The organism is Neisseria sp. Marseille-Q2251 (genome assembly GCF_940793045.1).
GTDB lineage: Bacteria > Pseudomonadota > Gammaproteobacteria > Burkholderiales > Neisseriaceae > Neisseria.
Map to the genome: position 1 here is coordinate 1 of NZ_CALNWV010000008.1, position 82,581 is coordinate 82,581.

General features: G+C 49.7%; 74 protein-coding genes, 2 tRNA genes and 1 pseudogene. 36 read left to right on the plus strand and 41 right to left on the minus strand.

Translation table 11 applies throughout. The features are described 5' to 3' along the window. Window positions 1–171 precede the first annotated feature (171 nt). Window positions 172–471, plus strand: a complete 300-nt coding sequence (locus AAG834_RS04780; protein WP_070497266.1) for a DUF2818 family protein — start codon at window positions 172–174, stop codon at window positions 469–471. Window positions 472–561: 90 nt separating this feature from the next. Here AAG834_RS04780 and dtd read toward each other — a convergent pair whose 3' ends face one another. From dtd to AAG834_RS04870, 17 genes are all read right to left on the minus strand, one after another. After that, complete coding sequence (gene dtd, locus AAG834_RS04785; protein WP_342031426.1) at window positions 562–1,023, minus strand: D-aminoacyl-tRNA deacylase; 462 nt, start codon at window positions 1,021–1,023, stop codon at window positions 562–564. A 326-nt stretch (window positions 1,024–1,349) separates the two neighbouring features. Next, entirely contained in the window at window positions 1,350–2,741 is a 1,392-nt protein-coding gene (locus AAG834_RS04795; protein ID WP_446740447.1) for an SEL1-like repeat protein, read from the minus strand. A 550-nt stretch (window positions 2,742–3,291) separates the two neighbouring features. Then, window positions 3,292–5,478 carry a polysaccharide biosynthesis tyrosine autokinase gene (locus AAG834_RS04800; RefSeq protein ID WP_049223806.1) on the minus strand — a complete coding sequence of 729 codons (2,187 nt, stop codon included), beginning with the start codon at window positions 5,476–5,478 and terminating at the stop codon, window positions 3,292–3,294. Window positions 5,479–5,529: 51 nt separating this feature from the next. Beyond that, on the minus strand, window positions 5,530–5,976 hold the full coding sequence (locus AAG834_RS04805) for an arsenate reductase/protein-tyrosine-phosphatase family protein (RefSeq protein ID WP_003759455.1): 447 nt from the start codon (window positions 5,974–5,976) through the stop codon (window positions 5,530–5,532). A gap of 162 nt (window positions 5,977–6,138) precedes the next feature. Next, window positions 6,139–7,272 carry a polysaccharide export protein gene (locus tag AAG834_RS04810; RefSeq protein ID WP_342031428.1) on the minus strand — a complete coding sequence of 378 codons (1,134 nt, stop codon included), beginning with the start codon at window positions 7,270–7,272 and terminating at the stop codon, window positions 6,139–6,141. An 87-nt stretch (window positions 7,273–7,359) separates the two neighbouring features. After that, the gene (locus AAG834_RS04815) at window positions 7,360–9,252 is read right to left on the minus strand and encodes a polysaccharide biosynthesis protein (protein ID WP_342031429.1); all 1,893 of its coding nucleotides are present in this window, start codon (window positions 9,250–9,252) and stop codon (window positions 7,360–7,362) included. A 192-nt stretch (window positions 9,253–9,444) separates the two neighbouring features. Then, the gene (locus tag AAG834_RS04820) at window positions 9,445–10,620 is read right to left on the minus strand and encodes a DegT/DnrJ/EryC1/StrS family aminotransferase (RefSeq protein WP_070866117.1); all 1,176 of its coding nucleotides are present in this window, start codon (window positions 10,618–10,620) and stop codon (window positions 9,445–9,447) included. After that, a complete protein-coding gene (locus AAG834_RS04825; RefSeq protein WP_342031430.1) occupies window positions 10,613–11,395 on the minus strand; it encodes a formyltransferase family protein in 783 nt (260 codons plus the stop codon). The genes AAG834_RS04820 and AAG834_RS04825 overlap by 8 nt, the downstream gene beginning before the upstream one ends. Before the next feature lie 48 nt (window positions 11,396–11,443). Then, window positions 11,444–12,130 carry an HAD family hydrolase gene (locus AAG834_RS04830; RefSeq protein WP_342031431.1) on the minus strand — a complete coding sequence of 229 codons (687 nt, stop codon included), beginning with the start codon at window positions 12,128–12,130 and terminating at the stop codon, window positions 11,444–11,446. Then, window positions 12,117–13,091: an ATP-grasp domain-containing protein gene (locus AAG834_RS04835; protein WP_342031432.1), complete on the minus strand. Its 975-nt coding sequence runs from the start codon at window positions 13,089–13,091 to the stop codon at window positions 12,117–12,119. Before AAG834_RS04835 ends, AAG834_RS04830 begins: the two co-directional genes overlap by 14 nt. Further along, window positions 13,078–13,695, minus strand: a complete 618-nt coding sequence (locus AAG834_RS04840; RefSeq protein WP_049229481.1) for a sugar transferase — start codon at window positions 13,693–13,695, stop codon at window positions 13,078–13,080. Before AAG834_RS04840 ends, AAG834_RS04835 begins: the two co-directional genes overlap by 14 nt. Next, window positions 13,688–14,860: a glycosyltransferase gene (locus tag AAG834_RS04845; protein WP_342031433.1), complete on the minus strand. Its 1,173-nt coding sequence runs from the start codon at window positions 14,858–14,860 to the stop codon at window positions 13,688–13,690. The genes AAG834_RS04840 and AAG834_RS04845 overlap by 8 nt, the downstream gene beginning before the upstream one ends. A gap of 14 nt (window positions 14,861–14,874) precedes the next feature. After that, window positions 14,875–15,948, minus strand: a complete 1,074-nt coding sequence (locus tag AAG834_RS04850) for a glycosyltransferase family 4 protein (RefSeq protein WP_342031434.1) — start codon at window positions 15,946–15,948, stop codon at window positions 14,875–14,877. 13 nt (window positions 15,949–15,961) lie between these two features. Then, window positions 15,962–17,239, minus strand: a complete 1,278-nt coding sequence (locus tag AAG834_RS04855) for an O-antigen ligase family protein (RefSeq protein ID WP_342031435.1) — start codon at window positions 17,237–17,239, stop codon at window positions 15,962–15,964. 15 nt (window positions 17,240–17,254) lie between these two features. Then, window positions 17,255–18,427, minus strand: coding sequence for a glycosyltransferase (locus AAG834_RS04860; RefSeq protein WP_342031436.1), 1,173 nt, complete (start codon window positions 18,425–18,427; stop codon window positions 17,255–17,257). Between the two features lie 127 nt (window positions 18,428–18,554). Beyond that, complete coding sequence (locus AAG834_RS04865) at window positions 18,555–19,988, minus strand: lipopolysaccharide biosynthesis protein (RefSeq protein ID WP_342031437.1); 1,434 nt, start codon at window positions 19,986–19,988, stop codon at window positions 18,555–18,557. Window positions 19,989–20,152: 164 nt separating this feature from the next. Then, window positions 20,153–21,460, minus strand: a complete 1,308-nt coding sequence (locus tag AAG834_RS04870) for a nucleotide sugar dehydrogenase (protein ID WP_039862706.1) — start codon at window positions 21,458–21,460, stop codon at window positions 20,153–20,155. Window positions 21,461–21,487: 27 nt separating this feature from the next. Here AAG834_RS04870 and AAG834_RS04875 point away from each other — a divergent pair, with 27 nt between their 5' ends. Next, window positions 21,488–21,748: a hypothetical protein gene (locus AAG834_RS04875; protein WP_342031438.1), complete on the plus strand. Its 261-nt coding sequence runs from the start codon at window positions 21,488–21,490 to the stop codon at window positions 21,746–21,748. 217 nt (window positions 21,749–21,965) lie between these two features. Here AAG834_RS04875 and ribD read toward each other — a convergent pair whose 3' ends face one another. The 7 genes from ribD to AAG834_RS04910 all read right to left on the minus strand — a co-directional run bounded on the left by ribD (window position 21,966) and on the right by AAG834_RS04910 (window position 29,629). Further along, the gene (gene ribD / locus AAG834_RS04880) at window positions 21,966–23,063 is read right to left on the minus strand and encodes a bifunctional diaminohydroxyphosphoribosylaminopyrimidine deaminase/5-amino-6-(5-phosphoribosylamino)uracil reductase RibD (protein ID WP_342031439.1); all 1,098 of its coding nucleotides are present in this window, start codon (window positions 23,061–23,063) and stop codon (window positions 21,966–21,968) included. Between the two features lie 70 nt (window positions 23,064–23,133). Further along, on the minus strand, window positions 23,134–23,664 hold the full coding sequence (locus tag AAG834_RS04885; RefSeq protein ID WP_234396105.1) for a hypothetical protein: 531 nt from the start codon (window positions 23,662–23,664) through the stop codon (window positions 23,134–23,136). A gap of 40 nt (window positions 23,665–23,704) precedes the next feature. Then, complete coding sequence (gene nrdR, locus AAG834_RS04890; RefSeq protein ID WP_003776195.1) at window positions 23,705–24,166, minus strand: transcriptional regulator NrdR; 462 nt, start codon at window positions 24,164–24,166, stop codon at window positions 23,705–23,707. Between the two features lie 135 nt (window positions 24,167–24,301). After that, window positions 24,302–25,144: a class II glutamine amidotransferase gene (locus tag AAG834_RS04895; protein ID WP_342031440.1), complete on the minus strand. Its 843-nt coding sequence runs from the start codon at window positions 25,142–25,144 to the stop codon at window positions 24,302–24,304. 419 nt (window positions 25,145–25,563) lie between these two features. After that, complete coding sequence (gene ccsB, locus AAG834_RS04900) at window positions 25,564–26,751, minus strand: c-type cytochrome biogenesis protein CcsB (RefSeq protein WP_342031441.1); 1,188 nt, start codon at window positions 26,749–26,751, stop codon at window positions 25,564–25,566. Next, on the minus strand, window positions 26,741–28,696 hold the full coding sequence (locus AAG834_RS04905) for a cytochrome c biogenesis protein ResB (protein WP_342031470.1): 1,956 nt from the start codon (window positions 28,694–28,696) through the stop codon (window positions 26,741–26,743). Before AAG834_RS04905 ends, ccsB begins: the two co-directional genes overlap by 11 nt. 306 nt (window positions 28,697–29,002) lie before the next feature. Continuing rightward, window positions 29,003–29,629 (minus strand): c-type cytochrome, encoded by a 627-nt coding sequence (locus tag AAG834_RS04910; RefSeq protein WP_003759506.1) that lies wholly within the window; start codon window positions 29,627–29,629, stop codon window positions 29,003–29,005. Between the two features lie 200 nt (window positions 29,630–29,829). Between AAG834_RS04910 and yihA the strand changes: the two genes are divergently transcribed. Both yihA and AAG834_RS04920 read left to right on the plus strand, forming a co-directional pair. Then, a complete protein-coding gene (gene yihA, locus AAG834_RS04915; protein WP_045073544.1) occupies window positions 29,830–30,483 on the plus strand; it encodes a ribosome biogenesis GTP-binding protein YihA/YsxC in 654 nt (217 codons plus the stop codon). Between the two features lie 164 nt (window positions 30,484–30,647). Beyond that, a pseudogene (locus tag AAG834_RS04920) lies at window positions 30,648–30,760 on the plus strand (IS5/IS1182 family transposase); the annotation flags it as partial. A gap of 294 nt (window positions 30,761–31,054) precedes the next feature. Here AAG834_RS04920 and AAG834_RS04925 read toward each other — a convergent pair. Next, window positions 31,055–33,460, minus strand: coding sequence for a penicillin-binding protein 1A (locus tag AAG834_RS04925; RefSeq protein WP_342031442.1), 2,406 nt, complete (start codon window positions 33,458–33,460; stop codon window positions 31,055–31,057). 150 nt (window positions 33,461–33,610) lie between these two features. Here AAG834_RS04925 and pilM point away from each other — a divergent pair, with 150 nt between their 5' ends. The 7 genes from pilM to aroB all read left to right on the plus strand — a co-directional run bounded on the left by pilM (window position 33,611) and on the right by aroB (window position 40,675). Next, a complete protein-coding gene (pilM, locus tag AAG834_RS04930; RefSeq protein ID WP_342031443.1) occupies window positions 33,611–34,720 on the plus strand; it encodes a type IV pilus assembly protein PilM in 1,110 nt (369 codons plus the stop codon). Between the two features lies 1 nt (window position 34,721). Next, window positions 34,722–35,339, plus strand: coding sequence for a PilN domain-containing protein (locus AAG834_RS04935; protein ID WP_003759517.1), 618 nt, complete (start codon window positions 34,722–34,724; stop codon window positions 35,337–35,339). Further along, window positions 35,340–36,032, plus strand: a complete 693-nt coding sequence (locus AAG834_RS04940; RefSeq protein WP_003765893.1) for a type 4a pilus biogenesis protein PilO — start codon at window positions 35,340–35,342, stop codon at window positions 36,030–36,032. It abuts the gene before it with no gap. Window positions 36,033–36,049: 17 nt separating this feature from the next. Next, window positions 36,050–36,616: a pilus assembly protein PilP gene (locus AAG834_RS04945; protein WP_003765902.1), complete on the plus strand. Its 567-nt coding sequence runs from the start codon at window positions 36,050–36,052 to the stop codon at window positions 36,614–36,616. A gap of 17 nt (window positions 36,617–36,633) precedes the next feature. Beyond that, complete coding sequence (pilQ, locus tag AAG834_RS04950; RefSeq protein WP_342031444.1) at window positions 36,634–38,769, plus strand: type IV pilus secretin PilQ; 2,136 nt, start codon at window positions 36,634–36,636, stop codon at window positions 38,767–38,769. Window positions 38,770–38,997: 228 nt separating this feature from the next. Beyond that, window positions 38,998–39,510, plus strand: a complete 513-nt coding sequence (locus AAG834_RS04955) for a shikimate kinase (protein WP_342031445.1) — start codon at window positions 38,998–39,000, stop codon at window positions 39,508–39,510. Between the two features lie 85 nt (window positions 39,511–39,595). Then, window positions 39,596–40,675 carry a 3-dehydroquinate synthase gene (gene aroB / locus AAG834_RS04960; protein WP_342031446.1) on the plus strand — a complete coding sequence of 360 codons (1,080 nt, stop codon included), beginning with the start codon at window positions 39,596–39,598 and terminating at the stop codon, window positions 40,673–40,675. A 281-nt stretch (window positions 40,676–40,956) separates the two neighbouring features. Here aroB and AAG834_RS04965 read toward each other — a convergent pair. From AAG834_RS04965 to AAG834_RS04975, 3 genes are all read right to left on the minus strand, one after another. Beyond that, window positions 40,957–41,032 (minus strand) — tRNA-Ala (locus tag AAG834_RS04965). Between the two features lie 6 nt (window positions 41,033–41,038). Next, window positions 41,039–41,115, minus strand: a tRNA-Met gene (locus tag AAG834_RS04970). A 165-nt stretch (window positions 41,116–41,280) separates the two neighbouring features. Continuing rightward, window positions 41,281–42,438, minus strand: coding sequence for a class I SAM-dependent methyltransferase (locus AAG834_RS04975; protein ID WP_342031447.1), 1,158 nt, complete (start codon window positions 42,436–42,438; stop codon window positions 41,281–41,283). Between the two features lie 352 nt (window positions 42,439–42,790). Here AAG834_RS04975 and mraZ point away from each other — a divergent pair, with 352 nt between their 5' ends. The 14 genes from mraZ to katA all read left to right on the plus strand — a co-directional run bounded on the left by mraZ (window position 42,791) and on the right by katA (window position 57,185). Then, window positions 42,791–43,246, plus strand: coding sequence for a division/cell wall cluster transcriptional repressor MraZ (gene mraZ / locus AAG834_RS04980; RefSeq protein ID WP_003761336.1), 456 nt, complete (start codon window positions 42,791–42,793; stop codon window positions 43,244–43,246). After that, on the plus strand, window positions 43,243–44,196 hold the full coding sequence (gene rsmH, locus AAG834_RS04985) for a 16S rRNA (cytosine(1402)-N(4))-methyltransferase RsmH (protein ID WP_342031448.1): 954 nt from the start codon (window positions 43,243–43,245) through the stop codon (window positions 44,194–44,196). Before mraZ ends, rsmH begins: the two co-directional genes overlap by 4 nt. 55 nt (window positions 44,197–44,251) lie before the next feature. After that, window positions 44,252–44,515, plus strand: coding sequence for a cell division protein FtsL (ftsL, locus tag AAG834_RS04990; protein WP_003761340.1), 264 nt, complete (start codon window positions 44,252–44,254; stop codon window positions 44,513–44,515). 81 nt (window positions 44,516–44,596) lie between these two features. Next, entirely contained in the window at window positions 44,597–46,345 is a 1,749-nt protein-coding gene (locus tag AAG834_RS04995; RefSeq protein WP_342031449.1) for a peptidoglycan D,D-transpeptidase FtsI family protein, read from the plus strand. 24 nt (window positions 46,346–46,369) lie between these two features. Beyond that, window positions 46,370–47,848 carry a UDP-N-acetylmuramoyl-L-alanyl-D-glutamate--2,6-diaminopimelate ligase gene (locus tag AAG834_RS05000; protein WP_342031450.1) on the plus strand — a complete coding sequence of 493 codons (1,479 nt, stop codon included), beginning with the start codon at window positions 46,370–46,372 and terminating at the stop codon, window positions 47,846–47,848. Window positions 47,849–47,933: 85 nt separating this feature from the next. Then, the gene (locus tag AAG834_RS05005; RefSeq protein ID WP_114922530.1) at window positions 47,934–48,509 is read left to right on the plus strand and encodes a hypothetical protein; all 576 of its coding nucleotides are present in this window, start codon (window positions 47,934–47,936) and stop codon (window positions 48,507–48,509) included. Between the two features lie 282 nt (window positions 48,510–48,791). Beyond that, window positions 48,792–49,313: a M23 family metallopeptidase gene (locus AAG834_RS05010; protein WP_009310917.1), complete on the plus strand. Its 522-nt coding sequence runs from the start codon at window positions 48,792–48,794 to the stop codon at window positions 49,311–49,313. Window positions 49,314–49,337: 24 nt separating this feature from the next. Then, on the plus strand, window positions 49,338–49,592 hold the full coding sequence (locus AAG834_RS05015) for a hypothetical protein (protein WP_342031451.1): 255 nt from the start codon (window positions 49,338–49,340) through the stop codon (window positions 49,590–49,592). Continuing rightward, window positions 49,555–50,196, plus strand: coding sequence for a peptidase (locus AAG834_RS05020; protein WP_342031452.1), 642 nt, complete (start codon window positions 49,555–49,557; stop codon window positions 50,194–50,196). The genes AAG834_RS05015 and AAG834_RS05020 overlap by 38 nt, the downstream gene beginning before the upstream one ends. 40 nt (window positions 50,197–50,236) lie before the next feature. Continuing rightward, window positions 50,237–50,968, plus strand: a complete 732-nt coding sequence (locus tag AAG834_RS05025; RefSeq protein ID WP_342031453.1) for a hypothetical protein — start codon at window positions 50,237–50,239, stop codon at window positions 50,966–50,968. A 50-nt stretch (window positions 50,969–51,018) separates the two neighbouring features. After that, complete coding sequence (locus tag AAG834_RS05030) at window positions 51,019–52,386, plus strand: UDP-N-acetylmuramoyl-tripeptide--D-alanyl-D-alanine ligase (RefSeq protein WP_342031454.1); 1,368 nt, start codon at window positions 51,019–51,021, stop codon at window positions 52,384–52,386. A gap of 279 nt (window positions 52,387–52,665) precedes the next feature. Beyond that, window positions 52,666–53,748, plus strand: a complete 1,083-nt coding sequence (gene mraY / locus AAG834_RS05035) for a phospho-N-acetylmuramoyl-pentapeptide-transferase (RefSeq protein WP_342031455.1) — start codon at window positions 52,666–52,668, stop codon at window positions 53,746–53,748. A gap of 215 nt (window positions 53,749–53,963) precedes the next feature. Beyond that, window positions 53,964–55,256: a valine--pyruvate transaminase gene (locus AAG834_RS05040; RefSeq protein WP_342031456.1), complete on the plus strand. Its 1,293-nt coding sequence runs from the start codon at window positions 53,964–53,966 to the stop codon at window positions 55,254–55,256. Window positions 55,257–55,670: 414 nt separating this feature from the next. Next, on the plus strand, window positions 55,671–57,185 hold the full coding sequence (gene katA / locus AAG834_RS05050) for a catalase KatA (RefSeq protein WP_308862271.1): 1,515 nt from the start codon (window positions 55,671–55,673) through the stop codon (window positions 57,183–57,185). 152 nt (window positions 57,186–57,337) lie between these two features. Here katA and mscL read toward each other — a convergent pair whose 3' ends face one another. The 3 genes from mscL to AAG834_RS05065 all read right to left on the minus strand — a co-directional run bounded on the left by mscL (window position 57,338) and on the right by AAG834_RS05065 (window position 60,468). Beyond that, window positions 57,338–57,778, minus strand: coding sequence for a large conductance mechanosensitive channel protein MscL (mscL, locus tag AAG834_RS05055; protein WP_049223401.1), 441 nt, complete (start codon window positions 57,776–57,778; stop codon window positions 57,338–57,340). Between the two features lie 282 nt (window positions 57,779–58,060). Beyond that, window positions 58,061–58,849, minus strand: coding sequence for an enoyl-ACP reductase FabI (gene fabI / locus AAG834_RS05060; protein WP_070493481.1), 789 nt, complete (start codon window positions 58,847–58,849; stop codon window positions 58,061–58,063). Between the two features lie 179 nt (window positions 58,850–59,028). After that, on the minus strand, window positions 59,029–60,468 hold the full coding sequence (locus tag AAG834_RS05065) for an MFS transporter (RefSeq protein WP_342031457.1): 1,440 nt from the start codon (window positions 60,466–60,468) through the stop codon (window positions 59,029–59,031). Window positions 60,469–60,618: 150 nt separating this feature from the next. On the opposite strand from AAG834_RS05065, the gene AAG834_RS05070 reads away from it, so the two are divergent. Next, entirely contained in the window at window positions 60,619–61,440 is an 822-nt protein-coding gene (locus AAG834_RS05070) for a fimb protein (protein WP_342031458.1), read from the plus strand. A 238-nt stretch (window positions 61,441–61,678) separates the two neighbouring features. Further along, window positions 61,679–63,238 carry a TerC family protein gene (locus AAG834_RS05075; protein WP_342031459.1) on the plus strand — a complete coding sequence of 520 codons (1,560 nt, stop codon included), beginning with the start codon at window positions 61,679–61,681 and terminating at the stop codon, window positions 63,236–63,238. Window positions 63,239–63,354: 116 nt separating this feature from the next. On the opposite strand, the gene AAG834_RS05080 is transcribed toward AAG834_RS05075, so the two are convergent. After that, window positions 63,355–64,293: a LysR family transcriptional regulator gene (locus tag AAG834_RS05080; RefSeq protein WP_342031460.1), complete on the minus strand. Its 939-nt coding sequence runs from the start codon at window positions 64,291–64,293 to the stop codon at window positions 63,355–63,357. A 231-nt stretch (window positions 64,294–64,524) separates the two neighbouring features. Here AAG834_RS05080 and AAG834_RS05085 point away from each other — a divergent pair, with 231 nt between their 5' ends. The 4 genes from AAG834_RS05085 to AAG834_RS05100 all read left to right on the plus strand — a co-directional run bounded on the left by AAG834_RS05085 (window position 64,525) and on the right by AAG834_RS05100 (window position 68,146). After that, window positions 64,525–65,274: a Nif3-like dinuclear metal center hexameric protein gene (locus AAG834_RS05085; RefSeq protein WP_342031461.1), complete on the plus strand. Its 750-nt coding sequence runs from the start codon at window positions 64,525–64,527 to the stop codon at window positions 65,272–65,274. 122 nt (window positions 65,275–65,396) lie between these two features. Further along, window positions 65,397–65,978 (plus strand): ubiquinol-cytochrome c reductase iron-sulfur subunit, encoded by a 582-nt coding sequence (petA, locus tag AAG834_RS05090; protein ID WP_003761390.1) that lies wholly within the window; start codon window positions 65,397–65,399, stop codon window positions 65,976–65,978. A gap of 18 nt (window positions 65,979–65,996) precedes the next feature. Then, entirely contained in the window at window positions 65,997–67,346 is a 1,350-nt protein-coding gene (locus AAG834_RS05095) for a cytochrome b (protein WP_342031462.1), read from the plus strand. A 14-nt stretch (window positions 67,347–67,360) separates the two neighbouring features. Continuing rightward, window positions 67,361–68,146 (plus strand): cytochrome c1, encoded by a 786-nt coding sequence (locus AAG834_RS05100; RefSeq protein WP_210399678.1) that lies wholly within the window; start codon window positions 67,361–67,363, stop codon window positions 68,144–68,146. 692 nt (window positions 68,147–68,838) lie between these two features. On the opposite strand, the gene AAG834_RS05105 is transcribed toward AAG834_RS05100, so the two are convergent. From AAG834_RS05105 to AAG834_RS05120, 4 genes are all read right to left on the minus strand, one after another. After that, a complete protein-coding gene (locus AAG834_RS05105; protein ID WP_003759376.1) occupies window positions 68,839–69,276 on the minus strand; it encodes an ExbD/TolR family protein in 438 nt (145 codons plus the stop codon). Window positions 69,277–69,279: 3 nt separating this feature from the next. Then, window positions 69,280–69,939 carry a MotA/TolQ/ExbB proton channel family protein gene (locus AAG834_RS05110; protein ID WP_003759374.1) on the minus strand — a complete coding sequence of 220 codons (660 nt, stop codon included), beginning with the start codon at window positions 69,937–69,939 and terminating at the stop codon, window positions 69,280–69,282. 59 nt (window positions 69,940–69,998) lie between these two features. Then, window positions 69,999–70,970 (minus strand): energy transducer TonB, encoded by a 972-nt coding sequence (locus AAG834_RS05115; protein ID WP_342031463.1) that lies wholly within the window; start codon window positions 70,968–70,970, stop codon window positions 69,999–70,001. A gap of 520 nt (window positions 70,971–71,490) precedes the next feature. Further along, complete coding sequence (locus AAG834_RS05120; protein WP_003759367.1) at window positions 71,491–71,955, minus strand: Rrf2 family transcriptional regulator; 465 nt, start codon at window positions 71,953–71,955, stop codon at window positions 71,491–71,493. Between the two features lie 171 nt (window positions 71,956–72,126). Between AAG834_RS05120 and AAG834_RS05125 the strand changes: the two genes are divergently transcribed. Further along, the gene (locus tag AAG834_RS05125; RefSeq protein ID WP_009310946.1) at window positions 72,127–72,507 is read left to right on the plus strand and encodes a hemerythrin domain-containing protein; all 381 of its coding nucleotides are present in this window, start codon (window positions 72,127–72,129) and stop codon (window positions 72,505–72,507) included. Between the two features lie 111 nt (window positions 72,508–72,618). Beyond that, on the plus strand, window positions 72,619–73,776 hold the full coding sequence (locus AAG834_RS05130; protein WP_342031464.1) for an NnrS family protein: 1,158 nt from the start codon (window positions 72,619–72,621) through the stop codon (window positions 73,774–73,776). 130 nt (window positions 73,777–73,906) lie between these two features. Here AAG834_RS05130 and AAG834_RS05135 read toward each other — a convergent pair whose 3' ends face one another. Genes AAG834_RS05135 through AAG834_RS05155 form a run of 5 tightly spaced genes read right to left on the minus strand, consistent with a single transcriptional unit; the run spans window position 73,907 to window position 76,675 of the window. Then, a complete protein-coding gene (locus AAG834_RS05135; RefSeq protein ID WP_342031465.1) occupies window positions 73,907–74,665 on the minus strand; it encodes a peptidylprolyl isomerase in 759 nt (252 codons plus the stop codon). A 20-nt stretch (window positions 74,666–74,685) separates the two neighbouring features. Next, entirely contained in the window at window positions 74,686–75,549 is an 864-nt protein-coding gene (locus AAG834_RS05140; protein WP_342031466.1) for a peptidylprolyl isomerase, read from the minus strand. 33 nt (window positions 75,550–75,582) lie between these two features. Further along, a complete protein-coding gene (locus AAG834_RS05145) occupies window positions 75,583–75,852 on the minus strand; it encodes a BolA family protein (protein WP_342031467.1) in 270 nt (89 codons plus the stop codon). After that, entirely contained in the window at window positions 75,852–76,142 is a 291-nt protein-coding gene (locus AAG834_RS05150) for a YciI family protein (protein ID WP_049230581.1), read from the minus strand. Before AAG834_RS05150 ends, AAG834_RS05145 begins: the two co-directional genes overlap by 1 nt. Then, the gene (locus AAG834_RS05155) at window positions 76,142–76,675 is read right to left on the minus strand and encodes a septation protein A (RefSeq protein WP_342031468.1); all 534 of its coding nucleotides are present in this window, start codon (window positions 76,673–76,675) and stop codon (window positions 76,142–76,144) included. The genes AAG834_RS05150 and AAG834_RS05155 overlap by 1 nt, the downstream gene beginning before the upstream one ends. A gap of 348 nt (window positions 76,676–77,023) precedes the next feature. Between AAG834_RS05155 and AAG834_RS05160 the strand changes: the two genes are divergently transcribed. The 3 genes from AAG834_RS05160 (at window position 77,024) to porB (ending at window position 82,264) form a co-directional block, all read left to right on the plus strand. After that, complete coding sequence (locus tag AAG834_RS05160) at window positions 77,024–79,582, plus strand: FimV/HubP family polar landmark protein (protein WP_342031469.1); 2,559 nt, start codon at window positions 77,024–77,026, stop codon at window positions 79,580–79,582. An 83-nt stretch (window positions 79,583–79,665) separates the two neighbouring features. Next, window positions 79,666–80,484, plus strand: coding sequence for a tRNA pseudouridine(38-40) synthase TruA (gene truA, locus AAG834_RS05165; protein ID WP_070602344.1), 819 nt, complete (start codon window positions 79,666–79,668; stop codon window positions 80,482–80,484). A 706-nt stretch (window positions 80,485–81,190) separates the two neighbouring features. Further along, window positions 81,191–82,264 (plus strand): trimeric porin PorB, encoded by a 1,074-nt coding sequence (porB, locus tag AAG834_RS05170; RefSeq protein WP_070602345.1) that lies wholly within the window; start codon window positions 81,191–81,193, stop codon window positions 82,262–82,264. Window positions 82,265–82,581: the final 317 nt, after the last annotated feature.

Consider the following 82,581-nt stretch of genomic DNA (forward strand, 5'->3'; position numbering starts at 1 on the left):
GGTTCAAGATGAGTTGAACCACCGGCCAAGAAAAACACTTGGCTACGAAACGCCAAGTGTTTTATTCTTGAATCTGTTCAAACCACTGATACACTAGTGTTGCACTTGAAATCCGAATCCAAGGACCCTTTGAAGCAAAGGGTCGTCTGAAAACAGAAAGACACATACATCATGACCGCATCCATGTACATCCTTTTGGTATTGGCACTCATCTTCGCCAATGCCCCCTTCGTGACCACTAAGTTTTTCGGCGTGATTCCGCTCAAGCGCAAACATTTCGGGCATCACCTCGTCGAATTGGCGGCGGGTTTCATTCTGACCGCCATCCTCGCCTACATCCTCGAATCCCGCGCCGGCGCGGTTCAGCATCAAGACTGGGAGTTTTACGCTACCGTAGTCTGCCTCTACCTGATATTCGCCTTCCCTTGTTTTGTATGGCGTTATTTCTGGCACGCGCGCAACCGCGAATAAGCTTTTCAGACGACCTCAGCGTTATTTTTGCCTTAAGACTTCGCTGTCTTATCAGAATGTTGGTCAACCATGCTGTTCATCGGGTTTGTGTTAAAACAGCTTTTTAGAATCCAGCAGCAGGGTAACAGGGCCGTCGTTGCAGAGTGAAACCTGCATATGGGTTTGGAAGCGGCCGGTTTCTACCGACAGACCGTGGGCGCGCAATAATTCTGCAGTGCGTTGATACAGGGATTCTGCCTGTTGGGCAGGGGCGGCAGCGGAAAAAGAGGGGCGGCGGCCGCTGCGCGCATCGGCATAGAGGGTGAACTGCGAAACGAGCAAGACTGAGCCGCCCGTGTCTTTAAGCGACAGATTCAATTTTCCGGCTTCATCTTCAAAAATGCGCAGATTGGCTATTTTGTCGGCGATATAGGAGGCATCGGTCTCGTTGTCATCGTGTGTAATGCCTAAAAGAATCAAAAAGCCGCGACTGATTTTGCCGCTGGTTTCGCGGTGTCCTTCGCTCAGGACGTCAACTTGGGCATGACTTACTTTTTGAATAACGGCGCGCATGTGGTTTCCTTGAATAAGATGTGCAGCAAGGTTGATGGTTTCGCTGCCTGATGTTGATTTATCTGGGAGAGGTCGTCTGAAAACGATTGGCTCTAGTCTAACAGGGTATTTCTGTCGGTCTAGAGCCATTTGTTTTATAGTGGATTAACTTTAAACCAGTACGGCGTTACCTCGCCTTAGTTCAAAGAGAACGATTCTCTAAGGTGCTGAAGCACCAAGTGAATCGGTTCCGTACTATCTGTACTGTCTGCGGCTTCGTCGCCTTGTCCTGATTTAAATTTAATCCACTATATAAGTTTGGATTTGATAGCGGGATGCCGTCGGGTTTAAAGGCTTGCTTCTTTCTGCCATTTTGCTAACAGGGGGCGCAAAGCATCGGGATTTTCATAACAGCCGTTGATGGCTGCCTGCAACCAGCGGCAGGCAGTAGGAATATGGCTGGAGACGCCTTGCCCGTGGTAATAGAGTCGTGCCAAATAGTATTGCGCTTCGGTATGGCCTTGTTCCGCCGCGATTTCAAACCAATGGGCGGCAGATTGGAAATCGGCCTCAACGCCTTGTCCGTAATAATACAATTTGCCCAATGCGGCGGCGGCATTTTTGTGATGGAATTCGGCGGCTTCCAAATACAGTTTTCTGGCGCGGTCGTAATCCACCGCTGTTCCTATGCCGTAATGACATGCTTCGGCATTGCGGAAGGTTTGTTCCGTTTTTTGGAAGAACAGGGCGGCTTCCCGGATTTGTTCATACTGTTGGGGATTGTGCAGCGCAGCATCACTGAGCAGCTTTTGGATGGCGGTGGCGCTGCCGAGTGTCGCGGCACGGTGGTAATAGTCGTGCGCTGCGTGCGGGTCGGCTTTGACACCTAGTCCGTAGCGGTAGAGGTCGCCCATAATGCGCAAAGCTTCCGGATGGCGGCGGTCTGCAGCAAAACGGGTGTGGCGCATGGCTTGGAGCGGGTCGCGTCCGGTCAGTTTGCCTGTCAGACTGTGCTGCGCCAAAGCGGCAGCGGCATCCCCGCTACCTTTTGCGGCGGCTTTCCGATACCAGGTCATGGATTCCGCCTGATTTTGCGCGGCAAGCAAGTCGCCCAACATAATTTGTGCAGCGATAAACCCAGCTTCCGCTGCCTGCCGTAAATGGATTTCGGCTTGGGCTGAGTCGGCTTTTACACCGATACCGCGGTAGTATATTTTCCCCAATTGCCAATGTGCAGGGGCAAATCCTTGTTCCGCCGCTTGTCGATACAACTTGATTGCGCTTTCAAAATCAGGCTTCAGGCTTTGGCGGTAGGCAAGGCAGTATTGGGCTTCGGCGGAGTTTTGCGCTGAGGCAAGCTGCGCCCAGTGGTACATTTGGGATTCGTTGCGTTCTTGGTAAAAGCGCATCAGGACGTGCTGCGCTTCCGGCATTCCTGCTTCGGCCAGGCGGGTATAGGCAGATAAGTGGTGTTCGGTTGGGATGCCTTGCTGCTCGCTGTTTTGCAATAGCGAGAATTCTTCCTCCGGCGTCAACTCGACAGGTTTGGGTTGCGGCTTGGGTGCGGTTAAGCGTGTCAGACCGGAGGCGTAGGTGATTTTGTTGACTTGATAGGCAGTACCGGCGTACCGATTGCCTGCTGTCTGTTGGGGCAGCAGTGCAGGGCTGACTGTGTCGGCGGTCATTCTGTTTGCCGGCTTGACAGAGAGCGTACGGGAAGAGTCGGGTACTGCGGTCATAAGGTGAGATCGGAAAACGGACTGGGATGGTTATTATACTGTTTTCTGTAATTTATTGTTAATGATATGACGAGAATATCGGTAGTTATTTGCAATGGCGGTAAATGGAATAAATACAGTTAGTTATATTTTCTTTTGATATTTTGTGGTATGAAGGTTTGGTAATGGGGAGGAGGTTTGGGTGTATTGAAAAAAATTTAAATATAAACAATAAGATAAATCGTGTTTGATTTAAAAGGGAGTCAGGTGCAATTGGCACTGGGTAGGGAGTGTGGTCGGAGCGGTGTGAAGTTGTTGGAGGTATCGGCTTCAATCAATTGTAAAGATGAAAAGGGGCTGTCTTTTGTTTACAACAATCTGAAGGCTGCGGAGATGGGAATATTGTACGGCGAATAGGGGAGCGGACTTTAAAGTGATACGCCATTCTCTTGTTTAAGTTTAAATAGAGTGATTTTTATCGCGTCTGTCGCAAGGGATGATAAAAGGTCGTCTAAAACTTGATTTTTCAGTTTCAGACGACCTTTTTAGCAGAAGAAAGGCTCATTCGACTTTAAGCTTTGTTTTCCGGCGCTTCTTTTTTAACCGGTTTCTTGCCATCCTGCGGAGAATGGTAGGCGTAGTAGTCATACATACTGTTGGCTTCGCGCTTCATGCCGTTCAGGATGACGCCTTTGATATTGATCTTGTTCTGACGCAGACGGTCGGCACTGATTTCAAGCTCTCTGGTGGTGGTGTTGCCGTAGCGGCTGACCAGCAGAACCGTACCTGCCAGTTGTCCGACGATAGTTGCGTCGGTCACTGCGAGGACAGGCGGGGTGTCGATAATCACGTAGTCGTAACGTTTTTGGGCGTTTGCCAGCAATTCTGTGAAGCGGCTGTCCATCAGCAGCTCGGACGGATTTTTAGGATAACCGCCGTTGCTGATGAGGTGCAGGTTTTCAATCCGCGTTTCACAGACGGCTTTAGCAGGGGAGACATGGCCGGAAAGGATGTCTGCCAAGCCGTATTCGGGCGTCAGTTTGAACAGTTGGTCCAAATAGCCTTTACGCATGTCGGTATCGATCAGCAATACGCGTTTGCCTGATTGTGCCATTACGGTGGCGAGGTTGGCGGAAATAAAGGATTTGCCCGCTTCCGGCGCCGCACCGGTAATCATGAGGACATTGTTGCGCGCATCCAGCATAGAGAAGTAGATGTTGGTACGCAGGGCACGGATGGCTTCGACGGCGACGTCGGAGGCGTCCTCGTTTGCCAGCAGATAATTGGAGCGGCCGGTCAGGGATTTGAATTTGCGTTTCAACAGGTCGCGTTTTTGCTGGGTTTTGGAGTAGGGTACGAGGGCGGCAACTTCGAGATTGAGGTTTTCAATCTCTTCAGACGACGTGATGCCTCGGCGCATACGGCCTTGCAGCATGACCCACATGGAGGCGAGCGCGCCTGCGGCAAGCGCGCTTAATGCGGTAATGACGGCTTTGCGCGGGGCGATCGGTTGTTCCGGCGTGTAGGCATGGTCAACGACGCGGACATTGCCTTGCGCGCTGGCTTTCATGATGTTGAGTTCTTGTTGTTTCGCCAAGAGTTGGACGTAGGTCGCTTGGTTGGTTTCTACGTCGCGGGTCAGGCGGATGACTTCCTGTTGGGTGTTGGGCAGGCCGGCGATTTGCTGGTTGATTTTGCTTTTGGCACGTTCGAGTACCGCCAGTTTGTCCAAAACGGCTTTATAGGAAGGGTGTTCCGGAGTATACAGTTCCGCCAAGCCTGCTTCTTCGGTTTTGAGCAGGGTGATTTGGGTTTCGATGCTGGTCAGGCTTTCAAGCGCGCCTTTGGACTCAAGTGGAATGTCGAGCGAACCGGCGCGTTCGCGGTAAGCATTGAGTTTGTTTTCTGCTTCTTGCAGGGTTTCTTTCAGACGAGGCAATTCTTCGCTGATGAACGCCAAGCCGCTGGAGGCGACTTGAATGTCGCGTTCGCGGTTTTGCGCGACGTAGTTGTCGGCGATGCTGTTGAGGACGGCGCTGGTTTTTTTCGGATCAACATCGGTGTAGGCAAGGTTGATGATGGGGCTGGTTTTGCCTTTGCTGATGACCGAGAGTTGGTTTTTGATGTTTTCGATGGCGCTGAGCTTGGAAAACTTGGTCAACTCGAAATCCTGCTCTGTTTCGGCAAGGATTTGGTCGACTTTCAGAACGGTTTCGTTATTGATTTTCAGCGGAGTGCCGACGCGGCCTTCTTTGGCCGTACCGTTCGGGAGCGTCAGGATATAGTTTTTGCTGTCTTTGACGGTCAGTTTGAAGGGTTTGTTGATCCATTCTTCGGAAACGGTAAATGTACCGATTTTCAAAATCGGATCGTCGTTGCCGCTGAGGTTGTGAATCATGTTGCCGAAAACCGGGAAGTAGGTGGCTTTGACTTCTTGGTCAAGCTGAAGCTCGTCAACGGTTTTTCCTATGACCATGCGGGATTGGACCAATTCGATTTCGGCTTCGGAAGGCGCCGGCTCGTTGGAAAGCATGTTGTTGATTTCGGTCAGAATCTGGTTTTGTTTGGTTTCGATTTCCAACATGGCGTCGGCGCGGTAGACAGGCGTGGACGCAAAGCTGAAAACGGCACCAAGCAAGCCGCCCGCAATCAATGCGGTGGCGATTTTGGATTTGTGCAGCCACAGATTGTGCAGTTGTTGGCCGAAATCGATTTCGTCGTTGTTGGAGGATGCTGATGACGGATATTGTTTATACATCAGTAGGCTTTCTGTTTGGATTTAATTGATTGAATCCGGCGTAAGTGAGTGTTATGCCGGGGTTGGTCCGTTCAATTTTTCAGCCCAAGTCTCGGCTGCGCTTTGTATTTGTTGGAATACGGCTTCAAACATTTCGCTGCTTTGTTTGAACGGGTCGGGTATGTTTTTCTTGGGCAGCCATTGGGCGAGCAGGATGGTTTTCCCGCGCGCGGAAGGCAGGATGTCGGCAACCATATCGATATGGGCCGGCTCCATCACCAAAATCAGGTCTGCTGCGTTGCACATTTCAGGGGTCAGTTGGCGGGCGGTGTGTCCGGCAACGACTACGCCGTGTTTAAGGGCGGTTTTAATGGCTTGGAAGTCGGCATCTTTTCCCGCCAATGCGTTGATGCCAGCCGAACTGACACGGTGTCCGGGCAGCTTTTTCTGCAAGATGCGCTCCGCTATCGGGGAGCGGCAGATATTTCCCATGCATACTACTAAAATATTTTGAAACATAAGAGAAGCGGTATTTTTTTCTTGTATAGGGTCAAATCATGATAAAACGGTTTGCGGTCGGATATTTGGTCGGTCTGAACGGGTTTTGTTTATATGTCGTCAGACGATAAATAACCGGCCTGCCGTTTTGCCTGACAGCAGGTGCTGTCAGGCGCCGTCAGATTATTTGAACGTGTTGTCGATGGCGTTGACGTTGCTGAAGAAGCTGGTCAATTGCGACACTACGCGGTTCCAACGGGTAACCGGAGCGGCAGTCACATAAACAACGTCGTTCGGACGCAGGTCGAAGTCGCTGCCCAAGGCGTAAGCGGTCGCGTCTTTCAGGTTAAGTTGGTAAATGTGGATAGGTTTGGCCGCATCTTCGGGCGCACGGCGGATGACGAATACGCCGGTTGCGTCTGCCAAGGCTTGGTTCATGCCGCCGGTTTCACCCAAGGCTTGAGTGAGGTTCAGGCCGTGGTTGCCGATAGGCAGGGTGGCTTGGCGGCCGACTTCACCCATAACGTATACTTTGCTGTTGCTGTTGTTCGGAACGTAAACGATGTCGCCGTTGCTTAAGAGGTGGTTTTGCGACATATCGCCGTACTGCATGATGTTTTGCAGGGAGATGGTGCGGTCAACGCCGTTGTGCGTCCATTTGATGTTGTGGGTGTCGGCATTTTGCGCCACGCCGCCCGCTTGGTTGACGGCATCGAGGATGGTCATGGGGACGTTGGTAATCGGCAGCTGTCCTGCTTGTCCGACGGCGCCGGAAACGGATACGCGTTGCGAGCGGAATTCGGTTACGTTGATGGTGACTTGGGGATTTTTAAGATAGCGTTTCAGACGACCTGTTAGGATGTTTTGCAGTTCGTCTATGGTTTTGCCTTGCGCTTGGATTTTGCCGACCAGCGGATAGGTGATGTAACCGCCTTCGTCCACCCATGCGCCACGGCTGACTTGGTTGGTTTGCGGGTTGCTTTGTTGTACGGGCGAATTGAGGTCGGTGTGCGCCCAGACCATGATGTTCAATACGTCGCCTTTGCCGATGTGGTAGCGGTAGGCGGCTTTGCTGCGCTCAAGTACACCGTTGTTTTGTGACAACACCGGCGGTTTGCGCATTTTTTCAACGAGGCCGAAGGTAATCGGATAAATCGCGACGCGTTTGTCGAATTTGGTGTCTGCTACGGTTTCGCCGTTTTCGTAAACGATGGTTTTGTTGCGTGTGTTGATGGTGGAGCCGGGAATGACGGTGCTGCTGTTGCAGGCGGTCAGTGCCATCAGAGACAGGCTGATGAGGGCAAGCTGTTTTTTCATGTCGGTATCCTTGTCAGTCTTATCGGGGTCGTCTGAAAACTTTCAGACGACCTTTTTGTGGAATGTTTTGCTTTATCGGTAAGGTGTTTAATGTGTCTGCTGCCAAACCAAATCGCAAATATCGTCTTTGGGATTAAAGCCGGCAGGGGCTTCGAGCAGCAGGGCGCGCAGGGTTTGTTGGTCTGAATTTGAGCACGCTAAGTCCATACGCATAATTATGTCATTTAATTTATCCCATGGCAGCATTACTTCGCTGGCGGTCATAATTCGGGGATGAGTGGTTTTTTGCACTTCGTCTCCGATGAGCAACTCTTCGTAAAGTTTTTCGCCCGGACGCAGTCCTGTAATTTTAATTTCGATATCGCCGTCGGGATGTTGGGCATCTTTCAATTTCAGGCCGCTAAGCGTAATCATTTGTTTGGCTAAGTCAATGATTTTAACAGATTCGCCCATATCCAACACGAATACGTCGCCACCTTTGCCCATCGCGCCCGCTTGAATGACGAGTTGGGCGGCTTCGGGGATGGTCATGAAGTAGCGAGTAATGTCTTGGTGGGTCAGGGTGATGGGACCGCCTTCGGCGATTTGTTTTTCAAACACGGGCACGACGGAGCCGGAAGAGCCTAAAACGTTGCCAAAACGCACCATGCAGAAGCGGGTGTATTGGTTAGGCTCGGCGGCAAGGGCTTGCAGGCACAGTTCCGCCATGCGTTTGCTGGCGCCCATGGTGTTGGTCGGGCGCACGGCTTTGTCGGTGGAGATAAGCACGAAGGTGCTGACGCCGGATTCGACGGCGGCCTGCGCACACAAGAGCGTGCCGAAGACGTTGTTGCGGATGCCTTCGACGGTGTTGAACTCGACCATGGGGACGTGTTTGTAGGCGGCGGCATGATAGACGGTTTCAACGCCGTACGCGGTCATGACGCTGATCAGGCGTTCTTTATTTTGCACGGAGCCGAGCAGGGGCACAACTTCGATTTGACTGCCGGCGGCTGCCTGAGTTTCGCGCAATTCTTTGTCTATGCTGTACAGGGAGAACTCGGACAGTTCGAACAGCAGCAATTTGGATGGGCGGCATTTCAGGATTTGGCGGCAGAGTTCGGAGCCGATGGAACCGCCCGCACCTGTGACCATCACGGTTTTGCCGGTGATGTCCGCGTCCATGAGTTCGGGGCGCGGGGCAACGGGGTCGCGGCCGAGCAAATCGACGACGGAGATTTTTTTCAGCGCGCTGACTTTGATTTTGCCGTCCACCAAGTCTTTCATGCCGGGGATGGTCAGCACTTCGCATTTGTATTTTTCGAGGCTTTGGATGATGCGGCGGCGTTCTTCCTGAGTGGAGCTGGGGATAGCGAGCAGGATTTTTTCCACACCGTAGCGGTCGATGAGCGATTGGATGTCTTCAGGACCATAGACGGTCAGGTCGTAGATGACGGTGCGGCGGATTTTGGGGTTGTCGTCCACAAAGGCGACGGCGGAATATTCGTTGACCTGTTTGATGGCTTCCAGCAGTTGGCGGCCGGATTGTCCTGCGCCGTAAATGATGACGGGCGCCATTTGTTTTTTGTGCCGGTCAGTCAGGATGGCGCGCAGAATCATGCGCGAACTGGTGATGCAGACGACCAGCAGCAAGAAATAAACGACGGGCAGGGCAAGGTGTAGCTTACGTTCGAAAACCAAGGTGGTCAGGCAGAACAAGACGGCTGAAATCAGGCTGCCGAATGCGGCGGCGGTCAGGACGCGGGTACTGACGAAGCGGGTAACGGCGCGGTACAGCCCCAGTCTGACGAACAGGACGATGGTCAGTATGGCGGTCGAGCCGAACGCCAGCCAGTTTGCCAGACTTGCCCATTCGTCGGAGTATTGGGCTCGGAGGCTTTGCGCGAACCAAAAGGCGATAAAAATCATCAAAACGTCGTGGATGACGAAGAAGGTTTTTTTGACGTTGCGGGGCAGGGATAACAGGGTTTCCAAATTCATTTTGGTATGTTCTGAATAATGTTGTGGGCGGGTTTCAGACGACCTCGGTCATGCAAAGGTCGTCTGAAAAGACGTTTGTTGCTACGGAGCATTGGTTTTCCGTATGTGTCGGCTGCTTGCCGGTTCCCTTTTTTATTCGGCTGAAGCGGTAAACCGCCGCCGTCCCGATGAGACGGGCGCGGCGGTTTTACTTTATGCTGTGGCTTCTGCCAATACAGCTTCGATGTGTTCTTTGCAGAACGCGATTTCGTCGTCGGTCAGCGTCGGATGCACCAAGAACATCAGGCTGGTGTCGCCCAGTTCGACGGCGTTTTTCAGCCGCTCTTTCGGACGCCACGGCGTGTTGTCGAAGGCTTTTTCCAAATAGACTTCGGAGCAGCTGCCTTGATAGCAGGGGACTTTGCGCGCGTTCAGTTCGTTGACGATGCGGTCGCGCGTCCAGCCTTCTTTGAGGTGTTCGGGTTTGACGAAGGCGTAGAACTTGTATTGCGCGTGTTCGATGTAGTCGGCGACTTCAATCAGACGGATGCTGGCGAACTTGCCCAAACTTTCTGCCAGCTTGGCGGCGTGCGCTTGGCGGCGTGCCGTCCATTCGGGCATACGTTTGAGCTGGATGCGGCCGATGACTGCCTGCATTTCCATCATGCGCCAGTTGGTGCCGAAGCTTTCGTGCAGCCAGCGGAAGCCGGGGGCGTGTTCGCGGTGGTACACGGCGTCATAGCTTTTACCGTGGTCTTTGTACGACCACATTTTGCTCCACAGCTCTTTGTCGTTGGTGGTGACCATGCCGCCTTCGCCGCCGGTAGTCATGATTTTGTCTTGGCAGAACGACCATGCGCCGACGTGTCCGATGGAACCGACGGATTTGCCTTTGTATTTCGCGCCGTGCGCTTGGGCGCAGTCTTCGATAACCCACAAATCATGTTCTTTTGCCAAGTCCATGATGCCGTCCATTTCGGCGGGCATACCGGCGAGGTGGACGACGATGATGGCTTTGGTATTCGGCGTCAGCGCGGCTTTGATGGTTTCGGCGCTGATGTTTTGGCTGTTCAAATCCACATCGGCAAACACGGGGTTTGCGCCGGCGGTAACGATGCAGGAAGCGGAGGCGAGGAAGGTGCGCGAGGTAACGATGACGTCGTCGCCTGCGCCTATGCCCATTGCTTTAAGCGCGACATCAAGCGCCAGCGTGCCGTTGGAAAGGGCGACGGCGTATTGCGTACCGGCGAAGGCGGCGAATTCTTTTTCAAATTCGCGGCATTCGGTGCCTGTCCAGTAGTTCACTTTGTTGGACAGCAGGACTTTGGAAACGGCATCGGCTTCTTCTTGGGTGAAGCTCGGCCACGGGGAGAGGGATGTGTTAAGCATTGGCTTTTCCTGCGAAAAGGCTGGTGGAGTCTTTGGGGGCGACATCTTCCAGCAGTTGGCGGTTGATTAAGGTGTATTTTTGACCGTCGATTTCGACGTATGCGCCGTCGTAAGGCGGGAACCAGAATGCGCGGATTTTTTTCTCGACGTCGTCGCCGTCACGGATTTGCTTCATGGCTTCCATTTCATCACGGCTGACGTAGCGGCCGCCGATGTTGGGCGTGGTCGGCAGTTTGGCTTGCGCTTCGACGGCGCGGGCGATAATGCGTTGTGCGAACGGCTCCAATGCCTGCATGGTTTTGCGTTCGAGCGATTGGGCGGTTTCGGCGGCGGGGTCAATGGGGAAGCGGTCCACTTCGATGATTTCGCCGGTGTCGATGGACGCATCGACGTAGTGGGCGGTGCTGCCCCATTCGGACAATTCGTCCATGATGGCGAGATTGTAGCCGCCCGTGCCTTTGTATTCGGGCAACAGGGCAGGGTGGAAGTTGATCGTACCCAAGTGCGGGATGGTCAGGAATTCGTCGCGTAGTTTGCGCCAGTAGAGTACGGACAAGCCCAAATCGTATTTCAGACGACCTTCCTTCATCGCTTCCAAGGCGGTATCGAAAGTGTAGAGCGGCAAGCCCAATTCTTTAGCGGCGGCGGTCGTCGGCGAGCCTTGCAGGTGGCTGTCGGTCAGAACGCCGACGATTTCGATGCCGTCTTGTGAGGATAAGAGTCGGAGTAGGTTGGCGGAAAGCCGTTTACGTCCCATGAATAATATTTTCGTCATGAAATAGTCCTTTTTAGTATCGTGAGTGTACGTTTGATTATGTAATGTTTAAATGCTTGAATTGCCCAAAGATGCTAAATCTTGAAGGGAGTCAATCCAAAAGTTGGGATGATATTCTGTGTTAAAACTTTCAGGCAGGTGGCGGTGGATGTTCTGCCCGGAGGGACGCAATCCTATGGTTATCCAGCCTAAAGCGTTCGGCGTGATGAAGTCTTTGGAAATGTTGTCGCCGATATAGATGAAGCAGTCTGCCTTTTCGGCATATTTGTCTTGCAGATGGCGGAAGCGTTTGCCGTCTGGCTTTTCCGAAGCGCAGGCTTCGGAGACGAGGATGTCGTCAAACAGGGAAGACAGACCCAAGGCTTCCAGTTTCAGACGTTGGGTCAGGCTTCTGCCGTCGGTAATCAGTGCGCGTGCAGCGAAGGGCTCGGTCAGTTCGGACAGGAAATTCTGAGAGGCATACGGCGTCAGTGTCGGGTGGTGCAGCCGGTATTGCCATAGAAGAACCTGTTTTTCCGATTCGTTGAAACCGCAGTGGCGGCACAACTTGTCCAGCCAGTCTTTGCCGTCGGGGTCGATGCTGCGCCATAGGTCGTCTGAATTCCAATCGGGATACAGTGCGACAACGGTATCGACGACCGCACGAATACCGGACAGCTTGTATTCGTATTCCGAATACAGCGTATCGTCCAAGTCGAAGACAATGACGGCGGTTTCGGGATTAATCGTTTTCATGAACCAAGACCTTGGCATCGTAGCGCAGCATGATGAGGTTGTTTTCCCAGTCGTCTGAAAACGGGATTTCTCCGTCGCCGAGATATTCGCGCATCAGCCAGCCCGGATAATTGCCGCCTGCGGCATACGTCAGTGGGAAGCCGCCGCCGAAGCGCGGGTTGATTTCCACGCCGTAGAATTCGCCGGTTTCTTCGTTGCAGAAGAATTGCGCCGTGATGCAGCCGCGCGCGCCTTCCAATACCGACATTTTTTCCAGCAGCGTTTGGTAGAGGCTGTTTTTGCGGGTAACGCCTTTGCTGACTTCGCCGGAGCGCACTTCCAAGCGTTTTCGCGGTATGGCGCATTTCAGACGACCTTCATGGTCGTAATACATATCGACGGTAAACTCGGCAAATTCGTTTTCGATGTCGATAAGTTCGCAGAACATCAGTTTGGGGTCGTCCACGATTTCAGGTGTCAGGCAGGCGGGCGTGTCGATTCGTTTGGCGCCGATGGCGCGGCTGCCGTCGTAAGGTTTGGCGAAGCAAGGGAAAACCAACTTCTCGCGGTCGTAAATTTCGGGCGAGCGTATGCCGTAGCGTGCAAACAGGTCGGCGGTTTTCCGTTTGTCGCGGCATTGCGCGATGAAGTCCGAATCGGAAACGACGATGTGGCTACCTGCCGCTTCGAAGCGTTCGCGTTCGTCTGCCAGCTTTTGCAGTTCGGTGTCTATGGTGGGGATAATCAGACCGATGTTTTCGCGTACCGCCAGATTGAAAATGCTGTCGATATACGAATCGTCATTGATCAACGGCACTTCAAACGAACCGTCCGAAACATGGCAGGCGGAAGACATGCGTGGTACCAAATCCGTCGTCAAAATCTTGACGTCGTCTGAAAACTTGGCAGCTTCAGTTTGAAAATCCTGTACCAATTCGACGCGCCTTCCCGCGGAAAGGATAAGTACGTTATTTTTTCGCATCAGTGTCATTTCCTGTGAAATAGGGCATGGTGGCTTCTCCCTCAGCCGAAATACCTTCTTTGATAAAGACTTTTTTGACTGTCAAAAACAGGATTTTCATATCCAGCCAAAAACTGTAATGGTCGATATACCAAATATCGTGTGCGAACTTTTCGTCCCACGAAAGCGCGTTGCGCCCGTTGACCTGCGCCCAACCCGTTACGCCTGGTTTCATTTCGTGGCGGCGGTTTTGAAATTCGTTGTAAAGCGGCAGGTAGCTCATCAAAAGCGGTCGTGGGCCGACCAAGCTCATATCTCCTTTTAGAACGTTCCAAAGCTCTGGAAGTTCGTCCAAGCTTGTGGCGCGCAGCTTTTTGCCGAAAGGGGTCAGCCGCTCGCTGTCGGGCAGAGGGTTGCCGTCTTTATCGACTGCATCGCGCATGGAGCGGAATTTGATCATTTTGAACGGTTTGCCGTCTTTGCCCGGCCGCTCTTGGGTGAAAAATACCGGTTCGCCCAGGTTTTTGCGGATGAGGTAGATTAAAATCAAAAATACGGGTGAGAGGAAAATCAGTCCCGAGGCGGAGGCGACGATGTCAAACAGGCGTTTGAAGAATTTACTCATGGGCTAATCTTTCAATCAGGTTGACGATTTTTTGATACGCCACGTCGCGCTTGAAGCGGCGGACGATTTCGTCGGATTGAACGGGGTCGTTTTTGCGTGCCAGAATGTCTTTGGCGGCTTGGACGAAGCTGTCCACATCGCCGGAACGGTAGTCCGCGTGCGGCAGCAGGGTGAGGACTTCGGCAACTTCGTCGTTGACTTGGCTGTTTAAAATCGGTTTTTGCAATGCCATGTAGTCGGACAGTTTGTTGGTAATCGACTGCATGGCGTAGGAATGGATGGCGTTGACGGAGATATCGCAGCCTTTGGCGACCGACATCATTTCGGCGTAGGGGATGTAGCCGTAAAACCGGATGCCCTCGCAGGCGTATTGTTTGAGCCTGTCCAAATCGGGGCCGCCGCCCATGATGTGCAGCTCTACATTTTCGCCGTCGTCCAACAGTTTCCGAACGCCTTTGCAAACGGTTTCCACGTCATAGCTGTAACTGAGCGTACCCAAGTAGAAGAAACGGGTTTTGTCGTCGCCGAAGTCTTTTGCCGGCGCGGCATCGAGTTTCGGAAAATCCGCGCCGATATAGACGACTTCGCCGGGTACGTTCGGATTGGCTTCTTTGGCGCGGTCGAGGTAGGTCTGCGACACGGCGACCAGCGCGTCGGCGTAGCGGTAGGCACGGTTGGCGCGGGAGGAAAAGGGCAGCAGGTTGTGCGGGATTTTTTTCAAAAACGGCACGACCGAGGAGAAGGATTCCGGCCATACGTCCTGCACGTCGATAATCAGCTTGTAGCCCAAACGCGTTTTGTGTTCGCCTAAAAGCAGGTTGGTGGCGATTAGCGGATAGGCGGAAAAGACGACGTCTTGTTCGCCCGGACGGCAGTTGTTCAGCCATTGCTCAAAATTTTTGACGAACACATGATGGCTTTTGACGCGGTCCAGCGATACGTTTTTGCCGTAGCCGCTCTCTTCCAGCAGCATGACTTTCAGACGACCTTGCGAAGCAGATTCGGCATCTTCAGGTCGTCTGAAAGATTTGTCGTAGTGTTTGAAATTGCTGGTAATCAGCAGTACGTTATGAGACTGCGACAACAGCTCGGCAAGATACCAGAAGCGGTTGAAATGCGGCTCGGACGGCAGCGAACAGTAGGGGGCGACAATGGTGATGTTCATATTTTCAGACGACCTCACATATCGTAAGCGGCCATTGTGGTGCGATAGATTTCATCATCGGAACACAAGGTCTCAACGTGTTTATGCAGGGCTTTTCCCATTTTCTCGCGCAGCTCGGGTTGTTTGATGAGTTTATCGACGGCTTCGATAAAGGCTTCGTCTTCGCCGAAGGGGTAGCAGTATCCGGTTTCGCCGGTAATGACCATTTCGGAAATGCCGCCCATGTTGTAGGTCACGACGGGTGTGTCGTAGAGGCCGGCTTCAAGGATGTTGTTGCCGACACCTGCGCCGTGGTCGCCGATACAGTGCGGCGTGTTCACCAAAATATCCACGTCTTTGAAATAACCGGTCAAATCGCGCACTCCGCCGAGAAAGGTGACTTTGTCGTCTATGCCCAAACGCTTCGCTTGCGCTTTCAGATTGTCCATCTCTTCGCCTATGCCCGCCACGTTCAGGCGCACGGGCATATTGCGGTCAACCATTTTCTTAAAGATGTCCAGCATCACATGCACGGCGCGGACGGTGTCCAAGCGCGACAGCGTACCGAGCATGACGTAGTCTTTGGCGGTTTTTTCAGGAACGTAATCGGTTTTGTGCAAAGCATTGTAGGTGTAGGTGATGCGGTTGGCAGGGAAGCCGTGGCGGATGAGTTTTTCCTGTTCGTGTCTGCAGTTGCCGATGATATATACGCCCAGCTTGTCGAAAAGTTTGGCGATTTTCGGATAGGTTTCCGCTTCCAAACCGCGCGCGTGATAGAACACTTTGGTTTTGGGCGAGGAAATTTTCGCAGCGATAGCGCAGGCGGGAACAATGCGCGCCATTTGGCAGTGGATGATGTCGGGTTTTTCTTGTTTCAACATCTTCATGTAGGCGAACATGCCCTTGATGTAGCCCAAGATGCCGCCCTGATAAAAATCAATAGGACGCCATTGAATGCCCAAGGCTTGGGCTTCTTTGATGAGCGGGCCATCGGAAGAGGCAAGGACGACCTCGTGGCCGCGCTGCCTGAGCAACCGTCCTAAGCGGAAGGTCGCATTTTCAGTGCCGCCGAGGCCGGACATGGAAGTAGTCAAAACAATTTTTTTCATAGCGTGTTTTCTATCAAGGGGTGTATCGGTACGCGTTATACGCCGTATCGCGCTGCGGCAGGACGCTGTACAGGAAAATCAAAAAGCAGGGCAGCCAGAGGAAGGGCATACGCAAAATGGTGGACGGGATGAAGCCGCCCAAAATAAACAGGCCGATTGCCGCCAAGCCGATGGCTTTTTGTTTGTTCCGCAGGTTTTGGCTTAAAAAGACGTTCACTGCATACCAAATGATGTAACAGATGAAGCCGATTAAGGAAATCATGCCGAAGCCCAAATACAGTTCGATGATGAAACTGTGCGGATTTTCAAAACCGAGGCTGTCGCTCAAATGCCCGCCGAAGTATTCCTGAAAGTTTTTAGGGCCGTAGCCGTAAAGCAAAAGCGGCGGATTGCTCCAGAAGTAGTTGTAAATTTCTTGGCGGTAGCCGACCGAGTTGTCACTCTCCAAATTGAACAGGAACAAATACAGGCGGGAAGAAATGTTTTCCAAAAAGGCATTGCCGTGTATCGAGAGCAGGAAATCGGCAATGTACTGTTTCGGAATCATCGACAAGCCTGCGCCTGTAACGCCTATGGTCATCAGCGTAAACAGCCCGTTGTTACGGTAAATCAAGTTCAGGATAAACAAAATGATGTAACTCATCGTCGCCGTACGCGATGCGCTGGCGAAAACAATCGCGCCCAAACTCAAAAATAAAATCCAGCCGAACAAATATTCCCTCTTGTTGACGCCGATATTGAAAAATATCAACACGGCAGGTGCGAAGAAGAGGGCGGTCGTACCTAAGTTGTTGGGGTTGAAGAAAAAGCCTTTAATCACGCCGGCCTCAATCGCCAAAATTTCGTCTGATTTGACAAACTGGATGCCGGTCAACACTTCGATAACGGGCGGGATAATGATAAAGGCGCAAAAGTAAACCAACAGCCTGCGTACGAAGCGCAAGGGGTTTTCGTGTCGGCTCAAAATCAGATACAGCAGGTAAAACAAGCCGGCGACCGACAGGAAGAAAAAGGTATCCATGACCCTGACCGAATCCAAGGGCGTGATGAACAGATGAATCGCGCTCCAGCCGGTCATCAGCCCGACCGCCATCAGCATGAGTCCTGCCTTGCTGTTGAATGTTTTGTTTTCTATGAAAAAAATCAGCAGTGTGGCAGGCACCAGCAAAAGGGTCAGCGGATTGTCGATACGCGGAATCCCCAGCTTATACGACAGCATCGGCCCCAGCATGTAGGCGGTAACCATCGTATAAAGCATAGTAATGTATATATTTTGTTTTTTAATTTTCACGTTGCTTCCTGAAATTTAGGTCGTTCCAAGAGCTTTATTATATGCAGAAATGATTTGTTCGGTAACGGGACGCTCTCCAAATTCTTTCAGGCAGTTTTCGCGCAACAGGCGCGGGAAATATTTTTTCCGGTTCCGATAGAGGGAGATAAGTGCTTCCGTCAGCGATTTTTGGTCTCCGACATCGACCAAAAGCCCGTTGGATGGATTGACGATAGTCTCAGGACCGCCACAGCGCGTCGCGATGACGGGCAGCCCTTGAGCCAAAGCCTCGATGAAAACGACGCCGAAAGTTTCGTGGCGGCTGGCCAATACGAAGGCATCGCTTTGATACATCAATTCCAAGACTTCTTCGTTTTTCAGACGACCTTCAAAGATAACGTTGTTTTCCAGTCCCAAATCTTTTGCCAGACGGTGCAGCTTGAATTCTTCGTAGCCGCCGCCGCCGATTTTCAGTTTCAGGTTCGGATAGGCTTTGACTGCTTCGGCAAAGGCGGGCAGCAGGATGTCGTAGCCTTTTTTATGTTGCAGGTGCGCGACCGAGCAGAAGGTAAAGTCTTCGTTGGCGGGTTTGTCGGCAAGGTCGATCGGCGCTTCAAAGCTGGCGGACAGAATATTGGGAACATATTGCCACTCCAATCCGCGGTATTCTTCTTTCAGCAGTTCGGCAAAGTCGCGGCTGACTGCCAGGCGGCAGGCGGCGTTTTGGGCGGCGGCATACATCAGCGGGCGTTGCCAGTCGCGGATAAGTTTGCGGGCGTAGGTGGTGCTGTGTTCGGTGATGACATACGGAATGCCGGTTGCTTTGTGGATTTCGTATGCAATGATGCCGCCGCTGTTGACGCAGTGCGCGTGCAGGACGTCGGGCATGCCGTGGTCTGCAACGTATCGGCGGAACAGTTTCATACTGGCGGCGATTTCCCGTTTGCGGTCGATATGCGGAATGCGCGGGAAGAAAAACATGCTGTCGTACACATAAGTCGGTACGTCTTTGTCGATGTAGGTCCTTATTCCGTAATTTTTCGGGTTGAACGCAGTTTTTGCCTGAGTTCTGAACGAACGGAATATCGGTGCGACGACCCCTACTTTGACTCCGGAGCGTTGCAAGGCTTGCGCTTGCAGGCGGAAGAAGATTCCGTTGACGTCGTCCGGAGTGGATGGATACCAAGAAGGAATGATTAATGTATGCATGATAATACCTGTATCGAGTGTGTCGGCGTACAAGCCGCATGGGTTGCGGACAGGGCACAAAATCAAAGATTCTCGGTGAGTAAGCGTTTTGTAGCGGCAGAATCAAAAACTGCGCGCAGTATGGTTGTTATTGTGTTGAGTGTTTTTTATTCAGACGACCTTTCACTACTGATAAAGCTGAAGAAAGTGATGTTTTGTATTTCACAGTCAGGGCAATCAAACCTGCCAGCCAGATTAAAGCAAAAATGTAGTAGTTGCCGGTGTTGCCGAAGTAGGTGTAGCCCAGGCACAAAATCAGGCAGAGTGCGGTATGGGTATAAATTTTCCGGCAGGGCAGCTTCTGCCACATCCTTGAAGACAATTCGGTCTTGATGAGCATAAACACCCAAAAAGAAGTCGCGCTCGCCATTGCGGCGCCCCGTGCGCCCAAGAGCGGAACCAGCCAATACAGCAGGCCGAAGTTCAGCAGGAATGCCGCAATATTGACTGCGGTAATCAGCCAGGTTTTTTTGACGACGTTCAAACCGATGCCGGTCACTTCCGTCAGCGTATAAAACAAAGGAAACATCATGCACGACAGTAAAATAAACTGTACCGATGCATATTCCCCGGGAAGGATCCAAGTGACCACCGGCGAAAAAATACCGATAAAGCAAACCATCGCGCTGATGAGCGCAGTCATCGACAGGGTAATGCCGCCGATTTTGTCGAGGTTGGTGTTGTCTTCAACCCATTTGAACACCAATGGCGCCCATATGGTTGAGAATACGCTTTGGAAAATCAGGGCGACGGCGCCGAAGCTGACCGCCATCGAGTAAATCCCCAGTTGCTCCAAACTTGCCATTTCTTTCAAAACAAAGCGGTCGATAGACGTCAGCCCCCAGTAGGCGAGATTGCCGAATGCCAAAGGCAGTCCGTATTGCAGACCCATTTTGTGCAGCTTTGCCGACCAAGGCGAACGGATGGCGGCGGCCAAATCGGTTCGGGTTTGGTAGATCAATACAGCGACGGTCAGTATTTGGGCAGCGGTATAGGCAAAGACCAGGCTGGTGGTATGGGTTGGCAAGCCGATTAGGATGAAGAGCAAAACCAAAACCAAAATCAGGAATTTCGGTGTCAGCTGGCTGAGTGAGAAAGCAATTGCTTTTTCCTGCATCCGTAGGATGAGCGAGAAAAAGCGGATAAACAGGGTGGTCAGTAAAAAAACTAAAAACAGAATACCCAGCTTGGTGTTGTTCAAATTAAAAATAATTTTGGAAGGCCAAGAAGGATTCCACAAAAGTATCAGCAATACCCCGGCAATGCTCAAAACAAACGGGGACAGGCTGAAGGATTTGAACAGCGCGGCTTTGTCTTCGCTGACGTAGTATTCGCGGATATACGCCTGATCCAAGCCCAGCCCCAAAATCAGGATGGTCAGAGCGGATATGGTTTGCAGCAAGACGATACGGCCGATGTCTTCCGTAGGGTAGTACCATGAAATCAGCGGAAGCGAGAGGATGCCGAAAGCCGCACTGCCTATCGGACCCAAAGCATAGCCGAGTATTTTTCTTATATTCATAAATAGGAGGGATTTGTTGCCGCCAAGATTTTCAGACGACCTGAAAACGCAGCAGCATCATATAAATAAGGGCTTTCTTAGGCCATCTGAAAACAAACGGTCTAAGAAAGCCGACTGCCTGCCGAAACCCGTCGGCAGGCAGTCTGCCTCAATCGTCAAAGGTATTACGCTTTCACGACTTTCGGGTTTTTCGCAGGGAACTTGCCGCGCGTATCGACAATCAGTTTGGCGTGTTCGGCAATCATGTCGTAGTCAAACTTATCGTGGTCGGTGGTCAGGACTACGCAGTCGTATTTCGCTACGGTTTCCGGCGTCAGCGGCTCGCTCTTCAGGTCGAAGTAGTGGTGGCCGGGGATGTACGGGAACTCAAGCACGTGCGGGTCAGAGTAGGAAATGTTTGCACCCAATTTGTGCAGGCGGTCCATCACCTCCACAGACGGGCTTTCGCGCATGTCGTCCACATTTTTCTTGTAGGCGATACCCAAAACCAAGATTTTGCTGTCTTTGATGGAACGGTTGTGTTCGTTCAAAGCCAAGCCCACTTTGCTGATGACGTAGTCGGGCATGTGGGAGTTCACTTCGCCTGCCAACTCGATGAAGCGGGTGTTCACGCCGTATTCGCGCGCTTTCCAAGTCAGGTAGAACGGGTCGATGGGGATGCAGTGACCACCCAAGCCCGGACCGGGATAGTAGGCAACGAAGCCGAACGGTTTGGTTGCCGCGGCGGCGATGACTTCGTGAATATCGACATCCATTTTGTCAGCGACGATTTTCATCTCGTTCACCAAACCGATGTTCACGGCGCGGTGGATGTTTTCCAGAAGCTTGGTCAGCTCGGCGGCTTTGGTGGAGCTTACCGGTACGACTTTGTCGATGGCAGGCTGGTACAACGCGATACCGACTTCCAAACAAGCAGGGGTATGGCCGCCGATGACTTTCGGGATAGTACGGGTTTCAAAATTCGGGTTGCCCGGGTCTTCGCGTTCCGGAGAGTACACCAAGAACACGTCTTTACCGACTTTCAAGCCGCCTTCTTCAACGCGCGGCAGCAATTCTTCTTCGGTTGTGCCCGGGTAAGTGGTGGATTCCAAAGATAACACTTGACCGGCGCGCAGGTAAGGTTTCACCGCGTCGGTGGTGTCGATAACGAAACTCATGTCCGGCTCGCGGTATTTGTTCAACGGAGTCGGTACGCACAAAATCACGGCTTCCACTTCGCCGATGCGGGAGAAGTCGGTGGTGGCTTCAAACAGGCTGTTTGAAGCGGCGGCGATTTTCTCGGCAGGAATATGCTCGATGTAGGTTTCGCCTTTGTTGAGTTTGTCGACTTTGGTTTTGTCGATGTCGAAGCCCAAAACCTGATAACCGATGTCCACATAACGGAGCATCAGCGGCAGGCCGACATAGCCCAAGCCGACGATGCCGATTTTGGCGGTTTTATCTGCAAATTTCTGAATGGTAATATTTTTCATGACAAGTCTCATGTGATGGAAAAGGGCGTGCCGCACAGTGCAAAATGCCGCAGCAGAACCCCGGCCGGCAGTCATAAAAACAGCATGGTCGGAATCCGTTTTGTCGGTGTCGAAAATAAATCTTTCCCTAAGATTGGTTTTGGACGTAAAAGTTTTGCATGTGCAAATGCAGCATTGCCCGGCGATAATGGAGTGTTGGGAAATGTTTATGCAAATATTATAATCAAGCTGGGCGGTAAGATTTTGAATTGTATTATTTTTAGTAATGACTATACCGTTAGTGACTAAATATAATATCGGAAATACAAATAATTAATAAAAATTAGTATTAATATATTTGCGTAATTTAACCTAAAATTAATATTACTTCAGTATATGTTGAAGCGGTATTTGTAACTCTGTCAAGCAAATCAGGCGATGCAGTAAAACACCGTTGCTTCTAACAAAAAGGTCGTCTGAAAACCCAAATCAGTTTTCAGACGACCTTTCTGGTTTACGAGGCAGCCTATTTTCTACGCAAAACCCATTTTACGTCCTGCCCGATCAGCTCTACCGAACGGCTTTCCCACTCGCCTTCCGAAGCTAAAACGGCAGGGTTGGCAGGGAGGGTGAGCAGGCTTCTGCCTTCGCCTAAGATTTTCGGCGCTTGGTACAACACGATTTCGTCTGCCAAGCCTGCTTCGATAAAGGCGGAGGTCAGCGTCGCACCCGCTTCGACCATAATTTCGCCGTAGCCCAGTTCTGCCAACCGGGGCAGCAGTGCGGCAAGGTCTATACGTCCGTCAGCGTTTTCAGACGACCTCAAGATGCGGATATGACTGAACGCGCGGTATGGTTTGAGGCGTTCTTCATCATCAACGGTGGTTACGATGACGGTGGGGCTGAGGTCGTCTGAAATTATGTGGCTGCCCAACGGCGTTTGCAGTTTGCTGTCCAACACGATACGCGCAGGTTGGCGCAGGGTCGGGAAGGCGCGGACGTTGAGGCGCGGGTTGTCGGCAAGCACCGTGCCGATGCCGGTCAGGACAGCGCAGCTTTCCGCGCGCAAGGTTTGTACGTCCGCCCTTGCGGTTTCGCCGGTAATCCAGTAGCTGCGTCCGTCGGCGAGCGCGGTTTTGCCGTCCAGGCTGGCGGCGCATTTGATACGGACAAACGGGCGGCCGCGTTCGATACGGGAGAGGAAACCGCGGTTGAGTTCGCGCGCTTCGGTTTCCAGCAAACCGCTTTCGGTGCGGATGCCTGCGGCTTCGAGCATTGCCAAACCTTTGCCTGCCACCAGCGGATTGGGGTCGGTCATGGCGGCGACCACACGCGATACGCCCGAGCCGATTAGGGCTTCGGCGCAGGGCGGCGTACGGCCGTAATGGCTACACGGTTCGAGCGTCACATAAGCCGTCGCCCCGCGCGCCATTTCGCCCGCCTGCCGCAGCGCGTGAACTTCGGCATGCGGTTCGCCCGCTTTGACATGAAACCCCTGCCCGACGATTTGGCTGCCGTGTGCAATCACGCAGCCGACGCGCGGGTTGGGGGAAGTGGAAAAACGCCCGAGCCGCGCAAGGGCAAGGGCGTTTTGCATCATTTGGGTATCAATACAATCAAACATAATTTGGATTTCTTAAAGTTTTCCGTTTTCAGACGACCTTTTCTTTCGCCGTATTCCGTTCGTCAAAGCATTAACGCGACAAGCTCAATTCTTTCAATACTTCCGACAATTCCTTCTGACTTGCATGATGGCTGTACGCGCAAACGGTATAAATATTGGCCTCGTGAATGGCGATGCAGTATTGGTTGAACGTACCTTGCCGGTCTTCGCGGTCGGTTTGGTAATTCATGCGGTTGTCGGTGGCGATGCCGACGCGGACATTTTGAGTCTCGTCCGATTGCAGGGCGGTTTTGAGTTCGGCGAAATAGGTTTTGGCATCCGTTTGCGCCGGGCCGTTGTTCGCCGCATAAATGGTAATGCGCGCTTCAGGGTCGTGTTGGAGCAGAATCAGGTTGGAAGCGGGAACGTTTTTCGGATGGCGGGCGGAATCGGCGATGATGTCGGTGAAGTGGCTGTTGTGAACAGAGATGGAAATTTTGCCGTCCATGCTCGTCAGCGTTTGAACCGTATCGGAGGCGGCTTTCGACACCGCATCGCCCTGTTCGGGGCTGCAGGCGGCAAGGCAGAATAGTGCGGCGGCTACGGATAAAACTCTTTTCATAAACATCCTCTTCATCATCAACACACCGCTTTCAGACGACCTATTTCCCGTCAGTCTGCACCAGCGTGGCGATTGCCTGAGTAAACTCGGACACGTCGTTGAAACTTTTATACACGGAAGCAAAACGGACATAGGCGACCTGATCGATTTTTGCCAACTCCTCCATCGCCATTTCCCCCACCATGCGCGACGGCACTTCCTTGTTGCCCGACTGATACAGACGCTGCTCAATCAGCGCGACCGTTTCATCGATTTTTTCCTGGGCGATCGGGCGTTTGTGTAAAGCCCGTTCCAAACTGGTTCTCAGCTTGTGCGGATTAAACGCCACGCGCGTACCGTTGGATTTAATCACCTGCGGCATCCGCATTTCGACCGTTTCAAACGTACTGAACCGCTGCCCGCACTCCACGCAACGGCGGCGGCGGCGGATGCTGTTCGTCTCTTCCAAGAGCCGCGAATCAGTGACTTGAGTATTGGGATGCTGACAAAACGGACATTTCATAAGTTTTTGAATTTATTTGTTTGTGAAACGGAATTGTAGCCGATTGAGCTATTCCCGTATAGTCGGTGGGTTTATTATGGGTTGAAGAGGTCGTCTGAAAACCTTGAATCTGGGTTTTCAGACGACCTCTTTGTTTTAAACGGATACGCCGACGGCGCGGGCGATTGCCAAGCCTTCTTCTACGCTCATGTAGACGGGTTGTTCAGGACGGTCGCTGCGGGCGATGTCGCCTTGTCGGAACATGACCAGTTCGTCCACTGCCAGTTGCGACCAAGTTTCGTCGCGGGTCAGCGGTAAGGTGGCGATGACGGCGACTTTGTCGTTGGAGGTGGTGACTTCGGAAAAATCGACCATGACGTCGTCGTCCAAAAGCCGTGCTTTGCCGAACGGGGCTTTGCGTACGATGTAGTGCAAAAGCGTGCTGGCGTGGGCAAACAGGTTGTCGCCGTTGGACATAACGAAGTTGAACAGTCCGAAGCGGCGGATTTCGTGGGTCAGCGCGGCAAGGGCGTCGAATAGGGTGTCCGGGTCGGGCTTGGTGGCGAAGCGGCTGCGCAGGCGGTTGAGGATGTAGCAGAAGGCGCGTTCGGAGTCGGTGGTGCCGACGGCATGGTAATACTCGCCTTGTTCGGGGTAGAAATCGATTAAATGGCCGTTGTGTGCAAACAGCCAGTATTCGCCCCACATTTCGCGCATGAAGGGGTGGGTGTTTGCCAGCGAGGTTTGTCCTTGCGAGGCTTTGCGGATGTGGGCGATGACGTTTTCGGATTTGATTTGGTAGGCGCGAACGAGGTCGGCGACGGGCGAGGCGGCGCTGGGTTTGTCGTCGTGGAACAGGCGTACGCCTTTGCCTTCGAAAAAGCCGATGCCGAAACCGTCTGCATGGTGGTCGGTAATGCCGCCGCGGCGGCGGAAGCCTTCAAAGGAAAAGACGATGTCTGTGGGGGTGTTGCAGTTCATGCCGAGCAGTTGGCACATGATGTTGACCTTTGTTATTTTGATGTGGGGTTGAGGGTATAGTGGATTAACTTTAAACCAGTACGGCATTGCCTCGCCTTAGCTCAAAGAGAACGATTCTCTAAGGTGCTGAAGCACCAAGTGAATCGGTTCCGTACTATTTGTACTGTCTGCGGCTTCGTCGCCTTGTCCTGATTTAAATTTAATCCACTATAAAACGGGTAAATCGACGCAATGTACACGCGCTTTGCGTGATCGCCTTATAGATGGAATTATGGTGTATCGGATGGGGTGTTTCAATAGGAAGGGGAGGGATATTGGGAGGTATTTTGTGCGATTTTATTGTGTTGTGGCTGATGATGTGGAAAGGTCGTCTGAAAAATGCTTTGCGGGTTGCGCTAAAGCTTTTCAGACGACCTTTCTTTATTGTGCTTTGACGCTTACAAGGTGCCGTAAGAGTGCAGGCCACTCAGGAACATGTTGACGCCGATGAAGGCGAAGGCGGTAACGAACAATCCGATGACTGCCCACCATGCGAGGATTTTGCCGCGCCAGCCTGCGACGAGGCGCAGGTGCAGCCAGACGGCGTAGTTGAGCCAGACGATGAATGCCCAAGTTTCTTTCGGGTCCCAGCTCCAGTAGCGTCCCCATGCGTCGGCAGCCCACAGTGCGCCGAGGATGGTGGCGATGGTGAAGAACAGAAAGCCGACGGCGATGGCTTTATACATGACTTCTTCGATGACTTGCGAATGCGGCAGCCATGATTTTTTGCCGGCGTTTTCGTTTCTCAACGCCCAAAGTTCGGCGATGCCGAGCATGGCGGCGATACAGAATGCGCCGTAGCCGATGAAGTTGGCGGGGACGTGGATTTTCATCCACCATGATTGCAGGGCGGGAATCAGGGGTTGGATGGTGTGTGCTTCGCGGGAAAAGCTGTACCAAAGGACGAAGCCGACAACGATCGCCATGAAGCTGAAGACAAAACCGCCGAGTTTTTGTACGGCGAAACGGGCTTCGTAGTAGAGGTACATCAGGGCGGTGATGACGAGGAAGAGGATGAAGACTTCGTAGAGGTTGGAAACGGGGATGTGTCCTGCGTCAGGGCGCAGGAGGTAGCTTTCGTGCCAGCGCACTAGAAGTCCGGTAAAGCCTGCGACGGCAGACACCCAGGCGAATACGGAACCCATACCGAGCAGGGTGTTGGTGGCGACGTTTTTGCGTTGTGCCAGTACGGCGCCGGTGATGTAGGCGAAGAGTGCGAAGAAGACGAAGGCGCATTGCCACATAATCGCGGACTGGCTGCTGAGGAAGTATTTGAGCAGGAAGTCGTCGGCGTGTTTGATTTCGCCATCGTAGAGCATGACTGCGCCGTATGCGAGGACGGCACACAAGGGGGCAAACCAACGCATGGGTTTGAAAAACCAGCCTAAAAAGACGGTAATGCCCGCGCTTGCCCACAAAATCACCATTTCGTAGATGTCCATGGTGTGCTGGATGCGGGTTTGGGCGAAGAATGCGCCGGCTGCGGTCAGGAGGGCGAATATGCAGTCGACCGTATTTAGGGACTTGAGGAACGATTTGTGCGTCAGCAGCTCGTGTTCGGGTAGGGGGTTATGGTTATGCGTCATGGTTCAAATCTTTCGCCAGTCGTTGCAGGCTTTGTGTATGTTGCGGAAACTCTTTTTGCAGGTCGCGCTCGTTGCGGCTGGAAGACATGGCAAAGCGGATGCGGTCGTCTGAAAACAAAACCCACGCGCGTTTCTCGCGGATGTAGAACATAAATATCGTGCCGAGAACCAGCAAAACAGAGCCTAAATAGACTAAAAATGCACCGGGCGAACGGGTCATTTGCAAGCCGGAAGAGCGGACTTCTTCAAAGCCGTCCAGTTGCAGGAGCATAGGTGCGGGATATTCGGTCAGGCCGGTGTAGGCGTCCATACTGTGCAGCAGGAAGCGGTTGCGCGCTTCGTCTTGAGGCCACTCGGTCAGCTTGTATTTTTGGATGGTTTCTTCCAATACGGCGTTCATAACGCCGAACAGCATTTCGTAAAAATATCCCTGCATTTTTTCCTGTTGCTCTTTGGGGATGTTTTTAGTAATAAATTCGTCCAACGCCAAATAGCCGCCTTTCGCAAAAATGCCCAAGGTATTTTCGGCGGCAAGGGTAAATTGCTCGCGGATGTTTTCGGGCGCGTTCAAGGTCGCGTTTTGGATGACGGTTTTGCGTGCGGTTTCGTCTTTCAAGAGTTCGCGCATCGCCATGAAGGTATCGGGTTTGAAAGTCTTATCGGCAGGAATGCGCAGCCAACGGTATTGCTGTTCCAGACCTGTGCGCGTACCGGTGATGAAGAAATAATCCTGTTCTTGTTTAACAGGCAGCATGTAGTTTTTATATTCCACAGCCTGACCCGCTTTGTCGCGGATTCGGTAAACCACGGACGGGCCGATGTTGGTGTATTTTTTGTTCTCTTGGGACACGGCGCGCACGTCGTTAATCGCTGATTGCAGGGTTTGCTCTTTTTCAGACGACTTGCTCGTGTCTTCCACGTTCATGGACGTGAATTGGTCAAACTCCAGTTTGTAGGACGTATTGCCGATGTCGAGCGGGAAATCGCGCATAGATGTCGCCCTGAGCGTAACCGGCTCGCGGCTTGGGTTGCCCAAATTCCAGGCTTTGAACTTCAAATCGGAGCCGCCGTCGGCAAAGCTCGCTTGATAGATGGTGATGCCGTGCAGCGTCAGCGGATGGTTGACGCGGATGGTGTGTTCGGATTTTTTGCCGCTTTCCTTGTCGGTAATTTCCAAATTGCTGGCGAAATCACGCGGCATCCCGGTATTGTAAAAGTCGATGTGGAATTTCTTCAGCTTCACTTCAAACGGCAAATCCTGAACCAGCATCCCGTTGTCGGCATTGAGGAAGACCACGTCCGCGCTTTGCCCTTCGGTAATGTTTACATTGCCGCGGAACGATAGGTTTGACGTACCCAAAATGCTTTCAGGTTTGAAGTCTTTGGCATAGACGGAATGATTGTCCGGTACGACGCGTCCGGTTAGCATGCCGATTTTCAGCAGAAGGTTGCTGTCTATCAAGCCGCCCAAGCAAATCACAATCAGCGCGGTATGGGCAAAAATATAGCCCCACTTGTTCATCGCCCCTTTTTTGGCGGCAACCAAGACCGATCCGTCTTCGCGCGTTACGGTTTTGCAGCTGAAGCCTTGTACTTCGAGATAACGCCGGGCAATTTCAGACGACATCTTGCCTTCCAACACAGTCGAATGGCGCATCGCCGCCAATGATTTTTCTTTAGCGTTTTCACGGAATGATTTGATTTCACGGAGAAAAGGCGGAACATTGCGAATCAGGCACAAGCTGGTCGATATCACCAAAAACATCATGATGACCACAAACCAAGCCGATGCATAAACATCGTACAAGCCTAAAAAGTTGAAAATCTGCGCCCAAAACGGGCCGAATTTCACGACATAATTGACCTGCGGCTGGTTTTGCTGCAACACCGTCCCGATAACCGAAGCGACGCCCAAAAGGCTGAGCAAGGCAACGGCAAAACGCATGGAGCTTAAAAAAGCGAACCAAGGTTTGTGGATAAGAGGGACGGATGAAGGGGATTTGCTCATAGCGGTTTGATTTGATAAAGAATACGGGGATGGTCGGGATTCGGAAGAGACCCGATTATCGAACGGCACGAAAAATAGACATGATGGGGCAAAAAGCCAAAGGCTGCCATTTGAAAATACTTATTGCCTCAAAAGCGGCGGCATACCATCGCACAAGGTCGTCTGAAAACAACCGCCCAAGGGCAAGCGTTTTCAGACGACCTTGATATTCACATCATCCGCAAACAGACGGATTGATAGGAATCAATGCAGACCTTGGATGAAGTTGGAAACCGCATTCAACTCTTCTTCGGTCAGGCGTTTGGCAATATCTTCCATAATCGCGTTTTTGCGTTGTCCGGATTTATAAGCCTTCATTTGATCGACCACATAAGACATATGTTGGCCGCCTAAGCGCGGATATGCGCCGATTTCGGTACCGCCGCCCGGAATGCCCGCGCCGCTGGGGCCGTGGCAGGACATACAGGCAGGAACTTTTTTATCCACCAAACCGCCTCGGTAGATTTTGCCGCCCAAAACAGGATCATTTTGTTTCGGGTTAGCCTCGCCGGATTTGGCCTGTTGTTTGGCATAGAATGCAGATACATTCAGGATGTCTTGCTCGGACAGGTTCATCACCATAGGTTTCATCACAGCGGCGGAACCGTTTGTACGTTTGCCTTCTTTAATATCCAAGGTTTGACGGTAGATATAGGCACTGTGTTGCGCGGCGAGCTTGGGATACATGGCGATGCCGCTGTTGCCGTCCGCCGCATGACATGCCGCACAAATGGTAGTAGCCACTTCTTTGCCTTTTGCAATATCCGCTTTCGGGGCAGCGACAGCCGCGCCGGCAGCCAAAACCAAGGCCGCTAAAGTCAATCGTTTCATGGAGTGCTCCTGATTACAGCATTGCATACCGCGACAATGCCTTTTTTATACTCAAAACGCCGGATAAATTTTACCCGATAAAAACCGATAATTCTATAAACGTGCTATTCTATACTAGATTTACATTAAATTACTACCATGTTTCGCAACATGGACACGGCAAATTCTGCCACTCCATCCTAGGAAACAAGGAAATACGGATGAACCTCTTTCAGAACGCCAAATTCTTCACCACCGTCAACCATCTCAAAGACCTGCCCGACACGCCCGCAGAAATCGCATTTGTCGGACGAAGCAACGCAGGCAAATCCAGCGCGATTAATACCCTGACCAATCATGTCCGGCTCGCTTACGTCTCCAAAACGCCAGGTCGAACCCAACACATCAATTTCTTCGAATTGAGCAATGGCAGCTTCATGGTCGATTTGCCGGGTTACGGTTATGCGCAAGTTCCCGAAGCCATCCGTACGCATTGGGTCAAACTCTTGGGCGACTATCTCCAACAACGACGCCAGCTCATCGGCTTGGTGTTGATTATGGATGCGCGCCACCCATTGAAAGAGCTAGATTTGCGGATGCTGGACTTTTTCCATATCACCGGCCGCCCTGTGCATATTTTGTTGTCGAAAGCCGACAAGCTGTCGAAAAACGAGCAAATCAAAACTTTAGGCGCAGTCAAAAAATCTCTCAAGCCCTATATGACCCGTCAACGCATCAGCGTACAACTATTTTCCAGCCTTAAAAAGCAAGGCATAGAAGAAGTCAACCAAGTCGTCGGCGGATGGTTTGCTACGCATCAAGAAGAAATGGACAACTTGAATATCGGAAATCCGGAAAATTCCGAGTCATTGTAATCGGTCGTAGTATGGTCTGCATTGACGGGACGCAAATCCGTTTATTGTCTTGCAGGGTGAGGGAACAAAATCGTCTTACTGCCGTGTATGTTGCTTTGAAATAGATAAACCCAAAAAGGTCGTCTGAAAATGTTGGATCATGTTTCAGACGACCTTGTTGTTTTTATAGTGGATTAACTTTAAATCAGGACAAGGCGACGAAGCCGCAGACAGTACAGATAGTACGGCAAGGCGAGGCGAGGCAACGCCGTACTGGTTTAAAGTTAGTCCACTATACAATTCGTTTGATTGATGGGGTGAGTGGAAGGGGCAGAATCTAGTGTGGCGAGGTAATTTGAAATCAAGGGGTAGGGGATAAGTTTGATGAGCAGTGCAGATGACATGAAACTGGTTTTTTTTAGCATTTTGGGAAACTCTCCGCTTTAGGCTCGGATGAGGCAATGCTGTATCGGTTTAAAGTGAATTTTTCTATCTTGTTCACATGGCAATGAATTGAGATTGTGCTGCTACATATAAAAAGGTCGTCTGAAATTCCTGATTCGGGTTTCAGACGACCTTTTGACCGGTGTAATTAGAACAGCGAGTCTAATTGTCGATTGTTAACATTGCTTGGCTGTACCGGCGTTTCTTGCAAATCACCGCGACCGCGGTCTCCGCCATCCCGATCGCTATCAGGCGTTGCGGCAGTGTTAGCATTGGCCGGGCGTTGTTGTCGGGAAGGTTGTTGTGCAGGGCGTGGAACGGTACCGCTATTGTCCAGAGTGATATCGGAGCTGGTGGTCATACGTTCTTTCATATAGTATTCGCCGCCGCTGTTTACGATACCTGCCGGTGCTTTCATGCCTTTGTTTTCTACGCCTTTGAGCGCGAAGCGCATGTAATCGACCCAGACTGGAACGGCAATCGTGCCGCCGTAACCTGCGCGGCCCATGCTGCGCGGTTTGTCAAAGCCGATGTATACGGCAGTGACAATACTTGGGTTGAAGCCGACGAACCATGCATCTTTATTGTCGTTCGTCGTACCGGTTTTACCGGCGATATCGGAACGGCCAAGTGCGGAGGCACCTCGCGCAGTACCGACACGGACAACGTCTTGCATGATTTTGTACATGATGTATGCGTTACGCGGGTCGATGGCTTGAGGAGCGTTTTCACCTGCAACAAGAGGTTGCATTTGTGCTTTCAGACGACCTTCGCTGTCATAAATCTTGTCGATGACGTATGCGGAAATTTTGTAACCGCCATTGGCAAAGACGCTATATGCTTCAGCGACACGCAATGGTGTTGTTTCACCGGTACCAAGCGCCATAGACAGGCTGGCAGGGATTTCGGACGGTTTGAAGCCGAAACGTTGGATGTATTGTTGCGCGTATCCGATACCGATGGACATCAAGATTCGGATGGAAACCATGTTTTTAGAGGCGGTCAATGCTTGGCGCAGGGTGATATAGCCTGCATAACGGCCGTCTGAGTTTTTAGGATTCCAAGCAGAACCATTGGCACCTTTACCCGGCAGGGAGAGTGGTGCGTCATTAATCATGGTGGATGCTGTCATGCCTTTGGCGAGTGCCGCAGAGTATACGAAAGGCTTAAAGGTAGAACCTGGTTGGCGCATGGCTTGAGTGGCTCGGTTAAATGTCTTGCTGTGGAAGTCATAACCGCCGACCAATGCACGCACGGCACCTGTTTTCGCATCTAATGAGACCAGAGCGCCTTGTAGTAGAGGTTCTTGAACGACAGACCAATTGTTGCCGCCGCCTTTGACACGGATGACGGAACCGCGACGAATACGGTCTTCTCCCATTTTTTCGTTGTTGACTGCACGGGCTGCAAAACCGAGTGCGTAGCTGTTCAGATTGAATCTTTTTCCGCTAGGCAGTTGAATCAGAACTCCTTTTTTAGAGGCTTCCAAAACAACGGCAGGGACCATTTTGTCAACCGTATATAAAGTAGAAAGATATTGGCTGATAGTTTCTTCTACGTCATCAGTTTTGCTGAGGTCGATGTAGTTCTCTGCGCCACGATAACTGCTGCCTCTGTCGAAATTACGCAACGCTTTTCTAAGGGCTTCAGTAGCAACACGTTGGTTGGCGGTATTGACGGTTGTGTAGACCTTAAAGCCTTGGGTGTATGCGTCCTCGCCATATTTTTCATACAACTCTTGGCGTGCCATTTCAGCAACATACAGAGCGTTTTGGTCGATGTTTTGCACAAAACGTTCATAATGCAGCTCTTCTTTCAAAGCTTGATCGCGTTGTTGTGCAGTAATCATATTTTCTTCCTGCATGTTTCGCAGGATGTAGGCTTGGCGCTGTTTGGCACGCTCGGGGTTAACGATGGGGTTATACGCTGAAGGTGCTTTAGGTAGGCCTGCCAGCATGGATGCTTCAGCCAAAGTCAAATCTTTCACGTTTTTGTTGAAATAGATTTGAGCGGCAGAGGCAAAACCGTACGCCCGTTGACCCAAATAGATTTGGTTGAAATACAGTTCTAAAATCTGATCCTTACTAAGCGTCTGTTCGATTTTATAGGCCAATAGGGCTTCATTGAATTTGCGGGTAAATGTACGCTCGTTACTCAAGTAGAAGTTCTTTGCTACCTGTTGAGTAATGGTACTGGCACCTGATTGCAAACCGCCGGCGACTACGTTGCCGATAGCGGCACGGGCAATGCCTACTACGTCTACGCCCCAGTGCTCATAGAAACGTTTATCTTCTGCGGCAATAACAGCGTCTTTCAAAACCTTTGGAAAATCTCCAATTTTTGTAAACTCCCGGCGCTGTTCACCGTAAACCCCAATAATCTGACCGTCGGCAGAATATACTGTGAGGGGCATTTTGGGTTGGTAGTGTTGTAAAGAATCAAGAGCAGGCAACTTGGGGTATGTGACCAAAATCGCAATAGCGAGCAAGCCGACACCGAAGAGTGCCAATCCTAATATCAAACCAAGACAGGTCGTTATAATCTTTTTAATCATGACTAAGTAATAATTTTTGCCATCACTGGCATTAAATAAAGTAAAATAGAAACCGATTTCTGTGAAACACAGTATTTACTGTGCAAAGAAAAAGAAATCCTTTACGGATATCGAAACAGTTACTCACTCCTAACAATACAGGGAAATTATATGATTAGCTTATCAAAAAGCCCTAAAAGCAAAACCAGCAAGGCAAGTAAAGCTTCCGGAGGGTTAAGCAACCGAGCCGCTATCGGCATCGACATCAGCCAGCATGCCATTAAGATGGTTCAGCTGACAGGCCGTAGTTTAAACCAAATTCAGCTAGAAAAATACGTTATTACCAAATTACCTAAAAATATTGTAAAAGGTAACAAAATCCAAGATTACGACCAACTTGTCACCTATTTGCAACATACTTATACGCAATTGCGCAGTTCTTGTAAGAACTTTGTTGCAGCTGTACCACAAAGCTTGGCAACAATAGAGAACATAACTTACAACCCTCGCGATACCGAACTTGATTTGGACGAGTTCGCTGAATCTGAAATTTCAGCAATCGGTCCTATTGATGAAATGAGTTATGACTATCAGGTGACCGGCGTATCCGTTTCCCCGGCGGGGCAGCAGATTACAACCGTAGCAGCTAGAAAAGACGATATTGAGCCTGTTATTGAAATGTTTGAAAATGCAGGACTTGATCTGTCTGCCTTAGATTTGGATCTTTTGGCTCAGAGAAATGCCTATGCTTTTTGGATTAATAATCATGCACCTGAATTGACTAATGAAAAAGTTGCCGTATTTGGCATTCATGCTACCCAAATGTACGCATTGGTGATGCAAAACGGACAGATTTTGTATAAACAAGAGACCCCTGTCAGCACAGAGCAACTGAATCAACTGATTCAGCGTACTTATCAAGTGACAGAAGAAAAAGCGGCGCAGATGATAGCTTCATCCAGCAAACCATCTGATTATCAGACCCAAGTCGCAGATCGCTTTAACGTTCAGGTAGCGCAAGAAATCCAACGTGTATTGCAGTTTTACTACACTACGCAGACGACAGAGACCTTCTCAAACATTAAACATATTTTATTAACTGGGTTTACATCGCAACAGGCTGGATTGGCAGAAAGTATTTTTTCTCAAACCAATACTGCGACACAGTGTATTCACCCGGTTTTATATGCTGAACGAAACAATAAAATTGATTTGCCACAGCTGCAAATTGATGCGCCGTCTTTAACATTAGCATTCGGATTAGCATTAAGGGGACTGTAATATGATTGAATTTGTTAAAATTAACCTTCTTCCTTATAGGGAAGAAATCAAACAGCGCAAAAAGCAACAATTTAAAGTATTAATGCTTTCGGCGTTATTGATAGGTGCAGGTCTGCTTGTGTTGACATATTTGACAATTAATAATGCAATCAGCAGACAGGAAGACCGTAATGCCCTTCTAGGGAAGGAAATTGAAAAGCTGGATAAAGCTTTGGGAGAAATTCTAAAACTGCAGCAAGAAAAAGAAAATTTCCTATCAAAAAAACAAAAAGTAGAAGAGTTACAGGAAAAACGTTCACAGGCTGCCTATATTATCGACAGCTTAAATGTAGTCACTCCCGATAACTCTTATCTGACAGCGTTGGAAGCAGAAAGTTCGACATCTTACAAAATTACGGGTCGAGCAAGTAGTGATAATAAGATCGCAATGTTTATGCGTTCTTTGCCAAGCACTGGGGTTTTTGCTCAGCCAGAACTTCTGAGTATTAAGAAAATTGATAATTATCAAGAATTTACTCTGAAGGTTTTGTTGAATAATTCAGGTCATCCATCAGTACCCGTACAAAATCCAGCCGCGAACACGACTGAAACTGGCGAACAGAAGCAAGAGGTAAAATAAATGTCTGTAAGTAAAGCAAAAAATATTGATATCCAAAACCTCTATTTGTTAAATATGCCTGCTAAGTTATTTATCGCAGGGTTGGCAATAGCGGGGGTCTTGGCAATAGGATATGTTGGTATTTTCAAAGAGCAACTCGAAACACTTTCTACGCAGGAAGCTAAAGAAGCCGAACTAAAGGAAACATATACGAAAAAAAGTATTGAGGCTGTTAATTTGCATAACCTTCAGGAGGAGTTGGCGTCTATCCGTTCAGCTTTTGATGTTTTGTTGAAACAACTGCCGACAGATGCCGAAATTCCTAATTTAATCCAAGAATTGCATCAGGCTGGATCCGCTAATGGTTTGCGGTTGGATAGTGTTGTCCCTCAAGCTCCGGTTAATGATGGTCCAATTCAAAAGTTACCCTATGAAATTTCCATTACGGGTAAGCATAATCAGATTAGCCAGTTTGCTCGTGATGTCGGAGGTTTATCGCGAATCATTACTTTGGAATCTCTGAAGCTCTCCCAAGCAGCAGACGGAAAAAGTGGTAAAGAGGGCAAAAGTGATATTTTGACACTGAGTGCCACTGCAACAACTTATAAGGCTCGTCCTGCAGAAGAAGTTGCTGCCGAGCTTGCAGCCAAACAGAAGGAGGCACAGGCTAACGGAAGTGATGCGCAGAATGGTGCTGAAGTTGACAATAAATAAAAGTTATTAGGGAAATCATGAAAAATACTATCTTACTCGTAGGTGTTTTGTCTTTAGCAGCATGTTCCCCCACTCATGATGATTTAAATATGTGGATAAAACAGACGCAAGATGAAGCTAAAGTTAAGGTTACTCCATTTCAAGCACCGACGATTACTCCGCCAGTTGCATATACTCCTCCAGCATATAATGGGTTGAATGCGTTTGACTATCGACGTTTGGAAAATGCACCCAAGGGGAATAATGCTCCTAATTTGAATCGTCAGAAAGAGACATTGGAAGCATTTAGTTTGGAAAATATGCGTTATGTCGGTATTCTGCGTGGTAATAATAAGACATCTGGCTTTATCGATGTAAATGGACATGTTTATACCGTTATGCCGGGCAACTATATCGGTCAGAATTACGGTAAAATCCAAACGATTACTGAGGATAAAATTACTTTGACTGAATTAATAGAAGACAGTTCTGGTAACTGGATATATCGAAAGGCTGAATTGCCGTTAAGTACACAGTCAGATGAAGGTTCAAGTGGTGCTTCGACAGCTGAATCTCGAAGCGAATCTGCCGCAATTCCAAATTAATTAAGGGGTCTCACTTTATGAAAACTAAGCACATGACAAAATTTTTTGCCAGTATTGGCGTAGCCATGGCTGTGCAAACTGCTTTTGCAGGTAATATTACTGATATCAATGTATCTACTCTTCCTGATAGTCAAAAAATTATCAAAATCCGTTTTGATCGTGATGTAACCAGTCCGAGCGGTTTTGTTACTTCGGCTCCAGCTAGAATTGCACTTGATTTTGCTAACACTACTATCCGATTGCCTCAATCAGTATTGGAGTATGCCGATCCGTTATTAAATCAGATTACGGCGGCACAAAATAATGACCGTTCCCGGATCGTGTTGGGTTTGAATAAAACTGCCCAATATAATACTGAAATTCATGGTAATGAAGTTTGGGTTTTTGTTAGCGAGTCAGCTGACCGAAATTCTGCAATGTCTGTATCAAATAATAAACCTTCTATGCAGGATTCTGTTCCGTCAGAAAAAGCAAAGCAAGTCGCTAATTCCGCTAATATCGACTTCCGTAAAGGCTCGCGCAATTCAGGTGTTGTTGAATTAAGCGTTCCGGCTTTTACTGGACAGCCTGATATTAAACAACAGCGTGATCGTGTCATCATTACATTGAAAAACTATCCGTTGCCAACACAAGCACAACGTAGTTTGGATGTGGGCGATTTCAATACACCTGTAAAAAATATAACTTTAAAACGAATCGGTAATGATACTCAGCTGATCATTCGAAATAGTTCAAACTGGGAAGTTCGTACTAAGCCGGCAGCAGGGCATTTTACTTTTGAAATTTTACCTAAAGCCGCTGATACGGAGTCACGTGGTTTGAATGGTGGTAATGCAAATAAATCTTTCAATGGTCGTAAAATTTCTCTAGATTTCCAAGATGTTGAAGTTCGTACTATTTTGCAGATTCTTGCAAAAGAGTCCGGCGTCAATATTGTGGCTAGCGATACGGTAAATGGTAAGATGACTTTATCCCTCAAGGATGTGCCTTGGGATCAGGCATTGGACTTGGTAATGCAAGCCCGTAATTTGGATATGCGTCGTCAAGGTAATATCATCAATATTGCTCCACGTGATGAATTGTTGGCGAAGGATAAGGCCTTCTTGCAAGCAGAAAAAGAAATTGCAGAGCTTGGTCCTTTGTATTCGCAAACCTTCCAATTGAAATATAAAAATGTGGAGGAGTTCCGCAAAATCCTTCGTTTGGAAGATAATGGAAGTAGCAATTCCAATGGTCGCAATACCTTGTTGAGTGGCCGAGGCAGTGCTTTGATTGACCCCGCAACGAATACCTTGATTGTTACGGATAATCGAAATGTCATCGAGAAATTCCGTAAATTGATTGATGAGTTGGATGTTCCTACACGTCAAGTTATGGTTGAAGCGCGTATCGTAGAAGCAAAAGATGGATTCTCACGCGATTTGGGCGTTAAGTTTGGTGCTGCTGGTGCAAGAGGAAGAAACTCTTGGGGCAATGATTGGTCAGCTGCTCAGAATAACCACAATACTAACGCCTCAGTATTCCGCGGAGAGTCTGCTTATCCAACTTGGTCTTTGCAGCCTAACGTAAGCTTGCCTGCTACAGCAGCAACGAACAGTATTGCTTTGGTACGAGCCTTGTCATCTGGTGCATTAGGTTTGGAAATCTCTGCTTCTGAAGCAACTGGTAAGAGCAAAACCATTTCTAATCCGCGCGTTCTGACTCAGGATCGTCGAGAAGCTACGATTGAATCTGGTACCGAAATTCCTTACCAAGAAGCTTCTTCAAGTGGTGCGACTTCGGTTTCATTCAAAAAAGCGGTTTTGGGTCTGACAGTTACCCCTAATGTAACTCCGGATGGTCAAATCATTATGACCGTTAAGATAACTAAAGATACTCCGGTCGACTGTACTGTAGATTCTTTGATAACCAAGTGTATTCAGACTAAGAACTTGAATACTCAGGCTATGGTTGAAGATGGTGGTACTTTGATTGTTGGTGGTATCTATGAAGAAGACAATAGCGATACTATCAATAAAGTTCCATTGCTTGGCGATATTCCTGTAGTAGGAAACTTGTTTAAATCACGAGCTAAGAAAGAAGAACGACGCGAATTGTTGATTTTCATAACGCCTCGCATCATGGATGGCGTGGGTAGTAATTTGCGTTATTAAGTAAATGAGTTAAAAACGGGCAGATATCTTTTTGATATCTGTCCGTTTTTTTATTTATTCGATTTGGGAATCGGGATTTGTACGTCTAATATAACAGTCAAAGAATTTTAGGAATTTGAAATAAAAAACGATTAAGGTCAATGGGTTACAAATTGATGTGTGGTGCTGGTAGGCATGAGTTTTGATGGGTAGCACAAATAATGCTGAGTATCGTATAAAATGCTTTTTATGGAAAAAATCAACGGTAATTTAATATTAATTGGCTTAATGGGTGCCGGTAAAACCACTTTGGGTCGATATATTGCCCAAATGTTGGATCGCCCGTTTTATGATAGCGATCATGAAATTTGTACGGCATCAGGTGTGTCTATCCCGCTCATCTTTGAGATGGAGGGTGAGCAAGGGTTTCGCAATCGAGAGACTGCTATGCTCAAGAAACTGACTGCGATGAAGGATATTATTTTATCAACAGGAGGAGGGTCGGTTTTGCGTGAGGAAAACAGGCAAAATATGCGACGAAATGGTACGGTCGTGTATCTTCATGCCACGCCTGAAGTTTTGTTAGAACGGACCCGTTATGATAATAGCCGCCCTTTGTTGCAGGTAGAGAACCCGCTTGCTAAATTGCAGGAACTCTATAATGCCCGTGATCCTTTATATCGAAATACTGCGCACATTGTGATCGAGTCCGACAGCTGTGCAAAAACGGTGAAACGGTTGTTTGAGGCGTTAAGTCGATAATAGATTTGTTATCGGTGAGTAACGATATAGGTTTTTAGACGACCCTAAATGAGAGCTGGCAACTAAAGATTAACAAGGAATCAAAATGCGTACCCTGACCGTCCAAACTCCCTCCCATCAGTATCCTATTTTTATCGGGAATCATCTTATTGAACAAGCTGATGTTTTATTAAAGCCATATTTAAGTAATAAGGTGGCCATTGTTACGAATGAGACGATTGCGCCCTTATATCTAGAATCTTTTCAGACGACCTTGGATAGATTAGATATTCCCAGTTTCAGTATTATTTTGCCTGATGGGGAAGAATATAAAAATTGGCAAACGCTTAATCTTATTTTTGACGGTTTAATGCAAAATAGGGCAGAGCGCAAAACGACCTTGATTGCATTGGGGGGAGGGGTCATTGGCGATATGGTTGGTTTTGCGGCGGCAACTTATCAGCGTGGCGCCCCATTTATTCAAGTGCCGACTACATTGTTAAGTCAGGTCGATTCCTCGGTTGGCGGTAAGACGGCAATCAACCATCCACTTGGGAAAAACATGATAGGCGCGTTTTATCAACCTAAGGCTGTACTGGCGGACTTATCTACGCTTAAAACGCTTCCGCAGCGTGAATTATCTGCCGGTATGGCAGAGGTCATTAAGTACGGTGCGCTTGGCGATATTGAGTTTTTTGAGTGGTTAGAGCAGAACATGGCCGATTTAATGATGCAGGACCAGGAGAAACTTGCGCAGGCTGTGTACCATTGTTGCAAAATGAAAGCTGAGATTGTGGCTCAAGATGAGACAGAACAGGGGATTCGTGCATGGTTGAATCTGGGGCATACTTTTGGGCATGCCATTGAGGCAGAAATGGGTTATGGCGTGTGGCTGCATGGAGAAGCAGTAGCCGCGGGATGCGTATTGGCAGGACGGTTATCCGAGAAACTGGGTAAAATTCATGAGGCAGATACGCTTCGTATTGCAGCATTGTTTGAGGCCGCAAAATTACCATCAGCACCGCCGAAGTTTGAATTTGAAAAATGGATAGAGCACATGAGTCATGATAAAAAAGTGAGTGGCGGCGTTATGCGCTTTATCGGATTGAATCGTCTGGGTGAGGCAAACATTACGAAGATTACGGATATGGAAATTTTGCGCCAAACCTTGAGTCCGTATCTATGAAGGTCAAGTAATGTCTTTAGAACGTGTCCATAACTTCATGTAAAACAGGACAAATTAAAAGTACGATATAAGAGGCTATCAAGATAATTGCATCATGGCAGCCTCTTAACAATAGAAGGAAAGTGATGGGGTTGTGAACAGAGAGGATGGTTTGAGAGCGATTAGTTTTTTTATTCGGTGCTTAGAAAATTGATTACGTGGAATATGTGTCGTGTTGTTAATCTATGATAGAGTCAATAAATACAAAAAAAGACCTTGTTTAAAACAAGGTCTTTTTTATCTGGTGGAGGTAAGCGGGATCGAACCGCTGACCTCTTGCATGCCATGCAAGCGCTCTACCAACTGAGCTATACCCCCGAAATTTGGTGGCGAATCAGGGACTCGAACCCCGGACACAAGGATTATGATTCCTCTGCTCTAACCGACTGAGCTAATTCGCCGTTTCGTGAAGTCGCTATTATATGTTGTTTTGAGTTTTTGGCAAGTTTTATTTTGTACTTTGTGTTTTGTTTTTGTTTTTTAATGGAATAAAACGTGGATGAGGTCGTCTGAAACTCTGTTTCAGACGACCTGTGTGTTTGGAGGGTGGTTTGAGGTGGGGGATTTCAAAGTTTGTGGCAGATGTCGCCGAAGCGGAAACCTGTCCAGTCGATGTCGATGTTTTTGCCAAAGGCGATGACTTTGAAGAGTTCGCCCATTTCGTGTTGGTCGGTCAATTTTTGTACGGCGGTACTGACGCGGAGGTAGTCTGCTGTGCCTGCGGGAGCGGTTTGTGCCAGCAGTTCGGTAATACCAAGGTTGAACAGGAAATGAGATTGGGGCAGGTAGCCGATGAGGTCTAGTCCGCCGTCGATGCCTGCTTGGGCAATGTCGGTAAAGTTGACATGTGCGGTCAGGTCGGTCAGACCGATATGGAAAAACGGGTCGTGAATGGTGTGGTGGCGGTAGTGGGCGATGAGTGTGCCTTCGTCGCGTTGTGGGTGGTAATACTGGGCGGCGTCAAAACCGTAGTCGATAAATATCATGCCGCCGCGTGTGATTTTCTGCGCGAGGGTGAGAATAAACGCGTATTGGGCGGGGTGTAGCTCGCTGGTGTAGGGGGGGGCGGTTTCTGGAAAGTAGGTGGCGGCTAAACGGAGGAGGTCGGGTTGGTTTAAGAGTTGCGGGCTATGTTCAAGCTGTCCGTCGGAGTTAATGGAGACACCGATGTGTTGGAAGGTGTATTGAGTGCGGCGGATGATTTCGACAGGCATGGCATCGAGGACTTCGTTGCCGATGATGATGCCGTCGAAGGATTCGGGCAGTTCGGTCAGGTGTATGACTTTTTGTGCCAGTTGTGGAGTGGTGTGTTCGGCGATGAATTGGTGTTGGCGTTCGGCAAGTTCGGGGGAGAGTTCGATGATGTAGTAATGCTTGAGGTCGTCTGAAAGGCTTTTCAATAAGGTGGCGGCGAGATGTCCTGTGCCTGCGCCGAATTCGTAGATGTTGCCGGCGGTTTGGGGGAGTAGTTCGGCAAGTTGTCGAGCGAGGGTTTGTCCGAATAATGGGGTGAGGGTGGGGGCGGTGATAAAATCGCCGTCTGTGCCGATTTTGTGGCTGCCTCCGGTGTAGTAGCCGTATTCGGGTGTGTAGAGTGTAAGCTCCATAAATCGTGAGAAAGGAATCCAGTTATTTTGGGCTTTTATTTCCTGTTTGATTATTTCGAATAGTTTGGAACTTGAGGCTTGCGCGGCAGGGGAGGGGAGGGGGAGGTGTGCCTTCATAATTGTTAGATAATGTAAAATTTATGAATTTATTTGTCTATTATAACGTGAACGGAAAAGGGGCGTTTTTTCATTTTTTTATACCATATGTTGTGTCTAAATAATATTTTTAATACTACATATTGTGTTTTTAAAAACCAAATCGGGTAAAATGGGTGGTTAGGCTTGTTTACTTGTTCGGTTAAAATACTGTTTTTTAATGATTTTGTTGTTGCATATGTACTGGGATTTTAGAGTAAGGCGATTTGACCGAGGCGTTAAAATTTTTTATAGTGTGGGCTAGTGGGGCGATGTGGGTAAAAGTGTCTGCATTGCCCAAAAAATTCCGATTTAAACCGATTAGGACGAAATTGTGTTTGGTGGCGCTCACGAATTGAGTATTGACAGCAAAGGGCGGTTGGCAATTCCTGCCAAGTTCCGCGATATTTTGCTGCGCCATTATACGCCGTCGATTGTGGTTACTTTGGATTCCCGTCAAAAATTGCTGATGTATCCGGAGGCTGAATGGGCAAAGGTTGCCGAGCAGCTTTTGCACTTGAAAACGGCAGGAAATCCGATGTTGCAGCGTTATCAAAATCTGCTGCTGCACAATGCGGATACACTGGAATGGGATAGCGCCGGTCGCGTACTGATTCCTGCCAATCTGCGCAAACGGGTGGATTTCGAAAAAGACGTTACCTTGGTCGGTCGCGCCAACCGTTTGGAATTGTGGGGCCGTGATCAATGGGAAGCTGAAATGACTCAGGCTTTGGATGACGATCCTGAAGAGTTGGCGTTCCAATTAAGTCAGACGGATTTGCAATTGTGAGTAATGCTGAATATCAACATATCACCGTTTTGTTAAACGAGGCGGTTGATGCTCTGGCGATTCGTGAAGACGGTATTTATGTAGATGGGACGTTCGGCAGGGGAGGGCACTCCCGATTGATTTTGTCCCGTCTGGGAAGTCAAGGTCGTCTGATTGTGTTCGATAAAGACCCGCAAGCGATTGAGGCGGCGCAAAAGCTGGCCGAGCAGGATGGGCGCGTTACGGTAGTCCATGACGGTTTTTCCAGTTTTCAGACGACCCTGGATAAGCTGGGTATTGAAGAAATAGATGGTGCGTTGTTTGATTTGGGGATTTCGTCCCCGCAGGTAGATGACGGCGCACGGGGTTTCAGTTTCCGTTTTGATGCACCTTTGGATATGCGCATGGATCCGACGCGGGGAATGTCTGCTGCAGAATGGATTGCAACAGCATCAGAACAGGATTTGCACGAGGTTATCAAGAATTATGGTGAAGAGCGGTTTAGTCGCCAGATTGCGCGCGCCATTGTTGCGCAACGGACAGAAAGTCCGATCGATACAACCCGCAAGCTGGCGCAGCTCGTGGCACAAAACGTCCGTACTCGTGAGCGGGGGCAAGACCCTGCGACGCGGACCTTCCAGGCAGTTCGCATCTTTATTAACCGCGAGCTCGAAGAGGTAGAGGCGGTTCTGCCGCAAGTGATGGGTCGTCTGAAGCAAGGCGGGCGTTTGGCGGTTATCGCGTTCCATTCGCTTGAAGACCGCATCGTAAAACAGTTTGTCAAAAAGTATTCGCAACATCCTCCTTTGCCGCGTTGGGCGGTAGTAAAAGAAGCGGATTTGCCTCTGCCGCCGTTAAAGGCAGTGGGAAAGGCGATAAAGCCGGGTGTTGAGGAAACCGCCTCCAATCCGCGGGCGCGCAGCGCAGTTTTACGCGTTGCAGAGCGGACGGGCGGTGAGATTGCAGAATAAGCATTATGTGGGGCAGGTGTCCTCGGAACAAACAGATTGAGGTCGTCTGAAAATAATGAATAAATTAAATATCCTTTTGTTGGTCTTGGTATCGGTATCTGCTTTTGCGGTGGTCACTGTGCAAGACCAATCGCGTTTGCACTTCATCGCTTTGGATAAAGCGCAAAAGCAGGAAATCAAGCTTGATCAGGACTATGCACGCTTGAAATTGGATCAGGCGCGGCTGGCGAACCACAAGCTGATTAAGGTGGCGGCTGAGAAGCAACGCCTCAAACCGCCCGGCGCGGATAATACCGTGATGGTGGAACGAAAAAAATAATATAGCCGGCTTATCCGGCACTGCAAACTGGTGCCGTCGGATAAAGACACGGTTCGGGTGATCATGAATTGAGATGTTAAGATGTTGATTAAAAACGAATATAAACCAAGCATGCTGCCCAAGGCAGCCAAAGCTAAAAAACCCATCACCAGTGATGGGCGGATTTCTTTGGTGTTGTGGCTGATTGCGGCTGCGTTTGTCGGACTACTGGCTCGCGGCATCTATTTGCAAACCACGCAGCATGAATTTTTGAAAAATCAGGGTGATCAGCGTTTTGTCCGTACCCTGGCTTTACCTGCGTCGCGCGGCATGATTACGGACCGTAACGGCGCGACTTTGGCGTTGAGTGCACCGACTGAATCCTTGTATGCCATGCCTTCCGGTATGGAAGAAATGCCGACTGCCGAACAGATGGCTAAGTTGGCGGCTATTGTTGAGCTGCCTGTTGAGGCATTGCAGGAAAAATTGGCGAAAAAAGATAAAGATTTTATTTATCTGAAGCGTCAACTCAGCCAGGAAAAAGCGGAAGAAATTAAAGCTTTGGGCATTAAAGGTTTGGCATTCCAAAAAGAACTGAAACGCCATTATCCGATGGGTAACCTGTTCGCACATGTTATCGGTTTCACCAATATCGACGGCAAAGGACAGGAAGGCTTGGAATTGTCGCGTGAAGACAGTCTGCATGGTGCGGACGGCGCGAAAGTGGTTTTGCGCGACAATAAAGGCAATATCGTCGATAGTTTGGATTCTCCGCGCAACAGCGATCCGAAAAACGGGCAGGACATGGTTTTGTCTTTGGATCAACGTATTCAAACACTTGCCTATGATGAGCTGAATAAGGCAGTGGCTTATCACAAAGCCAAAGCAGGTACGGTTGTGGTATTGGATGCGCAAACCGGCGAAATCTTGGCTTTGGTTAACAGCCCTGCCTACGATCCGAACCAACCGGGCAGCGCCGATAGCGAACAGCGCCGCAATCGAGCCGTTACCGATATGATTGAGCCGGGTTCTGCAATGAAGCCGTTTACGATTGCCAAAGCATTGGATTCCGGCAAAGTCGGTGTGGCTGATCGTTTTAACACCATGCCTTATAAAATCGGCCCCGCTACCGTACGTGATACCCATGTGTATCCTACTTTGGATGTGCGCGGCATTATGCAAAAATCTTCCAACGTCGGTACCAGCAAACTGTCTGCAAAATTCACACCTAAAGAAATGTATGATTTTTATCATGATTTGGGTGTGGGCGTGCGGATGCACTCCGGTTTCCCAGGTGAGACGGCCGGTCTTTTGAGAAGCTGGCGCAGATGGCAGCCGATTGAACAGGCAACCATGTCTTTCGGTTACGGCTTGCAATTGAGCCTGCTGCAATTGGCGCGTGCTTATACCATGTTGACACATGATGGCGAATTGTTGCCGGTCAGCTTTGAGAAACAGGCGGTTGCGCCAAAAGGCAAACGCGTGATTAAGGCTTCGACCGCGCGTGAAGTTCGTGATTTGATGGTTTCTGTAACCGAACCCGGCGGTACAGGTACAGCAGGTGCGGTAGATGGTTTCGACGTCGGTGCGAAAACCGGTACGGCGCGTAAGTTGGTTAACGGACGTTACGTTGATAACAAACACGTTGCCACTTTCATCGGTTTTGCTCCGGCTAAGAATCCGCGTGTGATTGTGGCGGTAACCATCGACGAGCCGACTGCAAACGGTTACTACGGCGGCGTAGTGGCAGGTCCGGTCTTCAAACAAGTCATGGGTGGCAGCCTGAATATCTTAGGCGTTTCCCCGACCAAGCCTCTGACCAATGTTGCAGCCGTCAAAACACCGTCTTAATCCGAGTATCAACGAGATTATTTTATGTTCAGCAAGTTAACCCCTTTAGCTGAAACCAACATTCCGCCTCTGCTGTGTGCAAACGCAGCAGGGCGTTTGTTGCATTCAGACAGCCGTCAAATTAAACAAGGTGATATTTTTGTTGCCTGTCAGGGCGAATATACAGACGGCCGCAGTTATATCCCCGCAGCCATTGCCAACGGCGCGGCTTTTGTTTTTTGGGACGACGACGGCAATTTTGCGTGGAATCCTGAATGGAAAGTTCCCAATCAAGGCATCAAAGATTTGAAACACCGTGCCGGCATATTGGCGGCGCAAGTTTACGGCAACGTTTCAGACGACCTCAAAGTCTGGGGCGTAACCGGTACCAACGGCAAAACCTCCATCACACAATGGCTGGCGCAAGCCGCCGATTTGTTGGGCGAAAAAACCGCCATTATCGGCACGGTCGGCAACGGCTTTTGGGGCGTATTGGAAGAAACCACGCACACCACTCCTGCCCCCGTAGATGTCCAAACTTTGCTCTACCGTTTCCGTCAACAAGGCGCAACAGCTGCCGCGATGGAAGTCTCCAGCCACGGCCTTGACCAATCGCGCGTCAACGGCGTGCCATTCTGCAGCGCAATTTTTACCAACCTCACCCGAGACCACCTCGACTACCACGGCACGATGGAAGCCTATGGCGCCATCAAGTCGCGCCTGTTTTACTGGCACGGCTTGAAACACGCCGTCATCAACGTAGATGACGAATATGGCGCAGAACTCGTAGGTCGTCTGAAAAAAGACTGCCCCGATTTGGCCGTTTACGGCTACGGCTTCAGCGAACACGCCGACATCCGCATTGTTCATTTCACCGCTTCTTCAGACGGCATGGAAGCCATATTCCAAACCCCGTGGGGCGAAGGCCGCTGCCGTACCCGCCTGCTCGGACGATTCAACGCGCAAAACCTCGCCGCCTGCATCGCCTTGCTTTGTGCCAACGGCTATCCGCTGGATAAGGTGTTGGATGTGCTGGCAAAAATCCGTCCCGCCTCAGGCCGCATGGACTGCATCATGAACAGCGGCAAGCCTTTGGTCGTCGTCGATTATGCCCACACACCCGACGCATTGGAAAAAGCACTCTCCACCTTGCAGGAAATCAAACCGCAGGGCGCGGCTTTGTGGTGCGTATTTGGCTGCGGCGGTAACCGCGACCGCGGAAAACGCCCGCTGATGGGTGCAGCAGCCGTGCAGGGCGCGGATAAAGTTGTCGTAACCAGCGACAACCCGCGTTTGGAAAATCCGCAAGACATCATCAACGACATCCTGCCTGCCGTTTCAGTGCCCGAATGCGTCGAAGCCGACCGCGCCGCCGCCATCCGTTACGCAGTCGAACGCGCTGCTTCAAGCGACATCATCCTGATTGCCGGAAAAGGACACGAAAATTATCAGGATATGCAGGGCGTAAAACATCATTTTTCTGATTTTGAAGTTGCAGAGAAAGCGTTGGCAGAACTCAGGTAAAAATATTTTCCAGATGAGAGTCCTTAAGGTCATTGGCAAATAGGAAATTACACATTACTCCATCTCACTTTTAATAGGTAAAAATATGCAACGTTATACTCCTTTATTCAATGCCTTGCTTGCAGCCGTCCCTTACTTAACCCGTGAAGATTTACCCAAAGCTCCTCCGGCTGAAAATGAGGATTTGGTGTGTGATTGGTTATTTAAGCATTTAGGTTGGTATAGCGAATCAGGTGAATGGCATTATGCTGATCATCAATTTATGGATTATATGGAATGGAAAAATCCATATTTGGAATTAGAGCGGTTTTATCCTATACAAAAACTGGGTATTGAAATAGATACGACAGAAATTGATGACGAAGTGTGCGATCGTACAGTAGCAGCATTTTGCACTCAAGAAGGCATTGCCGTGCCGGATGAAGAAGATGAATTGGACGAGCTTTGTGAGAGTGATGAGATGAATATGTTTGCGATGTTCAATGCCCATATCTTTGTTTCAGATGCTTACGATGCATTGCTTAAGCCCCATGGACTTCGTCTAATAGATATTGGTTATGCTGAAAATGCCTTCCTACTGATGGTAAAAGATGATGATGAGGCAGTGGGAAATGTGGAGCAGGCACTGATCGATTTGGGATATGTCGATATTGAAGACTAATTTTTGAGTGTATACAGACAGAGTGGAGTCACCATAAGGCAGAGAGGTTTTGTTGTACTTCGTATTCGACTTATCGATTCCACTATAAATTTAACAACAATGTAATCAATTTTCAGACGGCCCGGCAGCCTTAAGGTCGTCTGAAAACGTTTATCCCCCACAAAATAAAAGCAACACAACCCACGCATTACGGCACGTCAGCCATTAAACCCATCACAGTTGTTTCAGACGACCCTGATTTCAAATTTCAAAGGTCGTCTGAAAAACGAGGAGACCGATTTGATGCTGAAAATGCCGACAAAAACCCTTTTAATCAGTGCAGCCATGATTTTATTTGCGGGCTGTACCACCAAACAACTGCCGCGCCCGAATGCCGAAATTGCCGAGCTGAGGGCGAAAGAACCGCCGGCGGCGCAAAGTCTGCCCAATCCTGTTAAAGGCAAACGTTTTGACGACACTTGGGGCGCAGCGCGCAGTCAGGGGCGCAGACATGAAGGTGTGGATATTTTCGCTAAGAAAAACACACCGATACGCAGTACGACGCCCGGTATCGTCACCAAAATCGGGCGCAACCGATTGGGTGGCAAAGTCATCGGCATCCAAGGGCCGGGCGCATGGCACTATTATGCCCACCTCAACAAATTCGCCAGCGTCCGCCTGTATGAGCGCGTGAAAGAAGGACAGGTCATCGGCTATGTCGGCAAAACCGGCAACGCCAAAACCACGCCTGCCCATTTGCATTACGGCGTGTATCTGCCAAGCGGTGCGATTAATCCGTATCCGTTGATTAATCAGGATAAATAGGTCGTCTGAAAAAAGAGTGAAGAGATGAATGCAAAAAAATTGGTCAAGGCAACGAACATCATCGGTATGGTAGCAGTGACACTGCTGGTGTACTGGGTGTTCGCGTTGATATTGATTCAAGTCTTCGGACTCAAGGTGTTCCGTGAACACATCACAGAAATTTTCCTGATGAGTATTTTGGGGATTTTGGCTGTGATGGGCGGTACGTTGATGCTGAACATCATGTTGAATCTGACCCGTATTGCCGCGCGGGCAGGAAGAAGAAGTCCGTGGCGGTAGGAAAACCGTATATCTCCTGTTGGCGGTATTTCCTATTTTGGCGGCGTTGCTGTTCGGCGGCAATTACCTGACTATTCAACAAAAACGCGATATCTTGATCCAATCGTCGGAGCGCATCGTCAAAGACAATTCTGCTCAACTCGATGCGTTGGCCGATTACCGTTTTGACTTGGCGTATATCAGAAAAACGTCGGAAATCTTGGATTTGATGGCTAAAGATGATTCTTCGTTCAACGCTGCCATGATTATCGTGCCGGATAAGATCGGCAACAAACCGGTTTATCTGGCTTTTTCAGCTGACTCCACCCGCCTTACCCTGAGTGACGAAGTCGTGCCTGCCGCCAATCAGAATGCAGAAGGTAGCGACAATTTTGTCGTGAATCGAAATGGTGAGAAAGTAGCGGTCAAGAAAACGGACTATGTCTACTCCCCGGATTTGAAGGGGAGCGAATACCTGCAAAAAGTATTTGCCGGACAAACCCAGGAAATGCGCTATGAAGCGGAAGACGGGCATTACAGCCTCTGCCACCCTTACCGTAAAAACGGTAAAACCATCATCTTGTGTTTCTCCGATTATCAAGAGTATGGAAAAATCGGTAGTTGAGTGTGGGAAAATCGGTTTCAATAGTACAGGAATACGTCAAGTGAATGATTTACAGGAAGTATTGCTGAATAAGTATGTAGAGATTTTAAACAAACTGGAACATCAGAACTTGTTGCGTGCAATTAATAATAAAGACAATAAATTATCCAATATCCATTTGGGCTTTGTCCCTGAGCATTATGAAAGCGCAGAACATAAAATTCTGATTGTCGGCAGAGAAACACGCAGTTGGTACGATAGCAAGAAATTTGATGAATATCATGCCGAAAATGTAAGGCAACTGATGTCGTTAAGCAAAGATTTTATTTGGCGGAATTTGACTGGAGATTTAAAAAGAAACACAAAAGGAGCAACATTTTTCAATTTCGTCCGTAACGTTGCCAAGCGAAGTGGGAATGAAGGCATCTTGTGGGCTAATATTTTTGCGGTGGACTATAAAACTAAACATCCTAAGCATTCGGATTGGTTCGAAGATATAAAAACACTTTCCTGTAAATTGTTGCGTGCCCAAATTGAAATTTTAAAGCCACAGATTATTCTTTTCGTAAGCGGAGACGGCGGTGTAGTGGCGCGGAGGGAGTGCTTTCCTGATTTGTCCGGCTCGGGTCAAGGCATAAACGGTTTGAATAGGGGAAAACTGGAAAAATTTTCTTTTGAAGGTAATAAGGAAATAATATGTTACCGAGCACCTCATCCCAGTACCAGAAATCGAGAAGGAAGGCGCGCTTTAAAGGTGCTCGTCGAAGAGTTGCTGCCTTCTGCCAAAGTGTAAAATGCCTTTGCAACAAAATGCCTGTTTGAAAAAAACAAACGAAAGAAACCATGAAACCACTAGACCTAAATTTCATCTGCCAAACCCTCAACCTTCCGACGTCGTCTGAAAACAAACCCGTTTCGCGCATCGTAACCGACAGCCGCGACATTCGCGCGTGCGATGTGTTTTTCGCATTGGTGGGCGAGCGGTTTGATGCACATGATTTTGTTGAAGACGTATTGGCTGCGGGTGCGGTGGCGGTTGTGGTTTCGCGCGAAGATTGCGCTGCAATGGATGGCGCGTTGAAAGTTGATGACACGCTTACCGCGTTGCAAACGCTGGCGAAGGCGTGGCGCGATAATGTGAACCCGTTTGTGTTCGGCATTACCGGTTCGGGCGGCAAGACGACGGTGAAGGAGATGCTGGCTGCGGTATTGCGCCGCCGTTTCGGCGATGATGCCGTGTTGGCGACCGCGGGCAATTTCAACAACCATATCGGATTGCCGCTGACTTTGTTGAAATTAAACGAAAAACACCGCTATGCCGTGATCGAAATGGGCATGAACCATTTCGGCGAACTGGCGGTTTTGACGCAAATTGCCAAACCCGATGCCGCTTTGGTCAACAATGCTTTGCGCGCCCATGTCGGCTGCGGTTTTGACGGCACGAACGATATTGCCAAGGCGAAAAGCGAGATTTATCAAGGCTTGGGCGAAGACGGATTGGCTTTGATTCCGTGCGAAGACGAACACGCCACCGTGTTTCAGACGACCTCTCAAGGTCATCAGCAACAGACTTTCGGCGTCGATAGCGGCGATGTCCATGCGGAAAATATCGTGTTGAAACCTTTGTCGTGCGAATTTGATTTGGTGTGCGGCAACGAGCGCGCCGCCGTGGTGCTGCCCGTTCCCGGCCGCCACAATGTCCACAACGCTGCTGCTGCTGCCGCGCTGGCTTTGGCGGCAGGTTTGAGTTTGAACGATGTGGCGGAAGGTTTGAAGGGTTTCAGCAACATCAAAGGTCGTCTGAACGTCAAATCCGGCATCAAAGGCGCAACCCTGATTGACGATACGTACAACGCGAACCCCGATAGCATGAAAGCCGCGATTGACGTGTTGGCGCGTATGCCTGCGCCGCGTATTTTCGTGATGGGCGATATGGGCGAACTGGGCGAGGACGAAGCCGCCGCCATGCACGCCGAAGTCGGCGCGTACGCCCGCGACCAAGGTATCGAAGCGGCTTATTTTGTCGGCGACAACAGCGTCGAAGCGGCGGAAACGTTTGGCGCGGACGGTTTGTGGTTCGCCGCCAAAGACCCGTTGATTCAAGTGTTGAGCCACGATTTGCCCGAACGCGCCACCGTATTGGTTAAGGGCTCGCGTTTTATGAAGATGGAAGAAGTCGTCGAGGCGTTGACGGATAAAGAGGTCGTCTGAAAATGAAAAGCCTTATTGCTGATTGGTGCGAAATTATCCGATTTGCGTGATTGAGAAAGACACTAACGCCGCCTCCGTTCCATAACGCCGCCAGCGGTCTGGATAACGGATAAAAGTTCCCTAAAAACCTGAATATAAAGTGAACTTCATTAAGCCCTGACTGTCATAACCTGCTTGGTAATCTACAAAGGTCGTCTGAAACTTTTTCAGACGACCCCAAAACCAAACTTTAAAACGGGCGATAAGCCCAATGTAACAACAAAAACAAAAGGAAGCCCCATGTTTTTATGGCTTGCACATTTCAGTAACTGGTTGTCCGGTCTGAATGTCTTTCAATACACCACATTCCGCGCCGTCATGGCAGCCTTGACCGCCTTGGCGTTTTCCCTGCTGCTCGGTCCATGGACCATCCGCAAACTGACGCAGTTAAAAGTCGGGCAGGCAGTGCGCACCGACGGGCCGCAAACCCACCTCATCAAAAACGGCACGCCGACGATGGGCGGTTCGCTGATTCTGACCGCCATCACCGTATCCACGCTGTTGTGGGGCAACTGGGCAAACCCGTATATCTGGATTCTGCTGGCGGTATTGCTCGCTACCGGCGCACTCGGTTTTTACGACGACTGGCGCAAAGTCGTCTATAAAGACCCCAACGGTGTTTCCGCCAAATTCAAAATGGTGTGGCAGTCGAGTGTCGCCATTATTGCCGCGCTTGCCCTGTTTTTCCTTGCTGAAAACTCCTCCAACAACATCCTGATCGTTCCCTTCTTCAAACAAGTCGCCTTGCCGCTGGGCGTGGTCGGCTTCGTCGTCCTGACCTATCTGACCATCGTTGGCACTTCCAACGCCGTCAACCTGACCGACGGCCTTGACGGACTTGCCGCCTTCCCCGTGGTCCTCGTTGCCGCCGGCCTCGCCATCTTCGCCTACGCCAGCGGACACTCGCAATTCGCCCAATACCTGCAACTGCCTTATGTCGCAGGTGCGAACGAAGTCGTGATTTTCTGTACCGCCATGTGCGGCGCGTGTCTTGGATTTTTGTGGTTTAACGCCTATCCTGCGCAAGTTTTCATGGGCGACGTCGGCGCGCTGGCATTGGGTGCGGCACTCGGTACCGTTGCCGTCATCGTCCGTCAAGAGTTCGTCCTCGTCATCATGGGCGGTCTGTTCGTCGTCGAAGCCGTGTCCGTTATGCTTCAGGTCGGCTGGTATAAGAAAACCAAAAAACGCATCTTCCTGATGGCGCCTATCCACCACCACTACGAACAAAAAGGCTGGAAAGAAACCCAAGTCGTCGTCCGCTTTTGGATCATTACCATCGTCTTGGTGTTAATCGGATTGAGTACGCTGAAAATCCGCTAAGTTGCTTTCCTTTTTCCGACGTTCACATTTTCAGACGACCCGATGAGATTCATCGGGTCGTCTGAATTTTTGAGAGGGCAGGGCAGATGAATGATGGTCACACATCCCCCATGTCAGAGCGGTTGTGGCTAAAATCCGCCACATTCATTTTCAGACGACCCCTCGACATATCAAGCTGATATAATCCCCGCCAATCATATTTACACGGAGTCATCATGCAGTTCTCGGCATTCGGCGAAAAATTCACGCAACACAGCGGCATCCTGCAACTTATGGACGACCTCGGCGACGCGCTCAAAAGCGACAAGCCCGTCAACATGCTCGGCGGCGGCAATCCGGCGCGGATCGCCGAAGTCAACGCCGTGTTCGCCGACGTATTTTCCAAGCTGGCGGCGGAACACGCTGTCGAGAACATCGGCAACTACTCCAATCCCCAGGGCGATGCCGCGCTAATTGACGCGCTGACCGCCTTCCTCAACCGCGAATACGGCTGGAACCTGACCGCCGACAATATCGCGCTGACCAACGGTTCGCAGAACGCGTTTTTCTATCTTTTCAACCTCTTCGGCGGAAAATTCAAGGTTTCAGACGACCTTTCCGTAGAGAAAGCCATCCTGCTGCCGCTCGCGCCCGAATACATCGGCTATGCCGACGTGCATGTCGAAGGGCAGCACTTCGTTTCCGTGAAACCTAAAATCGAAGCGGTCGAACACGAAGGCGAAGCAGGTTTCTTCAAATACCGCGTGGACTTTGATGCACTGGAAAGCCTGCCCGAACTCAAAGCAGGCAAAATCGGCGCGATTTGCTGTTCGCGTCCGACCAACCCGACCGGCAACGTGCTGACCGACGGCGAAATGGCGCGGCTGGACGCTTTGGCGCAAGAACACGGCATTCCGCTGATTATCGACAACGCCTACGGAATGCCGTTCCCCAACATCATTTACAGCGACGTGACGCTGAATTGGCACGAAAACATCATCCTCTGCTTCAGCCTTTCCAAAGTCGGCTTACCGGGCGTGCGCACCGGCATCATCGTCGCCGCGCCGGAAGTGGTCAAAGCCGTCAGCAGCCTGAACGCAATTGTGAACCTGTCGCCCACCCGCTTCGGCGCAGCCATCGCAACGCCGCTGCTACAGGATGGTCGTCTGAAACAGCTTTCAGACGACGTCATCCGGCCGTTTTACCGCAATCAGGCGCAAACCGCCGTCTCGCTGCTCAAGCGCGAGCTGGGCGCGTATCCGCTGAAAATCCATAAGCCCGAAGGCGCGATTTTCCTGTGGCTCTGGTTTGAAAACCTGCCCGTTTCATCGCAAATCCTGTACGAAATGCTCAAAGCCGAAGGCACGCTGATTATTCCGGGCGAACATTTCTTCGTCGGCATCGACACGCAGGATTACCCGCACGCCCGCGAGTGCATCCGCATGAGCATCGCGCAGGACGCTCAAACGCTGGAAAAAGGCGTCGCCGCCATCGGCAGGGTGGTACGCGGGTTGTATGACGTGGCGTAAACAGTAAAGTTGAGAGCCATTCAGTCAAACGGTCGTTTGAAAACAGTTTCAGACGACCTTTTTCTATTTCATGCGTCGAATAATAATAAAAATCTAACAAAAATAAAATCTCAATTAATAATAACAATATTAAATTGAAGTCATAGTTCCAATAGTCAAAACCTTTCTGTATAGTTCTTTTCATAGCTTAATTAAAAGGAAAAACAAATGTCGATACAAGAAATTTATGAATGCCAAGAAACCGGCTACGAATATGCTTTTCGGCAAATCATTTTATAGTGGATTAAATTTAAATCAGGACAAGGCGACGAAGCCGCAGACAGTACAGATAGTACGGCAAGGCGAGGCAACGCCGTACTGGTTTAAAGTTAATCCACTATATAAACCACTGACCATTTCACAAAGGAAATCATCATGACTGTCTCTAAATGTCCCGTAACCCACCTGACCATGAACAACGGCGCGCCCGTTGCCGACAATCAAAACAGCCTGACCGCAGGCGCGCGCGGCCCGTTGCTGGCGCAGGATTTGTGGCTGAATGAAAAACTCGCCGACTTCGTGCGCGAAGTCATCCCCGAACGCCGTATGCACGCCAAAGGTTCGGGCGCGTTCGGTACGTTTACCGTAACACACGACATCACAAAATACACCCGCGCCAAAATCTTCAGCGAAGTCGGCAAGCAAACCGAGATGTTCGCCCGTTTCACCACCGTGGCAGGCGAGCGTGGCGCAGCCGATGCGGAACGCGACATCCGCGGCTTTGCGTTGAAGTTCTATACCGAAGAAGGCAACTGGGATATGGTCGGCAACAACACGCCCGTGTTCTTCCTGCGCGACCCGCGCAAATTCCCCGACCTGAACAAAGCCGTCAAACGCGACCCGCGCACCAATATGCGCTCCGCTACGAACAACTGGGACTTCTGGACGCTGCTGCCCGAAGCCCTGCACCAAGTTACCATCGTCATGAGCGACCGCGGCATCCCCGCCAGCTACCGCCATATGCACGGCTTCGGTTCGCATACTTACAGCTTCTGGAACGAAGCGGGCGAGCGTTTTTGGGTGAAATTCCATTTCCGCAGCCAGCAAGGCATTAAAAACCTGACCAACGAAGAAGCCGCAAAAATCATTGCCGACGACCGCGAAAGCCACCAGCGCGACCTGTACGAAGCCATCGAACGCGGCGAGTTTCCGAAATGGACGATGTACATCCAAGTCATGCCTGAAGCCGATGCGGAAAAAGTACCGTATCATCCCTTCGACCTGACCAAAGTTTGGCCGAAAAAAGACTATCCGTTGATCGAAGTGGGCGAATTCGAGTTGAACCGCAATCCCGAAAACTTCTTCGCCGATGTGGAACAATCCGCCTTCGCCCCGAGCAATCTTGTGCCCGGCATCGGCGCCAGCCCCGACAAAATGCTGCAAGCCCGTTTGTTCAATTACGCCGACGCGCAACGCTACCGCTTGGGGGTAAACTTCCGCCAAATCCCTGTCAACCGCCCGCGTTGCCCCGTCCACAGCAACCAGCGCGACGGGCAAGGCCGCGCCGACGGCAACTACGGCAGCCTGCCGCACTACGAACCCAACAGCTTCGGCCAATGGCAGCAACAGCCCGACTTCGCCGAACCGCCTTTGAAAATCAACGGCGACGCGGCGCACTGGGACTACCGCCAAGACGATGACGACTACTTCAACCAACCGCGCGCCTTGTTTAACCTGATGAACGACGCGCAGAAACAGGCTTTGTTCGACAACACCGCCGCTGCAATGGGCGACGCGCCCGACTTCATCAAATACCGCCATATCCGCAACTGCCACCGTTGCGACCCCGCCTACGGCGAAGGCGTGGCGAAAGCTTTGGGGCTGACCGTCGAAGACGCACAAGCCGCCCGCGCGACCGACCCGGCATTGGGTCAGCCAGGTTTGCTGTAAATGGGAGGAGCCATGTGGATAGAGATTGAAGAATTGTTATCCCACGCAATCCGATACCGCAAACCGTAAGTCATTGATATCGGAGAGATACGCAAAACAAAAAGGTCGTCTGAAAATTTTCAGACGACCTTTTATTTCAAATCTTCAAAAGATTATTTTTTGTTCAGAGAGTCGCGGATTTCGCGCAACAGCAATACTTCTTCGCTAGGCTCTGCAGGTGCTTCTTCAACAGGCGCTTCGGCTTTTTTCATGGAGTTCAATGCTTTGATAACGGAGAAAATCGCAGCAGCGATGATCAGGAAGCTGATAACGGAGTTGATGAACAGGCCGAGGTTCAGGGTGACGGCACCGGCTGCTTGGGCTGCCGCCAAGTTGGCATAGCCTTCTGCGGGCGCTTGCGCACCGTTTTTCAGGGTGATGAACAGGTTGGAGAAGTCAACGCCGCCGATCAACAGACCGATAGGGGGCATGATTACGTCGTCAACCAAAGATTTAACGATGCCGCTAAACGCAGTACCGACGACCATACCGACTGCCAAGTCGATAACGTTGCCGCGCATAATAAACTGTTTGAATTCTGAAGCAATAGACATAAATGTCCTCCTGTATGTTTGTGGATAATAAAGTGAAATTTTTAAAAAAAGTGCGTCCGAAGTGACGGACGGGCTTTTTCAAACCGGCAGGCATAGTATCGTTTTATTTGTTAAATAAAATTCAGAAAAGTTAAAATTTGTTTTATGACAAAATTCCCGAAATATGCCGCCTTTTATACGAAAAAAGAACCGCCTGAAATAGCCGGTGTACCTTTTTTACACCACTTAATCAGACGGTTTTTTGTGTAATAAGTTGTCTTTTCTACAAAATATTACAAATCATTACGCCTCTTCATCGTTCAGGGCGTTGATGCTGTAACCGCCATCAACGTAAGTGATTTCGCCGGTAATGCCTGAAGAGAGTTCGGAGAGCAGGAAGGCGGCGGTGTTGCCGACTTCATCAATGGTTACGTTGCGGCCGAGCGGATTGTGGGAAGCGACGTGTCCCAAGAGTTTGCTTAAATCGGCAATGCCGGAAGCAGCAAGGGTTTTGATCGGGCCGGCGGAAATGCCGTTGCAGCGGATGCCTTCTTTACCCAAGCAGGCGGCGGTAAAGCGGATGCCTGCTTCGAGGCTGGCTTTTGCCATGCCCATGACGTTGTAGTTCGGAATCGCACGAACCGCGCCCAAGTAGCTCAGGGCGACGATGGCGGAGTTTCTGCCGCGCATCATCGGACGGGCGGCTTTTGCCAATGCGGGCAGGCTGTATGCAGAAATTTCGTGTGCGGTGTTAAACGCTTCGCGGCTGATGCTGTCGAGGAAGTCGCCGCTCAAGGCTTCTTTTGGTGCGAAGCCGATGGAGTGGACGAGGCCGTCCAAGCCGTCCCAATGTTTGCCCAAATCGGCGAAAACTTGGTTGATTTCTTCGTCGCTGGCGACATCGCAGCGGAATACGAGTTCGGAACCCAATTCGGCGGCCATTTTGCGGACGCGCTCTTCCAGTTTGTCAACAACGTAGGTGAACGCCAAATCCGCGCCTTGTTCGCGGCAGGCTTTGGCAATGCCGTAAGCGATGGAACGCTCGGAAATCATGCCGGTGATCAGGATTTTTTTACCTTGCAGAAAACCCATTTTTTGTCCTTTAAAGTGTGGTATTGCGGTTTGATGAAACTGGGCATTATAGCAAACTGGGGCGGTTTCGGTATAGAAAAAAAGAGATAACCTGTCGTCCTGACGTTTTTTGCATTTTTTCAGACGACCTCTTTGTGCTGTTTGCGGCTTCTTTCAAATGCCCGTTTAGTACCTTATGTTCAAACTTGTTTGTCCGGTTCGTGACGTTTCAGGCGCATGGCGAAAAACACCATTACCGCGCCCAACACCAGCGCGCTGCCCATCGCCAGATGAATGCCGTCAAGCATGGCTTGTTGCGGCGAGGCGGCGGAAGACAGTTTCTCGCCGATATTGGTCGCGCCGACGAAAAATGCCGCGCCGACCGCGCCGGCAATCGGGTTGATGGTGGTCAGAATCGCCGCGCCGTGGGGGTTGAGTTTTTTCGGCAGCGCGTTCAAGCCGTGGGTTTCGCCCGTTACGCAGGCGGAGACGGATACCGCCATCAGCGTGAACATGGCGGTCAGCATCATGACTTGCGTGTCAATCCGCAAAAACAGCCACAACACCGCCAGCGACACCGTCAGCATCACCGTGGCGGGCAACACGACGAACCGTCCGCCCTTCTTGTCCAGCAGTTTGCCGAACAAAGGCGCGGCAACCGCCTGGGCGATGCTTGCCGGCATCAGAATCAGCCCCGTCGCCGTACCCGTCAGCATCAGCACTTGCTGCGTGTACATCGGCATCATCAGTTCCAAACCCAAAAATAGGAACACCGCGCCCGCCAGAATCACGACGCAGTGGCGGAACTGCTTATATTCAAACGCCCGAAGGTTCAGCAGCGGCGTCGCCAAGCGGGACTGGCGGTATGCAAACCAGCCCACCAGCGCGACGGAAGCGGCAAACAGCAGGATAAATTCCGCCAGCGGCAGACGGGCAAAATTACTGCTCGCATACACCAGCCCGCCGAAGCCCGCAATCGACAAGACTGCCGACAAAATATCAATCTTCGGACGGCTGATGTTGCTCAAGTTGACCGTCAGATACTTGCCCACCAATACCATCGCCGCCAGCATAAACGGCGCGGTAAAGCCGAACAGCACGCGCCAATGCGTGTGGTCGATGATGATGCCCGACAACGTCGGTCCTATCGCGGGCGCGGCGGTGAACATCATGGTAATCACGCCCATCGCCGTCCCGCGTTTGTTCGGCGGATAAATCGACAAAATGCCGTTAAACAGGAGCGGCACGAAAAACGCGGCGGACACCGCCTGCACCATCCGCCCCGCGACCAAAATCCCGAAAGTCGGCGCAAACGAGCAAATCAGCGAACCCGCCAAAAACGTCGCCTGCGTAAACAACACCATCTTGCGCGTTTCAAACCATTGAATCACGCCCGCCGTAATCGGCGTGAACGCGCCCATCACCAGCAAAAAGCCCGTCGTCAGCCATTGGACGGTGGTCTTGTCGACCCCAAAATCCTTCATAATCGGCGTGAGCGCAACATTTAAAAGCGTGTCGTTGAGGTAGCCGAAAAACGCGCCGAAAAACAGCGTCGCCACAATGGTTTTGGCAGGAAAATCGGGATTGTCGGCGTGGTATTCGTGAGCCGTATCGTCTATGCCAATATCGGAAGTATGCATAGCATCATATTGAAATATTTGAAGAATGCGGATTTTAACATGGGATATGTAAAAAAATGTTTATTTGGTTTTCCGCAAAACTTTTATATTCCGATATAATGACGTCTTCAAAAAATCATATTTCAAATAATTACGTTACGGACAAACATTATGGAAAATACTCAACATGTTTCGCGATGGCGTTTCGCCGTGAAAAGCGCCTCGCTGCATCTGCTTGTCAGTCTTGTTTTAGCAGGCTTGGCGGCGCTGCTTGTTTTTGAAGTCTGGTATCCCTTTCCCTATGCCGAACTGACCGGAGGCTTGGATTTGTATAAGTTGGTCGTATCGGTGGATATCGTGTGCGGTCCGCTGTTGACCCTGATTCTTGCCAGCCCCAAGAAAAAAATGCGCGAGCGCGTGGTCGATTATTCCTTAATCGGCGCCATCCAGCTTGCCGCTTTGATTTACGGCTTGTACAGCGTATCCCTTGCCCGTCCTGTTGCCGCCGCTTTTGAGCGTGACCGTATCAATATTGTGACTGCTGCCGAAATCGATGAGGCGGATTTGGCAAAAGCCAAAGACGGCTTCAAAACTTTGCCTTGGTTCGGTATAGAGCGCGTAGGCGTGCGTGAGGCGGTCAATGTTGAAGAAGCCAATGAGAGTCTGAGCTTGTCGCTGACGGGCATTGAGCCGAGTATGCGTCCGAATTGGTGGCTGCCCGACAGTCCTGCCGAACGCGAAAAAATCCGCCGTGCGATGAAGCCGTTGGCAGAACTGGCTGCCGCGCGCAATATGTCTGAAACGGACATTATCAAATCAGCCAAAGTGACTTCGTCCGGCAAACCTTTGTTCTTCCTGCCTCTGACCAGCAGCCGTACAAAAGACTGGGTAGTCATCATGGATGAAAACGCTGATTTCGTGGGTTATGCGCCGATAGACGGTTTTATGACGAAAAACGCCGCTGCGGCCAAAAACAAAGAGCAGGTTATTTAAAGCCGATTGGGAGGTCGTCTGAAAGCCAATTTCCTTGTTTTCAGACGACCTTTTGCCATCCGCCTTCCAAACTGCTAAACTATTTACATTATTTTTACTTGAGACATACGCACACATGAAAGACCCAGAGCAGAGCAGCATGACCGCCCGCCGTTTTTCGTGCGTATCGATATGAATCAGGCAGCTTGAGCGTTTCAGGCTGCCTTTTCGCGTTTGAACACAAAGGAATAGAAAAATCATGGATTTCAGTTGGTTGGCAGAGCCGCATACTTGGATAGGCTTTGCCACGCTTCTGGTACTCGAAGTTGTCTTGGGGATAGACAACCTCGTTTTCGTCGCCATTTTGGCGAACAAAGTCAAACCCGCCCAACGCGACCGCGCGCGCATTACCGGTTTGGGGCTTGCGGTCATTATCCGCATCATCATGCTCGGCTTCATGGCACACATCATGACCCTGACGCGCCCGCTGTTCCACATCAGCGGGTTGGACGTTTCCGGCAAAGACATGATTATGCTCGCGGGCGGTATCTTCCTGCTCTACAAAGCCACCACCGAACTGCACGAACGCCTCGAAGGGCATAACCAATTTGCCGTTGCCGACAGCCAGAAGAAACACGCGAGATTTTGGAGCGTGGTTGCCCAAATCCTGATTCTTGACGCGGTATTTTCCATCGATTCCGTCATCACTGCCGTCGCCATGGTCGATCACATCGTCGTCGCCATGGGCGCGGTTGCCGTTGCCATGACCGTCATGATTTCCGCGAGCAAACCGCTGACCGAGTTTGTAGACAGGCATCCTACCGTCGTCATGCTCTGCTTAGGTTTCCTGCTGATGATCGGTTTCAGCCTCATCGCCGAAGCCTTCCATTTCCACATCCCGAAAGGCTACCTCTACGCCGCTATCGGCTTCTCCATCCTGATTGAAGTGTTTAACCAAGTTTCGCAACGCAACAGCCGCAAAAACGACTATATCAGCAGCTCGTGGCGCAAGCGCACCGCCGAGAACGTCTTGGGCATGATGGGCATACGCGAAAGCGTGCTTGCCAAAGCGGGCGACGAAGCAGAGGACGACGGGCATTTTGAGGAAAACGAAAAATCCATGATACGCAGTGTCCTCACGCTTGCCGAACGTCCCATCCTCGGCGTGATGATTCCCCGCCGCGACATTGAGCGTTTGGACATTTCCCAAAGCCGCGAAGAGCAACACGCCCAACTGCAAAATACCCCATACAGCCGCCTGCTCGTCGTCGGTAAAGCCGGTGTCGATGAACCGTTGGGCTACATCAACAAAAAAGACCTGCTCGCCCAACTACTCGAAACCGGCGAACTCAATATCCAAGCCGTCCTACGTCAGCCGCTAGTCCTGCCGGACAGTACGACTGCATTGGGTGCGATTGAACTGTTCCGCCAAAGCAGCGCGGATTATGCTTTGGTGGTCGATGAATTCGGCGCGGTTTTGGGCATGGTTACCATGAAAGACCTGCTGGAAACCATCGCAGGCGAATTTCCTGAAGAGTTTGAACGCCAAGAAGAACCCGCCGTTCAAGAAAATGCCGATGAAAGTCTGACTGTGGACGGTTCGTTTGAATATGTCGAACTCGCGCCGCAACTGAACCTCCCGCCGCAAGAAGAAGATGCCGACTTCCACACCGTCGCCGGACTGATTATGGAAGAACTGCAAAGCATTCCCGATGTCGGCGATTTTGCCGATTTCCACGGCTGGCGTTTCCAAGTCGTTGAAAAAGACGGTCAACGCATCGAGCGGGTAAAAATCACCAAGCTGCCTGAAGAAGGCTAAATCGGGGAGATGAAGTAAAAAGGTCGTCTGAAAACCTGAGATTTGGGTTTTCAGACGACCTTTTGATATGGAAATCGAAGTGTGTGAATGTTGTGACACCCTGTTTCAAGAAAACATCAATCCTGCCCGGACATTGTCAGTTCGCTTAAGCCGGGGAGGTCGGTGAAGCTGCGTTCGCGGACGATTTGGCAGAAGTTGTCGAGATAGCTTTTGTCTGCGTCTTCGGTACGCGTGGCGGCGTAGAGTTCGCTTTGCAGGCCGTTGGCAGTGATTTGACGGTGGACGACGTAGCCTTTTTCGAGATAGGGCATCACGGTCCAGTAGGGCAGGGCGGCGATGCCGCGTTTGCTGGCGACGAGTTGGATGATGGCGATGGTTAGTTCGCTGCGGCGGCGCGGCGGGTTGATGCCTTTGGGTAACAATATTTTTTTGGGCAGATCGAGCATTTCGTCGGGAACGGGATAGGTGATGAGGGTTTCGCCGATGAAGTCTTCTGCCTCCCAAACGGTTTTGGCGGCAAGCGGGTGGTCTTGGGCGCAGATGCCGACCATTTCGTAGGCAAACAGGGGGCGGAAGCTGATGCCGTTTTGCTTTTCGGCTTCGGATACGATGGCGAGATCGGCGCGGTGTTGCAGCAGGAGTCCGACGGGGTCTGCCTGAAAGCCGGAAACGATGTCCAATTCGACTTGCGGCCACATGGGGCGGAATTCGCCCATCGCGGGCATGAGCCAGTCGAAACAGGTGTGGCATTCGACTGCCAGCCGCAATTCGCCTGCTTCGCCTTCGATGATGCGGACGAGGTCGCGCTCGGCGGCGGAAACTTGCGGGAGGAGTTCGCGTGCGAGCCGCAACAGGCGTTCGCCGGCGGGCGTGAAGCGCAAGGGTGTGGATTTGCGCTCGAACAGGGGCGTGTCGTAATAGTTTTCAAGCGCGCGGATTTGGTGCGAAAGGGCGGATTGGGTCAAAAAGACGCGCTTGGCGGCAAGGGATACGCTGCCGGTTTCTTCGAGTGCTAGCAGGGTTTTGAGATGGCGCAGTTCGATGATGGAATCCATTGGTTTTTACGCTTTCAGACGACCTTTTGAAACGGGCAATATTAAAATATTTCATGCCGGGGTGTAAATGCGGGCGCGTGTTGAACGGCGTAGGGATTGGGATGCGTCATGGTTTGCGGTTAGAATGTGCGTCCGATTTTGTATGAATGCGGTGAATTGACTTGAAACAGGGATGGCGTTGTTCCGTCTTGTCCCGTGAAATTCAATCCGCTATGTGTTGAAAGGAATGATATGGCGAAACGCAACGATATTTTGGCGTGGTGCGACGAGGTGTTGCAGGTCGGAATGTTCAAGGACTATGCGCCCAATGGTTTGCAGGTCGAGGGCAGGGCGGAAGTCGGCAAAATTGCGACATCGGTGACGGCAAGCAAAGCGGCGGTTGATTTCGCTGCAGAGCAGGGCGCGGATATGCTTTTGGTGCACCACGGGATGTTTTGGAAAAGCGAGCCGGTAACGATTACGGGTTGGAAAAAAGCGCGCATCGAAACATTATTGCAACACCAAATCAATATGGCGGGCTACCACCTGCCGCTGGATGCGCACCCTGTCTTGGGCAATAACGCGCAGCTTGCCGATAAGTTGGGTTGGGAAGTCGAAAGGCAGTTCGGAGAACAGAACCTGTTGAATATAGGTCGTCTGAAAACGCCGCAGACTTTGGCTGAATGGTTGCAACACATTGCTGCAACGCTGGGGCGGCAACCCGTAGCCGTCGGCGATATGTCGCGCGAAATCAAACGCATCGCATGGTGTACCGGCGGTGCGCAGGGATTTTTTCAGACGACCATAGACGAAGGTGTCGATGCTTATCTGACCGGAGAAATCTCGGAAGCGCAGTTTCACCTTGCCAATGAAACAGGCGTTGCCTTTGTCAGCGCGGGACACCATGCGACGGAACGTTACGGCATCCGCGCCCTGGGCGAAGCCGTAGCCCGGCATTTCGAGTTGGAAATCTGTCATTTCGACGAAGATAATCCCGCCTAAGCCTTGATAATCGTCATGAAAATTTACCTTAATTTAAATAATGCTTTGAGTATCACGGCAAACTAGGTAGAATTACATCGTTTAATGGCTCGGTATTCCCAAAATTTTAGGACGACTGAATAATGGATAATCAAGAAATCAATAGCGGTCGCCGCCGCTTTCTGACGCTGGCTACATGCGGCGCGGGCGGTGTGGCGGCTTTGGGCGTAGCTACGCCTTTCGTGGCAAGCTTTTTTCCGTCGGAAAAAGCCAAGGCCGCAGGTGCTGCCGTCGAAATCGATGTCAGTAAAATCGAATCCGGACAAATGTTGACTGCCGAATGGCAAGGTAAGCCGATTTGGGTGGTTAACCGCACAGATCAGCAGCTCAAAGACCTGAAAAGTTTGAACGGCGCGGTTGCTGACCCTAATTCGGATGCGGATCAACAGCCCGAATATGCTAAAAACGAGACCCGTTCGATTAAGCCGAACATCCTTGTAGCCATCGGTATCTGTACCCATTTGGGCTGCTCGCCGACCTACCGTCCTGACGTTGCCCCTGCCGATTTGGGTGCAGACTGGAAAGGCGGTTTCTTCTGTCCGTGCCACGGTTCGAAATTCGACATGGCAGGCCGCGTGTATAAAGGTGTTCCTGCACCGACCAACCTGGTTGTTCCGCCCTACAAATATCTGAGCGATACGACAGTCTTGGTAGGCGAAGACTAAAAATAAGGAACGATAATTATGGCAAACCAAACCAATAACAAAGCAAAAGCATTGTTAGACTGGACGGACGCTCGTTTCCCTCTGTCTAAAATGTGGAATGAGCATTTGGCTCAATACTACGCGCCGAAGAACTTCAACTTCTGGTACTACTTCGGTTCTTTGGCTCTGCTCGTCCTCGTAATTCAAATCGTCAGCGGTATCTTCCTGACCATGAACTACAAACCGGACGGCAACCTGAATGCCTATCACCTGCCTGCTGCCTTTACCGCAGTAGAGTACATCATGCGCGACGTGTCCGGCGGCTGGATTATCCGCTACATGCACTCTACCGGCGCATCTTTCTTCTTCATCGTCGTATACCTGCATATGTTCCGCGGCTTGATTTACGGTTCGTACAAAAAACCGCGCGAATTGGTGTGGATTTTCGGTTCCCTGATTTTCCTAGCATTGATGGCCGAAGCCTTTATGGGCTACCTGCTGCCTTGGGGTCAAATGTCCTTCTGGGGCGCGCAGGTGATTATTAACCTGTTCTCCGCCATCCCTGTTATCGGTCCTGATTTATCCACTTGGATTCGCGGCGACTTCAACGTTTCCGACGTTACCCTGAACCGCTTCTTCGCACTGCACGTTATTGCCGTACCGCTGGTGTTGCTCGGTTTAGTCGTGGCACACATCATCGCCTTGCACGAAGTGGGTTCGAACAACCCTGACGGCGTGGAAATCAAGAAACTCAAAGATGAAAACGGCGTTCCGCTCGACGGCATTCCTTTCCATCCGTACTACACCGTCAAAGACATCTTGGGCGTTGTCGTATTCCTGATTGTTTTCTGCTCCGTATTGTTCTTCGCACCCGAAGGCGGCGGCTACTTCCTTGAAGCCCCGAACTTTGACGCGGCAAACGCGCTGAAAACACCGCCGCACATTGCACCGGTATGGTACTTTACCCCGTTCTACGCTATTTTGCGTGCGATTCCTTCATTCCTCGGTACTCAGGTTTGGGGGGTAATCGGTATGGGGGCAGCAGTTGTCCTGATTGCCCTGTTGCCTTGGTTGGATAAAGGTGAAGTGAAATCCGTCCGCTATCGCGGCCCAATCTTCAAAACTGCGTTGGTTCTGTTCATCATTGCCTTTATCGGTTTGGGTATTTTGGGTGCGATGGTAGCAACCGAGACCCGTACTTTGGTTGCGCGTATCCTGTCCTTCGTCTATTTTGCATTCTTCCTGGGTATGCCGTTCTATACCAAACTGGATACAAACAAACCGGTTCCGGAACGCGTAACCATGAGCACCACTAAACAAAAAATCATGTTCTTTGTTTATGTCGGTATTACCGCAGTGGGTGCTTACCTGTTTGCAACCAATATCTGATGAGGGCAGCGAAAATGAAACATACCCTGAAAAACTGGTTTGCTGCCTTGTTATTGGCAGTGCCTATGAGTGCCGCCGTCGCCAGCGGTGGCGGACACTATGAAAAAGTCGAGATTGACCTGCGCGACCAAGTCAGCTTGCAGCGCGGTGCTCAAATTTTTACCAACTACTGCTTATCCTGCCACTCGGCAAGCGGTATGCGCTTCAACCGTCTGAAAGACATCGGTTTGACTGACGAAGAAATCAAGAAAAACCTGATGTTTACGACAGACAACGTCGGTGATGTCATGTTGGCGGCGATGAATCCTAAAGATGCTGCCAAATGGTTTGGTGCGGCTCCTCCGGACCTGACACTGATTGCCCGTTCTAAAGGCGCGGATTATCTGTATGCCTATATGCGCGGCTTCTATAAAGACCCGACCCGTCCTAGCGGCTGGAACAACGTCGTATTCGACAAAGTCGGCATGCCTCACCCCTTGTGGGAGCAACAAGGCGTTCAAGCAGTTGAGCTGGATGCCAAAGGTCAGCCGGTCATGGTGAAAGACGAACATGGCGAATTGAAACCCAAGCTCTATTGGGAATCTACCGGCGCGCACAGCCGTCGTTTGCCAAACGGCAAAGTCGTCCAAACAGAGTACGATGCTTATGTACGCGATTTGGTGAACTATTTGGTTTACATGGGTGAACCGGCGCAACTCCAGCGCAAACGTACAGGCTATATCGTGTTGATGTTCTTGTTTGCAGTAATGCTGCCTCTGGCATACTTCCTGAAAAAAGAATATTGGAAAGACGTTCATTAAGTCTTGTAATAAAAAGGGCAAACCTAATCGGGTTTGCCTTTTTTATAGTGGATTAACTTTAAACCAGTACGGCGTTGCCTCGCCTTAGCTCAAAGAGAACGATTCTCTAAGGTGCTGAAGCACCAAGTGAATCGGTTCCGTACTATCTGTACTGTCTGCGGCTTCGTCCCCTTGTCCTGATTTAAAGTTAATCCACTATGTTACACATCTGGTTTCAGACGACCTTTTTTGAAATGGAAAGTGTTTTGTAGAGAGTGTGTTCTGTGCTCGTTTGATTGAAGATAAAGATGGTTTCATCGCTTTATTGGGTGGATGCTAATCCGGCATGGTGGTTTTGTTATTAAGGGAAATCGGGGAATAGGGGTGTTAAAAACAACCTTCCCGAATCCTTATATTGTAGCGGCTAAGGGTATTTATACAGAAAAGAGTGAAGGTTTCAGACGACCCCTTATCCTTGAGCGAATGGAGAGTCTCCGGCTTTGTGTCTAACTATTCTCCAATCAGGAAGGTTAGGGCAGATTTGAGTGTCTAGGAAGTCGAATTTATAAAAAATGCGGTTCATCTGCACTATGAAGAAAAGAGGAATTACTGAAAATGAGTGTATTGGATGTATTTAGGCTGTGTCTGATTTGTATGTAAAAGGTCGTCTGAAAAGTAGGAATGCTTTTCAGACGACCTTTTTACTGCCGGTATTATTGTGCTTTAGTTTCGGTCACAAAGCCGATTTTGGTAATACCTGCTTCGCGGGCAGCTTCGAGGGCTTTGTTGACATATTCGTATTCAACGGCCTTGTCTGCTGAAATGGCAACGATGGTATTGGCGTTTTTCTGCTTTTCAGTTTTCAGTCGGGAAGTAACCGTATTAATATCCGCTTTGGTTGCAGAATCACCATCGATGTAATAGTTGCCATTAACATCTATGGTCAGGCGTAGAGGGTCTTTAGGCTGCTTTTCCTTCTGCTTCGCTGCATTTTCTGAAGCGGACGGCAGTTCCAAAGGAATCGAGTGGGTCAGTACGGGCATGGTGATCATGAAAACGATCAACAGTACCAGCATCACGTCGACCAAAGGCGTGACGTTGATGTCTGACATCGGTGCATCATCGCCGGAATTCATAGAGCCGAATGCCATAATTTAGTCCTTTTGATTCAACAGGCGGACGTGTAAATCGTGTGCGAAAGCGTCCATATCTTGAGAGAGGGTTTTCTTGCCGCGGTTGAGGAAGTTATACGCCAAGACAGCAGGGATGGCGACAAACAAACCGATGGCGGTTGATACCAAGGCTTCACCAATCGGGCCGGCTACTGCGGCAATACTCATTTGACCGCTTTGACCGATATTGATCAAGGCGTGGTAAATCCCCCAGACCGTACCGAACAAGCCGATAAACGGGGCAGTTGAACCGATGGATGCCAAAGCAGTCATGCCGTAATCAAACTGGCGCATGTTTTGTTCCATGCTGTTTCGGATTTGAATGACGAGGTATTCGTTCAAAGGCAGCTCGGTAGTCAGTGTTTTCGCGTTGCTTTGACGATAGCTTTGGTAGGCACGCAGGGATTCGTCCGCTACGCGGCTCATGGGCGCATCAATATCTTTCACTTTTTGCACGGCTTCGGTAAGCGTAAAGGCATTAAGCATTTGCGTTTTAACGAGTGCGTTGGCGGTTTTGGCTTTTTTCAGTTTGATGGAGCGCAGGATAATCAGACACCAGGTCACGATACTCATTACTAACATCAACACGAATACACTGATCAGAACAAAATCGCCTGATTCGAATATTGTTTTTAAATCCATAATTTTTCCAAATTTTCCAAGTAAATTAAAACTTTTGTCGATAAAGGTGTTGCGCTCGATTACTCAAGAGTAAAAGAGACCGGGACTCGGAATTCAGTCCAGACAGAGGCATTGCAAGCACCATTTTTAACTGCTTTACGGGCAGCTTGGTCAAGAGCATTGGAGCCACTGCGTTTTAAAATTTTAACTTCAGCAACTTTTCCTCCTGGGCCAACCAAGACACTCAGCATAACTGTACCTGTATCTCCGTTTTCTGCCGCTATAGGCGGATATGGCGGTTTAGGAATATGGCAAGTGCCGCCTTTAACGGGATTGGCTCTACTACTACCCGGTCCGGCTCCAGGGCCATTTCCACCGCCGGAACCTCCTCCACTGCCACTACCTGAACCATGTTCGCCTTTGTTGCCACCACTGCCGGGGCCGCTGCCTTCACCTTGTCCGTTACCAGGACCTTTGTTGCCTCCGCCGTTTCCTTTGCTGTCGCCATGAGGAGCTTTACCTTGTCCGTTGCCTTTACCGTTTTCCGCAGTATTCGGACCAGTTTTGCTGCTGGTATAGTCTGAGGCTTTAGGTGCAGGTTTAGGTTCTGCTTTGGGTTGGGGTTTAGGCTCTGGGCGTGGCTCTGGTTTGGGCTCTGGCTTAGGTTCCGGTTTGGGTTCGGGTTTAGGCTCAGGTTTTGGTTTCTCAACCGGCTTGGGCTTCTCTTTCGGTTGCTGAATATCGGCATCCGCTTTTTTTGTTATTACCGGCTTGAACTGTGGTTTGGGTTGTTCGACCGGTTTGGGTTTCGGTTGAGGCTTGGGCTTTTGCGGTTCGGGCGTTTTTTCCGGAGCGGCAGGCGCACCTTCGCCTTCGGGGGTGCCGTCTCCACCTCCGTCGCCACCACCCAAATCCGCCAAATCGACAAACTCAATATTTGCCATTTCCGGTATAAGCGGTTTGTATGTTTCCCACAAAAGCGCAATCAAACCCGCGTGAAGCAATGATACGGTAATGACGGCTACTGGGATTAAAATTCGGTCTTTATTCATAATCGACGCATGATAATAGCAACAATTTTTGTTTGCAACCTATTTTTACATCTGTTTTTTGAGTTAATATTTATTCTGAAATAATCTAAAATATTAATATGTACAATGCAATGTTTTGATATTGCTATTCATTATCACAATAAAACAAAAGAAAAAGAGGAAGCGACGCCTCAGTCAACTGCATTAGTAGTTGTTCATCTGGAAAAGTTCACAAATTTACAATAAAAGTGGTTTGGATAAAACGATGGCGATGGCGTGCCTTAGAGGAGAAAAAGCTGCAAAAATATTATTTTATTGATTGGTTTGTGTTCTTAGATTGATTCCCGCTATTGCAGGTCGGTAGTTGGTGTGGCTTGAATAGCGGGATGAACCCGTACACTTTCCCAAAAAGGTCGTCTGAAAATAGAAAATTTGATGCTTGTGAAATGTTGTGGTTGTAAGAATGATCAGATGTTTCCTATTTTGGGATTGTGCGGGTTTTCAGTTAAGTCTCTTAAAACATATCGGCAGGGTAGGTAGCTTATGCTGATTTATCGTCTGTTTTTTCGACAACGATTTCGATTTTGGGTTCATATAGTAAATCGTAGGTCGGTTTATTGAGTAGATCCTGCAAAGTAAACCCGTCCAAATGCGCAAAGAAAGCCTTAATCGCTCCGCCCAAAATGCCGGTCAGGCGGCAAGACGGCGTAATCAGGCATTCGTTGTTCTCTCCCATGCATTCGACAACCTGCATGGGTTCAAGATGGCGAACGACCGCTCCGACATTGATTTTATCAGGTGTGTCGGCAAGACGCAGTCCGCCCCCTTTCCCTCTTATGCTGGTCAGGAATCCGCCTTTGACAAGCGCGGTAACGACTTTCATCAAATGACTTTTGGAAATGTTATAGGCTTCGGCAATGGTTCCGATATTGACTAACGAATCGTCGTTTATGGCCGCATAAATCAATACCCGCAGACCATAATCCGTATGTTGCGTCAGATACATGGTTTTCTCTGTTCAGAATATATTATTTTTTTAGGGCGGCGGCAGTGTTTCCAGTGGGAAATTGTCGCCGTTATGTGTTTGACTTTATATATGATTAAGTTTCATAATATCTGAAACATTTAAATTAATCCAGTGTAGTTTGATAATTTATTATCATTATAATCAAATATTATGAAGCCGTTAAAACGCCACCCAGCACTTATCGAACTTTCCCGCGAACACCATCACGCTCTTTCACTCTGCGTCCGCCTCCTGCGTGCGCCCGCTGAAAGCCATCAAACAGAGCTTGAAGCCCATTTCCTTGAATTGGAACCGCATTTTGTCGAAGAAGAAACCATGTTCGCCCCGCATTGGCAGAATATTCCCGTTGCGATGCGCGAACGTTTCGAAGCCGAACACGCCAAACTGCGCAGTATGATGGCAAATCCTGAATATCTTAACGAAGCATGGAATAAGGACTTTGCCGTTACCCTACGCGACCATGCCCGTTTTGAAGAACGCGAACTGTTTCCCGTAGTCGAGCCGTTTTTACCGGAACCCGAAGGAATCTGATAAAAAAGGTCGTCTGAAAAGTCCAAAAGCACGATTTTAGTGTTTTCAGACGACCCTCCTGTCTATTCAAACCTAAAACAAACCATTCAAAAAACAAACCAAGGAACTACCATGACCGCCTTTTTCAAACACCCTGTTTGGGCAATGGCATTCCGCCCGTTTTACTCGCTGGCGGCACTATACGGCGCACTCTCCATCCTGCTTTGGGGCTTCGGCTATACGGGTACGCCCGAGTTGTCCAATTTTTATTGGCACGCCCATGAGATGATCTGGGGCTATGCCGGACTCGTCGTCATTGCCTTTCTGTTGACTGCCGTTGCCACTTGGACGGGGCAGCCGCCCACGCGCGGCGGCGTTTTGGCAGGATTGACCGCTTTTTGGTTGGCGGCAAGGATTGCCGTTTTCATTCCGGGCTGGGGTGCAACCGCCAGCGGCATACTCGGTACGCTGTTTTTTTGGTACGGCGCAGTTTGCATGGCATTGCCTGTCATCCGTTCCAAAAACAAACGCAATTACGTCGCCGTATTCGCCATCGTCGTCCTGGGTTGCACGCATGCCGCATTCCACTTCCAACTGCATGCCGGAAACGCATCTGCACTGCTCAGCGGGCTGCAGTCCGGTCTGATTATGGTCTCAGGCTTTATTGGCCTTATCGGTATGCGGATTATTTCCTTCTTTACCTCCAAACGCCTGAATGTTCCGCAAATCCCCAGCCCTATGTGGGTCGCTCACGCGTCCCTCTGGTTGCCCATGCTGACTGCCATGCTGATGGCGCACCATGCCCTGCCTTGGCTTTCATCTGCTTTTGCCTTTGCAGCGGGCGTGATTTTTACCGTACAGGTTTACCGCTGGTGGTATAAAGCCGTTCTGAAAGAACCGATGCTGTGGATTTTGTTCGCAGGCTATTTGTTCACAGGTTTGGGATTGATTGCCATCGGTGCTTCCTACTTCCACAGCTCTTTCCTTAATCTTGGCGTACATCTCATCGGCGTCGGCGGTATCGGCGTCCTGACATTAGGCATGATGGCGCGCACTGCGCTCGGACATACCGGCAACTCCATCTATCCGCCGCCTAAATCCGTACCCGTCGCCTTTTGGCTGATGATAGCCGCCACTGTCATCCGCGTCATTGCAACCTTCGTCAGCGGCACCGGTTATACCCACAGCATCCGCACTTCCGCAGTCTTGTTTGCCCTGTCCTTGCTGCTTTACGCATGGAAATACATCCCTTGGCTCATCCGTCCGCGTGCGGATGGCAAACCGGGTTAATTAAACCAAGATAGTAAACGAAAGGTCGTCTGAAACTTGTTTTAAGGTTTCAGACGACCTTTTTATATGGGAATCCGCTTTAAACCGGTACGGTGTGGTTTTACCGAAGTCCGTATCGTTTCAGTGCGTGTTATTGCTCGATACCGTTTTCACGCAATAGCTGGTGAATTTGCTGTTGGGCTTTATCTTCTTTCAGCAGCTGGGTGAGTTGATCGCGAATCAGATCAAATGGCGGTGCTTGAGGATCTTTTTGTACTTCGCTGATTTTAAACAGGAAGAACTTGTTTTCAATTTCAACAGGATTGCGAGTTACCTCTCCCCGATTCATTGGACCCAAGATGCCTGCAAGCGGTTGGCGCAGCTGCCTTGCCATGACGAAATCTTCAAATGCAGGTTGCTGATTCGGATATCGTTTCGTCAATTCTTCAAATGATAAGCCTTTCAAGAGCAATTCTTGTGCTGCTCGTGCTTCTTCGGGCGTGTCGAAGCTAACCTGCTGAATCTTGATCATACGGGTTTGCTGATCGTAAAACTTCAATAATTCAGCATTGCTGATTTCGGCAGTGCGCTTCAGATAGTCGGCATATTGCGCCGCGTAAAATTCCGCTTCCATAGTGAGGAATTGGTTACGGACCTCGGGGTCTTTATCCAATCCGGCTTTGAGTGCGGCATTTTTGAGAATTTCTATGCTTTGCAAGTGTTTGACGACTTCTTGGCGGACCACTTTGCCATCAGGCTGCTGTTTTGAGTCAGGATGCTGTTCGGCTTGCTTGAGAATGCGGGCAACTTCGCCGTCTATACGCGCTGGGTCAATATCAGGCGCTTTGGCGACGGCGAATCCGGCAACAGCCGTCGCCATGATGACTGCGGCGGCAGTTTGGTGTTTCATTATAAAAACTCCGTGAACAGTTATTTAATTGTGGCTTTTTGCAACAGAGATTGTAGTGCTTCATCGACGCGGGAGGCTTGCAGGTCTTGGGCTATACTGCTTTTGGATTCGTCATAAGACGGAAGCTTTACATCCCGACGGTCGTTGACATAGAAGACGGCATATACGTCGCTGTCTTGCAGAGGCGTTGTAGTGTGCGCGCCTTTTTTCAAATCTTTAACTGCGGCATAGAGCGGGGGAACAGCCTCCTGCAAATCTTTTAAGGGAACATAACCTTGCTGGATGCCGCCCGCTTGTTTGGCGCGTTCATCTATTGAATATTGCTTCAGGACGGAGGCAAAGCTTTTCTTGGCATTTAAATCAGAAATGGCTTTTTGGGCATCCGCTTGGGTGCGGGTAATAATTTCGCCCAGTTGTACTTCTTGAGTGCCTTTGTAGAAGTTGCTGAAATTATCGTAAGCGGTTTTGACGTCTTTTTCTTGGACAGGATTTTGACGGAGGACGTGAATCGCATAAGCTTGTCCAAGTAAATCGCTTTCAAATGCCGCCCATTCGGTTTTGAAATGTGCTTTTTTATCGGCACCTTGTTTTTTGGCATCCGTACGGGCATGTTCCAAAGCTTGTTTGAATTCGGCGCTTTGGTCGAGTTTCAGGCGTTTGGCTTCTTGTGATACGACGGTATTGATGACTTGGCGCTCAGTCAGTTCTCTGCGCAGCTCGGGAGAGTCGGGAATTTTGTTGTTTGCTGCACGCAGCGCGGCAACTTGGGCATCAATGACGCTGCTGTCGATGGTTTGTCCATTAACTGTAACTAAGGTTTGGGCAGAAAGGCTGCCGGAAACCAGAGCAGTCATCAGCATAGAGATGAGATGTTTTTTCTTCATGATTTTCTCTTGTTATGTTCAGTATGTCTGTAATTAGTGGAAGTATTCGTCCGGAGTGGCCGCTTTGATGCTCAATGCGTGAATCAGCCCTTCGGAAAACAGATCGTGAAGTAAGGTTTTAATGGTGCGTTGGCGGTTAAGACGGCTGACGCCGCCGAAAGCTTCGCTGACGACTACGACCGTATAATGCCCGCCTCCTTTGTTTCCCGAGTGGCCCACATGCAGATGGCTGTCATCCTGAAAGTCAAAAAAAACAGGATTCAGCGTTTTCAGACGACCTTCAATAGCTTCACGCATATCCATTATTTGAATACGGCTTTGAACGGTTTGATCAATACCTCTTCATAGACGCCCGCATCGACGTAAGGGTCTTTTTCCGCCCATTCTTGAGCAGCATCCAAAGATTCAAATTGAGCCACAATCAGACTGCCGGACACGCGCTCCGGATTGTCGGGAAGAGGGTTGGGGCCGGCAGTCAGAAGACGTCCTTCAGCCTTCAAAGCTTCCAAGCGTTGCAGATGAGCAGGGCGTGCCGCCATGCGCGCTTCGTGAACATCGTCGGCATCAGTAGCCAGTAGCATGTAATATTCCATCAACTATCCTTCTTGGGTAAATACCGGCTCAAATAGGAAAATTGAGCGATAAAGAAAACAAACAAAAAGCCGGTAGAGCCAAACATTTTGTAATTTACCCATTGTTCTTTGAAGTGGGTAAACACAAACCAGTTGGCAATACCTAAAAATATCATGAATGCGACCCAGGCATAAGTCAGTTTGCTCCAAACATGTTCAGGCAGCTCCAACTCTTTACCCATAGTCGCTTTTAGTCCGTTTTTTCCACTTAAATGGCTGATCAGTAAAACCAATGCGCCAATCCAGAACAAAACGGTCGGTTTCCACATGATAAAACGGTCATCACGGAGTAGAATGGTTGCGCCGCCGAATACGACAATCAGGATCAGGCCGACCCATTGCATCGTATCGAGTTTTTTGTATTTCCAGTAAGTAAAACCAGCCTGCAAAATGCCGAATACGACGGCAACTGCAGTGGCAGTAATCATGTTTTTCGTTATCGTGTAAGTCAGGAAAAACAAAATGACTGCTAATAAATCGCTTAAAACTTTCATAATCAAACAAACAAAAAAGATGAAACCAATCGGTCAAACGCTAATCATACAGGCAGCCTTACCTTTTTGCACCACCTTGAACTGAAATTGCCGATGCAGGCGGGCGATAATCTAAAAAAGGGGTTTAAAAAATGCTGTTGGGATGATAAACTATGTTATCAGTAAGATTTGTAAAAAAGAAACACAGAAATTACAAACCTGTTAATTTCTCGTTTGTTTCATCACTTAATTCATCGGATTACTTGGCAGACTGCGACTTTAGAAGATATCATAACGTAATATATCGTAATATACGGTTAAGCATGTAGCAGTTCTAGCAGGGTTGTCATTTTACACAGGGGACAAGTTTTGAAAAACCATCATAAAATCAAATTAATCGCGGCATCTGTGGCCTTGGCAGTGTCGTTTGGTGCGAGTGCCGGGCTTGGCGGGTTGAACGTCCAATCCCACCTGGGCGAGCCGTTTTCAGGCAGTATCACCGTAACCGGTGACGAGGCTCAAGCGCTGTTGAAAGGCGGAAAAGCAACTGTTTCCAATAGCAATTTGCGTACCAGTGTTCATAAGTCAGGCGACAAAGCAGTCGTGACCATCCGCTCAAACAAAGCGATTAAAGATCCTGTGTTGATTTTCCAAGTCGGCGCAGGTTCGCAATCACGCGAATACACAGCCATCATTGATCCTGCGGGCTATTCCGGCAAAACGGATGGTTCAAGCCGCGCACGCAGTGAATCTGCATCTAATTCCAATTCTTCGGCTGACAACAATTCATACCATTCTCAATTTGATCGCCAAGCCGCGCGCGACCGCATCAATCGTGCGATACAAAACGGAAATCAAAGCGAAGCCGGTCGCAAGGAGGATACAAAAAAAGATAAAAACAATACCAATAAAGCAGCGCAGGCTCAGCCATCAAGACAACAGCAACAACCTGCTGCCCGTGCTAATGGCACTGAGATTCGTTATGGCAAGCAGCATCTGGTTCGTCAGGGTGAGACTCTGACTGAAATTGCCACCAAAATCCGCCCGCAAGGTATGACTGTCGAACAAACCATACAGGCATTGGTTAAGGCGAACCCCGGTGTTTTCATCGGTAAAGATGCAGACCGTATGCTTGCAGGTAAAGTCTTGTACATCCCGATGCATAGCGATATGAAATCGACGGCGTCCAAACCTGCCCAAGTCAAACCTCCGGTTCAGGAAAGCAATAAGCCTCAAACTCAAGGCTCGTCTGAAAAAGCGGGTAACACAACAGTTCCTACAGCAGCACCTAAAGAGACCCCGGTAGAAAACACCAAAGTAGAAAATAAAAAAGAGGATAAAAAAGCTGAGCTGACACAAGAAGCCAAGCCCGAAAACAAACCCGCGGTAACGGCGGCGAGCGCTCCGGAACAAAATAAAGCTGAAACAGGCGCAGCATCTGCAGAGCAAGTGAAAGTTCTGCCTGAACCAGATGCATCGTCTGCAGCAGTAAACGCGGAACCTCAAGAAATTTCTCAGGCACAAGCTGACGTAGAAGCGCGTATTGCCTCGGCAGTTGCCACAGAAAAACAACAACAAGAGGAAGCAGTTTCAGAAGACAGCGGTTTATGGCGCTGGTTGTTGATTGGTGGCGCAGCTTTTGCAGGTTTGTTCCTGCTGTTGTTCTTGTTGGGCAAACGTAAGAAATCCGCTGTCGCGCCTACGTCTGTTGTTGGTGCAATAAATGAGGATGAACAGGATGAAGACGATCTCGATATCAGTATCGAAGACGATGTATTTCCTGCCGCTGCTGCACCACAACTGCAGCCACAACCACAAGCAGTAGTTCCGAAAACTGTCGTAGAAGCTCCTAAACCTGAAGAAGACGGTTTGGAAATTGAAGATGATTTCGATGATGAAGTATTCTTTAATGAGCCGACTCCGGTTGCCGAAACTGCACAAGAAAACGTCGATCTGGATCTGAACGAACTGGACAATACTCAAGCCAGCATCGTGTCTAGCGCCGTAACCATCGACGAAGAAACCGAAAAACGCCGTGATATCGATTGGGATACTGTCGAATCTACCGAAAGCGTATATGAGCCTGAGCCGGAAAATCCATATCAACATGTTGCTGTTGTAATGGAAGACAGAGCTGCTGAAGTAGAAGCAGTAGAAAAAGAGGTTGCTCATGAGGAAGAGGCCCCATACGTTTCCTCTTTTGTAGCACCATCTGTTTCAGACGACCTGTCAGAAGCTCAACCACAAGCACCGGAAGAAGAGCCAATTCCTTTCGAAGTAGAGGTGGAAGAGCCTAAATCAGAAACAATTGATGCAGAAGCAGAAGAAGTAGAAGCCAAATCTGAAGAATCGGAAGAGGGTTGGGATTTCTTCGCGGAAGAGCCAAAAGCGGCTAAAGCTATTGAGCCTTTCCCTGAATTAGGCGCACAAGAAGAAACGTCGTCTGAAGTTGAAGTCGCAGACATACAAGAAGAAGTGTTGGCTGAAGTTGAAACAGCAGACAAACAGGCAGATAGCTCTGAGGAAGCGCTGGACTTCGTTATTGAAAAAACAGAGCAGCCACAGCCTGAAGCCGATGTTCAGCCGTTTGAGATTAAACAAGACGAACCTTTATCATTCCAAGATGGTGAAGATTTCAGTATTGAAAACACTCAAGAAGCCAGCGCTGACGAAACTATCGAATGGGAAAATCTGGGTGTTGAAGATACTGCCGACAACAGTAATGAACATTCCGGTTTTGACTCAGGCTTCATCTCCGAGTCCGTCGGTATGACAGCTCCGCTGGAAGCTAAATATGACCTAGCTAAAATGTATGTTGAAATCGGCGATCCCGATGCTGCCCGCGAGACATTGACTGAATTGCTGGAAGACGCAAGCGGTGAGATCCGTAATAAAGCCCAAGCATTGATGAACGAATTGAATGCCTAATATTGGCAAGTAAATCGAAATTGAACAATGCTAAAATAAAAGATGCCGTGAAAACGGCATCTTTTATTATTTTCAGACGACATATGACTGCATACACCGAATCATTATCCATAAAAACCATACAAAGATGGGCATTAACCCTGTCTTATGACGGCAGCCAATTTTACGGTTGGCAAAAACAAGCCGACGGTTTACCCACTGTTCAGACGACCTTGGAATGCGCACTCAGTCAGATTGCGGGTGAAACCATCCGTACTATTGTTGCCGGACGAACCGACACAGGCGTACACGCGACTGCACAAGTCGTCCATTTTGATACCGCAGTGGTCCGTCCCGAGCAGGCGTGGGTGCGGGGCGTCAATGCTTATCTTCCTGAAGGTGTGGCTGTATTGTTCGCGCAGCAGGTTGCCCCACATTTTCACGCCCGCTTTGACGCATACGGTAGAAGATATCGTTACCTTTTGGAATCATCTCCCGTCCGCTCCCCGATATTGCAAGGCAGAGTAGGGTGGACGCACCTCAAACTCGATCCTGAAAAAATGCAACAGGCAGCTCTATTATTAGAAGGCGAACATGATTTCTCCAGCTTTCGTGCTGCCGAATGCCAAGCAAAATCGCCCATTAAAACCTTATACAGCGCAAAAATCAGCGGTACGCCGCAATTCCTCAAATTAGACCTGCACGGCAATGCCTTTCTACATCATATGGTGCGTAATATCATGGGTGCATTGGTTTATGTTGGTAGCGGCAGGCTTAGCGTTTCCGGATTTCAGGACTTAATCGAAGAGCGCAGTCGATTAAAAGCCCCCCCGACTTTTATGCCTGATGGGCTGTATCTGACCGGAGTGGATTATCCGTCCGAGTTCGGTATCATTCGTCCCGAAATGCCAATATGGCTGTGAGGTCGTTTGAAATCTAAGTGCGTGCTTATGGAGAATCTTTCTTTGCCAAAGTCTGTTGCGGGTAATGCCCGCACTGCATCAATAAGGTCACAGTCTGCCCGAATAGATATTTCTATCAACCTTTCCAGAAATTTGGTTTGCGGGAATTGTATGTGCCAATGGCAAAAGGTCGTCTGAAATCAATACAAAGATTTTCAGACGACCTTTTCTTTTGAGGAAACTACGGGACAGGTCATGTCGGTGTTACACCGACGAAACCGCAAATTCAAAGGGCAGGATTTATGTTTCTACATTGAGGGAGGGAATATACCTAATGTTCATGACCGGCTAATCCCACATAAATTGCATGCTATAAGAAAGTACACACCTGCACCCGTTTATTCATTCATCCGGCTGATTTAGCTAAAAAACAACAGCCAATCGCCTAAAACGACCGTTTAGGAAATTGTGTTGTAAAAATGCAAACAACGGGTAAGTTGATATTACATTATGATTTATAAGGAAAATATTGCGAATGCCTTGTTGTGATGCGGGTGCTGTGAGGTCAGGTGGTCAGTAGGGGTAGTGAATAAAGTTTGTTTTTTTAGAGAGGAACAATTATAGTGAGAGTCATGGAATCGCTGATTCCAGCGATAATGTAAAGCCTAAGCGGATTCTATCCGAGTCTGCTTAAGTTATTTCTTCACGATAGAAAAGGAATACAGCAATGAAAAAATCTCTGATTGCTCTGACTTTGGCAGCTTTGCCTGTTGCAGCTATGGCTGACGTGACTCTGTACGGTCAAGTTAAAGCCGGTGTTGAAGTTTCTCGTACTAAAGAAACTGTTAATCACGTAAGCACCAAAAACAAAACTGCAACTGAAATTGCTGACTTTGGTTCCCGTATCGGTTTCAAAGGTCACGAACACCTGAGCAACAACCTGAATGCTATCTGGCAAGTAGAGCAAAATACTTCTGTTGCCGGTACTGACAAAGGTTGGGGTACTCGTGAATCCTTCATCGGTTTGGAAGGCGGCTTCGGTAAAGTTCGCGCTGGTAAATTGAACACTGCTCTGAAAGACAACAGCGACAGCGTAGATCCTTGGGAATCTAGCGACGCGAATGCATCAGTTTTGCAATTCGGTAAACTGAAACGTGTTGACGAGCGTAAAGTATCTGTACGTTACGACTCTCCAGTATTTGCTGGTTTCAGCGCAAGCGCTCAATACCAACCACGCGACAATGCTAACCCTGAGGACAAACATGTTCATGACGTGAAAACCCGTCACTCTTTCGACCTGGGTCTGAACTATGAAAACTCCGGTTTCTTTGGTCGCTACGCTGGTACTTTCGCAAAACGTAAATCTTTGGATACAGAACATCTGGAACTGTTCAACAGCAACACCACTTTGGGTTCTGGCGTTTACAAAGACTACCAAGTACACCGTCTGGTAGGTGGTTACGATGCTAACAACGTACTGGTTTCTGTTGCCGGTCAATACGAAGGCTTTAAAGCTGACGTAGCTGACGCTAAGAAAAACGAACGTACTGAAGTTGCTGTAACTGGCGGCTACCGTATGGGTAACGTAATGCCTCGTCTGTCTTACGCTCACGGCTTCAAAGCTAAAGAAAACGGCGTGAAACAAGGTAACAGCCAATACAACCAAGTGATTGTTGGTGCTGACTACGACTTCTCTAAACGTACTTCTGCTCTTGTTTCTGCCGGCTGGTTGAAAGAAGGCAAAGGTGGCGACAAAACTCAATCTACCGCTGGTCTGGTTGGTCTGCGTCACAAATTCTAATCTAGTACGATTAGTTTAAATAAAGAGCCTGCTTTATGCAGGCTCTTTTGTTTTTTGAATGATGTGTGTTTGGTTGGATGTGTATCGGTTTTGTATTATCTGTACGGTCTGTGGCTTCGCAGCCTTGTCTTGATTTGAATTTACCCCGCTATTGCTTGCATAGACTATAACGATGGAAGATTGCCGTAGATTGTATAGTGGATTAACTTTAAACCAGTACGGCGTTGCCTCGCCTTAGCTCAAAGAGAACGATTCTCTAAGGTGCTGAAGCACCAAGTGAATCGGTTCCGTACTATCTGTACTGTCTGCGGCTTCGT

Excerpts from the sequence above, each read along its gene's own strand:
- AAG834_RS04780 (WP_070497266.1), top strand. The coding sequence starts at position 172 with ATGACCGCATCCATGTACATCCTTTTGGTATTGGCACTCATCTTCGCC.
- dtd (WP_342031426.1), bottom strand. The coding sequence starts at position 1,023 with ATGCGCGCCGTTATTCAAAAAGTAAGTCATGCCCAAGTTGACGTCCTG.
- AAG834_RS04795 (WP_446740447.1), bottom strand. The coding sequence starts at position 2,741 with ATGACCGCAGTACCCGACTCTTCCCGTACGCTCTCTGTCAAGCCGGCA.
- AAG834_RS04800 (WP_049223806.1), bottom strand. The coding sequence starts at position 5,478 with ATGTATAAACAATATCCGTCATCAGCATCCTCCAACAACGACGAAATC.
- AAG834_RS04805 (WP_003759455.1), bottom strand. The coding sequence starts at position 5,976 with ATGTTTCAAAATATTTTAGTAGTATGCATGGGAAATATCTGCCGCTCC.
- AAG834_RS04810 (WP_342031428.1), bottom strand. The coding sequence starts at position 7,272 with ATGAAAAAACAGCTTGCCCTCATCAGCCTGTCTCTGATGGCACTGACC.
- AAG834_RS04815 (WP_342031429.1), bottom strand. The coding sequence starts at position 9,252 with ATGAATTTGGAAACCCTGTTATCCCTGCCCCGCAACGTCAAAAAAACC.
- AAG834_RS04820 (WP_070866117.1), bottom strand. The coding sequence starts at position 10,620 with ATGCTTAACACATCCCTCTCCCCGTGGCCGAGCTTCACCCAAGAAGAA.
- AAG834_RS04825 (WP_342031430.1), bottom strand. The coding sequence starts at position 11,395 with ATGACGAAAATATTATTCATGGGACGTAAACGGCTTTCCGCCAACCTA.
- AAG834_RS04830 (WP_342031431.1), bottom strand. The coding sequence starts at position 12,130 with ATGAAAACGATTAATCCCGAAACCGCCGTCATTGTCTTCGACTTGGAC.
- AAG834_RS04835 (WP_342031432.1), bottom strand. The coding sequence starts at position 13,091 with ATGCGAAAAAATAACGTACTTATCCTTTCCGCGGGAAGGCGCGTCGAA.
- AAG834_RS04840 (WP_049229481.1), bottom strand. The coding sequence starts at position 13,695 with ATGAGTAAATTCTTCAAACGCCTGTTTGACATCGTCGCCTCCGCCTCG.
- AAG834_RS04845 (WP_342031433.1), bottom strand. The coding sequence starts at position 14,860 with ATGAACATCACCATTGTCGCCCCCTACTGTTCGCTGCCGTCCGAGCCG.
- AAG834_RS04850 (WP_342031434.1), bottom strand. The coding sequence starts at position 15,948 with ATGAAAAAAATTGTTTTGACTACTTCCATGTCCGGCCTCGGCGGCACT.
- AAG834_RS04860 (WP_342031436.1), bottom strand. The coding sequence starts at position 18,427 with ATGCATACATTAATCATTCCTTCTTGGTATCCATCCACTCCGGACGAC.
- AAG834_RS04865 (WP_342031437.1), bottom strand. The coding sequence starts at position 19,988 with ATGAATATAAGAAAAATACTCGGCTATGCTTTGGGTCCGATAGGCAGT.
- AAG834_RS04870 (WP_039862706.1), bottom strand. The coding sequence starts at position 21,460 with ATGAAAAATATTACCATTCAGAAATTTGCAGATAAAACCGCCAAAATC.
- ribD (WP_342031439.1), bottom strand. The coding sequence starts at position 23,063 with ATGTTTGATTGTATTGATACCCAAATGATGCAAAACGCCCTTGCCCTT.
- AAG834_RS04885 (WP_234396105.1), bottom strand. The coding sequence starts at position 23,664 with ATGAAAAGAGTTTTATCCGTAGCCGCCGCACTATTCTGCCTTGCCGCC.
- nrdR (WP_003776195.1), bottom strand. The coding sequence starts at position 24,166 with ATGAAATGTCCGTTTTGTCAGCATCCCAATACTCAAGTCACTGATTCG.
- AAG834_RS04895 (WP_342031440.1), bottom strand. The coding sequence starts at position 25,144 with ATGTGCCAACTGCTCGGCATGAACTGCAACACCCCCACAGACATCGTC.
- ccsB (WP_342031441.1), bottom strand. The coding sequence starts at position 26,751 with ATGACGCATAACCATAACCCCCTACCCGAACACGAGCTGCTGACGCAC.
- AAG834_RS04905 (WP_342031470.1), bottom strand. The coding sequence starts at position 28,696 with ATGCGTTTTGCCGTTGCCTTGCTCAGCCTTTTGGGCGTCGCTTCGGTT.
- AAG834_RS04910 (WP_003759506.1), bottom strand. The coding sequence starts at position 29,629 with ATGAAACGATTGACTTTAGCGGCCTTGGTTTTGGCTGCCGGCGCGGCT.
- yihA (WP_045073544.1), top strand. The coding sequence starts at position 29,830 with ATGAACCTCTTTCAGAACGCCAAATTCTTCACCACCGTCAACCATCTC.
- AAG834_RS04925 (WP_342031442.1), bottom strand. The coding sequence starts at position 33,460 with ATGATTAAAAAGATTATAACGACCTGTCTTGGTTTGATATTAGGATTG.
- pilM (WP_342031443.1), top strand. The coding sequence starts at position 33,611 with ATGATTAGCTTATCAAAAAGCCCTAAAAGCAAAACCAGCAAGGCAAGT.
- AAG834_RS04935 (WP_003759517.1), top strand. The coding sequence starts at position 34,722 with ATGATTGAATTTGTTAAAATTAACCTTCTTCCTTATAGGGAAGAAATC.
- AAG834_RS04940 (WP_003765893.1), top strand. The coding sequence starts at position 35,340 with ATGTCTGTAAGTAAAGCAAAAAATATTGATATCCAAAACCTCTATTTG.
- AAG834_RS04945 (WP_003765902.1), top strand. The coding sequence starts at position 36,050 with ATGAAAAATACTATCTTACTCGTAGGTGTTTTGTCTTTAGCAGCATGT.
- pilQ (WP_342031444.1), top strand. The coding sequence starts at position 36,634 with ATGAAAACTAAGCACATGACAAAATTTTTTGCCAGTATTGGCGTAGCC.
- AAG834_RS04955 (WP_342031445.1), top strand. The coding sequence starts at position 38,998 with ATGGAAAAAATCAACGGTAATTTAATATTAATTGGCTTAATGGGTGCC.
- aroB (WP_342031446.1), top strand. The coding sequence starts at position 39,596 with ATGCGTACCCTGACCGTCCAAACTCCCTCCCATCAGTATCCTATTTTT.
- AAG834_RS04975 (WP_342031447.1), bottom strand. The coding sequence starts at position 42,438 with ATGAAGGCACACCTCCCCCTCCCCTCCCCTGCCGCGCAAGCCTCAAGT.
- ftsL (WP_003761340.1), top strand. The coding sequence starts at position 44,252 with ATGAATAAATTAAATATCCTTTTGTTGGTCTTGGTATCGGTATCTGCT.
- AAG834_RS04995 (WP_342031449.1), top strand. The coding sequence starts at position 44,597 with ATGTTGATTAAAAACGAATATAAACCAAGCATGCTGCCCAAGGCAGCC.
- AAG834_RS05000 (WP_342031450.1), top strand. The coding sequence starts at position 46,370 with ATGTTCAGCAAGTTAACCCCTTTAGCTGAAACCAACATTCCGCCTCTG.
- AAG834_RS05005 (WP_114922530.1), top strand. The coding sequence starts at position 47,934 with ATGCAACGTTATACTCCTTTATTCAATGCCTTGCTTGCAGCCGTCCCT.
- AAG834_RS05010 (WP_009310917.1), top strand. The coding sequence starts at position 48,792 with ATGCTGAAAATGCCGACAAAAACCCTTTTAATCAGTGCAGCCATGATT.
- AAG834_RS05015 (WP_342031451.1), top strand. The coding sequence starts at position 49,338 with ATGAATGCAAAAAAATTGGTCAAGGCAACGAACATCATCGGTATGGTA.
- AAG834_RS05030 (WP_342031454.1), top strand. The coding sequence starts at position 51,019 with ATGAAACCACTAGACCTAAATTTCATCTGCCAAACCCTCAACCTTCCG.
- mraY (WP_342031455.1), top strand. The coding sequence starts at position 52,666 with ATGTTTTTATGGCTTGCACATTTCAGTAACTGGTTGTCCGGTCTGAAT.
- AAG834_RS05040 (WP_342031456.1), top strand. The coding sequence starts at position 53,964 with ATGCAGTTCTCGGCATTCGGCGAAAAATTCACGCAACACAGCGGCATC.
- katA (WP_308862271.1), top strand. The coding sequence starts at position 55,671 with ATGACTGTCTCTAAATGTCCCGTAACCCACCTGACCATGAACAACGGC.
- mscL (WP_049223401.1), bottom strand. The coding sequence starts at position 57,778 with ATGTCTATTGCTTCAGAATTCAAACAGTTTATTATGCGCGGCAACGTT.
- fabI (WP_070493481.1), bottom strand. The coding sequence starts at position 58,849 with ATGGGTTTTCTGCAAGGTAAAAAAATCCTGATCACCGGCATGATTTCC.
- AAG834_RS05065 (WP_342031457.1), bottom strand. The coding sequence starts at position 60,468 with ATGCATACTTCCGATATTGGCATAGACGATACGGCTCACGAATACCAC.
- AAG834_RS05070 (WP_342031458.1), top strand. The coding sequence starts at position 60,619 with ATGGAAAATACTCAACATGTTTCGCGATGGCGTTTCGCCGTGAAAAGC.
- AAG834_RS05075 (WP_342031459.1), top strand. The coding sequence starts at position 61,679 with ATGGATTTCAGTTGGTTGGCAGAGCCGCATACTTGGATAGGCTTTGCC.
- AAG834_RS05080 (WP_342031460.1), bottom strand. The coding sequence starts at position 64,293 with ATGGATTCCATCATCGAACTGCGCCATCTCAAAACCCTGCTAGCACTC.
- AAG834_RS05085 (WP_342031461.1), top strand. The coding sequence starts at position 64,525 with ATGGCGAAACGCAACGATATTTTGGCGTGGTGCGACGAGGTGTTGCAG.
- petA (WP_003761390.1), top strand. The coding sequence starts at position 65,397 with ATGGATAATCAAGAAATCAATAGCGGTCGCCGCCGCTTTCTGACGCTG.
- AAG834_RS05095 (WP_342031462.1), top strand. The coding sequence starts at position 65,997 with ATGGCAAACCAAACCAATAACAAAGCAAAAGCATTGTTAGACTGGACG.
- AAG834_RS05100 (WP_210399678.1), top strand. The coding sequence starts at position 67,361 with ATGAAACATACCCTGAAAAACTGGTTTGCTGCCTTGTTATTGGCAGTG.
- AAG834_RS05105 (WP_003759376.1), bottom strand. The coding sequence starts at position 69,276 with ATGGCATTCGGCTCTATGAATTCCGGCGATGATGCACCGATGTCAGAC.
- AAG834_RS05110 (WP_003759374.1), bottom strand. The coding sequence starts at position 69,939 with ATGGATTTAAAAACAATATTCGAATCAGGCGATTTTGTTCTGATCAGT.
- AAG834_RS05115 (WP_342031463.1), bottom strand. The coding sequence starts at position 70,970 with ATGAATAAAGACCGAATTTTAATCCCAGTAGCCGTCATTACCGTATCA.
- AAG834_RS05120 (WP_003759367.1), bottom strand. The coding sequence starts at position 71,955 with ATGTATCTGACGCAACATACGGATTATGGTCTGCGGGTATTGATTTAT.
- AAG834_RS05125 (WP_009310946.1), top strand. The coding sequence starts at position 72,127 with ATGAAGCCGTTAAAACGCCACCCAGCACTTATCGAACTTTCCCGCGAA.
- AAG834_RS05130 (WP_342031464.1), top strand. The coding sequence starts at position 72,619 with ATGACCGCCTTTTTCAAACACCCTGTTTGGGCAATGGCATTCCGCCCG.
- AAG834_RS05135 (WP_342031465.1), bottom strand. The coding sequence starts at position 74,665 with ATGAAACACCAAACTGCCGCCGCAGTCATCATGGCGACGGCTGTTGCC.
- AAG834_RS05140 (WP_342031466.1), bottom strand. The coding sequence starts at position 75,549 with ATGAAGAAAAAACATCTCATCTCTATGCTGATGACTGCTCTGGTTTCC.
- AAG834_RS05145 (WP_342031467.1), bottom strand. The coding sequence starts at position 75,852 with ATGGATATGCGTGAAGCTATTGAAGGTCGTCTGAAAACGCTGAATCCT.
- AAG834_RS05150 (WP_049230581.1), bottom strand. The coding sequence starts at position 76,142 with ATGGAATATTACATGCTACTGGCTACTGATGCCGACGATGTTCACGAA.
- AAG834_RS05155 (WP_342031468.1), bottom strand. The coding sequence starts at position 76,675 with ATGAAAGTTTTAAGCGATTTATTAGCAGTCATTTTGTTTTTCCTGACT.
- truA (WP_070602344.1), top strand. The coding sequence starts at position 79,666 with ATGACTGCATACACCGAATCATTATCCATAAAAACCATACAAAGATGG.
- porB (WP_070602345.1), top strand. The coding sequence starts at position 81,191 with ATGAAAAAATCTCTGATTGCTCTGACTTTGGCAGCTTTGCCTGTTGCA.